The organism is Micrococcus porci, from assembly GCF_020097155.1.
Classification (GTDB): domain Bacteria; phylum Actinomycetota; class Actinomycetes; order Actinomycetales; family Micrococcaceae; genus Micrococcus; species Micrococcus porci.
Map to the genome: position 1 here is coordinate 1,628,172 of NZ_CP083691.1, position 113,984 is coordinate 1,742,155.

Below are 113,984 nucleotides of genomic sequence, written 5' to 3' on the forward strand. Positions count from 1 at the left end.
ACCTCCGCCGCGATGGTCGCCGAGGTGGACGCGGCCCACAAGGAGGGCGAGACCCTCGGCGGCGTCGTCGAGGTCCTGGCCTACGGCGTGCCGATCGGCCTGGGCTCCCACGTGCACTGGGACCGCCGGCTCGACGCGCGCCTGGCCGGCGCGCTCATGGGCATCCAGGCCATCAAGGGCGTCCAGGTGGGCGACGGCTTCGCCACGGCGTCCCGGCGCGGGTCCGCCGCCCACGACGGCATCGCCCGCGGCGCGGACGGGCGCCCCCGCCGCACGAGCGACCGCGCCGGCGGCATCGAGGCCGGCATGTCCACGGGCGAGCTGCTGCGCGTCTCCGCCGCCATGAAGCCCATCGCCACCGTCCCGCGCGCCCTGCCCACCGTGGACGTGGCCACCGGGGCGGAGACCACCGCCCACCACCAGCGCTCCGACGTCGCGGCCGTGCCCGCCGCCGGCATCGTGGCCGAGGCCATGGTGGCGCTCGTCCTGGCGGACGCCGTCCTGGAGAAGTTCGGCGGCGACTCCGTGGCGGAGACCCGCCGGAACATGGAGGCCTTCACGGCCGCGCTGCCCGCGCTGCCGGACGCGCCCGCCGAGCAGCCCGCCGCCGACCACATGGGCGACCCGCTGCAGTGAGCGCGCAGCCGGCCCCCACGGACGGGGTCCCCTCCTGGGAGGCGATGGTCCGGGGGCTCGACGGCCGCCTGGCCGAGACGAGCCGGGACCCCGGTCCCGTCGTCGTCCTCGTGGGGCCGATGGGCGCGGGCAAGACCACCGTCGGCCGGGCCCTCGCCGAGGCCACGGGGCGGGTCTTCGTGGACTCCGACGCCCTGTTCGAGGACGCCTTCGGCTCGATCCCCGCCTACTTCACCTCCCGGGGGGAGCCGGAGTTCCGGCGCCAGGAGGAGCGTGTCATCGCCCACGTGCTGGCCCACCCGGCCCCCTGCGTCCTCGCCTGCGGCGGGGGAGCCGTGCTCTCCGCGGCCACCCGCGCCCGCCTCGCGGATCCACGCGCGGTCGTCGTCAGCCTGCAGGTGGCGGAGCCGGAGGCGCTGCGCCGGCTCGGCGGCGGGGCCGGTCGCCCGGTGCTCGCGGGAGACCCCGCGGGACGGTGGAAGGCCGTCCTCGCCGAGCGCGCCCCGCTCTATGCCGAGGTCGCCGACCTCACCCTGGACGGCACCGGCCACCGGCCCGGCGACATCGCCTCGCGTATCGTGGAGGCGATCCCCACCCTGCCGAGGAGGCACACCCGCCCATGACGGAGCACCAGCCGGACCAGTCCGACCCCATCGCGGAGCATTCCGCCGCCGCACCCGAGCAGGACGTCACCGTGATCCCCGTCGCGGGGGGCCCGGAGAACCGGGCCGGCGGCGGGTACGACGTCGTCGTCGGACGCGGACTGCTGGGGCGCCTCCCGGCCGTGCTCGGCCCCCAGGTGCGCCGCGTCCTGGTGATCCACCCCCGCGCGCTGCGCGCCACCGGCGACGTCGTCAAGAACGACCTCGAGGCCGCCGGCCTGGTCTCCCTGACCGCGGAGATCCCGGACGCCGAGGAGGGCAAGCACCTCCAGGTCGCCGGCTTCTGCTGGCAGGTCCTCGGCCAGAACGACTTCACGCGCTCGGACGCGATCGTCTCCGTGGGCGGCGGCGCCGTCTCCGACCTCGCGGGCTTCGTGGCCGCCACCTGGCTGCGCGGCATCCGCGTGGTGCACATGCCCACGACGCTGCTCGGCATGGTCGACGCCGCCGTGGGCGGCAAGACCGGCATCAACACCGCCGAGGGAAAGAACCTCGTGGGCGCCTTCCACCCGCCGGCCGGCGTGCTCGCCGACCTGGACACGCTGCTGACCCTGCCCTCCAACGAGCTGGTCTCCGGCCTCGCCGAGGTCGTCAAGTGCGGCTTCATCGCCGACCCGCGCATCCTCGAGCTGATCGAGGAGGCCCCGGAGCAGGCGCAGAACCCCCACTCGGCCGTGCTGCGCGAGCTCATCGAGCGCGCCGTCCGGGTGAAGGCGGAAGTCGTCTCCGGCGACCTGCGCGAGGCCGGCCCCCGCGAGGCGCTCAACTACGGGCACACCCTCGGCCACGCGATCGAGCACGCCGAGCGCTACCAGTGGCGGCACGGCGCGGCCGTGTCCGTGGGCCTCGTGTTCGCCGCCGAGCTGGCGCGCTCCCTGGGCCGGCTCGACGACGCCACCGCGGACCGCCACTGGTCCGTCCTGCAGTCCCTCGGGCTCCCCGTCTCCTACCGGGGCGACCGCTGGCAGACGCTGCTCGAGGGCATCAAGCGGGACAAGAAGAACCGCGGCGACCAGCTGCGCTTCGTCCTCCTCGACGGCCTCGCCCGCCCGACGACGGTGGACATCCCGGACGCGTCCCTGCTGTTCGCGGCCTACCAGGAGATCGCCGAGTGAGCCGCGCCGGTAGAATGGCCGGCGCACACTGAACAGACGCATGCAGCGGGCCGGCGCGGCCCGCACGAGATCGGGAGAAGACGAGTGGCCACGACCAACGACATCAAGAACGGCTCCGTGCTCAACCTGGAGGGCCAGCTCTGGAACGTCATCGAGTTCCAGCACGTGAAGCCGGGCAAGGGCGGCGCCTTCGTGCGCACCAAGATGCGCAACATCACCTCCGGCAAGGTCGTGGACAAGACCTTCAACGCCGGCACCAAGGTCGAGTTCGCCACCGTGGACCGCTCGGACTACCAGTACCTGTACCAGGACGGCGAGGACTACGTCTTCATGGACGTCAAGGACTACGACCAGATCACGGTGCCCGCCGCCGTCGTGGGCGACGCCGCCAAGTACATGTTGGAGAACACCCAGGTGGTCATCGCCATGAACGAGGGCACGCCGCTGTACCTCGAGATGCCCGCCTCCGTGGTGTTGGAGATCACCTACACCGAGCCGGGCCTGCAGGGCGACCGCTCCTCCGCCGGCACCAAGCCCGCCACCGTGGAGACCGGCGCCGAGATCCAGGTGCCGCTGTTCGTGGAGCAGGGCACCCGCGTCAAGGTGAACACCACCAACGGCGAGTACCTGGGCCGCGTCAATGACTGACACCCCCTCCGCCTCCGACGCCAAGCGGGGGACCACGGCGCGCAGCCGCTCCCGGCAGCGCGCCGTGGAGATCCTCTTCGAGGCGGAGCAGCGGGGCACGGACGTCCTGCAGGGCATCCGGACCCGCCGTGAGAGCACCGACCTGCAGGTCAACGCGTACACCCAGCGGCTCGTCGAGGGCGTCGTCGCGGACCAGGAGCGGGTCGACGAGGCCCTGACCTCGTACTCGCGCGGCTGGTCCCTGGACCGCATGCCGGCCGTGGACCGCGCCATCCTCCGGGTGGGCGCGTGGGAGCTGCTGTTCGAGGACGAGGTCCCGGACGCCGTCGCCGTGTCCGAGGCGGTGGCCCTGGCCGCCGCCCTGTCCACGGACGAGTCGCCGGAGTTCGTGAACGGGCTCCTGGGCCGGCTCCAGCAGGTCAAGCCGACCCTGCTCGCCTGAGCCGCACCCGCCACGCCAGGCCGCACCGGGGCCCCGTCATCCACGACGGGGCCCCGGTCCGCGCTGATAGAGTCGAGGCGTGCCGCCGCCCGTCCGGCCGGACCGGCGACGCACGCAGACCGCATCCTTTAACGACCGTCCTGTGAGGCGGGGAAGGAGGCGCCGGCATGGGAGGGATCCCCGCCGCACCTCGTGCTGCACGCACAGTGCTGACCGCACCCGAGATCGACCGGGCGCTGACGCGCATCGCCCACGAGATCCTCGAGTCCAACAAGGGTCCCGAGGGGCTCGTCCTGATGGGCATCCCGCGCCGGGGGGTGCCGCTCGCCCGCCGCCTCGCGGCCGTCCTCCACCGCATCGACCCGGCCTTCGACCCGGTCTCCGCCGTGGGCGAGGTGGACGTCACCCTCTACCGGGACGACCTCCGCCGCGGCACCGCCCGCACCCCCGCGCCCACCCGGCTGCCCGATCACCCGCTGGACGGCGCCGTCGTCGTGCTGGTGGACGACGTCCTGTTCTCCGGGCGCACCATCCGCGCCGCCCTGGACGCCCTCGCGGACCTGGGCCGCCCGGCCGCCGTGCGCCTGGCCGTGCTCGTGGACCGCGGGCACCGCGAGCTGCCGATCCGCGCCGACTTCGTGGGCAAGAACCTTCCGACCTCCACCGCCGAGCGTGTGCAGGTCCGCCTCACCGAGGTCGACGGGCCGGACGGCTCGGGCGAGGTCCCGGAGGACGCGGTGCGCATCGTCGACGCCCCCGCGGAGACCCCGAGGGAGGCCTGAGCCGTGCGCCACCTGCTCGACACCGCGGACCTGACCCGCGCCGAGGCCCTCGCCGTGCTGGACACCGCCGAGGAGATGGCGGCCGTCAACGCGCGCGAGGTGAAGAAGCTGCCCTCCCTGCGCGGCCGCACGGTGGTGAACCTCTTCCTCGAGGACTCCACCCGCACCCGCATCTCCTTCGAGGCCGCGGCCAAGCGCCTCTCCGCGGACGTCATCAGCTTCTCCGCCAAGGGCTCCTCCGTGTCCAAGGGCGAGTCCCTGAAGGACACCGTGCAGACCCTCGAGGCCATCGGCGCGGACGCGATCGTCATGCGCCACTGGTCCTCCGGCGCGGCGGCCCAGCTGGCGGCCTCCGGCTGGGTGGACTCCGCCGTGGTGAACGCCGGCGACGGCACCCACGCCCACCCCACCCAGGCCCTGCTGGACGCCTTCACGCTGCGCCACCACCTGGCCGCCCACGACGGCGTCGCCCCCACGGGCACCGACCTCACCGGCATGCACGTCGTGATCGTGGGCGACATCCTGCACTCCCGCGTCGCCCGCTCCAACGTGTGGCTGCTGACGCTGCTGGGCGCCCGCGTGACGCTGGCCGCCCCGCCCACGCTGCTGCCCGTGGGCGTGGCCTCCTGGCCGGCCCGGGTGACCTACTCCCTGGACGAGGCCCTCGCCGACGCCCCCGACGCCGTCATGATGCTCCGCGTGCAGGCCGAGCGCATGGGCGGGGCCTACTTCCCGTCCGCGGGGGAGTACACCCGCCTCTGGGGGCTGAACCCGGCGCGGTTCGAGCGCCTGACCCGCCAGTCCGGATCCCGCCTGGACACGCCGCTGGTCATGCACCCCGGCCCCATGAACCGCGGCCTGGAGATCTGCGACGCCGCCGCGGACTCCCCGCAGAACACCGTCCTGGAGCAGGTGGCCAACGGCGTGTCCGTGCGCATGGCCGTGCTGCACCTCGTGCTGAACCAGGATCCCGCCCTCGCCCCCCAGGAGGCCCGCCCGTGAGCACCACCGTCCCTCCCGCCCTCCTCTTCCGCGGGGCCGCCCTGGCCTCCGGCCGCGTGGCGGACGTCCTCGTGAGCGACGGCCGCGTCGCCGCGGTCGGGGAGGTCCCGGCCGTCGACGCCGAGGGCGCGAGCGTCGTCGAGGCCGCCGGCACGGTGCTCCTGCCCGGCCTCGTGGACCTGCACACCCACCTCCGCCAGCCCGGCAAGGAGGACGCCGAGACCGTCGAGACCGGCACCCGTGCCGCCGCCCGCGGCGGATTCACCGCCGTCCACGCCATGGCGAACTCGACGCCCACGGCGGACACCGCGGGCGTCGTCGAGCAGGTCTGGCGCCTGGGGCGCGAGGCCGGCTGGTGCGACGTCCACCCGGTGGGCGCCGTCACGGTGGGCCTGGCGGGGGAAGCCCTCGCCGACATCGGCGCGATGGCCGACTCGCAGGCGCGCGTCCGGATGTTCTCCGACGACGGCATGTGCGTGCACGACGCCGTGCTCATGCGCCGCGCCCTCGAGTACGTGAAGTCCTTCGGCGGCTTCGTGGCGCAGCACGCCCAGGAGCCCAGGCTCACCGCGGGTGCGCAGATGAACGAGTCGGAGCTCTCCGGCGTCCTCGGCCTCGCCGGCTGGCCGGCGGTCGCGGAGGAGGCGATCATCGCCCGCGACGTGCTGCTCGCCCAGCACGTGGACTCGCGCCTGCACGTCTGCCACGTGTCCACCGCCGGCTCCGTGGAGCTGATCCGCTGGGCCAAGGCGCAGGGCGTGCAGGTGACCGCCGAGGTGACCCCCCACCACCTGCTGCTCACCGAGGAGCTCGTGCGCTCCTACGACCCGGTGTTCAAGGTCAACCCGCCGCTGCGTCGCGAGTCGGACGTCCACGCCCTGCGCGCGGCGCTGGCGGACGGCACCATCGACACGGTGGGCACGGACCACGCCCCCCACACGGCGGAGTCCAAGCAGTGCGAGTGGACCGTCGCCGCGATGGGCATGACCGGCCTGGAGACCGCGCTCTCCGTGGTGCAGCAGGCCATGGTGGACACCGGCCTGATGGACTGGTCCGGCGTGGCGCGGGCCATGTCCACGGAGCCGGCCCGCATCGCCGGGCTGCAGGACCAGGGCCAGGCCGACGAGTCCGGCGAGCCGCTCGTGGGCGCCGTCGCCAACCTGGTACTGTGGGACCCGGCCGTGCGTCGCGCTGTGGATCCCGAGACCCACGCGACGCGCTCCCGCAACAGCCCGTACCGGGGCATGGAGCTGCCCGGCGCGGTCGTGCACACCGTCTACCGCGGCCGCCGGGTCGTCGCCGACGGCGAGCTCACCCAGCCCGTGGTCCACGCCGACGCCCCCGAGGGCCGCGCATGAGCGCGGTGCTCCCGGCGGCGCTGCCCCTGGCGGCCACGCCGGTCCCGCCGGCCTCGCCCATGAAGGACTACTCGGACGTCTGGCTGCCGATCGTGCTGACGACCGTCGGGGTCATCGCCCTCCTGCTGGCCCTCATCGCATGGGGCTGGCGCGGCCGCCGGCGGCGGCAGGCCGGCATCCCGGCGCCGGCCACCGTGCCGCCCGAGGTCCTGGAGCGCGAGCCCGCCGTGTCCGCGGAGGGCATGTGGGTGGGCACCGTCTCCGGCACCGACCGCCTCGACCGGGTGGCCGTCCACGACCTGGGGCTGCGCTCCTCCGGCGTGCTGGAGGTCCACACGGCGGGCGACCGGCCCGGCGTGCTGGTGCTGCGCCCGAACATCGCCCCGCTGTTCGTCCCCGCCGCCCACCTCATGGAGGCCGGCCGCTCCGCCGGCATCGCCGGCAAGTTCGTGGAGCCCGGCGGGCTTGTCGCGTGGGGCTGGCGCCTCGGCGACGTCGACGTCACCTCCGCCTTCCGCCCCCGCCGCCCCGAGGACCGCGACCGCGTCCTGGAGGCCCTGCAGACCGTCATCGACCGCGCCGGCCGCCCCGACGCAGGACAGGAGAACGCCCGATGAGCACCCCGACCCCCGAGACCGCCCTGCTGGTGCTGGAGGATGGCACCGTGCACCGCGGCCGCGCCTACGGCGCCCGCGGCTCCACGCTGGGCGAGGCCGTGTTCACCACCGGCATGACCGGCTACCAGGAGACCCTGACGGACCCCTCCTACGCCCGCCAGATCGTGGTGCAAACCGCCCCGCACATCGGCAACACCGGTGTGAACGACGAGGACGCCGAGTCCCGCGCCATCTGGGTGGCCGGCTACGTGGTGCGCGACGCCGCCCGCCGCCCCTCGAACTGGCGCTCCCAGCGCACCCTGGACGAGGAGCTCGCCGCGCACGGCGTCGTGGGCATCCAGGATGTGGACACCCGGGCCATCACGCGCGCACTGCGCACCGAGGGGTCCATGAAGGCCGGCATCTTCTCCGGCGAGGCCGCCCAGCGCCCCGAGGCCGAACTGCTGGCGGAGGTCCGCGAGCAGCCGTCCATGGCCGGCGCCCGCCTGGCCGAGACCGTCTCCGCCCCCTCCGCGTACGTCGTCGAGCCGTCCGACCACGGCTGGGACGGCGAGCCCATCGCCGACGTCGCCGCCCTGGACCTCGGCATCAAGGCCGCCACCCCGCACCACCTGGCCGCCCGCGGCATCCGCGTGCACGTCCTCCCGGCGGACTCCGACTTCGCCGCGATCCAGGCCGTGCGGCCGGACGGCGTCTTCATGTCCAACGGCCCGGGCGACCCCGCCACCGCGGACGCCCAGGTTGCCGTCCTCCGCGAGGTCCTGGACGCGGGCCTGCCGTACTTCGGCATCTGCTTCGGCAATCAGATCTTCGGCCGCGCCCTCGGCTTCGGCACCTACAAGCTGCCGTTCGGCCACCGCGGCCCGAACCAGCCGGTGATGGACAAGGCCACGGGCCGCGTGGAGATCACATCCCAGAACCACGGCTTCGCGGTGGACGCCCCGATCGGCGAGGTCGTGGAGGCCCCGGAGGCCCGCTACGGCCGCGTCGAGGTCTCCCACTGGTCCCTCAACGACGACGTCGTGGAGGGCCTGCGCCTGCTCGACCGCCCCGCCTTCTCCGTCCAGTTCCACCCCGAGGCCGCCGCCGGTCCGCACGACTCGCTCGGCCTGTTCGACCGGTTCGCCCACACGCTCACCGAACGCCGCGCCGCCGCCCCGTCCGCCACCCCCGAAGGAGCCTGATCCATGCCCAAGCGCACCGACCTGAAGTCCGTCCTGGTCATCGGCTCCGGGCCCATCGTCATCGGCCAGGCGGCCGAGTTCGACTACTCCGGCACCCAGGCCATCCGCGTGCTCAAGGAGGAGGGCGTCCGCGTCATCCTCGTGAACTCCAACCCGGCGACGATCATGACCGACCCGGAGCTGGCCGATGCCACCTACGTCGAGCCCATCACCCCCGAGGTGGTCGCCAAGATCATCGAGAAGGAGCGCCCGGACGCGGTCCTGCCCACCCTCGGCGGCCAGACCGCGCTGAACACGGCGATCGCCCTGGACAAGGACGGCGTCCTCGAGAAGTTCGGCGTCGAGCTGATCGGCGCGAACATCGCCGCGATCGAGCTCGGTGAGAACCGCGAGCTGTTCAAAGGCGTCGTGGAGCGCGCCGGCGGCGAGTCCGCCCGCTCGCACATCGTGCACACCATGGAGGAGGCCTTCGCCGCCGTCGAGGACCTCAAGTACCCCGTCGTCGTGCGCCCGTCCTTCACCATGGGCGGCCTCGGCTCCGGCATGGCCTACGACGAGGCCGACCTGCGCCGCATCTGCGGCGCCGGCCTGCAGTACTCGCCCACCTCCGAGGTGCTCCTGGAGGAGTCCATCCTGGGCTGGAAGGAGTACGAGCTGGAGATGATGCGGGACAAGAACGACAACGTCGTCGTCGTCTGCTCCATCGAGAACGTCGACCCCGTGGGCGTGCACACCGGCGACTCGATCACCGTCGCCCCGGCGATGACCCTCACCGACCGCGAGTACCAGAAGCTGCGCGACATCTCCATCAACGTCATCCGCGAGGTCGGCGTGGACACCGGCGGCTGCAACATCCAGTTCGCCGTGAACCCGGAGGACGGCCGCGTCGTCGTCATCGAGATGAACCCGCGCGTGTCCCGCTCCTCGGCGCTGGCCTCCAAGGCGACCGGCTTCGCGATCGCCAAGATCGCCACCAAGCTGGCCCTGGGCTACACGATGGACGAGATCCCCAACGACATCACGCAGAAGACGCCGGCCTCCTTCGAGCCCGTCCTCGACTACGTGGTGGTGAAGGTCCCGCGGTTCGCGTTCGAGAAGTTCCCGGCCGCCGACGCCACGCTGACCACCACGATGAAGTCCGTGGGCGAGGCCATGGCGATCGGCCGCTCGTTCTCCGAGGCCCTGCAGAAGGCCCTCCGCTCGCTGGAGCAGAAGGGCTCCGAGCTGTCCTTCGACCGCGACGCCGACCCGGCCTCCCTGCTCGCGTCCGCCCGCACCGCGACCACGCAGCGCCTGGCCCAGACCCAGCGCGCCCTCTACGCCGGCGCCACGCTCGAGGAGGCCTTCGAGGCCACCGCGATCGACCCGTGGTTCCTCGACCAGCTGATGCTGATCAACGAGGTCGCCGACGAGGTCCGCGAGGCCCCGCAGCTGGACGAGGCGGTCCTCCGCCGCGCCAAGCGCCACGGCTTCTCCGACGCCCAGATCGGCTCCCTGCGCCACATGGACCCCGCCGTGGTCCGCGGGCTGCGCCACGCCCTCGGCGTGCGCCCCGTCTACAAGACCGTGGACACCTGCGCCGCCGAGTTCGAGGCGTTCACCCCCTACCGCTACTCCAGCTACGACCTGGAGTCGGAGGTCGACGAGCACGCCGCGCCGTCCGTGGTGATCCTCGGCTCCGGCCCGAACCGCATCGGCCAGGGCATCGAGTTCGACTACTCGTGCGTCCACGCCACCCTCGCCCTGCGCGAGGCCGGCTACGAGACCGTCATGGTCAACTGCAACCCCGAGACCGTCTCCACGGACTACGACATCTCCGACCGCCTCTACTTCGAGCCCCTCACCCTGGAGGACGTGCTCGAGGTGATCGCGGCGGAGGAGGCGACCGGCGGCGTCGCCGGCGTGTTCGTGCAGCTCGGCGGGCAGACCCCGTTGAAGCTGGCCCAGCAGCTGGCCGATGCGGGCGTGCCGATCCTCGGCACCTCCCCGGAGGCCATCGACCTGGCCGAGCACCGCGGCGAGTTCGCCCGCGTGCTCGACGAGGCCGGGCTCATCGCCCCGAAGAACGGCACGGCCGTCTCCTTCGAGGACGCCAGGCGCGTCGCGGACGAGATCGGCTATCCGGTGCTCGTCCGCCCGTCCTACGTGCTGGGCGGCCGCGGCATGGAGATCGTGTACACGGAGGAGGCGCTGGCCCACTACGTCACGAACGCCACCGAGATCACCCCCACGCAGCCGATGCTCGTCGACCGCTTCCTCGAGGACGCCATCGAGATCGACGTGGACGCCCTCTACGACGGCCACGAGCTGTACCTGGGCGGCGTCATGGAGCACATCGAGGAGGCCGGCATCCACTCCGGGGACTCGGCCTGCGTCCTGCCGCCCGTGACCCTCGGCCCGGACGTGCTGGAGCGCGTGCGCACCGCCACGGAGAAGATCGCCGCGGGCGTGGGCGTGCGCGGCCTGATCAACATCCAGTTCGCGCTCGCCTCGGACGTGCTCTACGTGATCGAGGCGAACCCCCGCGCGTCCCGCACGGTGCCGTTCGTCTCCAAGGCCACCGGCGTGCAGCTGGCCAAGGCCGCGGCGATGATCGGCATGGGCCGGACCATCGCGGAGCTGCGCGCGGCCGGCACCCTGCCCACCGCCTTCGACGGCGCCTCCCTCCCGATGGGGGCCTCGGTGGCCGTCAAGGAGGCCGTGCTGCCCTTCACCCGCTTCCGCACGGCGGAGGGCCGCGTGGTCGACTCCCTGCTGGGCCCGGAGATGCGCTCCACGGGCGAGGTGATGGGCATCGACCGCCACTTCGACACCGCGTTCGCGAAGTCGCAGGCCGGCGCGGGCGGTCCGCTGCCCACCGAGGGCCGGGTGTTCGTCTCGGTCGCCAATCGGGACAAGCGCGCCGTGGTCGGCCAGGCCAAGCGCCTCGTGGACCTCGGCTTCGAGATCGTCTCCACGGGCGGCACCGCCGAGGTGCTGCGCCGCAACGGCGTGCCCGCCGAGGTCGTGGCGAAGATCGCGGACGCGTCCGACGCCGACGGCGCCGGGACCGTCCTCGAGCAGCTGCACGAGGGCCGCGTGGACCTCGTGTTGAACACGCCCTCCGGCGGCGAGGCCCGCACCGACGGCTACGAGATCCGCGCCGCGGCCACCTCCCTGGGCGTGCCGGTGATCACCACGACCGCCGAGTTCGCCGCATGCCTGCAGGCCATCGAGGCGATGCGCACCTACGAGTGGTCGGTCACCTCGCTGCAGGAGCACGAAGAGCGCCTCGCGCAGGCGGTCGCGGCGGAGGCGTCCGCGTGAGCGTGCCCGCCGCGTCCATGACGCGTGAGCCCTTCGGGCGGCGCCTGGCCGCGGCGATGGCCGCGGCCGGGCCGCTGTGCCTGGGGATCGACCCCCACCCGTCCCTGCTGCAGGCCTGGGGGCTGCCCGACACGGCCGCCGGCCTGGAGTCCTTCGGGCTGACGGCCCTGGAGGCCGCAGCCGGGGACGGCGCGGCCCGCGTGGCCGCCGTGAAGCCCCAGGTGGCCCTCTTCGAGCGCCACGGCTCGGCCGGCCTCGCGGTCCTGGAGCGGCTGCTGGCGGAGGCCCGGGACGCCGGGGTGCTCACCATCGCCGACGCCAAGCGCGGGGACATCGGCTCCACGATGGACGGCTACGCGGCGGCCTGGCTGGACGACGCCTCGCCCCTGGCCGCCGACGCCGTGACGCTGAGCCCCTACCTGGGCTACGGGACGCTGACCGCGAGCATCGAGCGGGCGGCCGCCGCCGGCCGCGGGGTGTTCGTGCTCGCACTGACCTCGAACCCGGAGGGGGCCTCCGTCCAGCACGTCGGCGCGTCCGAGGGGCAGGGGGCCGTGGCCGCACGGATCGTCACGTCCGCGGCCGCGGACGACGCCCGGCTGGCCGGTCTCGACGGCTGGGGCCCGGTGGGCCTGGTGGTCGGGGCGACGGTGGCGGGCCATGCCCGCGAGCTGGGCATCGACCTCGCCGCGCTGCGCGGACCGCTGCTGGCCCCCGGCTTCGGGGCGCAGGGTGCCACCGGGGCGGGCATGCGGGAGGCGTTCGGCGCGGCCTGGCCCCAGGTGCTGGCCACGTCGTCCCGAGGGATCCTGGCGGCCGGTCCGACTGTGACCTCGCTCACGCGCGCCATCGACGCCGCCCGGGCTGACCTGGGAGTCGAGGGGCCCGACCCGCGGCATGCCGCGGGCAGGGATGCGTGATGGTAACTTTCCGTCCGAACTCAGCCGGTTATGGTTGTTTGAACGACCAACCGGCACCGTGCCGGGGAACCACCGGACGATGGAGCGAGGACTTTCGATGGCACTGCGGCAGTTGAGCGTCGAGGAGCGGGCTGAAGCGCGGGCCAAGGCCCTGCGGGCCCGCCAGGAGCGCGCGACCCTCAAGACCTCCTTCGCCAACCGAGACCTCAGCCTGCAGGAGGTGTTCGCCCGTGCGGACGTCGACCCCGCCATCGGCCGGCTCCGGACGGTGGACCTGCTCCAGGCGATGCCCGGCGTGGGCGAGGTCCGCGCCTCGGCCGTCATGGAGGCCTGCGAGATCTCCCCGGCGCGTCGCCTCAAGGGCCTCGGACGCCGCCAGCGCGAGGCGCTCATCGCCTATATTGGCCGATGACCTGCCGCCGGGGCGCGGCGCGGACCCTGCAGGCCCGTCGCCCGCAGCCGCCGCGGTGACCCACCACCCAGGAGCACCCGTGAGCGACCTCTCCGACCTCGGCCCCGCCCCCTCCGTCCCCGGCGAGCGCGCCCCCTCCCGCCCCCCGGCGCCGGGCGCCGGGGTCACCGTGCTGGCCGGCCCCACCGCGGTCGGCAAGGGCACCGTGTCCGCGTACATCCGCGAGCACTACCCCCAGGCCTGGCTCTCCGTCTCGGCGACCACGCGCGCCCCGCGTCCGGGGGAGGAGGACGGGGTCCACTACTTCTTCACCACGCCCGAGGAGTTCGACGAGCTCGTGGCGGGGGACCAGATGCTCGAGTGGGCCGTGGTCCACGGCCGGAACCGCTACGGCACCCGGCGCGATCGCGTGGCCGAGGCCGTCGCGGCCGGGCGACACGTGCTCCTGGAGATCGACCTCCAGGGCGCCCGCCAGGTGCGCCGGACGCTCCCGGAGGCCACGTTCGTGTTCCTGGCCCCGCCGTCGTGGGACGAGCTCGTCTCCCGGCTGGTCGGCCGGGGCACCGAGGGCCCGGAGGAACAGCGCCGCCGGCTGGAAACGGCTAGACTTGAGCTCGCCGCCGAGCCGGAGTTCGACGCCGTCGTCGTGAACGACGCCGTCGAGCGCGCCGCCGCGGAGCTCGTGAAGCTCATGGGGATCGACCCCCATGACGCCCCCGCCTCCGCCTGACGGGCCGCCCCCGGCCGCCCCGTGCGTTCCGACGCACGGCCAGAAGACCACCCGAGAGCAGACACTGGAGACCTACGTGACCGATCAGTACGAAGGCATCGTCAACCCGCCCATCGACTCCCTCCTGGAGCGGGTGGACTCGAAGTACGCCCTGGTGCTGTTCGCCGCCAAGCGCGCCCGCCAGATCAACGCCTACTACTCCCAGCTGCACGAGGGCCTGTTCGAGTACGTCGGCCCCCTCGTGGACACCCAGCTGAACGAGAAGCCGCTGTCCATCGCCATGCGCGAGATCGAGTCCGACATGCTGGTCATGGCCGAGACCGCCGCGGTGGAGCCCGCGATCGAGCTCGCCGAGGAGGAGTTCGGCGACTTCGCGCTGCCGGGCGACGACGACCCCTTCGTCGCCGAGCCGACCGCCGAGGGCGTGTCCCCCGAGGAGTACGGCGCCCCGGTCACCACGGGGGACGACGACGCCGTCGAGGACATCCTCTCCGGCGCGGACGTCGCGGACGAGGACGCCTGATCCGCTGATGGAGGTCGTGCTCGGCGTCGGCGGGGGCATCGCGGCGTACAAGGCCGCGCTGCTCCTGCGCCTCATGAAGGAGGCCGGCCACGGCGTCACGGTGGTGCCCACCGACAACGCCCTCAGGTTCGTCGGCGCCCCCACGTGGGAGGCGCTCTCCGGCCGTCCGGTGCGGACGGACACGTTCACCGACGTCCCGGAAGTCTCCCATGTCCGGCTGGGGCGGGAGGCCGACCTCGTCGTCGTCGCCCCGGCCACCGCCGACCTGCTCGCGCGCACCGCCGCCGGCATGGCCCCCGACCTGCTGGGCAACGTCCTCCTCACCGCCACGTGCCCGGTGGTGCTGGCGCCCGCCATGCACACCGAGATGTGGCGGCACCCCGCCACCGTGGCCAACGTCGCGCTGCTGCGCGAGCGCGGGGTGCACGTGATCGAGCCGGACTCCGGGCGCCTCACCGGTGCGGACTCCGGCCCCGGCCGGTTGCCCGAGCCCGCCCGGATCTGGGCCGAGGCCCAGGACGCCGCCGCCCGCGCCGGGGGTCGTGCGGGCCGCGAGGCCGCGGTCACCGCGGCGGAGCCCGGAGCCGCGTCGCCCCTGGCCGGACGCACCGTCGTGATCTCCGCCGGCGGCACGCGCGAGGCCCTCGACCCCGTCCGCTTCCTGGGCAACCGCTCCTCCGGCAAGCAGGGCACGGCCCTCGCCGAGGCCGTCCTGGCCGCCGGGGCCCGGGTCCGGTTCATCGCCGGGCCCATGTCCGTGGCGCCGCCCGCGGGCACGGAGGTCACCGCGGTGGAGTCCACGCAGGAGCTGCTGGAGGCCGTCCTGTCGGAGGCCGCCGACGCCGACGTGCTCATCATGGCGGCCGCCGTCGCGGACTTCCGGCCGGCCCAGGTGGCCACGTCCAAGATCAAGAAGACGGACGACGGCGGGGCCCCCACCATCGTCCTCGAGCGCACCCCGGACGTGCTCGCCACGGCGGTGCAGACCCGGGACGCGGGCGGCCCCATGGCCCCCGTGATCGTCGGATTCGCCGCCGAGACCGGGGACGAGCACACCACACCGCTGGAATACGGCCGGGCCAAGCTGGCCCGGAAGGGCTGCGACCTGCTCGTGGTCAACGAGGTCGGGGACGGCAAGGTCTTCGGCCAGGACGCCACGGAGGTCACGGTGCTCTCCGCGGACGGCGCCGAGCCCGTCACCCGGACCGGCTCCAAGGCGGAGGCGGCGGCCGCCGTCGTCGAGGCGCTGGAGCGTGTCCTGGCGAGTCGGGAGGCCGGAGGGGCCCCCGGACGCTGACCTAGGATGGTCGGCATGAGCGACACCCCCACGCCGACCCCGTCCGCCGCCGCCCAGCCGTACCGCGGCGTCGGGGGCGGAGACCTGCGCCTGTTCACCTCCGAGTCCGTCACCTCCGGTCACCCGGACAAGATGTGCGACCAGATCTCGGACGCGATCCTCGACGCCATCCTGGCGGCGGACCCCTCCGCGAAGGTCGCGGTGGAGACGCTCTCCACCACCGGCCTGGTGCAGGTGGCCGGCGAGGTGAACACGTCGGCGTACGTGGAGATCCCGCACATCGTGCGCGAGACCATCCTGGACATCGGCTACGACTCGTCGGCCAACGGCTTCGACGGGGCCCAGTGCGGCGTCAACGTCTCCATCGGCCAGCAGTCCTCGGACATCTTCGCGGGCGTCTCCCGGTCCCTCGAGGCGCGCGAGCAGGGCTCGGCGGACGAGGTCGACGAGCAGGGCGCCGGCGACCAGGGCATCATGTTCGGCTACGCCACGAACGAGACGCCGTCGTACATGCCGACCCCCATCTACCTGGCCCACCGCCTCTCCGAGCGTCTCACCGCCGTGCGCCGCCAGGAGAACACCCCCATGCCGTACCTGCTGCCGGACGGCAAGACGCAGGTGACGGTGGGCTACGACGCCGACCACCGCCCCCGCACTGTCGAGACGGTGGTGGTCTCCACCCAGCACCACGACGTGGTCACCCAGGAGCAGCTGCGCGCCGACGTCGCCGAGCACGTGATCCGCCCCGTGATCGAGCGCTCCGGCCTGGACGTCTCGAACGCCCGGTTCATCATCAACCCGGGCGGCAAGTTCGTCATCGGCGGCCCCGTGGGCGACGCCGGCCTGACCGGCCGCAAGATCATCGTGGACACCTACGGCGGCATGGCCCGCCATGGCGGCGGCGCCTTCTCCGGCAAGGACCCGTCCAAGGTCGACCGCTCCGCGGCCTACGCCCTGCGCTGGGTGGCCAAGAACGTCGTCGCCGCCGGCCTGGCCGGGCGCGCCGAGTTCCAGGTGGCCTACGCGATCGGCTCCGCCCGCCCCGTGGGCCTCTACGTGGACACCTTCGGCACGAACGCCGTCCCCGAGGAGACCATCATCGCGGCCGTGAACGAGGTGTTCGACCTGCGCCCCGCCGCCATCGTCAAGTCGCTCAACCTGCTCCGGCCGATCTACCGCAAGACCGCCGCGCACGGCCACTTCGGCCGGGACGACGCCGACTTCACGTGGGAGCGGACGGACAAGGTGGAGGAGCTCCGCCGCGCCGCGGGGGTGTGATCCGCCACGGACGCCCTGTTCGCGCTCGCCGAGCCTGAGGAGCGGCCGCGGCTGCCCGACTCCCCGGACGGGTGGCCCGAGGACCCGGTGGCCCGCGTGCTGCTGGACAGCCCCGTTCCCCACCTGGATCGGGAGTTCGACTACCTGGTCCCGCCCGCCCTCGACGAGCGGGCGGTGCCCGGCTCCCGCGTCTCGGTCCGCTTCGGTGGCCGCGAGACGACGGGCTGGCTCGTTGAGCGGGTCGCCGCGCCGGCCACCCACGCCCGGCTCACCGAGCTGGCCGGCGTCCTGACGGCGGTGCCCCCGCTCACCGAGCACGTCCTGGCCGTGGCCCGCGCCGTGGCCGCCCGTCAGGCCGGCGTCGTCTCCGACGTCCTGCGCTCCGCCGTGCCGCCGCGGGTGGTGAGCGTGGAGAAGGAGGTGCTCGCCGAGCTCGCGTCCGGCCCGGAGGTCGACCACCCCGTTCAGGGGGTCGTCGCGGACCCGCACGCCCGCCTGGTGTGGGAGGAGCTCACGGGGGGCACGGCGTTCGTGGCGTCCGCCGTGGCCGGTGACCCCGTCCGGGCGGCCGCCGTGGTGCCCAGCCGCGTGGGGGACTGGGACGAGTCCTCCGCGCTCGCCGCGCTGGCCACCGCCGTCTCCCGTGCCGGCGGGGGAGTGCTCCTCCTCGTGCCCGACCACCGGGACCTCGACCGGCTCAGCGCGGCCCTCGCCCGCGAGGTGGGTGAGGACGGGTTCGTGCGGGTCGGCTCCGAGGACGGCAACACCCCGAGGTACCGGGCCCACCTGCGCGCGCTGACCGGCCTGGCCCGGGTGGTCGCCGGCACCCGCGCCGCCGCGTGGGCGCCCGTGCAGGATCTCCGCCTGGTGGTGGTGTGGGACGACGGAGACGACGCCCACGCCGAGCCGCGCGCGCCGTACTTCCACGTCCGGGAGGTGGCCCTCGAGCGCGCCCGGCAGTCCGGCAGCGCGCTCCTGTTCGCGGGCCCGTCCCGGTCCGTGCCCGTGCAGCGGCTGGTGGAGCACGGCTGGCTCCTGGAGGTCTCCGCGGACCGCGCGTCGCAGCGGGCGGCGAGCCCCCGCATCGTGGCGTCGGCGGACTCGTGGGAGTCCGCCCGGGACCCGTTCGCCCGGCGGGCTCGCCTGCCGCACGCGGCGTGGGCCGCCGCGGGGGAGGCGCTCTCGGGGCCGACGCCCGGCCCGGTCCTGGTGCAGGTGGCCCGCGCGGGATTCATCCCCGCCGTCGTGTGCGGGCGGTGCCGCACCCCCGCCCGCTGCCGCGTGTGCGCGGGACCGCTGGCCTTCCGGGACCGACGGTCCGCCGAGCGGGGCGAGCTGGCCTGCCGCTGGTGCGGCACGCGCGAGCGGGACTTCCACTGCGCCGAGTGCGGGTTCACCGGCCTGCGCGCCGGGGTCCGCGGCGTGGACCGCACCGCAGAGGAGCTGGGCCGTGCCTTCCCCCAGGTCCCCGTCCACTCCTCCTCGGCGGACCACCGGCTCGGCGAGGTCGGGGAGGGTCCCGCCCTCGTGGTGGCCACCGTGGGCGCGGAGCCGCACGCCCGCGGCGGCTACGCGGCCGCCCTGCTGCTGGACGGCGACGCCCAGCTGCAGCGCGAGGGCCTCGACGTGCCCGTGCGCGTCCTGACCCGCTGGCTCGCGGCGGCCTCACTGGTGCGCCCGGCCGCCGAGGGCGGGACCGTGGTGGTCACCGCCGAGCACGACGCCGCCGTCGGCGCCCTCGTGCGCCGCGACCCCCAGGGGTTCGCCGGGCACCTGCTGGCGGAGCGCCGCGAGCTCCACCTGCCGCCCGCCGGCCGCCTTGCCGAGGTCACGGGGGAGGCGGGCGCCGTCGCCGAGTACCTCGCGCTGGTGGAGGCGGCGCGGCGCGAGCGTCGGCGCGTCGGCCCGGACGCGGACCCCTCCCTGGACCTCGACGTGGAGGCCCGGCCCGGGGACGCGACACCCCTGCCGTGGATCGGCCCGGTGCCGGACGTCGCGGACGAGTCCCGCTCGCGCGCCCTGCTGCTGTTCCCCTGGGCGGCGTCGGCGGCCACCGTGGACGCCCTGCGGGTGGCCCGCTCCGCCGCCAGCGCGCGCCGCGAGCGCTCCGCCGTCCGGGTCCGCCTGGACCCGCCGGGCGTGCTCTGACGCCTCCGGGCCGGGAGTCAGGGGTGCGTCAGGCGCCGGCGGCGAGCCACTCCCGCAGCAGTCGCGCGCACGCGGCCGGCCGCTCGTAGTGGAGCAGGTGTCCGACGCCGTCCAGCACGTGGAGCTCCGGGACGCCGCCCGCGGCGGCGATCCGCGCGGCGAGCGCCTCCTGCGCCGCGACGGAGCCCAGGGGATCCTCGCGGCCGGCGACGAGCAGGACCGGCAGGTCCAGGCGGTCCGCCGCCTGCGCGACGGTGCCCGTGCTCGAGGCGCGGTAGGACTCGGAGAGCATGCGGGCGGAGGCGAAGCCGGAGAAGAAGCGCCGGTGTTGGTCATGGGTGTAGGCCAGGACGTCCCTGTCCCGCGTGCGCGACATCGCCTGCGTGGTCACCCACACCACGGGCGGCGCGCCGAGCAGCAGCCGGCTCACCCGCTCCGGCAGGCGCGCCGCCGCCTCGTAGTACGCCTCCGCGACGCCGGCCAGCAGCCGGTCTGCGCGCGAGCCGGACGCGTCCAGGGCGGGCTCGGCGATGGGGTTGAGGAGCGCGAGCGCGGGCCAGGCGCCGGAATCCCGTTGCACGAGGTGCGCCGCGACGACGGTGCCGTAGGAGTGCGCCACCAGCACCGGCGGCGCGTCCAGGCCGAGCGCCGCCACGGCGGCGGCGAGCGCGTCCGCGTGGTGGGCCACCGTGTGCTCGGCGTCGGGGAAGGGATCGGAGGCACCGAATCCGGGCAGCTCCACGGAGGAGACGCCGAACTCGGGCAGGCAGTCCGCCAGCAGCTGGAGACCGTGGTGGTCCCCGCGGAACCCGTGCACGAACACCAGGTGGGGGCGCGCGGCGCCGGCCACGGAGGCGCCCGACGACGGCGCGGCGTCGTGCTGCCACACCGCGACCGAGAGGGGCGCGCCGCTGATCGGGTCCGGCACGGCGACGTCCCGCCGACGGGGGACGCGCACGTCGTGCCCCGTCAGGGCGCGGGGGGGCGTCGTCGGTGCCGGGATGCGGAGCCGGTGCCACGGCCGGATCGGGCGGGGCCCGGCGGGGGAGGCCGGGTCGGCGTCGTGGGGTGCGGGCATGGGGCCAGCGTAGTGAGGTGCCCCGCCGTGACGGACTCCACGTCCGGGGATCCTGTCCGCTGCCGGCCGGTACGCCTAGCGTGGACGGGTCCGCGCCGCGGCGAGCGCGCCCGTCGTGGATCGTCCCCGCACCCCACGAAAGGCACCCGCGTGCAGAAGTCCGCCGCCCTCAGATCCGTCCAGCTCGCCCTCGCCTTCGTCGGCCTCCTGGTCGGAGCGGGCTTCGCCACCGGGGCCGAGGTCATCCAGTACTTCGTCGGATTCGGGGAGGTCGGCATCGGGGGCGCGCTGCTCGCCGGCGTCCTGGTGGCCGTGGGCGGCGCCGTGGCCCTCCAGCTCGGCAGCCTCTTCCTGGCCGCGGACCACAAGGTCGTGTTCCGCAGTGTCTCGCACCCTGTGATGGCCAGGATCCTCGACGCCGTGGTGACCGTGACGCTGTTCGCGATCGGCTTCGTCATGCTCGCCGGCGCCGGCTCGACCCTGGCGCAGCAGCTCGGGTGGCCCGTCTGGGCGGGCGCCGCGCTGATGACGGCCATGGTCATCGTCACCGGCATGCTCGACGTCGAGAAGGTCTCCGCGATCATCGGCATGATCACGCCGCTGATCATCATCGCGGTGGTCGCCGGCTTCGCCTACGTCGTGGCGACGCACGAGGGCCCCTTCACCGTGAACGACTCCCTGGCCGTGCAGGCCGTCACGCCGGTGTCCCCGTGGTGGCTGTCCTCGATCAACTACTTCGGCCTCGTCGTGGTCATGGCCGTCTCCATGTGCGTCGTCATCGGCGGCTCCACCTCGAGCCCGCGCGAGGCCTTCGTCGGCGGCCTGGTCGGCGGCGTCGTGTACACGGTCCTGCTGGTGCTGGCCTCCGTTCTCCTGTACCTCGGCTACGCCGAACTCGGCACCGCGGACGTGCCCATGCTCCAGCTCTTCGCGTCGATCCACCCGGCACTCGGCTGGGCGATGGTGGTGGTCATCTACCTGATGATCTACAACACCGCCATCGGCATGTTCTACGCCCTCGGCCGCCGCCTGACCGCGGAGCGCCCCGGCCTCTACCGCCCCGCGTTCGTCGGCGTCACCCTCGCGGCCTTCGCCGTGAGCTTCCTCGGGTTCGGCGACCTCATGAACTACGTCTACCCTGCGCTGGGCTATCTGGGCATCGTGCTGGCGGTCGTGCTCCTCGTCTGGTGGGCCGCCCACCGCGATGACATCGCCGCCGAGTCGGGCCTGCGCCTGCGCCTCCTCGCGCTGCTGCGCCTGCGCGAGCACCCGGAGAAGACCTTCACGCGGCAGCACGCCGTGATCCTGCAGGAGACCGCGGAGGAGTCCGTCGCCCCGACCGAGACCGTCACGGAGATGATGGAGGCCGACGCGGTGGCCGTCATCGAGGCCGAGGACCCCGACCTCCTCCCCGCCGCCGACGAGACCGCCGGCCGCGGCGGCGCCGACCACGGCGGCGCGGACGGGTCGGCCGCCGCCCGCGGCTGAACCGCGCCGACCCACCGCCCCCCCCCCCGGACGACGACGTCGTGCGGGGGGCCGTCGTCGTGGTGGCGGTCCCAGGCGGACGCCGCCGTAGGATGGTCGGGCCTGCCGCACCGGCCATCGTGCCGGGCGCCCAGCATCCGAGCACCCCGACTGCGTGAGGACACGAACCACCGTGAGCCAGACCCCCGAGAGCGCCGCACCGGCCACCCCCCAAGTCCCCGAGGACGCCGAGTATGCGTTCAGCGAGGTCGAGGCGCGCTGGGCCGGGTACTGGGAGCAGGCCGGCACCTTCACGCCGCGCGGCGACGGGTCCGCGACCCGCACCGTGGTCGACATGTTCCCCTACCCCTCCGGCGACCTCCACATGGGCCACGCCGAGGCCTTCGCCATGGGCGACGTCCTGGCCCGGTACTGGCTGCAGCGCGGCTACGACGTCCTCCACCCGATCGGCTGGGACTCCTTCGGCCTCCCCGCGGAGAACGCCGCCATCAAGCGCAACGCGCACCCCGCCGAGTGGACCTACGCGAACATCGAGACCCAGAAGCGCTCCTTCCAGCGCTACGGCATCGCGGTGGACTGGTCGCGCGAGCTGCACACCTCGGACCCCGAGTACTACCGCTGGACCCAGTGGCTGTTCCAGCAGCTGTACAGGAAGGGCCTGGCGTACCGGAAGGACTCCCCGGTCAACTGGTGCCCCCAGGACCAGACCGTGCTCGCCAACGAGCAGGTCGTGGACGGGAAGTGCGAGCGCTGCGGGGCCGAGGTCACCAAGCGCGAGCTGAACCAGTGGTACTTCCGGATCACCGAGTACGCCGACGCCCTGCTCGACGACATGGACCAGCTCACCGGGCACTGGCCCGAGCGCGTGCTGGCCATGCAGCGCAACTGGATCGGCCGCTCCGAGGGCGCCCACGTGGACTTCCAGGTGGAGGACGGTCCCGCCGTCACCGTCTTCACCACCCGCCCCGACACCCTCCACGGCGCCACCTTCATGGTGGTGGCCGCCGACGCGCCCCTGGCCCTCGAGCTGGTCGACGACGAGCACCGCGCCGCGCTCGAGGCCTACCGCGAGGAGCTGAAGAAGGCCTCGGACATCGAGCGTCAGGCCACCGACCGCCCGAAGACCGGCGTGTTCCTGGGCCGTCATGCCGTCAACCCGCTCACCGGTGAACGGCTCCCCATGTGGGCCTCCGACTACGTGCTGGCCGACTACGGCACCGGCGCCATCATGGCCGTGCCCGCGCACGACCAGCGCGACCTGGACTTCGCCCGGGCCATGGACCTGCCGGTGCGCACCGTCGTGGACACCGGTGAGGAGGACCCGGCGGTCTCCGGCGTCGCCACCACCGGCGAGGGCACCCTGGTGAACTCGGGCGAGCTCGACGGCCTGTCCAAGGCCGACGGCATCGCCCGTGCCATCGAGATCGTCCAGGAGCGCGGCACCGGCCGCGGCACCACCACCTACCGCCTGCGCGACTGGCTGCTCTCCCGTCAGCGCTTCTGGGGCACCCCCATCCCCGTGGTGCACTGCCCCGAGCACGGCGAGGTGCTGGTCCCCGAGGACCAGCTGCCGGTGCTGCTGCCCACGGACCTCAAGGGCGGGCAGCTGGCCCCCAAGGGCCAGTCGCCGCTGGCCGCCGCCGAGGAGTGGGTGAACGTGCCGTGCCCCGAGTGCGGGGCGCCGGCCCGCCGGGACTCGGACACGATGGACACCTTCGTGGACTCGTCCTGGTACTTCCTCCGCTACGCGTCCCCGTGGGACGAGCAGCAGGTCTTCGACCCGGAGCTGGTGAAGACCTGGCTGCCCGTCGACCAGTACGTGGGCGGCGTCGAGCACGCCATCCTGCACCTGCTCTACGCCCGGTTCTTCACCAAGGCCCTCCACGATCTGGGGCTCGTGCCCTTCACGGAGCCCTTCCGCGCCCTGCTGAACCAGGGCCAGGTGCTCAACGGCGGCAAGGCCATGTCGAAGTCGCTGGGCAACGGCGTGGACCTCGGCCAGCAGCTCGACGAGTTCGGCGTCGACGCCGTCCGCACCACCATGGTGTTCGCCTCCCCGCCGGAGGACGACGTGGACTGGGCCGACGTCGCCCCGGCCGCGGCCGGAAAGTTCCTCGCCCGCGCCTGGCGGCTGGCCCGCGACGTGCGCGCCGCCGGCACCCCGGCGGGCGACCCGGCCCAGGGCTCGGCGGCGCTGCGCCGCGTCACCCACCGCACCGTGCACGAGGCCGCGGCCCTCGTCGAGGACCACAAGTTCAACGTGGTGGTGGCCAAGACCATGGAGCTGGTGAACGCCACCCGCAAGGAGATCGACGGCGGCGCCGGCGCCGCCGACCCCGCCGTCCGCGAGGCGGCCGAGGCCGTCGCGATCCTGCTGTCCCTGGTGGCGCCCTACGTGGCCGAGGACATGTGGGCCATGCTCGGCCACGAGCCCTCCGTGGTCCGCGCCGGCTGGCCCGCGGTGGACGAGTCGCTGCTCGTCGAGGACACGGTGACCGCCGTCGTCCAGGTCAAGGGCAAGGTCCGCGATCAGCTCCAGGTGCCGGCGGACGTCTCCGCCGCGGACCTCGAGGCCGCGGCCCGCGCGTCCGCCAAGGTCCGGGCGTTCATCGGCGACGCGGAGATCGTCAAGGTGATCGTGCGCGAGCCCAAGCTGGTCAACCTGGTCATCCGCTGACCGCACCGGCACACTGGGCGGGCCGGGTCCTCGGGGCCCGGCCCGCTCCCATCGACGACGACGACGAGGAGGACCCGGCCATGGCGAGCACCTCCCAGTGGCTCGAGGACGCGGTGGAGCGGCTGCGCGCCCGCCGCGGGCAGCTCGTGGGCCGCGCCCGCTACGGGCTCAAGCCGGCCCGACGGGACCGCACGGGCATCGTCACCGACTCCGCGGCGGCCCTGCCGGTCGAGGTCTTCGCCCACCCCTTCGCCGCCGGGATCCGGCAGGTCGCCCTCCCGGTGATGGTGGGGGAGCAGATCCACGTGGAGGGCGACGCCGACCTCGACTTGGAGCTCCAGCTCGCCCTCGCCGCGGGGACGCCGGTGCGGACGTCGCGCCCCGCCCCGGGGGCGTTCCGGGCGGCCTACGCCGACCTGGCCCAGGCCGGGTGCGCGCGGATCCTGTCCGTCCACCTGTCCGGGGAGCTGTCCGGCACGGTCGAGGCCGCGCGGCTCGCGGCGGCCGACGCCCCCGTCCCCGTGGTCGTCCTCGACTCGAGGACCGCCGGCCTGGCGCTGGGGCACGCCGTCCTCGACGCCGCCGTGGAGGCCGGGTTCGGACGGCCCCTGGACCAGGTGGCGGCGATCGCCCAGGCGTGCGCGGACCAGAGCTCGGTCCTGTTCACCGTGCCCCACCTGGAGCAGCTGCGCCGCGGAGGTCGGATCGGGGCCGTGCCGTCCCTGCTGGGGGCGCTGCTGCAGGTCCGGCCCGTCCTGGGCCTCCAGGACGGATCCGTCCACCTGGTGGACCGCGCGAGGACGAGCCCCCGCGCCCTGGAGCGCATGGTGGACCTCGCCCGGGAGCGCGCGGCCGGTGGCCCCGCGCGGATCGCGGTGCACGAGTACGGGGATCCGGCCGGTGCAACGGCGCTGGCGGAGCGCCTGCAGTCCGCCTCCGCCACGCCTGTCCCCGTCGTCCCGCTGCCGGCGGTCCTGGCCGCGCATCTGGGACTGGGGACGCTGGCCGTCGTCCTGAGCCCCCTCGAACCGGTCCCGTCGACCTCGTCCTCTCCTGCACAGGCGAACTGACCATTCCATCCCTCCACCGAACCCCTGAGGCATCGGGTGGGCGCACCCGCGCGGTGGCCAGGCTGGGCGCATGGACACGAAGACCCTGACCCCCGCCGTCGACGAGCCGGACTGGGAGGACCCGCCGCCCCGCGGCCCCCTGCTGCGGTGGCGCACCGCCGGTGCCGGACTGACGCTCGTCGCGATCCTCGGGCTGACCTGGTGGCTGGTGGCCTGGCTGACGGCGCCGGCCCCGCCCGACGCCGTGCCCGCGGGCGCGGTGGGATCGGCCTCGGCCGCGGGGTCCGCGGCCCACGAGGCAAGCGCCGCTCCCCTCAGGGCGACGGCGGCGACCCCCGAGGGCCAGGACGGCGGCGGGCGGTCCGCCGCGGCCGCGAACCCCTCGGGACGCGTCCGGGTGCACGTCGTCGGCCAGGTGCGACGCCCGGGCGTCGTCGAGCTGCCCGCGGGGGCCCGGGTGGCCGACGCCGTCGCCGCCGCGGGCGGCGCCCGCGAACTCGCCCGCACCGACCGGATCAACCTCGCCGCACCCGTCGTGGACGGTCAGCAGGTCGTGGTGCCGGACGCGCAGACCGCCGTCGAGCCTGCGGCCGTGGCGGGTGAGGCTCCGGACGGCGGTCCGACGCCGCGCACCGGGTCGGGCGCGAGTGCGGCGGACGGCTCCGGAGGCGGGCCGGCCACGGTGGACTTGAACACGGCCGACCTCGCCGCCCTGCAGACCCTGCCCGGAGTCGGCCCGGCCACGGCCGAGAAGATCATCGCCCAGCGGGAATCGGTCGGACCCTTCAGCGGGCTGCAGGACCTCGACGCGGTCCCCGGCATCGGCCCGGCCACTCTCGACCGGCTCAAGGACCACGTCACGTGGTGAGGCGGGAGCGACGCCCTCGTGGTGCGGTGTGAGGCCCGCCGGACCGGTCGACGCCCGGTGGGTTCCAGCGCTGCTGCTCTGCCTCGTGCTGGGTCAGGCGGCTCCCACCTGGCCGGCGTCGACAGCGGCCGCAGTGTCGCTCGGGTGCGCCGCCCTGGCGGCGGTGACGCTGACCCTGCGCCTCCGGATTCGGCGCACCGGCTCGTCCCGCGTCCGCACGGGCGCCGCGACCGCCGTCGTGCTGGCCGGACTCTGTGGAGCCGTGCTCGTCCAGCACATCGCTGTCGAACGATCAGGACGCGAGCAGGTCGGATGGATCGAGACCGTCGATACCGGCGGGCCCGTCCGCCTCGAGGTCACTGCCCAGGGCCCGGCGACCGCCGGGGACTCCCGCTTCGGCCCCTCGTGGACCCGTCCGGTGACGGTGCAGCGGTTCGGGCACCCGCTGCGACCCCTCACGCCTCCCGCGGAGGCCACACTCACCGGAACGGGGAGCCTCGACGCCGCCGCGAACGGCGCGGAGGTGCTGTGCGTCGTCGCCGAGCCGAGGCCGGCGGACGGCGCCCTGTTCCTCGCGGCACGGGCCGCTCCCGAGTCGGACGGCTGCGGGGAAGGCTCAACGGCCGCCTCCTCCGGCCCCACCGGCCGGGACGTGCTGCGCGCCCGATTCCGGGAGGCGGCGGCGGACGGCGTCGGCCTGGCCCCGGAACTGGTGCCCGGGCTCGTCCTCGGGGACCGCACGGCGCAGTCGGAGCAGACGGACCAGGCCATGAAGGACGCCGGGCTGTCGCACCTCTCGGCGGTCTCCGGGGCGAACTGCGCCCTGCTCCTCGGGACGGTCGCCCTGGTCCTGCGATCCCTGCGCTGCCCGCGTGGCGTCGTCCTGGGCGCGGGGCTCGCCGTCCTGGGGGTGTTCGTCCTGGTGGTGGGGCCGGAGCCGTCCGTCCTGCGGGCGGCGGTGATGGGAGCCCTCGGAGCGCTGGCGGTGTTCCTGGGCCGCGGCCGCCAGGCCTTCGGGCTGCTCTGCGCCGGCGGCACCCTGCTGCTGGTCTCCGTCCCGGACCTGGCGGGGGAGATCGCGTTCCACCTCTCCCTGGCCGCGACGGCGGGCATCGTCCTGGTCGCCGCGCCCGTGGACCGGTGGCTGCACGGCCGACTGGGCCGCGTCCTGCCGGACCTGGCGGCGCGCGGGCTGTCCTCGTCGCTCGCGGTCACCCTCGCCGCGCACCTGGCCTGCCAGCCGATCCTGCTGGTCATGACGGGAACGGTGAGCCTCTGGGCGGTGCCCGCCAACCTCATGGCCGCGCCGGCCGTGGCGCCGGTGACGGTCCTGGGAACGCTCGCCGCCGCCCTCGTCGTGCCCGCACCGTGGGCGGCCGCCCCGCTGCTGTGGACCGTCCAGTGGCCGGCCGCGTGGATCGGTGTGACGGCCACGGCGGCCTCCGCGGCGCCGGGTGCGGTGCGGCCCTGGCCGGAGGGCGCGCTCGGCGTCGCGCTGGGGGCGCTGCTGACCGCCGCCACGCTGGCGGGGTTCCACGCCGTCCTCGTCCTCGAGCGCCGGCCGACGGCCCCCGTCCGGCGGGTGGGGCGGTCCGCCCGGGACGCCCGCGTGAGGGTCCCCGCCGGCGTCGTGCTCGCCGCCGTGCTGGCCGCCTCCGCGACGGGGGCGGCGGCCGCCGTGCTCGTCCCGCGCCCGCCCGGCACCGTGCCGGAGGGGTGGGCGGTGGCCGTCTGCGACGTCGGCCAGGGGGACATGACCGTCTTCCGCTCCGGGCCGGGCTCGGCCGTGGTCGCGGACGCCGGCCCGGACCCCGCGGCGGCCTCCCGCTGCCTGGACGACCTCCGCATCGAGCGCGTCGACGCCCTGCTGCTGACCCACCTCCATGCCGACCACGCCGCCGGCGCTCCCGGGCTGTCCGGGCCCCGCGCGGCCGCGGCTGTGCGCCACGGGGCGTGGTCCGGCTCCGGGGGAGGAGGAGGGGAGGAGCCCGGACTGGACGCGCCCGCGGGCTCCGCGCCCCTGACGACAGGCGACGAGGGCCGTGCCGGCGACGTCGCCTGGCGGGTCCTGCTGGCCGACCCGCGCGCCGCCGAGCAGAACGACTCCTCCGCCCAGCTGCTCGTCACGGTGACGACGCCGGCCGGTCCCGTCACCACCCTCGTCACCGGGGACATGGAGCAGGAGGCCTCCGCCGCCTGGGCCGCCGGGACGCGGTCGGACGCGGCGCCGCCTCCGCGGGTCGACCTGCTCAAGGTCGCCCACCACGGCGCCCGCAACGGCGGCCTGGACGTCCCCCGCCGCGTGCGGGCCCGCCTCCAGGCCATCTCCGTCGGGGCGGACAACACCTACGGGCATCCGGCGGCGGCCACGGTCGCCGGGCTCGAGGAGCTGGGGCCCGTGCTCCGGACCGACCGGCACGGCACCGTGGCGCTCGTCCCCGGACCGGACGCCCGGCTCACCCCGTACACCGTCCGGCCCCCGACCTAGGATGGGGGCATGTCCGCCGCACGCAGCACCCGTTCCGCCCGAGGCGCCCGCGGCGTCGACCCGTTGGCCTGGCGCCGGGCCGAGCCCGCGCCGCTGATGCTGCTGCGCGGCCCGGAGGAGTATGCGGCCCGCTGGGTCGCCGACCGCGTGGTCGCGACGCTGCAGGCGCGTCACGGCTCACTGGAGACCCACCGGCTGCGGGCGTCCGACTACCAGGCCGGCCAGCTCGCGCTCGCCGCGAGCCCGTCGCTGTTCGCCGAGCCCACGCTCATCCGCGTGGACGGGCTGGAGTCCATGAACGACGCCTTCCTCGAGGACGCCCTGCGCCTCGTCGCCCAGGGCCCCGGTGCGGACGACGTCACCGTGCTGCTCCGGCACACCGGCGGCAGCCGCGGCAAGAGGCTGATCGACGCCGTCGCCGCGGCCGGCGTCGTCGTGGAGTGCCCCGCCCTGAAGAAGGACGAGGACCGGCTCGCCCTGGTCCAGGCGGAGTTCCGCGAGGCCCGCCGCCGGATCGACGAGGACGCCGCGCGCGCCCTGGTCCGCGCCACGGGCGCCTCCCTCACGGACCTGGCCTCGGCCTGCCGCCAGCTGATCGAGGACGTCGAGGGGACCGTCACCCCGCAGACCGTGGAGACGTACTACGGCGGGCGTGTGGAGGCGACCAGCTTCGCCGTCGCGGACGCGACGCTGGAAGGTCACGCGGCGCGGGCCGTCTCCCTCACCCGGCACGCCCTGGCCACCGGGGTGCACCCGGTGATGATCACCTCCGCGCTGGCCGTGAAGGCGCGGCAGGTGGCCCGCATCATCGACGCGCGGGCCGGTCAGGGCGAGCTGGCGTCGATCCTCGGGGTGGCGCCCTTCCAGGTGCGGTTCATCCAGCAGGCGGCCCGTCACTGGACGCCGGCGGGGATCGCCCGGGCGGTGGAGTGGATCGCCCAGGCCGACGCCGAGGTCAAGGGCGCCGCGCGGGACGCGGATTTCGCCGTGGAGCGTGCCGTCATCCGGGTCGCCACCGCGGTCTCCCGCTGAGCCGTGCCCGGACGCCCCGGGCCCCGTGGTGACCCCCCTGGACGACGACGGCCCCCGACCGGTGAGGTCGGGGGCCGTCGCGCACGGCGTGCGTGGATCAGCCGAGGAGGGCCTTCACGCGGGCGGCGATGCCGGACTTGCGGTTCGCGGCCTGGTTCTTGTGGATGACGCCCTTGGAGGCGGCCTTGTCCAGCTTGCGGGAGGCGGTGCGCAGCGCCTCGACGGCGGCGTCCTGCTCGCCGGCCGCGACGGCCTTGTCCACGGCGCGGATGGCCGTCTTCAGCTCGGACTTCACCGCGATGTTGCGCTGGCGCGCCTTCTCGTTGGTGAGGATGCGCTTCTTCTGGGACTTGATGTTAGCCAAATCGGGTCCTTCGTCTGCTGCGCTCGGCGGTCCCGCCGGCGCGGATGTACAGGGGGTCGTGGAGGGTGCCCGGGTCCGATGACTGAGCGGCGTGGGGAACACCGATGGTGCGACCGTCCCGGGGGTGCCCGTCGACCGGCGGACACAATGCAGGAGAGCCTACCATCCGGCCCGCCGCATCCTGATCCCGGGGCGGCCCGGCGTGGCGCGGTCGGGCGGCGTCAGCGGTCCCAGCCCTGGGCGCGGGCCAGTGCCTCGGCCACGGCGTCGAACCGCGAGCGCTCCAGGACCCCGCCCTCCCGACGCACGGCGGCCGGGTCGACGCGGAGGATGCGGTCCAGCTTGGCCTCCGAGGCGCGTCCGCCCCGGTCCCAGGGTCCGGTGCCCACGTCGACGTAGTCGGCGTCGCGACGGGCGGCGTTGGTGTGGTCCTTGCTCGTGAGCATCAGGGCGAGCAGGAGGTCGCCGTCCCGGCCGACCAGGAGCACGGGGCGGTCTTTTCCGCGACCGTCCATCTCCTCGAACGGCACCCACGTCCAGACGACCTCGCCGGGGTCGGGCGTCGCCCCCGGAACCGGGGCGTACTCGACGCGGGCCCGGCCGGTGAAGTCCGGCAGCAGAGCATGGTCGGAGCCGGCGCCTCCGGAGCGCGCCCCGCGCGTCTCCTCGGCGTCCGCCCGACGCCGGCGGCCGGCGCGCGAGGCAGGGGAGGAGGGGGCGGCGCCGCGAGTCGTGCCGGCGCCGGACATGGAGCGCACCTGCTCCACGAGCCGCAGGGCGGTCCGGCCGAGGGTGAGGGCGCGCTGGAAGTCGAAGGCCATGGCCCGAATCTATCGCCCCCCGCCGCGCGCGGGCGGCTCCCCGGCGCCTCGGCCGACGGGCGCATGGAAGAATGGGCGGTCAGTGTCCGAAGCCCCCGAGCCGATCAAGGATGTGCCCGTGTCGCCCCTGGCGTCCAAGCCCCCGGTCCCCGCCGCCACCGATCCCGCGGTGATCCGCAACTTCTGCATCATCGCCCACATCGACCACGGCAAGTCGACCCTGGCCGACCGCATGCTCCAGGCGACCGGCGTCGTCCAGCCGCGCGAGATGAAGGCCCAGTACCTGGATCGCATGGACATCGAGCGCGAGCGGGGCATCACCATCAAGTCCCAGGCCGTGCGCATGCCGTGGGAGGTGGACGGGGTCAACTACGCCCTGAACATGATCGACACCCCCGGCCACGTGGACTTCACGTACGAGGTCTCCCGGTCCCTCGCCGCGTGCGAGGGCGCGATCCTCCTCGTGGACGCCGCGCAGGGCATCGAAGCGCAGACCCTGGCCAACCTGTACCTGGCCATGGAGAACGAGCTCGAGATCATCCCCGTGCTCAACAAGATCGACCTGCCCGCCGCGGACCCGGACCGCTACGCGGCGGAGCTCGCCACGCTGATCGGCTGCGAGCCCGACGACGTGCTGCGCGTCTCCGGCAAGACCGGCCAGGGCGTCGAGGCGCTGCTGGACCGCGTCGTCGAGCGCCTGCCCGCCCCGCAGGGCGTGGCCGACGCCCCGGCCCGCGCCATGATCTTCGACTCGGTGTACGACACCTACCGCGGCGTCGTCACCTACGTGCGCGTGGTGGACGGCATGCTCTCGCCGCGCGAGAAGATCCGCATGATGTCCACCGGTGCCACGCACGAGCTGCTGGAGATCGGCGTGTCCTCACCCGAGCCGATGCCCACCAAGGGCCTGTCCGTGGGCGAGGTGGGCTACCTCATCACCGGTGTGAAGGACGTGCGCCAGTCCAAGGTGGGCGACACCGTCACCAACAGCTCGCGCCCGGCCACCGAGCAGATCGGCGGCTACGAGGACCCCAAGCCCATGGTGTTCTCCGGCCTGTACCCGATCGACGGGTCGGACTACCCGAACCTGCGGGACGCCCTGGACAAGCTCAAGCTCAACGACGCCGCGCTCGTCTACGAGCCGGAGACCTCGGTGGCGCTGGGCTTCGGCTTCCGCGTGGGCTTCCTGGGCCTGCTGCACCTCGAGATCGTGCGCGAGCGCCTGGAGCGCGAGTTCGACCTCGACCTCATCTCCACCGCGCCCAACGTGGTCTACGAGGTGAAGCGCGAGGACAAGACGGTGGTCACCGTGACCAACCCGTCCGAGTTCCCCGAGGGCAAGGTGCTCGAGGTGAAGGAGCCCATGGCCTCCGCCACCGTGATCGTGCCCGCGGAGTACATCGGCGCCGTCATGGAGCTGTGCCAGACGAAGCGCGGCCACCTCAAGGGCATGGACTACCTCTCCGAGGAGCGCGTGGAGATCCGCTACTGGATCCCGCTCGCGGAGATCGTCTTCGACTTCTTCGACCAGCTCAAGTCCCGCACCAAGGGCTACGCCTCCCTGGACTGGAAGGCGGACGGCGACCAGGTGGCCGACCTCGTGAAGGTGGACATCCTGCTCCAGGGCGAGCAGGTCGACGCGTTCTCCGCGATCACCCACCGGGACAACGCCTACTCCTACGGTGTGATGATGACGGGCAAGCTCAAGGAGCTGATCCCGCGCCAGCAGTTCGAGGTGCCGATCCAGGCGGCCATCGGCTCGCGGATCATCGCGCGCGAGAACATCCGCGCGATCCGCAAGGACGTGCTCTCCAAGTGCTACGGCGGCGACATCTCGCGCAAGCGCAAGCTGCTGGAGAAGCAGAAGGAGGGCAAGAAGCGCATGAAGATGGTGGGCCGCGTGGAGGTCCCGCAGGAGGCGTTCATCGCGGCGCTCTCCTCGGACGGCGCCGAGCCCGCGAAGAAGTAAGTGCCCTCCGTCCTGCCCGTGGGCCTGCCCGTGCCCGACGACGGCGCCCTGCCGCCCGCCTCCGTGGCGGCGGTCCGCGCGGCGTCGGCGACGGGGGAGCCGCGCACGTTCAGCCTGTACGTGCACGTGCCGTTCTGCACGGTGCGCTGCGGATACTGCGACTTCAACACGTACACGGCCGAGTCCTTCGGCCCGGGCGCCGGCCGCGGCGACTACGTGGACTCGGCACTCGCGGAGCTGGACTTCGCGGCGGGCGTCCTCGAGCGCTCGCGGGTGCCGGCGCGTCCCCTGCACACGGTGTTCGTCGGAGGGGGCACGCCCACGCTCCTCCCCGCCGAGCACCTCGTGCGGATCCTCGCGCACGCACGCGAGCGGTTCGGCCTGGCCGAGGGCGCGGAGGTGACCACCGAGGCCAACCCGGACACCCTCACCCCGGAGTACGTCGCGGAGCTGGCCGCGGGCGGGTTCACGCGGCTGTCCGTGGGCATGCAGTCCGCCGTGCCCCACGTGCTGGCCACGCTGGAGCGCACGCACGCCCCGGAGAACGTGCCGGCCGCCGTCGCCGCGGCGCGCGCGTCCGGGATGGAGGTGTCGCTGGACCTGATCTACGGCACGCCCGGGGAGTCCCTGGCGGACTGGCGCACCACCCTGGAGGCCGCGATCGCGATGGCCCCGGACCACGTCAGCGCATACTCGCTGATCGTGGAGGAGGGCACGCGCTTCGGCGCGCAGGTGGCCCGCGGCGAGGTCGCGGACGTGGACCCGGACGACCAGGCGGACAAGTACCTGCTGGCGGACGAGCTCCTCTCCGCCGCCGGGTACCGCTGGTACGAGGTCTCCAACTGGGCGCACGACCCGGCCGGGGCCGGTGTCCACCGGGCCCGTCACAACGTGGCCTACTGGGAGGACCAGGACTGGTGGGGCGTGGGTCCGGGGGCCCACTCGCACGTCGCCGGCACGCGCTTCTGGAACGCCAAGCACCCGGCCGCGTACGCGCAGCGGCTGGCCACGGGCGTCACGCCCGCCGTGGGGAGGGAGATGCCCGACGACGAGGCACGCCGCCTGGAGCGGATCATGCTCGCCGCGCGCACCGTGGAGGGGCTGGACCTGTCCGAGGTGCGGGGCTCCCTGGAGCCGGAGGCGCTGCGCCGACGCGTGGCGGCGCTCATCGGCGAGGGACTCGTGGAGGGCCCGGCGGCCCTGCGGGGTCGGATCGTGCCGACGCTGGAGGGGCGGCTGCGGAACGACAGGATCGTGCGGGACCTCGCCGGGTTCTGACGGACCCGGCTCGGCCGACGGGTCAGCGCAGGAGGCGCGGGCTGAACGGGTACCGGAAGGGCCGGCCCTTCGCCACCTGGGAGGCGCCCATGACGCCGTAGAGGGCCAGCGCGATCCACAGCAGGGCGCCGAGGATCGCGAGCAGCCCGCCGAGCAGCGGCACGCCGCCGAGCAGGAACAGCAGGACGATCAGCAGGGTGGGCGCGAGGGAGAAGTTCAGGGCCTCGCGGGACTCCTGAGCCGTGAACGGGCCGCGGTCCCGGTAGAGCAGCCACATCACCAGGGGGCCGGGCAGGCCGCACGCGAGGCTGAGGTGGGACAGGGCTGCGCGATCGCGGTCCTGCTTGGCGGTGAGGGGCGCGCGGCCGCCGGCGGCGTCGCGCAGCCAGGCGGGGGCCTCGTGGGCCGCGCTCCCGCCCGCGGCGCGGCGCGGGGTCGCGGTCTCGCCGGCGGGGGTGGTGCTGGGGGTGGTGGCCACGGTGCTCCTCTGTCGTCCTGCCGCCCGGTGCCGCGGGCGTCGTCCGGGGCGGGGCCTGCCCCAGTGTAGACGCAGGGGGTGGAGACGGGGTGGCGGCCCCGCCGGGGCCGGCGGGTCAGGCCCCCGGGGCGGTGAGGAAGTCGATCAGCTCCTCCACCCGGCCCAGCAGGGCGGGCTCGAGATCGGCGTAGGTCCGCACGTGGGAGAGCAGCCGCTTCCAGCCCAGGCCCGTGGCCTCTTTGGTGCCCGCGGGCCAGCCGAGGCCGCGGAGGACGCCGGTCTTCCAGTCCTGGCCGCGGGGCACCACCGGCCAGGCGTCGATGCCGAGCACGGCGGGCTTGATGACCTGCCACACGTCCACGTACGGGTGGCCCAGGATCAGGACGTTGCCGGCGGCGCCGGGCACGGCCATGGCCTCGGCGGCGAGGCGCTCCTCCTTCGAGCCGGCGACGAGGTGGTCGACGAGGATCCCGAGGCGGCGGCCCGGGCCGGGGGCGAAGTCGCGGATCGCCCCGGGGAGGTCGTCGACGCCGTGGAGGGGTTCCACCACGATCCCCTCGAGGCGCAGGTCCTCGCCCCAGACCTTCTCCACGAGCTCGGCGTCGTGCACGCCCTCCACCCAGATCCGCGACGCGCGGGCGGTCCGGGCGCGCGCGCCCTCGACCCGCCGGGAGCCGGAGGCGGTGCGGGCGGCGGCCGCCGGGGCGGCCGACCGCGGGGGCACGAGCACGACGGGGGAGCCGTCGACCCAGAAGCCCGGGCCGAGGGGGAAGCCGCGGCGGACGCCCCGTCGGTCCTCGAGGACGACCACGTGGGTGCCGCCGGAGCGCTCCACGCGCACCACGGCCCCGACGAATCCGCTGGCCACGTCCTCGACCACCGTCCCCGGGGTGGCGGGCGCCTCCCCGGCGGTGCGTCCGGCGGGGCGGGCGAGGTCCTCGTGGGCCCCCGGGCCCCAGCTGCTCCAGTCCATGCGGGCCACCCTAGCGAGGTGCCCGGCTCCGCCGGAGGCGGAATCGGGGCGCGCGGTCCGGGCGGCGCGTCCCGCCGATGGCTAGCATTGGCACTTGGCGCCGGTGAGTGCCAGCGCGGGGCCCGGGGTCCCGCTCGTCGTCGTGAGGAGAGGAGCGCACCGTGACCGAGCAGCCCCGCCGTCTCCAGGTGCTGCAGGCGATCGTGGAGGACTACGTGTCCCTGCGCGAGCCGGTGGGCTCCAAGGCGCTCGTCGAGCGCCACGCCCTGGGCGTCTCCTCCGCCACGGTGCGCAACGACATGGCGGCCCTCGAGGAGGAGGGGCTGATCGTGGCCCCGCACACCTCCGCCGGACGCGTCCCCACGGACAAGGGCTACCGGGTCTTCGTGGACCGCATCTCCGAGGTCAAGCCGCTCTCCGCGGCCGAGCGCCGCGCCGTGCGCACCCTGCTGGACTCCGAGGCGGACACCGAGTCCATGATGGAGGCCACCGTCCGGCTCCTCGCCCAGCTCACCCGACAGGTGGCCGTGGTCCAGTTCCCCCACGAGGACGGCTCCACGGTCCGCCATCTGGACCTGGTCGCGCTCACCCCCGAGCGCGTCCTCGTGGTGCTGATCCTCTCCACGGGGCGGATCGAGCAGCGCACGGTGGCACTGGCCCGGCCGGTGCAGGACGAGGACCTCGCGGCCCTGCGCGCGGTCCTGCTGCCCGTCATCGAGGGCCTGGGACCGGCGCAGGCGGCGGCCGTCCTGGACACCCCGCTCGAGGGGCTGCCCCCGGCCCGACGCGCGGCCGCGGTCGACGTCGTCGGGGCGGTTCGCGGTCTGCTCGAGGCCGAGCGGCAGGACCGCATCGTGCTCGCCGGCACCGCCAACCTGGCGCGCAGCACGGACGACTTCCACTCGTCCATCGGCCCCATCCTCGAGGCGCTGGAGGAGCAGGTCGTGCTGCTGCGCCTGCTCACCGAGATGGGGCAGGACGCCCACGGCGTCTCCGTCCGGATCGGCGCCGAGAACGGGGCGTCGCTGGCGGACACGTCCGTCGTCGCCGCCGCCTACGGCCCGGGCGCCGTCGCCAAGGTCGGCGTCATCGGGCCCACCCGCATGGACTACCCCGGGACCATGGCCGCCGTGCGCGCGATCGCCCGGTACCTGTCCCGCATCCTGACCACCTGAACCTGACCCCACCGGAGGAAGACCCATGGCCGACCACTACGCCACGCTCGGCGTCAGCCGCGACGCGTCCGCAGAGGAGATCAAGCGTGCGTACCGCAAGCTCGCGCGTCAGCACCACCCGGACGTGAACCCCTCGGAGGAGGCCGCGGAGGAGTTCAAGCGCATCTCCCACGCCTACGAGGTGCTCTCCGACGAGGACAAGCGCCGCGTCTACGACCAGACCGGCAACGAGAACGGCACCGCCGGAGGCTTCGGGGGCGGAGGGTTCGGCGGCGCGGGCTTCGGCGGGTTCGCGGACATCTTCGAGACCTTCATGAACGCGGCGGGCACCCCCGGCGGCGGGCGCGGCCCCATGCCCCGCGCCCGGCGTGGCCAGGACGCGCTCGTCACGGCGCGGATCGAGCTGCGGGACGCGGTGTTCGGCGGCGAGGCCACCCTCCAGCTGGACACGGCCGTCACCTGCGAGCGGTGCTCCGGCACCTGCTGCGAGCCGGGGACCCACCCGGAGACCTGCTCGACGTGCCAGGGCCAGGGCATGACCCAGCGCCCGGTGCGCTCCATGCTGGGCACCATCATGGCGGCGGAGACCTGCCCGGTCTGCCGCGGCTTCGGCACCGTCATCCCGCACCCCTGCACGGAGTGCTCCGGCCAGGGCCGCGTGCGCGTGCAGCAGCCCCTCACCATCCGCATCCCCGCCGGCGTGGACGACGGCACCCGCATCCATCTCGCCGGCCGCGGCGAGGCGGGCCCCGGCGGCGGCCCGAACGGCGACCTGTACGTGGAGGTCCAGGTGCGCCCGGACGAGGTGTTCCGCCGCGAGGGCGACCACCTGGCCACCACGGTCACCGTGCCCATGGCCGCGGCCGCGCTCGGCACCTCGGTGACCCTGGAGACCCTCGACGGCCCCCAGGAGGTCGACATCGAGCCGGGCACCCAGTCGGGCCACGTGGAGACCCTGCGCGGCCTCGGTGTCGGCCGACTGCGCGGCGCGGGGCGCGGCGACCTCAAGGTGGACGTCGTCGTCACCACGCCCACGGACGTCACCGACGAGCAGCGCGCCCTGCTGGAGCAGCTGGCCGGCCTGCGCGGCGAGGAGGTCGTCCACGGCGCCCCGCCGCAGTCCAAGGGCATGTTCGCCCGGCTGCGCGAGAACCTGAAGAACCTGTGACCGCGCCGCTCTTCCTCCTCGACGCCGGTGCGCTCGCCGGCGTCGCCCCCGGCGCGGAGGTGGCCTTCACCGGCGCGGAGGCCCGGCACGCCGCGGCCTCGATGCGCCTCGGAGCGGGGGAGTCCGTGCTCGTGGCGGACGGCTCCGGCGCCCGGGCCTCGTGCGTCGTCGTCGACGCCGCGCCGTCGGCGGTCACGGTCCGCGTGGAGTCGCTGGAGCACGACGCCGCCCCCCGCCCCGCGCTGGTGCTCGTCCAGGCGCTCGCCAAGGGGGACCGCGACCTGATGGCGGTCCAGGCCTCCACGGAGCTCGGCGTGGACGCGGTGGTGCCCTGGGAGGCGGAGCGCTCGATCGTGCGCTGGAAGGGGGCGAAGGCCGCCAAGGCCCACCAGAAGTGGGAGGACACCGTCCGCGCCGCCGCCAAGCAGGCCCGGCGCGCGCGCGTCCCGGAGGTCCGGCCCGTCGTCTCGGGCACGGCGGTCGCCGCGCTGGCCGGCCCGGACCGGCTGCTCCTGGTGCTCCACGAGGACGCGGACCTGGGCCTCGGCGGTCTCCCGGACGCGGACCTGGAGGCGGCCGCGGAGGTGGCGCTCGTCGTCGGCCCGGAGGGCGGGGTGAGCCCCGCGGAGCTGGACGCGTGCACCGCGGCCGGCGCCGTGCCGGTGCGGCTCGGCCCCCACGTGCTGCGCGCCTCCACGGCGGGCCCGGCCGCCCTGGCCGTGCTCCAGCACCGCCTCGGCCGCTGGTGAGCGCGCCGACTAGACTGACCCGTACCTGTCCGCGCCGCACCCCGAGGTGATCCGCCCCATCGTGTCCGACCCGTCCTCGCACGTCGTCCTGCCGCCCGTCTCCGTGCCCGGAGCGGAGTCGGTGTCCTTCGAGTCAGCGGAGCTGATGGTCCGCACCCTGGGCGCGCACGACGCGCTGCTGCGGATCCTCGCCGGGGTGTACCCGGACGTGGAGGTCACCGTCCGGGACCAGTCGCTCGGCATGTCCGGTCCGCCGCGCCACGTGGCCCAGGCCCGCCGGATCGTGGAGGACCTCCGCTCCCTGGCGCGGCGCGACGCCCCGGTGACCCCGGACGTCGTGGAGCAGGTCGTGTCCCTCGTGCGCGACGGGGAGACCGGCCGCGCGTCGGGCACGCTCCACCTGGACTCGATCCTCTCCGGGCGCGGTCGCAAGATCCGCGCCAAGACCCTGCACCAGCAGGACTACGTCGAGGCCATCGACCGCGCCACGATCGTGTTCGGCCTGGGTCCGGCGGGAACCGGCAAGACCTACCTGGCCATGGCCAAGGCCGTGCAGGCCCTCCAGGCGAAGGAGGTCACGCGGATCATCCTCACCCGGCCCGCCGTCGAGGCCGGCGAGCGGCTCGGCTTCCTCCCGGGCGGGCTGTCGGAGAAGATCGACCCCTACCTGCGCCCCCTCTACGACGCGCTGCACGACATGATCGAGCCCGAGTCCATCCCGCGCCTCATGGAGTCCGGCACCATCGAGGTGGCGCCGCTGGCCTACATGCGTGGCCGCACGCTCAACGACGCGTTCGTGATCCTCGACGAGGCCCAGAACACCACGGGCGAGCAGATGAAGATGTTCCTCACCCGCCTCGGGTTCGGGGCGCGCATGGTCGTCACGGGGGACACCTCGCAGGTGGACCTGCCCCGGGGCGTCCGCTCCGGCCTGGCGGAGGCCGTGGAGGTGCTCGAGGGCGTCGACGGGCTCGAGATGGTCCGGTTCGACTCCTCCGATGTCGTCCGCCACTCCCTGGTCAGCGCCATCGTGGACGCCTACGACGGCGCCCGCGGCAGCGGGTCCGCAGCGGACCCCCGCCCCGCCGGGCGCGGGGCCCAGCGTGGAAGGAGCGGCCGTGGCCGTTGAGATCGTGAACGAGTCCGGCGTGGAGGTGCCGGAGGAGGCGCTGCTGGGCATGGCCCGGCACGTCTACGCGGCGCTGCACGTGCATCCCCTGGCCGAGACCGCCGTGACGGTGGTGGACGCGCAGCGGATGGCCGAGCTCCACGTGGAGTGGATGGACCTGGAGGGCCCCACCGACGTGATGAGCCTGCCGATGGACGAGCTCACCCCGGGCACCGAGAAGTCCCCCGCGGAGGGCGTCCTGGGTGACGTCGTGCTCTGCCCCGAGGTGGCCGCGGAGCAGGCCGCCCGCGGCGGCCACAGCCGCGACGACGAGCTGCTCCTGCTGCTCACGCACGGCATGCTCCACCTGCTCGGCTACGACCACATGGAGGAGGACGAGCGCGCAGAGATGTTCGCGCTGCAGGACCGCCTGGTGTCCGAGGTCCTCGGCCGGCCCGCCCCGGCGCCCACGGTGGAGGACTGATCGCCCCCATGGCCACCGCCGTGTCCCTGGTCCTGCTGTTCCTGGCCTGTCTGGCGTGCACCTGGGTGCTCGCGCTGGCCGAGTCCGCCTTCACCTACCTGCCCCGCAAGGACGCCGAGGACGTGGCCCGCACGCGCCCCGGCTCGCGGATCCTCGACGTCACCGCCGACCTGGACGGCCACCTCGGTGCGCTGCGCGTGTGGCGCTTCCTCTCCGAGGCGTTCGCGGCCATGTTCCTCACGGCCGGCCTGCACGCCCTGACGGACTCGGTGTGGGCCGCGCTGGCGGTCACCGCCGTGCTCCTGGTGGGCACGGCGGCCGTGCTGGGCGTGTGGAGCCCGCGACCCATCGGCTCGCGCAACGAGGCCGCCGTCGCCGCGCGGACGGCCGGGCTGGTGCACGGGTTGAAGCAGGCGCTCGGCCCGGTGGGGGACCGGCTGGGCCGGGACCGCCGACGCACCGAGGCGGAGGCCGCGGACGAGGACGACTTCCACGAGCGGCACCTGCGCGAGGTCGTCGCGCGCGCCCACGATGCGGAGGTCCTCGAGGACTCGGAGGCCGAGCTGATCGCGTCCGTGTTCTCCATGGGCGACACCCTGGTGCGCTCCGTGATGGTGCCCCGCACCGACGTGGTGACCATCGACGCGGACCACACCCTCGGCCAGGCGCTGGACCTGTTCCTGCGCTCGGGCTGCTCGCGCGTCCCGGTGATCGGCGAGGACTCGGACGACGTCCGCGGCATGCTCTACCTCAAGGACGCGGTCCGCGCCCTGCACCACGAGGGCCACGCCTCCCAGGACGCGGTGACCGCGGTGATGCGCGAGGTGCGCTTCGTCCCCGAGTCCAAGCCCGTGTCCGTGCTTCTGGAGGAGCTCCAGCGGGAGTCCACGCACGTGGCGATCGTCGTCGACGAGTACGGCGGCACCGCCGGCTTGGTCACCCTGGAGGACCTCATCGAGGAGATCGTCGGGGAGATCTGGGACGAGGACGACCGCCCCGACCGCCCGGAGATCGAGGAGCTCGCCCCCGGTGTCTACTCGGTGGACGCCCGCATGGGCATCGGCGACTTCCGGGAGGAGTTCGAGCTCCCGGAGGACGAGGACGAGGACGACGACGTCGACACGGTGGGCGGGCTGCTCGCCAAGGAGCTCGGCCGGGTGCCGATCCGCGGCTCGCGCGTGGTGGTGCACGGGCTCGAGCTCACCGCCGACACCCTCGAGCCCCGCCGCAACCGCGTGGCGCGCCTGAAGGTGGTGGAGACGGAGGACCGTCCCGCCCGGCTGCGCCGCCAGCACGATCCGACCGACCCCGACTGAGGAGACGCCATGACCTCGCTGCTCGATCCCGCCGTCCCGGAGGGGCACCGCTCCGGCTTCGCGTGCCTCGTGGGCCGGCCGAACGCCGGCAAGTCCACGCTCACGAACGCGCTGGTGGGGGAGAAGGTGGCCATCACCTCCTCCAAGCCCCAGACCACGCGCCACACGATCCGCGGCATCGTCCACCGGCCGGACTTCCAGCTGGTCCTGGTGGACACCCCCGGACTGCACCGGCCGCGGACGCTCCTGGGTGAGCGCCTGAACGCCCTGGTCCAGGAGACGCTGTCCGAGGTGGACGTGGTGGGCTTCTGCCTGCCGGCGGACGAGAAGATCGGTCCCGGCGACCGCTTCATCGCCCAGCAGCTGGCCGCACTGCGGCGCACGCCGGTGGTGGCGATCGTGACCAAGACCGACAAGACGGACCCGCAGCGGGTGGCCGAGCAGCTGCTGGCCGTCACCGCGCTGGGGGACGAGGTCCTGGGTCCGGAGAACGGCGGGCGCGGCTTCGCCGCGGTCGTCCCGGTCTCGGCCGTGGCCGGGCGACAGGTGGAGGACGTGGAGTCGGTGCTGGCGCAGCTGCTGCCCGACGGCCCGCCCCTGTACCCCGACGGCGAGCTGACCGACGAGCCGGAGGCCATCATGGTCGCCGAGCTGATCCGCGAGGCCGCACTCGAGGACGTGCGGGACGAGCTGCCCCACTCGGTGGCCGTCGTCGTGGAGGAGATGAACCCCCGCGAGGGCCGACCGGAGGAGCGCCCCCTGCTGGACGTCTACGCCAACGTGTTCGTGGAGCGGGACAGCCAGAAGGGCATCATCATCGGCAAGGGCGGCTCCCGGCTGCGGGCCATCGGCACCCAGGCGCGCACGGGCATCGAGCGGATGCTCGGGACGCCCGTCCACCTGGACCTGCGGGTCAAGGTGGCCAAGGACTGGCAGCGGGACCCGAAGCACCTGAACCGCCTCGGGATGTGAACCTGGAGGGTGTCCGAAAAGTGAGACCGGGGCCTCATTGGTCGAGAACTGCCCGTGTCGGGTGTGGAATGGGGAACAAGGCCCGGCCGTGCACCGGTCGGACCGTGAGACCAGGACGAGGCCCGGCGACCCCGCGGCCGAACGAAGAGGTGGATCCGCCATGCGCAATCTGCAGAAGCCCTCGGGCATGAAGCACGGGAAGTACGTGCCGTACCACGAGCAGATCGAGGTGCACCTGCCGGACCGCACGTGGCCGGACAAGGTGATCACCGAGGCCCCCCGCTGGTGCGCGGTCGACCTGCGCGACGGCAACCAGGCGCTGATCGACCCGATGGGCCCCGAGCGCAAGCTGCGCATGTTCCAGCTCCTGGTGCAGATGGGCTACAAGGAGATCGAGGTCGGCTTCCCGTCGGCCTCGCAGACCGACTTCGACTTCGTCCGCCAGCTCATCGAGGGCGACCACATCCCGGACGACGTGTCCATCCAGGTCCTCACCCAGGCCCGGGAGCACCTGATCGAGCGCACCTTCGAGTCCCTCGAGGGCGCCGACCGCGCCATCGTGCACCTCTACAACTCCACCTCGGTGCTGCAGCGCCGGGTGGTGTTCCGTCAGGACGAGGACGGGATCGTGGACATCGCCACGTCCGGCGCCCGCCTGGTGAAGAAGTTCGAGGAGCAGCTCACGGGCACCGAGATCACCTACGAGTACTCGCCGGAGTCCTATACCGGCACCGAGCTCGAGTTCGCCCGGCGCATCTCGGACGAGGTCGCCACCGTCCTGGAGGCCTCCACGGACCGCCAGATGATCCTCAACCTGCCGGCCACCGTCGAGATGGCGACGCCGAACGTCTACGCGGACTCCATCGAGTGGATGCACCGCAACCTGGAGCACCGCGACTCGATCATCCTGTCCCTCCACCCGCACAACGACCGCGGCACCGGCGTGGCCGCGGCCGAGCTCGGCTACCTCGCCGGCGGCGACCGCATCGAGGGCTGCCTGTTCGGCAACGGCGAGCGCACCGGCAACGTCGACCTCGTGACCCTGGGCATGAACCTCTTCTCCCAGGGCATCGACCCCATGATCGACTTCTCCGACATGGACCACATCCGCCGCACGGTGGAGTACTGCAACCAGCTGCCGGTGCCCGAGCGTTCCCCGTGGGGCGGCGACCTCGTGTTCACCGCCTTCTCCGGCTCCCATCAGGACGCCATCAAGAAGGGGTTCGAGGCGATGGAGGCCGACGCCGCGGCCGCCGGCAAGCACGTCGACGAGATCCCGTGGGCCGTCCCCTACCTGCCCATCGACCCGAAGGACATCGGCCGCTCCTACGAGGCCGTGATCCGCGTGAACTCCCAGTCCGGCAAGGGCGGCGTCGCCTACCTGCTCAAGTCCGAGCACAAGCTGGACCTCCCGCGCCGCGCGCAGATTGAGTTCTCCCACGTCATCCAGGAGCTCGCCGACGCGCACGGCGGCGAGGTCTCCGGCGCCGACCTGTGGACGGCGTTCCAGGACGAGTACCTCCCGGCGGAGAACAAGGAGGAGGCGTGGGGCCGCTACCGCGTGCGCTCCGTGAGCTCCGAGTCCGGCGAGAACGGAGCGTTCCGCATGACCGCGGAGATCTTCGTGGACCACGAGCCCCAGACCCGCACGGCGGAGGGCAACGGCCCGATCGACGCGTTCCTGAAGATCCTCGGCGAGGACGGCCAGGACGTCCGCGTGCTCGACTACACCGAGCACGCACTGTCCGAGGGCGGCTCCGCCATGGCCGCCGCCTATGTCGAGGCGGCTGTGGGCGACCGCGTCCTCTGGGGCGTCGGTCTGGACCACAACACCACCACGGCCTCCCTCAAGGCGGTCGTCTCCGCGGTCAACCGGTCCCTGCGCGCGTGAGCGGCGCGCGGCACGGCGGCTACTCGGCGAACTCGTTCCGCACCGAGGCCATCGTGCTGCGCACCCACCGCCTGGGGGAGGCGGACCGGATCGTGGAGGCGATCACCCCCGAGCACGGCGTCCTGCGCTGCGTGGCCAAGGGGGTGCGGAAGTCGTCCTCCCGGTTCGGCTCCGTCGTGGAGCCGTTCATGCACTCCACCCTCCAGGTCGCGCGGGGGCGGGGGGAGCTGCACACGATCACCCAGGCGCAGCTGCTCCACCCGTACGCCACGGCCGTCGCAGCGGACTACGAGGCGTTCGCGGTGGCCGCAGCCCTGGCTGAGGGCGTCGAACGCATCCCCGCGCTCGACGCCGACGGCCGACGCGCCCAGTACCTGCTGTTCCACGGAGCCCTGGCCGCGCTGGCTCGGCGGGCCCACGACCCGCGGATGATCCTCCACAGCTTTCTGCTGCGCACCCTCACGCAGGCCGGCTGGGCCCCGACCTTCGACCGCTGCGCCCGATGCGGGGCGCCAGGTCCGCACACCGCGGTCAACGTCGCCCTGGGCGGGGCGGTCTGCGCCGAGCACCGGCCCCCGGGCTCGGCCAGTCCGGCCCCGGAGACGTTCGCGCTGCTCACGGCCCTCACCGCGGGGGACTGGGCCGTCGTCGACACCGCCGGTCCGCTGGCCCGGCGTGAGGCGGCCGGTATCGTGTCCGCGTACCTGCAGTTCCACGCGGAGCGCCGGCTGGTCGCCCTGTCCGTGCTGGACCAGGAGATCGCCCCGCCGGCCCCGCGCGCCGAGAGGAGCGCCTGAATGTCCGACGTGCCGAAGGTGAGCCCGCCCCCGCATCCCTCGGGTGCTGTCCCCCCGAAGCTCGACCCGCGGTTCGTGCCCCGGCACGTGGCCGTGGTGATGGACGGCAACGGTCGCTGGGCCAACCAGCGGGGCCTGCCCCGCACCGAGGGGCACCGCGCGGGCGAGGCCGCCCTGCTGGACGTCGTCGCCGGCGCCGTGGAGCTCGGCGTCGGGCACGTCTCCGCCTACGCGTTCTCCACGGAGAACTGGTCGCGCTCCGCGGAGGAGGTGCGCTTCCTCATGGGCTTCTCCAAGGACGTGCTGCGCCGCCAGCGCGACACCCTCGACTCGTGGAACGTGCGGATCCGCTGGAACGGCCGCGCCCCGCGCCTCTGGACCCCGGTGATCCGCGAGCTCCGCGAGGCCGAGGACCTGACCCGGGACAACACCGGCACCACCCTGCACATGTGCGTCAACTACGGCTCCCGCGCGGAGATCGTCGACGGCGTCCAGGCCCTCGCGGAGGAGGTCGCGGCCGGACGCATGCGCCCCCGCGACCTCACCGAGGACGTGATCACCCGGTGGCTGGACCGCGGCTTCCGCGCGGGGGACCGGGACGTCGACGTGACCCCGGACGTCGACCTGTTCCTGCGCACCTCGGGAGAGCAGCGCCTCTCCAACTACCTGCTGTGGCAGTCCGCCTACGCCGAGCTGCTCTTCCTGGACGAGCTGTGGCCGGACGTGGACCGGCGCACCCTCTACGCCGCGGTCCTCGAGTACGCCCACCGCGACCGCCGGTTCGGCGGGGCGGTGGACGCGCCCGCCGCCGACTGAGGGCCGGCCCGCCCCGCCGGCTCAGCCGGCGATGCGCGGGGGCGCCGTCTCCGCCAGCCACGACAGTGTGGCGTCCAGGGCCGCGCGGCGGACCGGGGGAGCCGAGGCGAACACGTCGTGGAGCGCGCCGGGGCAGCGGTGGACGACGACGCCGGGCCCGAGCCGGCGGGCCGCCCTCGCCTGGGCGCGGGGCGAGAGGATCACGTCCGAGCTCGCCGCGCGGCGTCGGGTCGCCAGTGGGAGGCCGCCGCGGTCGGAGACCAGGACGAGCACGGGCACGGGCAGGTCGAGCCCGCGCGCCACGGTGGTGTGCCCGTCCAGGACCGCGGCCAGCCACCCGGCCGGCACCGCGAACGCCCACCGGTCGCGCCACGCCGGCTCGAGGTCCCACTCGCCGTCCGCCTCGGCGGACAGAGAGCGCCAGTAGTGGTCGACACGGGGCAGGGGGAGGATCTCGTAGGGATCACGCCGCGCGATGCGGCGGACCGCGGGGGCCGCCACGGCCCGGGCGAGCGGTCCGCCGTGCGTCTGCAGCCACGGGCTGTTGAGCACCAGCGCGGACGCGGCCTCCGGCCGGTCTGCGGCCCAGAGCGCCGTGGTCAGCCCGCCCGTCGAGTGGGCCTCCACGACGGGCGTGGCCGGATGGTCCTCCGCGATCAGGGCGAGCGCCGCGTCCAGGTCCTCGTGATGCCGGTCGAGCCGGTCGACGAAGCCGGGGGTCTGCCCGGGTCGGAGCGAACGGCCGTGGTGACGCAGGTCCACGGCGTGGAAGGCGTAGCCCGCGGACTCCACGGCCTCGGCCAGGGGCGTGTTGTAGAAGTAGTCGCTCCACCCGTGCACGGCCACGAAGGGACGCCGGCAGGGATCCCGGTGCCGTGACGCGGCGCGACGCCGCACGACTGTGACAACGTTCCGTCCTTGTCTGTCGGCGTTCAGAGCGAGGCTCCGCCGTTCGAAGCCGTCCAGCACGTCCGGCGTCCACCCGGCTTCCGGGTCCACGGGCGTCGGAGGCGCCGCGGCGTCGTCGGCGGGGAGGCCGAGCCCGTGGCGGGGCCAGGGCCCGCGGACGTGGGGGAAGAGGGTCACGGCCTCACCTTAGGCGGCGGCCCTGCATGGGAGGATGACGGCATGCAGCTGCCCGACCCCCGTTTCCGCGTCCAGTCCGTCCTGCGCTCCTCCGCGCCCCGGATCTACCCGCCGTTCTTCCGGGCGGTGTTCGCCGGGATGGACCCGGAGCGGGCGCACCACGTCGGCTTCGCCGGCATCCGCGCCGCGGAGGCGAGCGGGGCGTCACGCGCGCTGCGCTCGACCATGGCCCCGGACCTCGGCCTCGCGCGCACGGTGATGGGCCTGCGGTTCCCGTCGCCCTTCGGCCTCGCGGCCGGCTTCGACAAGACCGGCGTCGGCACCACCGCCCTGGCCGAGCTTGGCTTCGGCCATATCGAGGTCGGCACGATCACCGCGCAGGCCCAGCCGGGCAATCCCGCCCCCCGGCTGTTCCGCCTGCCGGAGGACCGCGCGCTGATCAACCGCATGGGCTTCAACAACGACGGCGCCGCCGCCGTCGCCCCGCGGCTCGCCGCCACCCGCCGCACCCTCGAGGAGCGGTTCGGCGCCGTGCGTCCCGTCCTGGGCGTCAACATCGGCAAGACGAAGGTCGTGCCCCTGGACGGCGCCGTCGAGGACTACCGGGCGTCGGCGCGGCTGCTCGCCCCGCACGCCGACTACCTCACGGTGAACGTGTCCTCCCCGAACACGCCGGGCCTGCGCCAGCTCCAGGAGATCTCGTCCCTCGAGCCGATCCTGGCCGCCGTCCGCGAGGAGGCGGACCGCGCCGTCCCGGACCGGCGCGTCCCGTTGACGGTGAAGATCGCGCCGGACCTGGCCGACGAGGACGTCCGCGCCGTCGCGGAGCTCGCGGGCCGGATCGGCCTCGACGGCGTCATCGCCACCAACACCACCATCGGGCGGGGGGGCCTGTCGACGCCCGCCTCCGAGGTCGAGGCGATGGGAGCCGGAGGCCTCTCCGGTGCGCCGCTGGCCGCGCGCTCCCTGGAGGTCCTGCGGACGCTCAGGGCCGCCCTGCCGGCCGGGGTCGCGCTGATCGCCGTGGGCGGTGTCACGGACGGGGACGACGTCCTGCAGCGCCTGGACGCCGGGGCCGACCTGGTGCAGGGCTACACGGCGTTCCTGTATGAGGGCCCGTTCTGGGCCGGGCGCATCAACGCCGGCCTCGACGCGGCCCAACGCGCCCGCTGACGGCCGCGCGGCGCCCGCACTGCACGTCGCCCCGGCCCACGCACGCGGACCGGGGCGACGGGGGAGCGTCGGGCTCAGGCGGGGAACTCGCCGCGGCGCACCTGCGGCTTGGGCAGGCGGAGGCGGCGGAACTGCAGGGCCCGCATGACGCCGTAGAAGCGGCTGCCGGGCTCGGGCGTGCCGAACGTCGCGGTCAGGCGCTTCTTGATCTGGGCGGAGATGTAGAAGCTCTCGGCGATCACGAGGCCGACGATCACATAGAGGGTGACCATCAGGATGACCTGGGCCCGCGTGCCGGGGATGAACATGGCGATCACGTAGACGAGGACGATCGGCATGAGCCACTCGCCCAGACCGGTGCGGGCGTCGATGTAGTCGCGCACGTACCGCTTCTGCGGGCCCTTGTCGCGTGCGGGGAGGTTGCGCTCGTCGCCCGTCTCCAGGGCCTGCCGCTGGCGCATGCGCTCGGCGGTCGCCGCGTCGCGCTCCGCCTTTCGGGCCGCCTTGCGGTCCTCGGGCACCAGCGTGCGACGACGGGCGGCCTCCTGGTCGCGGCGGCGCGGCGTCGGCCCGGTCTTGCCCTGGGAGCGGTCGCGGGGAGCGGGCTGGGCCGCGGGCGTGTTCCCGGCGCCCAGGGCGGTGGAGCCGTGGGAGGCGGGGGCGTCGTTCTCGGTCTTCTTCCGGCGATTCAGCACCGCGCCAGTCTAGTCGTGGCCGCGTCGTAGGCTGGACCGCATGACCCAGAGCACGCAGAACACCCCCGTCGGCGCGGCCCCGGACCCCGAGCTGGTCTCCGCGATCCGTGCCGCCGTCGACCGCCGGTTCCCCGAGACGCTGCAGAGCCTCAAAGACCTGGTGTCCATCCCCGGCATCGCCTGGGACTCGATGGACCGTGAGCCCCTGGAGCGCTCGGCCGCCGCGGTGGCGGACCTGCTCCGCACCGCCGGCCTGGAGGGCGTGGAGACCGCGGTCGAGGAGCGCGCGGACGGCCGCCCTGGCGGCCCTGCCGTGATCGGCGGCCGCCCTGCTGTCGGCGACAAGCCCACCGTCTTGTTGTATGCGCACCACGACGTGCAGCCCCTCGGAGAGGAGGGCCTGTGGGACACCCCGCCGCTGGTGGCCACCGAGCGGGACGGGCGCCTCTACGGGCGCGGCGCCGCCGACGACAAGGCCGGCATCATGGTGCACCTCGCGGCCCTCGCCGCCCTGGACGAGGTGTGCCCGGACGCCGGCGTCGGAGTCCGGGTGTTCATCGAGGGCGAGGAGGAGGCGGGCTCGCCCACCTTCCGTCCGTTCCTGGAGCGGCATCGTGACCGTCTGGCCGCCGACGCCATCGTGGTGGCCGACTCCTCCAACTGGGCCGTCGGCGAGCCGGCCTTGACCACCTCCCTGCGCGGGGTGGTCAGCGCGACCGTGACCGTGCGGGCGCTGGACCACGCCGTGCACTCCGGCATGTTCGGCGGCCCCGTGCTCGACGCCGTCGTCCTGATGTCCCGTCTCATCGCGACCCTCCACGACGCCGACGGCGCCGTGGCGGTGCCCGGCCTGGAGCCCCGTCACCACGCCGACGTGGACTACCCGGAGGACGCGTTCCGCGCCGACAGCGGCATCCTCCCCGGCACCCGGCTGGCGGGCCGCGGCGCCCTGGCGGACCGCCTGTGGAACGGCCCCGCGCTCAGCGTGATCGGGCTCGACGCCCCGTCCGTGGACACCTCGTCCAACACCATCCAGCCCGCGGCGCGCGCCAAGATCTCGCTGCGCCTCGGGCCCGGGATGGATCCGGCCGCCTCGCTGGACGCGCTGCGCGCCCACCTGGAGGCGCAGTCGGACGCCGTCCTGGGGGCGGAGATCACGGTGGAGCCGGGGGAGCTGGGCCAGCCCTTCTCCACGGACACCTCGGCCCCCGCCGCGGCCGCGATGATGGGCGCCCTCGGCGCCGCGTTCGCCACACCCGCGCGGGAGACGGGCCTGGGCGGCTCCATCCCGTTCACGGCGGACCTCAAGGAGCTGTTCCCCGAGGCCACGATCCTGATCACCGGTGTCGAGGACCCGGACTCCCGCGCGCACTCGGCCAACGAGTCGCTGCACCTGGAGGACTTCCGCCGCGCGATCGTCGCAGAGGCCCTCTGGCTGGCGGCGATGGGCGCCTGACGACCCGGCCTTCCCGGAGTCCCCGGCGTCCGGGAATGCGGCACCGGGGAGACGGCGTTCTCCCGGAAGACCCACGCGGCGACACCGTCGCACAACCGAGGACCTAGGAGGTCACCATGGCTCTGTCCGCAGAGGAGACCGGCGTCGAGATCGGCGCCACCGAAGACGCCACCGGCCTGCCGCCGCACGAGGTGGAGCTGACCGACGTCGCCGCGGCCAAGGTCCGCGCCCTGCTCGAGCAGGAGGGTCGCACCGACCTGCGCCTGCGCGTGGCGGTCCAGCCGGGCGGATGCTCCGGCCTGATCTACCAGCTCTACTTCGACGAGCGGGTGCTCGACGGCGACACCGTCCGCGACTACGACGGCGTCGAGGTGATCGTGGACAAGATGAGCGTCCCGTACCTGATGGGGGCGACCATCGACTTCGAGGACACGATCTCCAAGCAGGGCTTCACCATCGACAACCCGAACGCCGTGGGCTCCTGCGCGTGCGGCGACTCGTTCCACTGAGCCGCTGACGCCCCCGGCGCCCCCGCGGCGCCGCCCCGCCGGGCCGGTCTCCACCAGGAGGCCGGCCCGGCGTCGTCGTGCGGGGAGGGCGCCGGGCGGCACCGCCCGTACGACACCCCGAGCGCGTCACGATGCACCCGTTCGCGCGCGCTGGCATAGACTGACTCCGAATCATCTGGGTCTACCCGCCCTCCCTGAACGGAACCCGTGAGAAGTCACGACGTACCTGGTGGGGCGGGGCCCACTCGCACACGAGATGAAGAGGAAGGCCGTCTGTGAGAGCACAGAATGACGCCGGACGTCGGACGCGACGCCGCCTCACCGCGGGGGCCCTCGGGGCCACGGCGCTGGTGGCGCTGACCGGCTGTTCGGCAGAGGCACAGCGTGGTTGGCTGCCGGGCACGGACAACACGACCAACCACAATGCGCAGCTCACCGACCTGTGGGTGAACTCCTGGATCGCGGCCCTTGCCGTGGGCCTGATCGCCTGGGGCGCGATGATCTGGTGCATGATCGCCTACCGCCGGCGGAAGAACGACCAGGGCTTCCCGCGGCAGACGGCCTACCACATGCCGATCGAGACGATGTTCACCGTCATCCCGATCCTCATGGTGTTCACCCTCTGGGGCTTCACCGACCGCGTGCAGGCCGAGGTCGACACCCCGATCGACGATTCCCCGCTGACGGTCACCGTGTACGGCAAGCAGTGGTCCTGGGACTTCAACTACTCGTACGAGAAGGACGGCCAGACCAGGGAGGCCCACTTCCAGGGCGTCCAAGCGCAGCTCGACGGCTCGGACGGCAAGCGCGAGACCCTGCCGACCCTGTACCTCCCCAAGGACGTGCCGGTGCACTTCGAGCTGAAGTCCCGCGACGTGGCGCACTCCTTCTGGATCCCGCAGTTCCTCCAGAAGCGCGACATGCTCCCCGGCAAGACGAACAACTTGTACCTGACCCCGCAGGAGATCGGGCGCTTCGACGGCAAGTGCGCCGAGCTCTGCGGCGAGTTCCACTCGGAGATGCTCTTCAACGTGGAGGTCGTGGACGAGGCCACCTTCGTTCAGAAGATGAACGAGATGGAGCCCGGCCTGGTCGGCGACGAGCTCAACCGCAACCCCAACCAGAACCCGGACGGCGCGAGGAACATGGAGGTCGACCTCCAGACCCCGCGCGGTGGAGGCAATCACTGATGACCACTTACGAATACGCCACGGACGAGGTGCGCACGCAGGCCCAGCCGCGCGTCGCCCCCCGCTCCCTGGGCAAGATCGTCGTCAGCTGGCTGACGACCACGGACCACAAGGTCCTGGGGTACATGTACCTCATCGTCTCGTTCGTCTTCTTCTGCGTGGGCGGCGTGATGGCGCTCATGATCCGCGCCGAGCTCTTCGAGCCCGGCATGCAGATCCTGCAGACCAAGGAGCAGTACAACCAGCTGTTCACCATGCACGGCACGATCATGCTGCTGATGTTCGCGACGCCGCTGTTCGTCGGCTTCGCCAACGTGCTCGTGCCGCTGCAGATCGGCGCCCCCGACGTCGCGTTCCCGCGACTGAACGCGCTGGCCTTCTGGTTCTTCCTGTTCGGCTCGTTCATCGCGTGCGCCGGCTTCCTCACCCCTCAGGGTGCGGCCTCGTTCGGGTGGTTCGCGTACGCCCCGCTCTCGGACACCACGTACTCGCCCGGCGTGGGCGGTGACCTCTGGGTGTTCGGTCTGGTCCTCCAGGGCTTCGGCACGATCATGGGCGGCGTCAACTTCATCACCACGATCCTGACGATGCGCGCCCCGGGCATGACGATGTGGCGCATGCCGATCTTCACCTGGAACACGCTCATCACCGGCATCCTGATCATGATGGCGTTCCCGCCGCTGGCCGCCGCGCTCTTCGCGCTGGGCATGGACCGTCGCTTCGGCGGCCACATCTTCAACCCGGAGAACGGCGGCGCCATCCTGTGGCAGCACCTCTTCTGGTTCTTCGGCCACCCCGAGGTGTACATCATCGCCCTGCCGTTCTTCGGCGTCGTCTCCGAGATCATCCCGGTGTTCTCCCGCAAGCCGATCTTCGGCTACAAGTCCCTGGTCTTCGCGACGACGTCGATCGCCGCGCTCTCCGTGACGGTGTGGGCGCACCACATGTACGTGACCGGCGCCGTGCTCCTGCCGTTCTTCTCCGTGATGACCATGCTCATCGCGGTCCCGACCGGCGTGAAGTTCGTGAACTGGATCGGCACCATGTGGCGCGGTTCGATCACCTTCGAGACCCCGATGCTGTGGACGCTCGGCTTCATGGTCACCTTCCTGTTCGGTGGCCTGACCGGCGTCATCCTGGCGTCGCCGCCCCTGGACTTCCAGGTGTCCGACACCTACTTCGTCGTGGCGCACTTCCACTACGTCATCTTCGGCACCGTGGTGTTCGCGATGTTCGCCGGCTTCTTCTTCTGGTGGCCCAAGTTCACCGGCAAGATGCTGAACGAGCGTCTCGGCAAGATCCAGTTCTGGCTGCTGTTCGTGGGCTTCCACGGCACGTTCCTGGTGCAGCACTGGCTGGGCGTCATCGGCATGCCGCGTCGCTACGCGGACTACATGATCGAGGACGGCTTCACCGCGATGAACCAGTTCTCCACCGTCTTCTCCTTCCTGCTCGGCGCGTCGCTGATCCCGTTCTTCTGGAACGTGTACGTGACCACCCGCTTCGGCAAGAGGGTGACCGTGGACGACCCGTGGGGCTTCGGCTCCTCCCTGGAGTGGGCCACCTCCTGCCCGCCCCCGCGTCACAACTTCCACTCGCTGCCGCGCATCCGCTCCGAGCGTCCTGCCCTGGACCTGCACCATCCGGAGCTGGCGGCCTACTCGCCCCAGGCCGAGCCTGAGGTTTTCGGAGAGAAGGTGGCTTCCAAGTGAAGATCGCGTCCAACATCTTCTGGATCATCGGCGCCTTCCTCGTCGCCGTCGCCACGCTCTACGGCTTCTGGGTGAAGTGGACCGAGTGGGCCGGCATCCCCGCCATCTACGCCCTCGGCGCGATGTGCTGGATGATCGCCTGGTACGTGCAGTCCACGGACAAGCGCCATGGCCTCGGCCCGGCGGATGACGAGGACGGCGAGATCGTCGAGTACGCCGGTACCTACGGCACCTTCGCCCCCTCCAGCTGGTGGCCGCTCGGCGTGGCCGTCGCCTGCGCCATGCTGGTGACCGGCCTGGCCGTCGGCTGGTGGATCTTCGCCCTCGGCGTCATCGCCGGCGTGTACTTCACCTTCGGCTGGGTCTACGAGTTCTCCCGCGGCAAGTACGCCCACTGACCACTCGCTGACGCAGCACAGAGGCCGCCGGCCGGTTCCCCCTGGGGGAGCCGGCCGGCGGCCTCTCTGCGTGCGCGGCCACCGGCCGGGTGGGACGTGAGCTCCGTCCGGGGGTAGGGGCCGCGGGCTGGCACACCAGGCTGCCATGTGGTCGGTCAAGGGCTCTGACGGCCCGAGCTCGTGGGGCGTGCCCGCAGTTCGGACGCCTGGATCGTGAGGTGGTCGGACGCTGAGCAGCGTGGGCCGTCGCCGACGGCGGGGAGGCTTTCCGGCATCCGCCGGTGCCGTCCCGCAGCGAGAACCGCGTGAGGTCCTCGATCACGGCGGCGCGGCCCCTCTGCATCGAGGCGGTCGGCGAGGACGCCAGGATGGGAGCGGAGGCCGGCCGCTGGCGGGTCCTACGCCAGTGAGCCGCGCACAGGCGCGGCCGCGTGTCTCGGTGGGGCGGTTGCTGTGCCTGCCTCGGTGCCCCCCTGGACGCGTGGTGGGTGAGACAGGGGGACGACCGGTCGGGGTGGGTCCGCCGTGGAACAGCGGGGGCTCACAGGTGCCGACCGTGTCCCGCCGAGGAGGGCTCGGGGAACGGAGCGCGCATGTGAACGGGTCACCGGGGTCCGTGGGCGCCTATGGCCGAGGGCACGGCTCCGCGTGTTCGGGTCGGCTGAGGCGCGGTGATCCGGCCCAGGGCGCCTCCGGCGGGGCACGCTCGGGCGAGGGTCGCACCACGGGTGTCGCCGCGCAGGACGACCATGCGTGCCCACGGGACGGTCGCGCCACCGGCAGTGGGCAGGCATGAGGCGGTCGACGACCTCGGCCGCAGGTGGAGATCGACGACGGCGGCGAAGCCGGCCGACTCACGCCGAGGGTGTTCCCGCTTGCCCAGGGTGTCGACGGCGTCGGACGCCATCACAGGCAGCAGTCCCGGACGGCCACGCAGAAGGGCCCCGCACGCCATGTGGCGTGCGGGGCCCTTCGTCAGGGGATCAGCGGTCGCCGATCAGTGGCCGAGCTCCGCGGAGTGGGAGCCGCCCTGGACGGCGCCGACGTGCTCGCCGTGGCCGTGGGTGCGAGCCTCGACCAGCTCCTCGCGGGAGACCGGCGCGACGCGCTCCTGGTAGAACATCCGGTTCAGACCGGCACGCATCCTCTCAGCGCCGGAGACCTTGCCGTTGCGGCCCGGGGTCGCCGGCACAGGGCGGCGATCCTCGAACGAGACCAGACGGTACATCTCGTAGTCGGTGAGCTGACGGTGACGCTCGGAGAAGCCTCCCTCAGGGGACATCTCGACGACGCCGGACTCGTGGCCGTGCAGCACGGTCTCGCGGTCACGACGCTGCAGGGAGATGCAGATGCGACGGGTGACGATGAACCCGAGGATCGGGCCGAGGATGAACAGCGCGCGCAGGAAGTAGAGCACGTCGTTCAGCGACAGGTGGAAGTGCGTGGCGATGAGGTCCGAGGAGGCCGCGGCCCACATGGTGCACCACATGATCATCATGCCGACGCCGATGCCGGTACGGGCGGGGGCGTTGCGCGGACGGTCGAGCAGGTGGTGCTCACGGTCGTCCTTGGTGATCCAGCGCTCGATCCACGGCCAAGAGATCATGCCGACGAGGATGACGCCCACCGGGATCAGCGGGGTCAGCACGCCCATGGGGAGGGAGACGCGGGAGCCCCACGGCATCGGGATGTTCCACAGGAAGGAGAAGTCGCCGATCATGCCCGGCATCAGGCGCAGGGCGCCGTCGAACGGGCCGATGTACCAGTCCGGCTGGGTGCCGGCGGAGACGGGCGAGGGATCATACGGACCGTAGATCCAGATCGAGTTGATCGTCACGGTGGACGCGATCAGGGCCAGGACGCCGAACACGATGAAGAAGAAGCCGCCGGCCTTGGCCGCGTACACCGGGCCCACGGGGTAGCCGACCACGTTGTTCTCCGTGCGGCCGGGGCCGGGGTACTGGGTGTGCTTGTGCACGACGACCATGAACAGGTGCACGGCGATGAGCAGCAGGATGATCGCCGGGACGATCATGATGTGCAGCGCGTACAGGCGACCGATCACGGAGTAGCCCGGGAACTCGCCGCCGAACAGGAAGGCGGAGAGGTAGGAGCCCACCAGGGGCATGGCCTTGAGGATGCCGTCGATGATGCGCAGGCCGTTGCCGGACAGCACGTCGTCGGGGAGGGAGTAGCCGGTGAAGCCGGCGGCCCAGCCGGCCATCAGCAGGAAGCAGCCGACGACCCAGTTGAGCTCACGCGGGCGACGGAAGGCGCCGGTGAAGAAGATGCGGAGCATGTGCACCGACATCGAGGCGACGAAGAGCAGCGCCGACCAGTGGTGCAGCTGGCGCATGAAGAGGCCGCCGCGGATGTCGAAGGAGATGTCCAGGGCGGACGCCATGGCCGCCGACATCTCGATGCCGCGCAGCGGGGCGTAGGCGCCGTCATAGGTCACGTGCGACATCGACGGATCGAAGAAGAACGTGAGGAAGGCGCCCGACAGCAGCAGGATGACGAAGCTGTAGAGGGCCACCTCGCCGAACATGAAGGTCCAGTGGTCCGGGAAGGTCTTGCGGCCGAAGAACTTCACGATGGGGGAGAGCCCCACTCGCGTGTCCAGGAAGTTGGCCAGACGACCGGTCCCGGTCGCCGGCTGGTACTCGTGCGTTGCAGTGCTCATAGGGGTCAGCCACGCTCCCAGTAGACAGGCCCGACGGGCTCATGGAAATCGCTCTGCGCCACGAGGTAGCCCTCGTCGTCCACGGTGATCGGCAGCTGCGGAAGGGCGTGGCTGGCCGGGCCGAAGATGACCTTGCACTCCTGCGCGAGGTCGAAGGTCGACTGGTGGCAGGGGCAGAGCAGGTGATGGGTGTGCTGCTCGTACAGGGCGATGGGGCAGCCCACGTGCGTGCAGACCTTGGAGTAGGCGAAGATGCCGTCCACGTTCCAGTTCTCACGGCCGGGGCTGATCTTCACCTTGGAGGGATCGAGGCGCATGACGAGCACCACGGCCTTGGCCTTCTCGTTCAGCTTGCCGTGCTCCAGGTCGTTCAGGCCGTCCGGGATCACGTGCAGGGCCGAGCCGAGGGTCACGTCCGACGCCTTGATGGGGGAGCCGGTGGGGTCGCGCACCAGGCGCACGCCCTCGTGCCACATGGTGTGGCGCAGGCGTTCCGGGCCGAAGTTCTTCGCGGCCTCGTCGGAGAAGTTGTCCGTGTTGTCCAGGTCGCGGAACGCGGCGATGAACGGCAGCGGAGCGAGCACGGCGGCGCCGATCAGCGTGTTGCGCAGCAGCGGGCGACGCTTGATCTGGGACTCGTCCAGGATGTCCGCGATCATGCCCTGCGCGGCGGCGCGGTCCGCCTCGGTGCGGATCTCATGGCGCTCCTCGACGACCTCGTGGTCGGGCATGAGCGTCTTCGCCCAGTGCACGACGCCGATGCCGATCCCGAACATCGCCAGCGCGACGCCGAGGCCCAGCAGGAGGTTCTGCAGGTACAGGACGCTCGTCGACTCGCCGTTGCCGACCTGGCCGACGCCGAAGTACCCGATGAAGAACAGGACCGTGCCGATGACGGAGATCAGGAAGAAGACGGAGACCTGACGCTCGGCGCGCTTGGCCGCACGCGGATCCTCGTCCGCGAGGCGCGGACGGTGCGGCGGAAGGCCCGGGTTGTCGATGGCGTAGCGCGGAGATTCCTCTCCGGCGTGCTCGAGGGCGTCCGAGTGTCGCTCGGCCCCTTCGTAGCCTTTCTCGCCCATAAGACCAGTTTCCTTTGCTCGAGTGATGTGTAGATGACGTGTGCGCGGCGCCGCGGCGCCCGCGCGAGATCAGGAGGAGCGGCTGGTGAGCCAGACCATGAAGCCGACGATGAGCGCGAGGCCCGCGGTCCAGATGAACAGGCCCTCGGCCACCGGGCCGAGCGAGCCGAGCTGCAGGCCGCCGGGGGAGCCGTTCGCCTCGATGGTCTTCAGGTAGGCGATGATGTCGCGCTTGTCCTCGGGCTTGAGGTTGGCGTCCGAGAACACGGGCATGTTCTGGGGGCCGGTCTCCATGGCCTCGTAGATGTGCTTCTCGGAGACGCCCTCGAGGGACGGGGCGAACTTGCCGCGGGTCAGCGCGCCGCCGGCGGCCGCCGCGTTGTGGCACATGGCGCAGTTGATGCGGAACAGGTCGCCGCCCTTGGCGATGTTCACGCCCTCGGCGTTCGGGTCGAGGTCCTCGTCGGCGGGCACGGCGGGGCCGGCGCCGAGAGAGGCGACGTAGGCCGCGAGCTGCGCGGTCTGCTCCTCGGAGAACTGGTTGGGCTTGCGCTGCGCCTGCGGACCGTTCATCTGCATGGGCATGCGACCGGTGCCGACCTGGAAGTCCACGGCGGCGGCGCCGACGCCGACGAGCGAGGGCCCGTCCGCGGTGCCGGTGGCCCCCATGTTGTGGCACGAGGCGCAGTTCGCGTTGAAAAGCTTCTCGCCAGCCGTGATGTCGTCAGCGGCGGCGGCCGCGGTGACCTGCGTGGCCGCCTGCGCCTGATTGACGGTGCTCGCGACGGAATAGAGTCCGCCGGTCACCAGGAGTCCCAGCAGGAGGAGCGCCAGCCCCACCAGGGGGTGGCGTCGGTTCTGCGAAAGTGCCTTCACGGGGGTTTCCTATCGTGTGTCTTCCGGACGCGGGGGGCCGCCCCTCGCCCGTACCTCGGTCGGTGCGGTTGGGGCGTCTTACTTCAGGAAGTAGACGATGAAGAACAGGGCGATCCAGACGACGTCGACGAAGTGCCAGTAGTAGGACACGACGATGGCGGACGTGGCCTCGTGATGGCCGAAGCGGCGGGCCAGGAAGGCGCGGCCGATGATGAACAGGAACGCGATGAGGCCGCCGGTCACGTGGAGGGCGTGGAAGCCGGTCGTGATGTAGAAGGCGGAGCCGTAGGCGTTCGCGGCGATGGTCACGCCCTCGGACACCAGGGTCGCGTACTCGAACGCCTGCACGGCGACGAAGATCGAGCCCATGATGAAGGTGAGGATGAACCACTCGACCATGCCCCAGCTCTTCACGGAGAAGAGGCCGCCGGTGCGGCGGGGCTGGAGGCGCTCGGCAGCGAGGACGCCGAACTGAGCGGTGAAGGAGGAGAGCACCAGGATCACGGTGTTCACCGCGGCGAGCGGGACGTTGAGGATCGCAGTGTGCTCGGCCCACAGCTCCGGAGAGGTGGAGCGGAGCGTGAAGTACATGGCGAAGAGCCCACCGAAGAACATGAGCTCGCTGGCGAGCCACACCATGGTCCCGACCTGGACCATGTTGGGCCGGCTCGGGAGCCCCGTGGTGGGCTGGTGGAGTGTGGAGGTTGCAGTGGTCACCCAGCCATTATGTCCCCAAAGACGCGCGGGGGACTAAATCGAACCTACCGTGTCGCATCGTCTCGGGGGCGGGAAAGCGCCACTCTCTGGGTGAGTCCCCACATGACCTCCAGGAGACGTCCAGGTTCGGGGTCGGATCCCGCCACGGGGATAGGCTCAGGTCGTGAGCCCTGGAGGAGAGATGCGAGAGACCGTGACCCACACCTGGCCCGAGGTGTTCCGCCGACTGACCCTCGGTCAGGACCTCGATGACGCCGCCGCGGAATGGGCGATGGGCGAGATGATGTCCGGCGACGCCACCGAGGGGCAGGTCGGCGCCTTCCTCCTCGCGCTGGCGGCGAAGGGCGAGACCGTCCCCGAGCTGCGCGGCCTCACCGACGCCATGGTGGCCAAGGCCCGGCGTGTGCACGTGTCCGGCGAGACCCTCGACATCGTCGGCACCGGCGGTGACCGGCTGGGCACCGTCAACCTCTCGACGATGTCGTCGCTCGTCGCAGCCGGCGCCGGGGCCCGCATCGTCAAGCACGGCAACCGCGGCGCGTCGTCGACGGCCGGCGCCGCCGACGTGATCGAGGCGCTGGGCGTCGACCTGTCCATGCCCCCGGCCAAGGCGGAGGAGTGTGCGGAGGCGGTCGGCATCACCTTCCTCTTCGCCCAGAACTACCACCCCTCGATGAAGTACGTCGCCCCCGTGCGCAAGCAGCTCGGGGTGCCCACGGTCTTCAACTTCCTCGGCCCCCTGAGCAACCCCGCCCAGGCGTCCGCCCAGGCGCTCGGGTGCTCCAGCGAGGAGATGGTGCCGCTGCTCGCCCAGGTCCTGGCGGACCGCGGCGTGCGCGGATTCGTCTTCCGCGGCTCGGACGGCCGGGACAAGATCACGACGTCGGGGCCCTCCACGATCATGGAGGTCCGGGGAGGGGTCACCGCCCACGAGATCGACCCCCGCGACTTCGGGATCGAGCTGGCCCCGGTCGAGGCTCTCGCCGGCCGCGACGGCGCCTACAACGCGACGCTCGTGCGCGGCCTGCTGGCGGGGGAGCACGGCCCGATCCGCGACGCCGTGCTGCTCAACGCCGCCGCCGGTCTGACCGCGTGGGACGTCGAGGCGGAGGGTCCCCTCATGGACCGGCTGAGAACCAACATGGCCCGCGCCGCCGAGTCCATCGACTCGGGCGCGGCGGCGGACGTCCTCGAGCGCTGGGTGCAGTTCTCCCGCTCGTGACCGACCCCGGCGTCAGCCGCCGGGGGAGGTCCGTTCCGACAGGCCTGGGGTGTTGTCGGAGCCGATGGCGACGCGGGTCCTCGCCGCGGACTCCTCGAGGCGCCCCCGGAGCTCTGGGCCCGCCTGGGGCAGCTCATCCGGAATGAGCAGCACCCGCGGCCGCCCGGTCGGGTCCGTGTCCGCGTCGGTGATGAGGGTGGGAGCCCACGTCACCCCGGTCGCGTCGAAACGGCCGTCGTCGCCCTCGCGGAACGCGACCTCCACGATCGCCCCGTCGTGGGTGCCGGGACGCTCGCCCTTCATGGAGGCGATGAGGTTGCCGGTGCTGTAGACGACCCACACGCCGTTCACCTTCTCCACCGGCTGCACCCAGTGCGGGTGCTGCCCGATGACCAGGTCGACCTCCCCGGAGGCCGTCACCTGGTTCGCCATCCACCGCTGGTCCTCGTTCGGGATCCGCACGTATTCGTCCCCGGCGTGCATGTGGAAGACGACGACGTCGGCTCCGGCCTCCCGCGCGGCGTGCGCGTCCGCGATCGCCCGGTCCGGATCCAGCAGGTCCACGGACCACTCCCGGCCCTCCGGGACGGGGATCAGATTCGTGCTGAACGTCTGGGACACGATCCCGACCACCACCCCGTCGGCCGTGGTGAAGAGGTCGGGCGCCTGGTCCTCCCCCGGGGTGGTGGACGTGCCCGCGACGCCGACGCCGGCAGCGCGCAGAGCGTCGTGCGTGCGGACCATCCCGTCCCAGCCGTCGTCCACGGTGTGGTTCGAGGCCGTGGTGCAGACGTCGAAGCCGGCGTCGACGACGGCCGCCACGGTCTGCTGCGGGGCACGGAAGCGCGGCCAGCCGGTGTACGGGCCTCCGGGAGCGGCCAGGGGCACCTCTTGGTGGCACACCGCGAGGTCCGCGGCCGCCACGAACGGGCGGACCGAAGCGAGCATCGGCCGGAAGTCGAATCCGCCGCCCGTCCTCGCCGCGTCGAACAGCGGCTCGTTCCAGAGGAGGTCGCCGGAGGTGTTGATCGTGACCGTCCGCGGCTCCCCGGACGCCGTCGCAGGGCTCGCGGGGGGCATGGTGGACGAGGTCCCGGGCGTGTCCGCGCGGAGGTCGGACGCCGAGTCCGAGGAGGAGGCGTCCTGCGAGGTCCCGGAAGCGGCGCCGTCCGGGGCGTTCGCGGTGGGAGCGCAACCAGTGAGGAGGGCCATCGCGAGCAGGGTGGCGGCGGCGGTGCGGCGGTGCGGGGTCATGGGATCACGGGTGGCGCGCTCAGCCGTCGAAGCCCAGCGCCCACCCCTCCTCGAGGTCTTCCGTGGAATAGGTGCGGAACGCCAGCATGGTCTCGGTGTCCTCGATCCCGTCCACCTTGGACAGCTGGTCCGCGATGACGTCCGCCAGGTCCTCGTAGCGCTTCAGCTTGACCATGGCCACCAGGTCCCACGCGCCCGTCACCGAGTACACGGAGCTCACGCCCTCCAGGGACGCGATGGCCTGGGCCGTCTCCGGGATGGTGGACTTGTCGGTCGTGATCATGACGATGGCGGTCACCATGGCGAATGCTCTCCTTCGGCGGGACGGGGCTTCGCCCTCGATGGTACGCTCCGACGCGCTGGAGGGGAGGAGGCGGACTCGCCGCCCCATGACCGGTTCGACGACGTGTCATGAGGCCCGGCTCGCGCGATCCGTCGCCCGGTGGGCGAGAAGCGTCGAGGCCCACCGGCGGCCCAACAGGAAGACGGCGAGGACGGCGGAGGCCACGAGCACGAACGGGACCGGGGCCCCTCCGAGGCCCCACAGCACGCGCAGCCCCATCCCCGCCGCGACGGTCACCGCCCAGACGACGACGCCCTGCGGCCAGACGCGGGCCCAGGTCCGGGGGCCGCCGGCGAGGGCCGTTCCCGCGACCCAGGCCAGGAGGAAGGGGGCGGCGGCCGTCACCAGGGCGAGGCCGCCGCGATCGGTCGCGTGCTCGCGCTGCCCGAGCGCGACGAAGAGGACGACCAGGGCGGCGTCGAGCGCGAAGGCGACCCATGGTGCGGAACCCCGCCGTCGGTCGGACGGGTGGGCGGCGGGGGAGGAGTCCTGCGGAAGAGGAGTGGTGCTCATGGCCCCCATTGTCCCGCGGGCGAGGCAGCCGGGCCGGTGCCCCTCCCTCTTCCTCTACCGAGACAAGGTATCGTGCTTGTCATGGACTTCCATTCCCGACCCGGACCCGAGGCCGGGTCAGCAATGGTGCCCGTCGCCGTGCGATGCGGATCCGCGGGTGCGGCGGGGCGGTGGGCCGCGTCCATCCCCGGCGCGCGGCGCCTGGGCCGGGAGGGCGGTCGTGATCTGATCGTCCACGCCGACGACGCGGCCGCGGCCGTGGCCCTCATGCTCGCCGTGCGACGAGCCGGGGCCGGGGCGGTGGGCGCCGGAGTCGCCATCGAGCAGGTCGAGGGGGCGTTGCGGCGCGCCCGGCGCAGGCCTGGAGGGATCGCCGTGTCACGGGTTCCTGGATCGACGGGAACGGAGGAGGAGCGGGGTCTCCTCGAGGCCGGCCTCGGCGTCCTCCTGACCCTGGAGTCGCGGCGCAGTGCCCCCCAGCAGGCGGCGGGGGTCCTCATCGAGGCCGGGCGCAGCCAACGGGAGGCGGCCGCCGACCTCGGAGTCAGCCAGCAGGCCGTCCAGCAGCGGCTGCGAGCCGGGCTGTGGGAGGAGACGCGGACGCTCCTCGACGCGCTCCTTCCCATGGCGCGGCGCGTGCTCGAGGCCTGAGACCCGCAGGCCCCGGCCCCGAGCACATCGCGTCAGTGCGTCGTGTCGACGTCGTCCTGGGGGAGCGGCTCGTGCTGCACGAGATGGTCCTCGTCCGCCCGGGACGAGTCCTCGTCGACCATGATCCGGGTGATCTCCGCCCGGATCTCCTCTCCGGGCACGCCCCAGCCGCGCTCGTAGCCGTAGATCTCGCGCAGCGGGGTCTGGGACCGGGTCTGCTCCACGAGGGCCACGTCGTCGGGGGAGAGGAGGGCGGGATGGGGCACCCCGGCCGCCTCGGAGACCTTGATCAGGTCGCGGCGCAGCGTCTGGACGTAGCCGACCAGGCGCTGGGACTTCTCCTGCGGATCCAGCCCGGCGGCGAGCCAGGGGTTCTGGGTGGCGACACCCGCCGGGCAGGTGTCCAGGTGGCACTTCTGAGCCTGGATGCAGCCGATCGCGAGCATCGCCTCGCGGGCCACGTTGACCATGTCCACACCGAGGGCGAACGCGACCAGGGCGTTGTCCGGCAGTCCGAGCTTGCCGGAGCCGATCCAGGTCACGCGGTCGGTGAGGCCGCGGGCGGCGAAGATCCTGTAGACCTCGGTGAAGGCCACGCGGAACGGGAACGCCACCGAGTCGGAGAAGATCAGCGGGGCGGCGCCGGTGCCGCCCTCGCCGCCGTCGATGGTGATGAAGTCGACGCCGCGGGTGCCGTCGGCCATCGCGTCGGCGAGCTCGTGCCAGAAGCCGAGGTCGCCCACGGCGGACTTGATTCCGACGGGCAGGCCGGTGCGCTCGGCGACGCGCTCGACGAAGTCGAGCATCTCGTCCACCGTGCTGAACTCCGAGTGGCGCGACGGGCTGGCGACGTCCTTGCCCTCCTCGACGCCGCGGATCCGGGCGATCTCCGCGTTCACCTTCGCGCCGGGCAGGTGCCCGCCGAGACCCGGCTTGGCGCCCTGGCTGAGCTTGATCTCGAGCGCGCGCACGGGGGCGGACTCGACGACGGCCGCCAGCTTCTCCATGTCGAAGTTGCCGTGGGCGTCGCGGCAGCCGAAGTACCCGGTGCCGATCTGCAGCATGAGGTCGCCGCCCTGTCGGTGGTGGTCGGACAGGCCGCCCTCGCCGGTGTTGTGCATGAACCCGCCCAGGGCCGCACCCTTGTTGAGCGCGGTGATCGCCTGCGGGCTGAGGGAGCCGAAGGACATGGCCGACACGTTCACGACCGAGTTCGGGCGGAACGCATGGCGCCGGCCGCGCGGGCCGCCGAGCACCTTCGCGCTGGGCAGGGCCTTGCCCGGGTCCAGCGCGAGGGCGGACATGGGGGCGACGTCGGAGAACGTGCGGTGCTTGACCACGGCATAGGACGTGTGCTCGACGTCGTTGTCCGTGCCGAAGCCGTAGTAGTTGTTCTTGCCCTTCGAGGAGGTGTACACCCATCGGCGCTGGTCGCGGCTGAAGGGGCGCTCCTCGTTGTTCGCCGCCACGATGTACTGGCGCAGCTCGGGGCCGATGGTCTCGAGCGCCCAGCGGGCGCGGGCGAGGACCGGGAAGTTGTGGCGGAGGGCGTGCTGCTTCTGGGTGAGGTCGCGGACGGCGACGCCGGCCACGCCCAGGGCGGCCGCCGCGGCGGCGAGGGTCTTCGAATTCATGCCACCCACTGTGGGGGAGCGGATGCCCGGGAGCCAGCCGCGACGCGCCGGGAGCGGGCGATTCGCGACGGAGGTCGTCCGGAGGCCCGACGCGACGACAACCACCGACCGAGTTCATGGAACCGACGCCTCCTGTTCACTGACGGTGCGGGCTGGACGCCGATCGCGGTCACTGACGTCGGAGACCGAGGCCAAGGCCGGCTCCTGCACCACCAAGGACGGCAAGTCCTACAAGGCGTTCGGCCGCTTCGCCGACGAGGGCGCCTGGTGGGACGCCGAGCGCGGCGGCTTCGTGTTCGACGCGTCCTTCGACAAGGCGTTCCACGACGGTCAGATCTGGTTCTTCGACGTGAAGGCCGGGACCATCACGATCGACGCGTACTACCCGCTGACCGCCCCGAACTTCTCGGAGGAAAGGCGCAGCGCGCCCGCGGCTGACCGCGCCGCACCCGGGGGACCGCAGCTGACCAACAAGTTGACATAATGTACATTATCGGTTCACGAGCCAGGGGCGGAACGACGCCGGAATCCGCCCGGCGCCGCCCCCGCGCTGACCGTGTGTGCGGGCGGACGGATCAGACCAGGCGTGCCACCACAAGGCCGGAGAACCCGTCGCCCTCGGCGACGAGCGCCCGCCCGCCGTCGGCGGTGTCCGCGGGGTCCAGCTCGTAGGGCATGTCGAGCTCGCCCGCGGCCGGGCCGGTGCCCACGGCCGTCACCGTCATGTCCGGCTGACGCGTTCCGGTGCGGACGCCGTGCTCGTCGTGGACCTCCAGGACCTCCTGGGCGAGCTCTCCGGCGACGCCGCGGCGGAGCACCTCTCGCGCCTCGGGGTCCGTGAGCGCGTCGTGGATCCACCGGGTGCCCAGCACCGAGTGCTCGGCGGTCAGCAGCACGGTCGCGCCGTCGCGGGCCGCAGAGCGGTACGACAGCGGGGTCTGCACCAGACGCCCGTCGTCGGCACCGCCGACGCGGACGAGCATGACCTCGAGGCCGAGCTCCCCGGCCGGGTCGTCGAACCGGTACGAGCCGGCCCTGGTGAACGGCACGTCCGGATCCTCGCCGTGGGCCACGAGGGCGCGACGGATCCACTCGTTCTTGTCGGGGTCGAGCTGGGCGCTGTAGATGAAGGACATGTCCTGGACGCTACCCGCCGATGCGCCCGCCCGACAGCCCGTCGACGACGCTCAGTCCTGCACGGCCAGCACGGCGTCGTCCATGGCCCGGTAGGCGTCCACCTCCGCGGCCACCCGTGCGCCGCCGATCACCGTCACCGCCTCCGGATCCCAGCCGGCGGCCAGGAGATCTCCGGCGAGGCCGTCCTCGGACTCCTGGCCGGCGCACACGACCACGTCGGTGACCGGCAGCACGAGCCGTCGGCGCCCCGGGTCCCCGTCACCGCCCACGGCGGGTGCCGTCACGTGCAGCCCGTCCCGGTCCACGCGCTCGTAGGAGACGCCGGAGAGCATCTCGACGCCGAGGGCCCGCAGCTCGAGCCGATGCACCCATCCGGTGGTCGGTCGCAGACGGGAGCCCACGGGCTCGGGTGAACGCTGCAGCAGGAAGACCCGGCGGGCGCGCTCAGCCGGCTCGGGACGGGTCAGTCCCCCGGGGGCGGTCGGGTCGTCGTCGGCCACGCCCCAGCGGGCGCGCCAGTGCTCGAGCGGTTCCGGCTCCCCCAACGCGGCGCCGCCCTCCGGGGACGCCAGCAGTTCGGCGACGTCCACGCCGACTCCCCCGGCGCCGATCACGGCGACCGCGGCGCCGCACCGGACCCGCCCGGCCACGACGTCGTCATAGCGGTGGACGGCCGGGGCGCCCGGCTCCCCCACGCCGGGCAGGTCCACGTCCCGCGGGCGCACCCCGGTCGCGATGATGACCCGGTCGAAGGCCGGGCGGCCGTCCTCGGTCAGGAGCGTCCGGGGTGTCACCCGCGTCTCCCGGCGCAGGTGCACCCCGGCCGCGACCGCTCGTGCCTCCAGGTGCCGCAGGGCGGGCTCGAACTCCTCCTTGCCCGGGATCCTCCGCGCCAGGCGGAACTGGCCACCGACCTCCTCGGTCGCTTCGAACAACGTCACGTCATGCCCGAACCCCGCTGCCCGATGCGCTGCGGTCAGCCCGGCGGGCCCCGCACCGACGACGGCGACGCGCCGGCGGCGGCCGATCTCCACCGGCACGGGGCGGGCGTACCGGGGATCGGTCTCCCGGCCCGCCCGCGGATTCATGAGGCAGCTGACCGGGCGTCCCGCCATGACGTGGTCCAGGCAGGCCTGGTTGCAGGCGATGCACGGGGTCAGGTGCTCGGCCCCGGCCCGGCCGACGGTGCGCACCCAGTCGGGGTCGGCGAGCAGCGGGCGGGCGACCGCGACCAGGTCCGCCGCGCCGCCCCGCAGCAGGGCCTCGGCGTCGTCGGGCGTCGTGAGGCGGTTCGCGGCGATCACGGGGATGCCCACCGCCGCCCGTACCCGTGCACTGGCCTCGGCCCACGCCGCCCGCGGGACGGAGGTCACCACGGTCGGGACGCGGGACTCGTGCCAGCCGATGCCGGTCATGATCAGGTCGGCGCCGGCCGCCTCGAACGCGCGCGCCGTGTCCAGCGCCTCCGCGGAGGTCTGGCCGCCGGGCACCAGGTCCGTCAGCGAGGTGCGCACGGAGAGCAGGCCCGTCTCCCCCAGCGCCTCCCGCACGGCGGCGACGACGGCTACCGGGAAGCGCCGCCGGTTCTCGGCGGAGCCGCCGTACCGGTCCTCGCGGAGGTTGGTGGACGGGGCCAGGAACTGGTTGAGCAGGTAGCCCTCCGAGGCCATGACCTCGACCCCGTCGTAGCCGGCCTCCAGGGCCAGCCGTGCCGACCGGGCATACGCGGCGACGAGCTCCTCGACCTCCGCCTCCGTGAGCGCGTGCGCGGTGTGCCGGGAGATCGGCGCGCGTGTCGCCGACGCGGAGACGAGGTCCGCCCCGCGCGCGTACCGGCCCGCGTGCAGCAGCTGCACCAGGATCCGGCCGCCCTCCGCGTGCACCGCGTCCGTGAGCGTGCGGTGGGCCGCGGCGTCCGCGGCGTCGGCGAGGAGGCCGCCTCCCGGGCTCACGGCGCCCTCCGGCGTCACGCCGACCCCGCCCGTGACGATCAGGCCGACTCCCCCGGCGGCGCGCTCGGCGTAGAACGCGGCCAGGGCGGGCAGGTCCGCGTGGCTGTCCTCGAGCCCCAGGTGCATGGAGCCCATGACCACGCGGTTGCGCAGGACGGTGCGGCGGACGGTCAGCGGCTCCAGCAGTCGGTGCGAGGCGGGGGCGTCGGTCATGTGTGTCATGGGCGTCACAGTAGCCGGGACGCGTCGTCCCCGGCACCCCGCCTTCGTGCGGCGCCCCCCCGCCGTCATCGGCCGCGGTGGCGGGCCGCCCGCAGATCCGGCAGGATGGGCGGTGACGGGGATCACGAGGGGGATGCATGGAGTGGATCGAGGCCAACGCCGACTGGCTCTGGCTCGTCCTGGCCCTGGGCCTGGTGGGCGCTGAGCTGCTGAGCCTGGACCTGGTGCTGGCGATGCTGGCCGCCGGCGCGCTCTCCGCGGGCGTCGCCGCCCTGGCCGGGGCGCCCCTGGGCCTGCAGCTGGGCGTGTTCGTCGTCGTCTCGCTGCTCACCCTCGTCGCCGTGCGCCCGGCGGCGATGCGCCGCCTGCACCCGGACCCGGCCGTCGGCGCGTCCTGGCTCGACGGCCTCTCCGGCCGCCGCCTCACCGCCACCGGACCGGTCACGGACGAAGGCGGACGGATCGACGTCGACGGGGAGACCTGGAGTGCCCGCGTGGAGCCCGGCGCCGCCCCCGCCGCCCACGGCCAGGGGGTGACCGTCCTGCGCGTCGAGGGCGCCCATCTGATCCTGCGTCCGGACCCCGTCATCGACTGGGACGCGCCCGCCCACGACTGACCACCCCATCCGCCTCCATCGAACGGAGTCCCCGTGGAGTTCCTCATCGTCCTCGCGGTCCTGGCCGTGCTCGTCGGCGTCCTGCTGGCGTCCTCGGTCAAGATCATCCCGCAGGCCCGCACCGCCAACGTCGAGCGGCTGGGCAAGTACCAGCGCACCGCCGGCGCCGGACTGACCCTGATCATCCCGTTCATCGACCGCATGCTGCCCATGGTGGACATGCGCGAGCAGGTGGTCTCCTTCCCCCCGCAGCCGGTGATCACCGAGGACAACCTCGTGGTCTCCATCGACACGGTCGTGTACTTCCAGGTGACCGACGCCAAGGCGGCGACCTACGAGATCGCCAACTACATCCACGCCGTCGAGCAGCTCACCACCACCACGCTGCGCAACGTCGTCGGCGGCATGAACCTCGAGGAGGCCCTCACCTCCCGCGACGCCATCAACTCCCAGCTGCGCGGGGTGCTGGACGACGCCACCAGCCGGTGGGGGCTGCGGGTCTCCCGCGTGGAGCTGAAGGCGATCGATCCGCCCATGTCAATCCAGGACTCCATGGAGAAGCAGATGCGTGCCGAGCGTGACCGCCGCGCCGCGATCCTCACCGCCGAGGGCACCAAGCAGGCGGCCATCCTCACCGCCGAGGGCGAGCGGCAGTCCGCCATCCTCTCCGCGGAGGGTGAGGCGCAGGCCCGCGTGCTGCGGGCCAACGCCGAGGCCGAGGCCATCGAGGTCGTCTTCGACGCGATCCACTCCGGCGGCGCGGACAGCGAGGTGCTGGCCTACCAGTACCTCCAGTCCCTGCCGAAGATCGCCGAGGGCACCTCCAACACGATGTTCGTCGTCCCCGCCGAGCTCACCCGCGCCCTGCAGGGCCTGGGCGAGGCCTTCTCCCCGGGTTCCCCGTCGGCGGCCGGGACCGGCTCCTCCGACACCTCCGACGACGCCGCCCCCGCCGCGGGCCGGGCCGCCACCGGTCCCGGGGGTCGGCGTCGGGGACGCGCCTCGGAGGGTGCGCGGCCGACCACCGCGGAGGAGCTCCGCTCCTCCGGGCTGCTGGACGCGATGACCGCGGGCGCCCTCACCGCCGACCGGATGCCCCAGACCAGCCTCGACGAGGCCCTGCAGACGCCGCCCGAGGCCGAGCCGGCCCCGGTGCGCCGCGAGCCGGGAATGCCGTGAGAGGATCGGTGGTTGCACCGATGACGACCTGCGCCGCCGAGTCGCCCGTGAGCGTCCGCCGCACGGCGGACCCGGGCCGGCGGCACGACGAGGAGGACGAATGAGCGACCGCAGCCTGCGGGGCATGCGCCTGGGGGCGCAGTCCCTGGAGTCCGAGGCCGGCGTCGAGCCGGCGCCGCGCCAGCGCGTGGAGTACCGCACCGAGGACGGCGAGCAGGTGTTCGTGACCTTCGCCCAGGAGGCCGAGGTCCCCACGACCTGGACCTCCAAGACCGGCAAGGAGGCCCTGCGGGTGGACGGCGAGAAGCCGGAGGAGAACCCCGGCAAGCCGGTCCGCACCCACTGGGACATGCTGCTGGAGCGCCGCTCCATGGAGGAGCTGGAGGAGACCTTCCAGATCCAGCTCAAGAAGCTGCACGCCTCCCGCGGCGAGGCGGTCTGAGCACCCGTTCCCCCACCAGGGGCACGTGGGAAGGGCCCCGCCGGTCTCCGGCGGGGCCCTTCGCGTCCCTGGAATCCCCCGGGGTCAGCCGCGCTGGGGGCCGCGACCCGTCAGGGTCTCCCAACGGGCCTGCAGCCCCCACTTGGTGACGTTCACGACGGCCTCCCCCACGATGCCGCCGCTCATCTTCGACTCGCCCAGCTCGCGCTCCACGAACGTGATGGGCACCTCGACGATGCGCAGGCCGAGGCGGGCGACGCGGAAGGTCATGTCGACCTGGAAGCCGTAGCCCTTGGACTGGACGGCGCCCAGGTCGATCCTGCGCAGCGTGTCCGCGCGGTACGCGCGGTAGCCGGCGGTGATGTCGGTGAGCTTGAGGCCCAGCATGATGCGCGGGTACAGGGATCCCGCGGCGGAGATGAGCTTGCGGGAGGCGGGCCAGTTGACCATCTTGCCGCCGGGCACGCGCCGCGAGCCGATCACGAGGTCCGCGGTGCGCACGGCCTCGAGCAGGCGGGGCAGCTGCTCCGGCTGGTGGGAGCCGTCCGCGTCCATCTCGACGAGCACGTCGTAGCCGCGCTCCAGGCCCCAGCGGAAGCCCGCGATGTACGCGCCGCCCAGGCCGTTCTTCTCGGCGCGGTGCAGCACGTGGACGTGGTCGTCCTCCGCGGCTCGGGCGTCGGCCCAGGCGCCGGTGCCGTCCGGCGAGGCGTCGTCCACCACGAGCACGTCCGAGTCCGGGACGGCGTCGCGGAGCCGGCCCAGGGTGAGCGGCAGCGACTCGATCTCGTTGTAGGTGGGGATGATGGTGAGCACGCGCATCCGGTGGTCTCGTCTTCCGTGTCGTGGCGGCCCCGCCTGACGGGGCTCGTTGGCATCCGTTCGAGTATAGGAACCCTCCGGCCCGCCCGCGTCCGGGGCGCGCGGGCGGGCTCAGGCGTCCGCGACCTCGACGGCGGCGGGGCGGCCGTCCACCCAGGTCGCCCGCCAGCGGGGCAGGGCGGTCTCGGCGTCGAGGGCGGGCAGCAGCGGCGTCCCGGCGCGGGTGTCCGTGGACCAGGCTGCGACCCGGCCGTCCGGGGACTGCACGGCCACCGCGTCCGCCTCCCAGACGGCGAACGTCGCGGGCGCGGACACCGTCAGCCGCGGTGCGGCCTGGACCGTGGCGCCGGGCGCGTCCGGCAGCACCCGCAGGGGTGTGCGGGTGGCGGCGGTGAACGCCGAGCGGGCGGAGATGCGCTCCGCCTCGTCCGGGTGGGACAGCGCGGCGCGCACGGCGGCCCAGGGCCCGGCCTCGCCCGCCGTGGACAGGCACACCGGCACGCCCTCGGCGAGGAGCGTGCCCAGCGGGGCGCGGAGCAGGCCGTCCGCCTCGGGGCCGACCGTCACGGAGGCGGAGATCGCGGCGAGGAGGGCGCGGTCCTCCGCGGTGATCGGGGCCGTGAGGACCACCCGGTGCCGCACGCGGCCCAGGGCGGGGGCGCCGAGCTCCTCCGCCGCGGAACGGAGCGCGGCCAGAGCGGCGGCCTGGCCCTCGGAGGGGTCGCCGCCCGCTGGGGGGACGAGGTGGACCTGCTCGCCGGCGCGGGTGGAGGCGACGACGAGCGCGGCCAGGGCTTCGCCCTCGGCCGGCAGCCACACGCCGGCCGCCTCCGCGTCCACCGTGTCCGCGGCGCGGTAGACGACGGTCTGCAGCGCCGGATCCGCGGCGGCCTGGAGAGCCTGTGCGGTTTGACCGGGCTCGGCGAGGACGGTCACGATCGCGACGCCGTGTCGCAGTGCCTGCGCGGGGTCGACGGAGGGCCCGCCGGGCTCGACGAACGCCGGGGCCAGGACGGCGCCGGCGAGGTCGACGCGGGGGACATCGGGGTCCGCGACGCGGTCGGCCGAGGAGTCGTCCCCGAGCCAGGCCACCACGCCGTCGGAGACGAGCGCGGCGGTGGCGTACGGATCGGAGGCGGAGTGGACGATGCCGTTGAGGAACAGGGTGGAGCTCACCGATCCACCCTATCCGGCTCCTCCCCCTCCACGCCGTCCGCACCCGCGGCGGCGGCCGGCAGGGACGCCGCGACGACGCCGCGGCCCACGAGATCGGCGGCCTTGCGGCAGGCACGGGTGCGCCGGGCGTCGCCGGGCACCTGGGCGATCTGGCCGAGGACGTCGATGACCTGCCGGGCCCACCGCACGAAGTCGCCCGGGGCGAGGTCCGCCCCATGCAGGGAGTCCCGCAGGGAGGCGCCCCGCACCCAGCGATGCAGGGGCGCCACGAGCCCGGGGTCGGTGGGAGGCGTGGGCTCCAGGCGCGCGGCCGTCTCGTCTTCGCGGAGCCCGCCTTCGATCCGGTCCACGGCCTCCGCCAGGGCCTGCAGTCGCGCGGTGGGCATGGCCACCGGCAGGCCCTGCGTGTCGCCCTTGCCCTGGTAGACGAGCAGGGCGGCAACGCAGGCCCACTCCTCCGGCGTCAGGGATCGGGTGCTGGGGTCGTGGAGCACCAGCGAGGTGAGCAGGTCCCGCTCGCCGTAGATCCGGCGCAGGGTCTGGCCCCGCTCCGTCAGCGCGCGGGACGGGGCGTCCGGGTCGTCCCCGACGTAGCCCAGCCGACCGAGGAGCTCGACGACGCGGTCGAACGTGCGGGCGATGGTGTTGGTCCGTCCGGCGATGCGCTCCCGCAGCAGCGAGACCTCGCGCCGCATGTCCCACCACCGCTCGCCCCAGCGTGCGTGGTCCTCGCGGTCCGGGCAGGCGTGGCACGGGTGAGCCTGCAGGGCACGGCGCAGCTCCTCCAGGCGCGGGGAGGCGACCTCCTCGCGCAGCCGGAAGCCGGTGCCCCGGCGCGTCCCGCCCGTCGGGGGGCGATGGGCCCGCACGGCCTCCCGCATGGCGGCGGCCACGTCCTTGCGCTGCGAGGGGGTCTTGACCTGGACGGTCTGGGGCAGCGCGGCGCCGGCCACGGGCTCGACGGGGTCCACCAGGTCCTCCACGGCGACCTTGCGCAGCTGGGCCTTGTCCGTCACCACGGCGACCCGGGGGTTCTGCGGATTGCCCGCGGCCGCGACGACGACCACACGGCCGAGCGCCCGCCCGTCGTGGAGCTCGACGACGTCGCCGACCGCCAGGTCCGCGAGGGACTCCTTGACGGCCCGCAGGTGCTCCCGGCGGCGGCCGCGGGAGCCGGACTTCTCCGCGGCGGCCAGCTCCTTGCGGAGGGAGAGGTACTCGGCGAAGTCCCCGCGGTCGCAGGCCATGGCGTCGGCGTACTTCTCCAGGCTGGACTGCTTGGCCCGCACCTCTCGGGCCAGGCCGACGACGGACCGGTCCGCCTGGAACTGCGCGAACGAGGACTCGAGGATCCCCCGTGCGCGCTCCGCTCCGACCTGCGCGAGCAGGTTCACCGACATGTTGTACGTGGGGCGGAAGGACGAGCGCAGCGGATACGTGCGGCGCGAGGCCAGGGCGGCCACGGCGGACGGGTCCAGCCCCGGACGCCAGAGCACCACGGCGTGGCCCTCGACGTCGATGCCGCGGCGGCCGGCGCGGCCCGTCAGCTGGGTGTACTCCCCCGGCGTCACGTCCACGTGGGACTCGCCGTTGAACTTCACCAGCTTCTCCAGCACCACGGAGCGTGCGGGCATGTTCACGCCGAGCGCGAGGGTCTCCGTGGCGAAGACCGCCTTGAGGGCCCCGGCGGCGAAGAGGTCCTCGACGGCCTCCTTGAACGGCGGGAGCATGCCGGCGTGGTGGGCGGCGAACCCACGGGACAGGCCGTCACGCCAGGCCCAGAACCCCAGGATCTCGAGGTCCTCCGGAGGGAGCGCCGCCGCAGCCTGTTCGACGCGCTCGGCGATCAGCGCCTTCTCCCGGCGGTCGGTGAGGTCGAGTCCCGCCCGGAGGCACTGTTCGACCGCGCCGTCGCAGCCGGCGCGGGAGAAGATGAAGGTGATGCAGGGCAGCAGGCCCTCGCGGTCCAGGGCGCGGATCATCTCCGGCCGGGACGTGGACAGCCCCAGCGCGCGCCGCTCCCCGTCCCCCGGGGAGGCGTCGGCGCGGTGCGGGCGCTCGCGGTCCCACCCCGACGACGCACCCTCCCGTCCTCCACGCGGGCCCCCCTTCCCGCGACCTCGTCCGGCACCGCGGCCGCCGGGCCCGCCGCGCCCCCGTCCGCGGTGGCCGGTCCTGCCCCAGTCGGGGCGCTCGACGCGGCGGGAGGCCTCCTGGGCCATCCGCTGCAGCTCGGGGTTGAGCAGGGGCGTGCCGTCGGCGTCCGCCGCGGCCTCGAAGGCCACGTCCTCGGCGAACAGGTCGTAGAGCCGGCCACCGGCCATGACGTGCTGCCACAGCGGCACGGGCCGGTGCTCGGAGACGACCACCGTGGTGGCCCCGCGCACCGTGTCCAGCCAGGCGCCGAACTCCTCCGCGTTGGACACCGTGGCGGAGAGGGAGATCAGCTGCACGTGCTCGGGCAGGTGGATGATCACCTCCTCCCACACCGGTCCGCGGAACCGGTCGGCGAGGTAGTGGACCTCGTCCATCACCACGAACCCGAGGTCGGTGAGGGCCTCGGAGTCCGCGTAGAGCATGTTGCGGAGCACCTCGGTGGTCATCACCAACACGGGGGCGTCTGGGTTCACGGACGTGTCGCCCGTGAGCAGGCCGACCCGGTCGGCGCCGTGCACGGCCGCGAGGTCCGCGTACTTCTGGTTGGAGAGCGCCTTGATCGGCGTCGTGTAGAAGGCCTTGCGACCGCGGGCCAGCCCCAGGTGGACCGCGAACTCCCCCACGACGGTCTTGCCCGCACCCGTGGGCGCGGCCACGAGGACACCGTGCCCGGCCTCCACCTCGCGGCAGGCCTCCAGCTGGAACTCGTCCAGGGGGAAGCCCAGCCGGGCGGCGAACCGGCTCAGCTCGGTGCCGGGGCGGGAGGCCGACGCGCGGGAGCGGGCGAAGCGCTCGGCGGGCGAGAGCGCGGGCTCCTCGGGCGGCAGGTCGTGATGCGTGTGCGGGGCCATGCGGTCAGCCTACGGTCCGAGCCGGACGCCGTTGCGCCCGTGGGACGCCGCAGGCCCCGTCCCGGGCGGGGACGGGGCCTGCGTGGGGAGGCGCGCGACGTCAGAGCTCGTCGAGCGAGCGCGGTCCTGCCGCGATCTCCGCCTCCAGGTCCTCGGCCGTGTCACGGCTCCTCCGGGCCCGACGGCGGTCGTTCAGCCAGCAGACGAGGATCGAGATGCCGAACAGCAGCAGCAGCGGCCCGGCCAGGTAGAACATCGAGATGACGTCGGAGCCGGGGGCGGCCATGGCGGCGATCAGCGCCACGAGGAACACGACGATCCGCCAGTGCTTCAGGATCGTCGTCGCCGGGAGCACGCCGAGCAGGTTGAGGCCCACCAGGAACACGGGGAGCACCATGGACACCCCGAACACCAGGAACAGGGTGATGGAGAAGGTGAGGAAGTTGGACGCCGTCGGCAGGGCCGCGGTGCCGTCGAAGGTGAAGCCGATGAAGAACTGCACCGCCTGAGGGTGGACGAGCCACGCGAGGTACAGGCCCGCGAGGAACAGCGGGATGGCGGTGCCGAGGAATCCCACGGCGTACTTCTTCTCGCTCTTCGTCAGGCCTGGCACCACGAACGCCCAGGCCTGGTAGAGCCAGACCGGGCTGGACACCACGATGCCGATGAACAGCGCGACCTTGAGCATCATGTCGAACGGCGAGCTCACGGTGTCGAACGCCAGGGCGGCGTTCACCCCGCGCTCACGCGCCTCCACCATGGGGCGGGTGAGCACCTCCATGACCGGCTTGTACAGCGCGAAACCCGCCACCGCGCCCAGCACGACGGCCAGGACCGACTTGATGAGCCGGTCGCGGAGCTCCTTGAGGTGCTCGCGCAGCGGCATCTCGCCGTTCGGGTTCTTCGGCTTGCGGCCCTTGCGGCGCCCTCGGGCGCCGGCGGCCTCCTCGTCGACCGAGGTCACCGGTCGCTCAGCGGTCGTCGCGCACGTCGCGGTCCACCACGCGGCCCTCGACGGGCTCGGCGGCGGTGGAGCCGGCGCCCTGGGAAGGGGCGTCCGCCGTGGCGGCGCCCTCCGCCTTCTTGGTGGTGTTCTCCTCCTTCATCTGCTTGACCTCGGAGGAGAAGATGCGCATGGACTGCCCCAGGTTGCGGGCCAGGGCCGGCAACTTGGGGGCCGCGAACAGCAGCAGCACGACGATGATCAGGACGATCAGGTGGGTCGGGGTGAACCGCATGGGCGGAGTCCTTTCGACGGGTGAACTGGTTCCTAGGCTACCGCGCCCGCGGCCCGGCGGGCCGCGGCCTCGAGGCGCCCGCGCACGGCCCCGCGCAGGGCGGCCGGGGCCAGGATCTCGACCCGCCCGCCGTGCCGCGCGGCCAGGCCCACGGCAGCGTCGTCGTCGGCGAGGAGAACCCGGGTGAGGCGGTCTCCGGAGTCCAGGGTGGCGGCCGCGGCGGGGGCGTAGGCGTCGGCGGCGTCCCGCACCTCGTGGGCCCAGCGGACGACGGCCTCGACGCCGTCACCGGCAGGGCGCGGGTCCCACGCCGGGACTCGTCGTGCCCGGAAGGTCTCCCCCGTGCGGTGCAGCGCGCCGATCCGGTCGACGCGGAACACCCGCGGCCCGCCCGCCCGCCGGCACCAGGCCTGCAGGTACAGGCGCGTGCGGTCCTGGACGACGGCCAGCGGCTCGACGTCCCGCTCCGTGACGGCGTCGGAGCGCACCCCGTGGTAGCGCAGGTGCACCACGGCGCGCTCGGCGACGGCGTCCAGCAGGGTGCGCACCGTGTCCGGGTCGGCCACCACGTCCCAGTGGGCGACGACGGCGCCGGGCTCCTTCCCCGTCCCGTCGCGGGGGGCTTCGGCGTCCGCGGAGCCCGCGTGCGACTGTCCGGCGTCGGCGAGGGAGGCTCGGATGCGCCGCTGCGCCGAGCGCGCGGCCTCCCGGTCCTCGGGGGTCAGCACGGTCATCTCGGCCACGGTCTGCAGGGCGGCCACCAGGGCGTGGGCCTCGGGCAGGGTCAACCGGACGGGGCCGGCCAGCTCGGAGGACTGGTGGACGCGCACCCGTCCGCCCTCGTCCTCCACGTCGAACTGGAACCCGGGGAACTCCCGCTCGGGCATCCCGCAGTAGCGCAGGACCTCCAGGTCGGCGTCCAGCTCGCGGGCGGTCACGCCCAGGCGCTCCTGCAGCTCGTCCCGGCCGATGCCCTCGGCGCGGTTGGCGAGCCCCACGATGTCCAGCAGGCGGCCGACCAGGTCCTCGCTCGAGGCCCGGGAGCGCCGCCGGGTGGGCGCCGTCAGCGGGACGTCGCGCCAGGCGGGGTCCGGGTCCCCGGCGTGGACCGCCGCGGCGGCCGCCAGATCGGCGGCCAGGGCCCGCCCGGCGGCCGCCTCGACCGTGGAGAAGAGGACCTGGCCCACGGCCACCGCCGCCTCGGCCACGGCGCCGTCCTCGCTCGGGCCGGAGGGGCACTCCCAGAGCTCCCAGTCCGGACCGGGGGCGGGGCCGTCCGCCGCCGTGGCCGGAACCGGGCGGCCTGCCACGCGGAACCCCTGGCCGCGGCCGGGGGCCAGCCAGACGCGGACCGTCTCCGCCTCGGCGCGGCCGGCCAGGCGGGCGCGCAGCGCGGCGTGGTCGTGGCCCGCGGGCAGGGTGGGCGCCTCCCCCGCCGGGCTGGCCGCCCCGGCGTCCAGGACCACGGGATCCGACTCCATGCGGGTGAGCCGGAAGGAGCGCTCCGCGGCACGGTCGGCGTCCCAGCCGGTCAGGTACCAGCGGCCGCGCACCAGGGTGAGGAGCCAGGCCCGCACGGTGCGCTCGGTGAGGGCGCCGGCGGCGTCGCGGTAGGAGAACCGCACCACGGACTGCTCCGCGGCGGCCTCGCTGAGGGCGGCGACGCGTGGGTCCGTGCGCGGCATGACGGTGCGGAAGCCCTCGAGGGCGTCGTCGCCGCCGACCTCGCCGGGGTGGAACAGGACGCCGACGGCGCGGACGACGTCGTCCCGCAGGGGTGAATCCCCCCAGAGGCGCCGGGCGCGCACGAGGGCGCGGCGCTCGTCCACCGTGAAGTCCACGTCCTGCAGGAGCAGGGCGTCCCGGTCGACGCGGAGGCGCGGGCCGGCCTCGTCGTCGGGGTCGCCGACGGTCTCCAGCGGGACCCCCACGGCCCGGAGGGCGCGGCGGTCCCGCTGGAAGAGCTTCTCGAACGCGCCGTCCGTGAGCCCCTCGTAGCCGACGACGAGCCGGCGGATCTGCTCCCGGGTGTAGCCGAGCGGCTCGTGGAGCAGGAGCCACAGCAGGGAGATGATCCGCTCGGCCGGCTCGGCCGTGGACCCGTGTGCGCTCACGACGGACGCGGGCCGGTCAGTCGACCGAGACGAGGTCGCAGACGAAGATGAGGGTCTCGTTCGGACCGATGGCCGAGCCGGCCCCGCGCGCCCCGTAGCCGAGGTGCGGCGGGATCTCCAGGCGGCGACGTCCGCCGACCTTCATGCCCAGCAGGCCCTGGTCCCAGCCGGCGATGACCTGGCCGATGCCCACGGTGAGGGGCAGCGGGGTGCCGCGGTTCCACGAGGCGTCGAACTCCTCGCCGGTGGACCAGGCCACGCCCACGTAGTGCACCTGCACGCGGGAGCCCGGCTCCACGGCGGGTCCGGAGCCCTCGATCAGGTCCTCGACGACGAGCTCGGTGGGCGGGGTGTCGCCGGGGAAGTCGATCTCGGGCTTGGTGCGGTCGTAGTCGCGCTGTCCGAAGGACACGGTGTTCTCCTCTGGTGTGGGGTGGGTGGGTCGGGTGGTCAGTTCGAGGGGCTCGCCGAGGACGAGCCGGACGGGGCCGTCGAGCCGGACGGGGCGGCCGGGGACGACGCCGCGGCGGGCTGAGCCGCGAGGATGTCGACGACGAACAGCAGGTCCTCGTCCTTGCCGATGCTCCCGTCGGGGGTGCCCTCGGCGCCGTACGCCTTCTCCGAGGGCACGGAGATGAGCACGCGGGAGCCGACCTTCTGGCCCGCCAGTCCCTCCTTCCAGCCGGCGATGACCTGGTCGAGGGAGAACGTGGCCGGGGTGCCGCGCTCGTAGGAGGAGTCGAAGGTGGATCCGTCCGACCACGTCACACCCTGGTACTGGACGGCGACGGTGTCGGTGTCCTCCACCTCGGGGCCCTCGCCCTGGATCAGCGGCTCGACGACGAGCTCCTCCGGCGCCGAGCCGGTGGGCTTCTCGATGCTCGGCCGTCCGGTGGCGGGGTCGACCGAGACCTTCGGAAGCCGCTCGTCGGCCTGCGGGAGCTGCTCGGCGACGCCCTGCACCCGGAAGACCGCGAGCTGGGCGGGGGCGGCCTCGGTCCCCGACGGCGCGGAGGCCGAGGAGGACGGAGCCGGGAGGTAGACGGCCACGTCCGAGCCGACGGGCGCGCCGTAGACGGCCTTGTGCACGTAGGGGTTCATGGACGCCGGGTCCGAGCCCACGGCCACCATCTCCGGCTGCGTGGTGAAGTTCTCGTTGAGGACCTTGCCCGTCGCCGGGTCCAGCAGGGCCGTCGATAGGCGCAGCACGTCGCCCGCCTTCGGCGTGGCGCCGGTGCCCTTCGTCAGGGTCTTCACGACGGCCTTGTCCGACTCGATGGCCTTCCCCACCGTCGCGGAGGGGGTGCCGTCGGCGCCCACCGTGAACGTCAGGCCGTCGAGGGCGGCCGGATCCCCGTATTCGACGGGGGCGGCGGAGGAGGACGTGGCCTCGGATCCCTGCGCCGCGGCGGAGGACGAGGCGGACGCCGGGGACGACGAGCCGTCCGACGACTCGCCCGCCCCGCAGGCGGTGGCCAGCAGCAGCCCGGCCAGGCTCAGGGACAGGGCGGTGCGGGGACGGCGGCGGCGCGGGGCGGCCGCGGAGGACGGGGCACGGTTCATGCGCCCCACCCTAGCGGCGCACCCTGGACGTGCGCCCGGCCGACGCGCCCGCTCAGCCCACCCGCTCGAACAGGCGGTCCACCGGCGTCGCATCCGTGCTGAACGGGTCCTTCGTGGAGATCGCGTGGATCGGGTGGTCGTTCAGCTTGAGCGTCGTCCAGTCCACCGCGTAGTCCATCCCCGCCGCGCGGGCGCGGGCGATGAACTCGGCACGCACCGTGGCGCGCGTGCTGGGCGGGGCGGCGTCGACCGCGGCCCGGGCGGCCCCCTCCGGGAGCACTCGGCGGACCCCGCCGCGCTCGCGCAGCAGGGGGAACAGGCCGCGCCCCGGCGCGATGTCGTGGAACGCCAGGTCCAGCTGCGCCAGGCGCGGCGCGTCCCAGTCCAGCCCGTAGCGATCGCGGTAGCCCCGCAGCAGCTTCAGCTTGATCGCCCAGTCGATCGTCTCCTCGATCGGCCCGAAGTCCTGGGATCGGACGGCGTCGACCACCGTGCCCCACAGGTCCAGGACGTCCTCGACCCGATCGTGGTGCGCCCCCTCGGACGCCACGAACGCGCGGGCCCGGGAGAGGTAGTGGTCCTGCAGGTCGAGGGCGGAGGCCGTGCCCTCGCGCAGGTTCACGCGTACGGTGCCGGTGAGGTCGTGGGAGATCTGCCGGATCGCGAGGGTCGGGTGGGCCACGCGGTGGTCGCCGAGGGGGTAGCCCGCCTCGATCATGCGGAGCATCAGGTCGGTGGCCCCGAAGCGCAGCAGCGTGGTGGCCTCGGAGAGGTTCGTGTCCCCCACGATCACGTGCAGCCGCCGGTACTCCGACGCGTCGGCGTGCGGTTCGTCCCGGGTGTTGATGATGGGCCGGGACCGGGTGGTCGACGACGACACGCCCTCCTGCACGAAGTCCGCCCGCTGGGAGAACGCGAAGTGCGCGCGCCCCTCCCCCTCCGGCCAGACGCCGGCGGGGATCACGCGCCCGGCGCCGACGAGGATCTGTCGCGACACCAGGAACGGGACGAGCGCCTCGGTGAGGCGGCGGTACTCGGTGCGGCGGCGCAGCAGGTAGTTCTCGTGCGAGCCGTACGAGCTGCCCGAGGAGTCCGCGTTGTTGCGGTACAGGTAGATCCGGCCGCCGATGCCGTCCGCCGCCATGGCCTCCTCGGCCCGGGCGATGAGGTCCAGCAGCATGAGGTCGCCGGCGGCGTCGGAGGCGATCAGCTCGTCCAGCGTCGAGCACTCCGCGGTGGCGTACTCCGGGTGCGAGCCGACGTCGAGGTAGAGGCGGGAGCCGTTGCGCACGAACACGTTGGAGGAGCGGCCCCACTCGAGCACGGGGCGGAAGAGGTAGCGCACCACCTCCTCCGGGCTGAGTGGGCGGGCCTGCGGGTTCCAGTGCTGGACGCCGTACTCCGTCTCCAGCCCGAAGATGCGGCGGGCGTCCGTGGTCACTGGCCGCCCTTCTGCACGAAGCCCTTGACGAACTCCTCCGCGTTGGACTCCAGCACGGAGTCGATCTCGTCCAGCAGGCCATCCAGGCCGGTGTCCTGCGGGGCGGCCTTCGCCTGCGCCTGGGCGGCGGCGCCCTCGTCCTCCGGGCCGCCTGCGGGGCGGGGTCGGATCTGCTCCTGGGCCATGTCGGGCTCCTTCGGGTCGCGGATGTGGTCCTCCGCTCCGAGCCTACGCCGTCCGCGGCGCGCGGCGTCGGGGCCGGGCTGGCACGATGGGGGGATGCGCCTCTGGACCCTGCACCCCCGCCACCTCGACCGCCAGGGCCTGACCGGCGGGTGGCGTGAGGCGCTCCTCGCCCAGGCCGTCCTCGCGCGCCGGACGAAGGGCTACCGCGACCACCCGCAGCTGGAGCGCTTCCGCGGCCATGGCGATCCGGCCGCGGCCATCGGGGCGTTCCTCTCCGGGATCGCGCTCGAGGCGTCCGCCCGCGGCTACCGCTTCGACGTCTCGAAGATCGACCGCCCCCTCCTGCCCGCGGACGGCGCCGGTGAGCTGGTCCTGCCGTTCCGCATCGCGCCGATCGAGGTCACGACCGGCCAGGTGGCCCACGAGTGGGGGCACCTGCGCGCCAAGCTCGCGGCCCGCAGCCCCGGGTGGCTGGAGCGCTGGGCCGACGTTCAGACGCCGGACGTGCACCCCCTGTTCGAGGTGGTCGACGGGCCGATCGCGTCCTGGGAGCGCCCCTGACCGGGGGCGCCCCGCCCTCTGCCCCGCCGTCCTGACCTGCCAGGATGGGCGCATGATCCGCCACGAGACCGTCGAGGACCACCTGACCCGCCTGGCCTCAGGGGAGCCCACGCCCGGGGGCGGGGCCACCGGGGCGCTCGTCGTCGCCCAGGGCGCGGGGCTGGTCGCCATGGCCGCCCGCTTCTCTGGGCGCGAGGAGGTCGCGGTCGAGTGCGAGCGCGTGATCCGCGACAGCCTGGCGATCTCCGACGAGGACGAGGAGGGCTTCGCGGCCGTCGCCGACGCCTACACCCTCCCGAAGGACGGCGACGCGGCCCGCGCCCGCCGCTCCGCGGCCGTCCAGGCCGCGCTCGACCAGGCCGTCCGGCCGCCGCGCGCCATCGTGGATGCCGTCGACCGGACGGTGGGCCTCGCCGAGCGTGTCCTCGACGACGCCAACCCCCACGTGCTCTCCGACGTCGGCGCCGCCCTGGGATGCGCCCGGGCGGGGGCGGGCGCCGCCGTCGTGACACTGCTGACGAACCTCTCCCCGCTCCACGACGAGCAGCTGGGGGCCGAGCTGCGCGCCGAGATCGCCCGGGCCGACGAGCTCACCTCACGCATCGACGCGCTCGCGGCACGGGTGCGGGAGCGGATCGCCCGCTGAGAGGACCCGCCTCAGCGCCGGAGCAGCTCCCCCAGCCGGGTGACCAGCTCGTTCGGCTCCGGCGCGGGCGCCGCGCTGCCGGGGGTGTCGTCCCACCAGCCGGGCAGGTCCTCGGCCGCGCCGACCAGCGGCTCCTCGAGGCGCAGCCGGTGCAGAGGGGCCTCCTCGGCGGCCCGGACAAGGACGGAGTCCCACGCGGCGCCCGACACCTGCCGGGCGTGGTGGCGCACCAGGTTCCCGCGCGTCCACGCGCGGGTGCTCCGCGGCGGGGCGACGACGGCGGCCTCCACTTCGGCGTCCTCGACCAGTACGCGCATCGCCCCGGCCGCCACGAGCCGCCGATGCAGGGACTTCGCCGGACGCAGGTCCGCGTACTGCAGGTCGACCATGGCCAGGCGCGGGTCCGACCAGTCGAGCCCGCCGCGGGCGCGTAGGCCCTCGAGGACGCGCAGCTTCGCGGCCCAGTCCGCGCGGTCGGCCAGCGCGAGCGGGTCCGCGGCGGCGTCGGCCAGGTCGGTCCCCCACGCGTCCAGGACGGCGGCGGTCTCGGCGTCGTCCACGCCGCAGCGCGCGCAGTGCTCCCGCGCCGCGTCCAGGTAGGCGCCCAGGATCTGCAGGCCGGTCCACTCGCGCCGGGTCCACACGCCGTCGGCGCCGCGCTCGCGGCCCGGCACGGCCGCCCGCAGGGTCGGGTCGTGGCTGATCGTCTGGAGCGCGGCCACGGGGTCGTCCAGGACGATGCGCGGTGCCGTGCCGGCCTCGGCCAGGGCGAGGACCAGGGCCGTCATGCCCATCCGCAGCCAGGTGGCGTGCTGGCTGAGGTTCGCGTCTCCGATGATCACGTGCAGGCGCCGGTAGGCGTCGCCGCGGGCATGGGGCTCATCGCGGGTGTTGACGATCGGCCGCCGGATGGTGGTCTCCAGCCCCACCTGCTCCTCGAAGAAGTCCGCCCGCTGGGAGAGCTGGAATCCCGGGCGCTCCCCGCGCAGGCCCACGCCCACGCGGCCGGCGCCCACCAGGACCTGACGGGCCGCGAAGAACGGCAGCAGGACCTCGGCGAGCTCGTCGAACGGCAGGGCGCGCGCGACGAGGTAGTTCTCGTGGCTGCCGTAGGACTGGCCCTTGCCGTCCGTGTTGTTCTTGTAGACCAGGACCTCCGGGGCACCCTCGGCGGCGGCGATGTGCTCGGCCGCGGCCTGCGCGACCCGGTCCCCCGCGGCGTCCCACACCACGGCCTCCCGCGGCGAGGCCACCTCGGGGGACGAGTACTCCGGGTGGGCGTGGTCCACGTACCAGCGGGCGCCGTTGGGCAGCACCGTGGACAGCAGCAGGTGCACCGGCTCTCCGTCCGGCCCGACGAGGGCCTGGTCCGTCAGCTGCGAGGGGTGGGCCGCCGAGCGCGGCATGCGCCAGCCGCGGGCGTCCACGAGGGGCGACTCCCCCGCGTAGTCCCACTCCGTCCCGGCGACGGCCCCGCCGGAGTGCGTGATCAGGTCCGCGTAGGAGTTCACCAGCTCGACGGACAGCACGCTGTGGTGGGCCCCCGGGTTGGCCGGAGCGTGGATCCCGAACTCGGACTCGGTGCCCATGACGCGGTGCACGCCCCAGCCGGCGGCGTCGCGGCCGCCCGGCGGGGCGGTGAGGTCCGCGGGGAACAGCCGGCGCTGACCCGCGAAGGCCGGGGTGCCGGCCACCGCCTCCGGCGCCCCGCCGATGCCCCCCGGCATCGACCCGGGGGCGCTCACGGCCGGCCCCCGGCGCCGGGGAGCATGCGCAGCTCGGCCAGCCGCGGCCCGCGCCAGCCGGAGGTGCGCGCCCACTCGCCCGGGGCCACGGTGCCGAGCAGGTCCGCCTGGTCCGCGAGGACGGCGTCCACCGCGTCCAGCAGGTGGCGGGTGCGCAGGCCGCGGGCGGCCGGGTCGAGGTCCGCGGCCAGCAGGTCCCGCACGGCGGCGCGCTTGGCCCGGTCCACCACGTCCGCCACGACGGCCCCGGAGACCAGGTCGGCCAGGTGCAGCGTGCTCGTCGCCCCGGTGATGTCCGTGAGCTCGGCCAGCGCGGTGCGCGGGGAGCGCTCGTACAGCGCCGTGACGGCGGCGCCGATGAGCTCCTCGCGGGCCTGCTCGGCGGAGCCGGCGTCCCTCACCTCGTCCACGTGCAGGGGGACCTCCTCGTCGAGATGGCGCGCCATGATGTCCACGGCACCCCGCGCGTCGGGCCGGTCCACGCGGATCTTCACGTCGAGGCGGCCGGCGCGCAGCACGGCCGGGTCGATCATGTCCTCGCGGTTCGACGCGCCGATCACGATCACGTTGTCCAGGGATTCGACGCCGTCGATCTCGGCGAGCAGCTGCGGCACGATCGTCGTCTCCACGTCGGAGGACACGCCGGAGCCGCGGGTGCGGAACAGGGACTCCATCTCGTCGAAGAACACGACGACGGGCGAGCCCGCGGCGGCGTGCTCCCGGGCGCGCTGGAAGATGATGCGGATCTGCCGCTCCGTCTCGCCGACGTACTTGTTCAGCAGCTCGGGACCCTTGATGTTGAGGAAGAACGAGCGCCCGCCCTCGGCGGAGCGCGCGGAGAGGGCGTTGGCCACGGCCTTGGCCAGCATCGTCTTGCCCGTGCCGGGCGGGCCGTAGAGCATGATGCCCTTCGGCGCGCGGAGCCCGTGCTCGCGGTAGAGGTCGGGGTGGAGGAACGGCACCTCCACGGCCTCGCGGATCCGCTCGATCTGCGGACCCAGGCCGCCGATGTCGTCGAAGGTGACGTCCGGGACCTCCTCGAGGAGGACGTCGTCCACCTCGGACAGCTCCACGCGCGCCAGCGCCCACTCGAGCCGCGGGTCCACCGTGACCGCGTCTCCGTGGCGCAGGACCTCGCCGGCCAGGGCCGGGGCCCGGCGCACCACACGCTCCTCGTCCGCGGCGCCGGCGAGGACGAGCGAGCCGTCGGGCAGGGACTCCTTCACGCGCAGCAGCTGTCCGGAGACGGAGTGCTCGACCTCGCCCACGATGGTGCTGGACTCGTCCAGCAGCACCTCGGCGCCCGCCGTGAGCGCCGCCGCATCCAGCAGCGGAGAGACGGCCACGCGCAGGCGCCGCCCGTTCTGGACCACGTCCGCCCCGGCGCGCACCACCGCGCCCGTCTCCACCCCCTCGCGGGGGGCACGGGCGGCGTGCACGGCCTCGAGCCGCGCGAAGGTGAACGGGGCCTTGGTCGTGTCGTCGAGGGCCTCCTTGAGGGAGGTCATCTCCGTGCGGGTGGCCTCCAGCAGCTCGACCATGCGACGGTTGTTGCGCGCCGCGACGTCGAGCTGCGCCTGCGCCGCGCGGCGCCGCTCCGAGAGCTGCGCGCCGTGCCGCTGCGCCGACGCGAGCTGGTGGCGGAGCCGCTCGGCCTCCGCCTGGGACTGCCGCAGCAGCTCGCGCGCCTCGGCGAGGCGGCGGGCGTCGTCGCCCGCGGGCAGCACGCCCGCCCGGTCCTGGGTGTCGTCCTCGGTCATGTGCCGTCCTCCTCGGTCGTCGTGCTCAGTCCTTGTCCTGGCCCACGGTGCGCGGGTCCCGGCCCTCCAGGGCGGCCCGCGCCCGACGCGCGGTCAGACGGGCCTCCTTCGCGGCCTTGCGGGCCTTCTTGTCCGTGACGGTGCGCTCGCCCAGGGCCTGCGGCGTCCAGCGCGCTCCGTCCGACGGCGTCCAGGCCTCGACGTCCTCCGTCGTGAACTCGGAGACCTTCAGCCGCTTCTTCATGACGAGCGCGTCCTCCCCCGCCGCCAGCCGGCGGGCGGTGAGCAGGAAGCCGGTGTGGGCCACCATCCGATGGTCCGGGCGGACGGCCAGCCCGTCCAGGTGCCAGCCGCGCACGAGGGTCTCGGTGGCCTCGATCTGGGTGAACTTCCCGGACGCGCGGATGGCCTCGGCCACGCGGGAGAGCTGGGTGGCGGTGGCCACGTAGTTGAGCCACACGCCGCCGGGGGCGAGCACGGTGGCGACGGCGTCGAGGCACTCCCAAGGAGCGAGCATGTCCAGGACGACGCGGTCCACGGAGTGCGGCTCGTGGACCTTGGGCATCTCCTCCTGAGCGTCGCCGAGGTGGATGCTCCAGGCCGGGTGCACGCCGCCGAAGAAGGACTCGACGTTGCCGCGGGCGATCTCCGCGAACTCCGCGCGGCGCTCGTAGGAGTGCAGTCGGCCGGCGTCGCCCACCGCGCGCAGCAGGGACATGGACAGCGCGCCCGAGCCCACGCCGGCCTCGACCACGACGGCGCCCGGGAAGATGTCCGCCTGCTGCACGATCTGCCCGGCGTCCTTGGGGTACACCACCGTGGCGCCGCGGGGCATGGAGAGCACGAAGTCGTTCAGCAGCGGGCGCAGGACCTGGTAGGCGTGGCCCGACGAGTTCTGCACGACGATGCCCTCGGGCCCGCCGATGAGGTCGTCGTGGCGCAGGACGCCCTGGTAGCTGTGGAACTCGCCGCCGGGCAGCAGCGTGATCGTGTTGAGGCGGCCCTTGGCGTCCTTGATCTGCACGCGCTGGCCGGCGCGCAGGGGGCCGCGGCGAGCCGTGACGCCCGCGGGGCGGCCCGCCGGCGCGGCGGTGTCGGGGGTCGTCGGGGCGGCGGGGGTCTCCGGTGCGGTGGCGTCGCTCATGGACGGGGCTCCTCGGGGTCGGGGCGGCTCGCGGTGGCGAGCGCGGTCAGGATTCTCTCGCGGGGCAGCACCGAGCGGACGGCGCCGTGGCCGTCCGTGAGCACCCACACGGGGGTCGAGTCGAGCCCGGGGACCCCCGGGCGGGGGTCCGCCGCGGACTCGGCGGCCGTGGCCAGGGACGCCACGAGGGCGCCCCCGGACGGGGGCAGGGAGTCCGCGGCCAGCACGGCGTGCGGCGCCACGGCCCGGCAGGCGGCGGCCACGGGGACGCGGGCGCTGGCGGCGGCCCCGTCGAGGGCGGCGCGGTCCAGCACGCCGACGGGGCGGCCGGCCTCGTCCACGGCCACGACGGCGAGGCCCGCGGGGACGCCCGCCAGCACCGCGGAGGCGTCGGCGTCCACGGGGACGGCGAGGGCGGGGATCGCGAGGTCCGCCAGCCGCACCCCGGCCAGGCGGCGGCCCCAGCGGCCGCGCTCGACCGACTCGGAGGCGCCGCGCCACAGGGTCACGGCCACCCAGACGAGCAGCAGGGACACGACCAGGCCGGGGCGCTCCCCGCGCACCAGCGGCACGGCCACCCAGCCGATGACGAGTGCCGCGGCGATCAGCCGACCAGTCCAGCCGGCGGCGGCCACCCCCCGGTCCCGGGAGCCCGTGGCCGCCCACACGGCGGACTCCACCATGCGGCCGCCGTCCAGCGGCGCACCGGGCAGGGCGTTGAAGCCGGCCAGCAGCAGGTTGGCCCAGACGGTGGCGTCGACGAGCAGACCGGGAACGCCCCGCGCGTCGGCTGCGGCGCCCAGGGCCCAGGCGAGCCCGGCGAGGACGACGTTGGCCGCGGGGCCGGCCAGCGCGGTCACCACGGTGCCCACGGGCGTCGCCTGCGGAGCCGCGAACTGCGTGTGCCCGCCCCAGAGGGTCAGCACGATCTCCTGCGGGCGCTGGCCGAAGGCCCGCCCGGCCACCGCGTGGGCGGCCTCGTGGACCAGGACCGACAGGGCGAGCAGCGCGGCATAGCCCAGGGCCACCAGCCAGGCCGCCCCTCCGAGGCCCGGGAGGGCGCGGGCGACCTGCGGACCGAACAGCAGGACGACCGCACCGGCCACGGCGACCCACGCGGGCGAGAGCCGGACGGGGGCGCCGGCGATCCGGCCGAGGGTCAGGGCGCGCGGGCCGCTCATCCGGCGGCGCCGGGCCGCACCGCGGCGAGGTCGGCCAGGCCGCGACCGGCGAGGGTGCCCCACTGGACGGTGGCCGCCCCCTCGGGCAGGGGCAGCACGCTGGGCACGCCCACGGTGGGGAGGCCGGCGGCGACGGCGGCCGCCACGCCGACCGGGGAGTCCTCCACGGCCACGCAGTCCTCCGCGCGCAGCCCAGGGACGTGCGCGGACAGCTCCTCCAGCGCCAGGAGGTAGGCCTCCGGGTCCGGCTTGCCGCGGCTCACGCGGTCGCCCGTCACGACCACCCGCAGGGCACCGGCGGGGGCCCGCTCCGCCAGGACGCGGGCCAGCGGCGCGTGGGACATGGTCACCAGCGCGCCGGGGACGCCGGCCTCGGCCTGCGCGGTGAGCAGCTCGAGGGCCCCCGGGCGCCACGGGGTGGCGGCCTCCACACCGCGGGCGACCTCCGCCATGGTGGCCTCGATGATCTCCGGCACCTCCATGCGCAGGCCGGCGGCCCGGAGCGAGCGCGCGCCCTCGTCGAGGGGGCGCCCCACCAGGGAGGCCGCGAGCCCGTCGGACCACGTCCCGCCGTGCTCCTCCACGAGGCGCCGCTGGACCGCGTTCCACAGCGGCTCGGTGTCCACGAGGGTCCCGTCCATGTCCCACAGCAGGGCGGCGGGCAGGACGGGCGCGGGCGCGGCGGGGGTGCGGGGCATGCTGGCATCCTATCGAGGCCCCGGAAGGCGGGAGGTGACCACGGGCGCCGCGGCGTGCCTAGGGTGGGCCCATGGACGAACAGACGGACCCCGGATCCCTGGACGGCGCCCCCTCCCCGGAGGACCGGCTCGGCGCCCTGCGCGCGCACCTCACCGCCACCGTCCCGGAGGTGGAGGACGGCTCCCGCCCGCCCGCCGTCCTGCTGCTGGCGTTCGAGGGGTGGAACGACGCCGGGGAGGCCGCGACCGGCGCCCTCGCCGAGCTGAGCGCCCAGTGGGAGGCCGCCCCGGCCGGCGTCGTCTGCGACGGGGAGTACTACGACTACCAGGTGACCCGTCCCGTGGTGCACCGCGACGCCGACGGGCTCGGCACGCTCGAGTGGCCGGCCCTGCGCGTCCACGAGGCCCGGCTGGACGCGCACGGCGCCCCCGTCCCGGACGGCGAGGCGGTCCCGGCCGACGGCCTGCGGGTCCTCCTCGCCTCCGGCGTCGAGCCGAACGTGCGCTGGCGCGCCTACGTGGAGGAGCTGCTGCGCTGGGCCGAGGCGGAGGGCGTGGACGCCGTCCTGACCCTCGGGGCGCTGCTGGCGGACGTGCCCCACAGCCGCCCGCTGCGGGCCCGGCCGACGTCGCCGCTCGTGGCGGTCCGCGTCGCCGTCGACGCCGGCCTGCCCGCCTACGAGGGGCCCACGGGCATCGTCGGGGTCGTGACGGACGAGGCGGCCCGGCGGGGCACCGCGTCTCTGTCCCTGTGGGGGGCGGTACCGCACTACGTGGCGCAGGCGCCCTCGCCCAAGACCCTGCTGGGCCTGGTGGAGGCCGTGGAGGACCTGCTGCACGTGGAGCTGCTCACCCACGCGTTGCGGGACGACGCCCAGGCCTGGCAGCGCGGCGTGGACGAGCTGGCCCGCGAGGACCCGGAGGTGGCGTCCTACGTGCGCCGGCTCGAGGAGAGCCAGGACGCGCAGGAGCTGCCCGAGGCCTCGGGCGAGGCCATCGCGCGCGAGTTCGAGCGCTACCTGCGGGGCCGCGGCCGTGACTGACCGCCGCGCCGACCTCGGTGCGGGTCTCTCCCGCCCCGGGCCCCGGGACGGTCGCCCGGCGCTGTCGGCTCAGCGCAGGCGCAGTCCGAGCAGGGCGTCGACGACGTCGGCCACCGGCAGGGGCTCGGCCGTGGTGGAGAGCCCGTCGAGGGTGCCGTCGGCCCAGGCGTCGAGCACGCGCAGGGCGGCGGGGGCGTCGAGGTCCTCGGAGAGGGCGGTGTGCGCGGCCGCCAGGACGGCGGCGCCGGCATCGGCGTGGGGGCCGTCGAGGGCGGACCGCCAGCGGGCCACGCGCTCCTCGGCCGCCGTGAGGAGGTCCTCGGACCACTCCCAGTCGGAGCGGTAGTGGCGGTCCAGGATGGCCGCGCGGATGGCCACCGGCTCCACGCCCCGGGCGCGCAGGCGGGAGACGAGCTCGAGGTTGCCCAGGGACTTGGACATCTTCTGCCCGTCCAGGGCCACCATCCCCGAGTGCAGGAACGTGTGGGCCAGGGGACGGCCGTCCACGGCGGTGGCGTGGGCGGCGGAGAACTCGTGGTGCGGGAAGCGCAGGTCCGAGCCGCCGCCCTGCACGGTGAACGGCGCAGGCAGGTGCTCGCGCGCGATCGCGGAGCACTCGATGTGCCAGCCCGGGCGACCGGAGCCGAGCGCCCCGCCGTCCCAGGCGGGCTCGCCCTCGCGATGCACGCGCCACAGCAGCGGGTCGAGGGGGTCTCGCTTGCCGGGGCGGCCGGGGTCCCCGCCCCGCTCCGGGAACACCTCCTCCATCTGCGCCCGGTCCATCGCGCTGACGGAGCCGAGCGTCCAGCCGCCGCGGGCCTGGGCGGCCGCGGAGTCGAAGTAGACGTCGCCGTCGGGCTCGCCATCCGTGCCCGGCACGCGATACGCGGTGCCGCCCTCCAGCATGGCCTCCACGGCGCGGACGACGAGGTCGATCGCCTCGGTGGCGCCGACGTAGTGGTCCGGGGCGAAGACGTTCAGGGCCTCCATGTCCGAGCGGAACAGGTCGGTCTGCTCGCGGGCCAGCTCGCGCCAGTCCACGCCCGTCGCCTCGGCCCGCTCCAGCAGCGGGTCGTCGACGTCGGTCACGTTCTGCGTGTAGGCCACCTCCAGGCCCGCGGCGCGCCAGTAGCGCTGCAGCAGGTCGAAGGAGACGTACGTGGTGGCGTGGCCCAGGTGCGTCGCGTCGTAGGGGGTGATGCCGCAGACGTAGAGCGACGCCGTCCGGGCGTCGTTGCCCGGGTGGCGCAGGGCCTGCGTGGCGGTGTCGAAGACGCGCAGGCGGTCGGGCTGGACGGGCAGGGCGCGTGGGGCGGGGGTGCTCCAGGACTTCACGGTGCTCCTCGTGGGGGACGACGACGGCGGGGGCGGGTCCGCGGTGGGGTTCAGGCGGCGATCAGGCCGGTGCCGAGCAGGACGAACAGCACCAGGCCGAGGGCGATGCGGTACCAGACGAACGGCATGTAGGAGTTGGTGGTGATGAACTTCATCAGCCACGCGATCACGGCGTAGCCGACGACGAACGCGATCGCGGTGGCCAGGATGGTCTCCCCCATGCCGTACGGACCGGCCTGGCCGGGCTCGGTGACGACCTTGGCGACCTTGTAGAGGCCCGATGCGAACACGGCGGGCACAGCGAGCAGGAACGCGTAGCGGGCGGCGGCCTCGCGGGTGTAGCCCATGGCCAGGCCGGCGGTGATGGTGCCGCCGGAGCGGGAGACGCCTGGGATCAGGGCGAGGGCCTGGGCGAAGCCGTACACGATGCCGTCCTTGAGGGTCAGCTTCTCCAGGGGCTTGGTCTGGCGCCCCTTCCGGTCGGCGAGGGCCAGCAGCACGCCGAAGACGATCAGCATGGTGGCCGTGATCCAGAGGGAGCGGAACTCGGTGTCGATCCAGTCCTGCAGGAGCAGGCCCAGCACGCCGATGGGGATCGAGCCGATGATGATGAGCCATCCCATCCGCACGTCCGGGTCCGAGTGCGGGACCTTGCCGGCGAGGGCCTGGAACCAGCGGGAGATGATCCGGCTGATGTCCTTCCAGAAGTAGATCAGCACGGCGGTCTCGGTGCCGAGCTGCGTGATGGCGGTGAAGGCGGCCCCGGGGTCGGCCGCGGACGGCAGGAACTCGCCGACGATGCGGATGTGAGCCGAGGAGGAGATGGGGAGGAACTCCGTCAGGCCCTGCACGAGGCCGAGGATGATTGCTTCGATCCAAGTCACGGAGGGTCACTGTACGGCATGGCCCCGCGCCCGCCCTGGGCGGGCGGGCGCGGGGCCGGGGATCGGGCGTGAGGCCCGGGGAAGAGGGGTCAGTCCTCCTCGTCGAGGTCGTCCTCGTCGTCGAACAGCTCGAGGGGGGTGACCTCCTCGGTCTCGGCGTAGAGGGCCTCCTCGTACGCGTCGAAGGCGTCGGCGACGGCGAAGAAGGCGGCCTCCACGGCCGGATCGTCCTCCCCGCGACGGTTCTGCGCGGCGACGAGGTGCTCGTTCAGGGCGGAGGTGAGGGCCTCGAGGGCCACGCGGGCGTCAGAGCTCATGCCCCCACCGTAGCCCGGCGGTCCCTCCGCCACCAGGTCCGCCGCGGTCTGCCACCATGGACGGTATGCGTGAGCAGCTGATGTCCTCGACCCTGGACTCGATCGCCCGGGGCGAGAAGTGGGAGTACCTCGTGATCACCGTGGCCCCGCACGAGTCCCTCGCCGACGCCCGGCGGCGCCTCGTGGACCACGCCGAGTACGGGCAGTGGGAGCTGCAACGATCCGTCCACTACCGCGGCGGGACCCGCCGCCACTGGATGCGGCGGCGGGTCATCCGGGTGCGCTCCACGCTGCAGTCCTGAGCGGCCCCCGCTCAGGACACCGCTCAGGCGCGAGGCTCGAGGACGTGCTCCAGCACGCGGCAGCCGAACCGCAGGGACTCCACGGGCACGCGCTCGTCGATCCCGTGGAACAGCCGCGTGAACTCCAGGCCCGAGGGGAGCTGGAGCGGGCTGAAGCCGTAGCCCGCGATGCCGAGCCGGTGCAGCGACTTGTTGTCCGTCCCCGCGCCCAGCATGAACGGCAGCACGTGGGCGCCGGGGTCCTCGGCGTCGAGGGCCGACGCCATCCGCTCCACGAGGTCGCCGGAGAAGGGCACCTCCAGGCCGGTGTCCTGGTGTTCGGGGGAGATCTCGATGCCGTCGCCGGCGAGGTCGGCGAGCTCGGCGAGGGTCTGCTCCTCCTCGCCCGGGATCAGCCGGACGTCCACGGTCCCTGTGGCGGTCGACGGGATGACGTTGTGCTTGTAGCCGGCGGTGAGGCCCGTGGGATTGGAGGAGGTGCGCAGGGTGCCGGCCACCCAGTCCCGGGCGTGGCCGAGCGCCTGCAGCTGCGGCGTCGGGTCCCGCTCGTCGAACGGGGTGCCGGTGATCTCGGCGACCTCCTCGAGCAGCTGGCGGGTGGTCTTGGTGTAGGTCAGCGGCCAGGGGTGGCGGCCGATCCGCTCCATCGCCCCGGCCAGGCGGGTGACGGCGTTGTCGGTGTGCGGCGCCGATCCGTGGCCGGGGGCCCCCTGCGCGCGGAGGTTGAGCCAGGCGAGCCCCTTCTCCCCCGTCTGCACGAGGTAGGCGCGCGTCCCCGCGACGTCCGTGGAGAAGCCGCCGACCTCGCTGATCGCCTCCGTGCACCCCGCGAACAGCTCCGGGCGATGCGCCACCAGCCACTGGGCGCCGAAGACGCCGCCGGCCTCCTCGTCGGAGAAGAAGGCGACGACGACGGGGCGCCGGGGTCGCCGGCCGGTGCGGGCCAGGTGGACGAGCACGGACAGGATCATCGCGTCCATGCCCTTCATGTCCACGGCCCCGCGGCCCCAGATCATGCCGTCCCTGAACTCGGCGCCGAAGGGGTCGACGGTCCACTCGTCGGGCTCGGCGGGGACCACGTCCGTGTGCCCGTGCAGGACGAGACCGGGCGCCTCCGGGTCCCACCCCTCCAGCCGGCCCACCACCGAGACCCGGCCCGGGGCGGACTCGATCAGCTCCGGCTCCATGCCGGCCTTGCGCATCCACGCGGCGCAGAGCTCGGCGGCCTCGGGCTCGCCCACGGAGCGGCCGCCGCCGTGGTTGGTCGTGTCGATCCGGATGAGGTCGCGGCAGATCTCGACGACGTCGGCGTCGGCCGTGGACGGGGCGGTGGAAGGGGTCGAGGCATCCATGCGGCGAGCCTAGCGGGGCCGGATTCGCATGTCGCGCGGAGCCGTGCTACAGTTCTCGAGTTGCCTGCCGGAGAACGTCGAGAAATCGGACGGTGCCGGAGGCGCTCCTGAGCGCGAGTGGCGGAATTGGTAGACGCGCAGCGTTGAGGTCGCTGTGCCCGCAAGGGCGTGGGGGTTCAAGTCCCCCCTCGCGCACACCTCAGTGAGAGGCGAAGGCCCCGGTCCTGTGGACCGGGGCCTTCGTCGTGTGCGCCGCGCTCTAGAGTGGAAGCGGCAGGCGCGCCCCGCCTGCCTCACCGTCACGGAAGGTCCTCACCTGCATGCCTGAGAACGCCCGCGCCCTCCTCCGCCGCCTCGCCCGTGCGCACGGCGTCCAGACCGAGTACGTCGGCCAGGACGGCTCCGACCAGTCCGTCGCGGACGAGACGCTGGTCCGGGTCCTGTCGGCGCTCGGCGTGGAGGTCGACGCCGACGGCGTGGCCGGCCTCACCGAGGCGCTCGATGCGGTGGACGCCGCGCCGTGGCGGGACGTCCTCCCGCCCACCGTCGTCGCCCGGCAGGGGCACCGCTCGACCGTGCCGGTGCACGTCGCCCGCGGTGCGGCCGTGCAGGTGCGGCTGGTGCAGGAGGACGGCCGCGTGGTGGACCTGCCCACCCGTGAGGCGGTCGGGGCAACCCTGGTGGTCGACGGCCAGGAGCGGGTGCGCCACGACCTGGACCTTCCCGAGGACCTGCCGCTGGGCTGGCATCGGCTCGAGGCGGTCTCCGAGACCGGCTCCGTCGCCAGGGCCACGCTCGTCTCCGCCCCCGCCGCGCTGACCACGGCCGCCCCGTTCCTGGCCCGGCGGGGCTGGGGTGTGGCCGCGCAGGGGTACTCGGTGACGTCCTCGGGATCCTGGGGCGTCGGGGACGCCCACGACGCCGGCTCCCTCGCCGAGCTCGCGGCCCCGCACGGGGCGGACTTCCTGCTGCTGCACCCCCTGCACGCGGTCGAGCCGGCGGGCGCCCCCGCGGACTCCCCCTACTCCCCCGTGTCCCGCCGGTTCCTCTCCGCGTTCCTGATCCGCGTCACGGACATCCCCGAGTTCGCCGCGCTGCCCGCCGAGGAGCAGAAGCGGCTGGCCGCCGCGGGCCGCGCGGTGCAGGAGGCCGTGCTCACGGGCGGGACGATCGACCGCGCCGCCGTGGCCGAGGTGCTCTGGCCCGCGCTCGAGGCGGTCTGGCGTGCACCCCGCACGTCCGAGCGCGACGCCGACTATGCCGCCTTCCGCGACCGGCAGGGGACGGGCCTGGACGACTTCGCCGCCTGGTCCGTCCTGCGGCGCGACGCGCTGCGCGCGGGCGTGGCAGGCCCGGATCCGACGGACCCCGCCGCGGGGCCCGGGTCCGACGGCGTCCGGCGGGTGCGCGCCGAGCGCGCGGACGAGCTCGACTTCCACCGCTGGGTGCAGTGGATCGCGGACGAGCAGCTCGCGGCCGCCCAGGAGCGCGCCCGGGAGGCGGGCATGCGGATGGGCGTCATGCTCGACCTCGCCGTCGGCGCCACGCGCGGCTCGGCCGACGCCTGGATGCTCGGTGACGTTCTCGTGCCCTCCATGTCCGTGGGCGCGCCGCCGGAGGTGTTCAACCAGCTCGGCCAGGACTGGTCCCAGCACCCCTGGCATCCGCGGCGTCTGGCCGAGACCGGCTACGCCGCCTTCCGGGACATGCTCCGCACTCTCATGGCGCACGCCGGCGGACTGCGCATGGACCACGTCCTCGGGCTCTTCCGCCTCTGGTGGATCCCGGAGGGCCTCGGCGCCCCGCAGGGCGCCTACGTCCACTACGATCACGAGGCCATGCTGGCCGTCCTGACCCTGGAGGCGGAGCGGGCCGGCGTCGTGGTGATCGGCGAGGACCTGGGCACCTTCGAGCCCTGGGTCCAGCGGCGGCTCGCCGAGGCCGGCGTGCTCGGCACGTCGATTCTCTGGTTCGAGCAGGAGGACGGCGTCCCCACGCCCCCCGAGCAGTACCGGCGCCTCTGCATGGCCGCGGTGAACACCCACGACCTCCCGCCCACGGCGGGCTACCTCGAGGGCGTCCACATCGACCTGCGCGAGCGCCTGGGGCTCTACACCGCGGACGTCGCCGCGGAGCGGCGGCGCTCCGCGGCCGAGGTCGAGGCGTTCCTGGGCGCGGCCCGGAAGCGCGGTCTGCTCGAGGCCACCGGGCCGGACGGGGTCGAGACCGTCGAGGACCGGGTGGTGGCCCTGCACCGGCTGCTCGCGCAGGCGCCGTCGGCGCTGCACTGCGTAGGCCTCGTGGACGCGGTGGGCGAGCGCCGGATCCAGAACCAGCCGGGCACGCTCCAGGAGCAGTATCCGAACTGGACCGTCCCCCTGGGGGACGCCGACGGCCGCGTCCTGACGGTCGAGGACCTCGCCGGCACGGCCTCCGTCAGCCGGCTCTTCGACGCCGTCGCGGCCGAGCTGGACGCCTCGGTGCCGGTGGGGATCGCCGTCGCGTTCCACACCTCGCCGCTCGCACAGCCCGGCCAGGGCGACGCCGGCGGCCTGAACGTCTACGTGCGCCACTCCGCCCGCGCCCTCGCCCGGCTCGGGGTCCGCATGCTGCTGCTCACCCGCGCAGAGTCCCCCGTGGGCCCCTCCGGCGTCCGGGTGACGACCCTCCCCCAGGGCGAGGGCGCCCCGGACGTGACGGTGGTCGAACTGGCCGCCGGCCCGCAGGAGCCCGTGGCGAAGGAGGAACTGCCGGCCCACCGCGAGGCCTTCACGGCCGCGGCCCGGGAGTGGCTCGCCTCCGCCGACGTTCCGGGCGGTCCACTGCTCGGCGCGGCGGGCGCCGCCGCTGCCCGGGTGCGCTTCGTGCACGCCCACTACTGGCTGTCCGGCGACACCGCCGCCGCCGTGGCGGACGACCTGGGCGCGCCACGGGTGCAGACGATGCACACGACCGGAGCGGTCAAGTCCGCCGGGGACCCCGGCCATCCCGAGCCCGCCGAGCGGCTCGCCGCCGAGGCCGACCTGGTCCGCCGCGCCGACCTCCTGGTGGTCAACTCCCCCGCCGAGTCCCGCGACCTCCAGGAGCTCCTCGACGTCGACCGTGACCGTGTCCGAGTGCTGCCCCCGGGCGTGGACCTCGAGTCGTTCACCCCGGAGGGCCCGTCCCGCTGGCCCGGAGGCGACGCCGTCGGCGCCGACGCGCTGCGGGTGCTGTTCGCCGGCCGGGTCCAGGAGCACAAGGGTCCGCACGTGCTCGTCGCCGCGCTCGCCGAGCTGCGGGCCCGCGCCGCGGACGGCGACCCGCGGGTGGTGCTGCACGTCAACGGGGAACAGTCCGGCCCGGCCGACCTGGACCTCCCCGCGCTGGCCGCCCGGCTGGGCGTCGCCGACCTCGTGACGTTCTCCCCGCCCGTGCCGCCGGTCGAGCTCGCCGCACAGATGCGCGCGGCCGACGTCGTCGCCCTGCCCAGCGCCTCGGAGACCTACGGTCTCGTGGCCGTGGAGGCCCAGGCGGCCGGCACGCCGGTGCTCGCGCACCGGGTGGGCGGCCTCGTCCACGCCGTGCAGGACGGCGTCTCCGGCCGTCTGGTCATCCCGAACACGGCGTCGGCGTGGGCGGACGCCCTCGCCGCGGTGCGGGAGGACCGTCAGGCGTGGGACGCCATGGCCCCGGCGGCGGTGCGGCACGCCCGCGCCCACGCCTGGTCCGGCTGGGCGGAGGGACTGCTGGACGCCGTGGCGGGGTTGCCCCGCCCCTGAGCACGCCTCGCCGAGGAGCTCAGGGGCGGGCGCGCCCGGCCGACGGCTCAGGGGCGGGCGTGGCGGATCCGGCCGTCGAGGTGCGGACGCCCGCGGCGCGGGTCCCAGGCGCTGACGCGCGTGGACCCGTCCGCGGCGGCCTCGTAGCGGACGGCCACCCGGGCGGGCAGCACCACTGGCGCGTGGAACTCCACGTCCCATCCGAAGCCCTCTCCGAACGCGGCCGCGCGCGGCTCGCGGCGGTTCAGCATGCGAGCGGCGAGCAGCATGCCGTGGGCGATGGCGCGCCGCTGGCCGAAGGCCCGGGCGGAGAGCGCCGAGAGGTGGATCGGGTTCCAGTCGCCGGACACCTCGGCGTACCGTCGCCCGGCGCCGCCGTCGAACATCCACTGGGCCGTGGGGGCGGGGGGCGTGAACTCCGGCCGCTCCGGGCGCTCCGGCCGGAGCGGGGCCAGGTGCACGCCGCGGGCCAGGTAGCGGGAGACGCCCTCCCACGCGGCGGGCGCGTCGTCGGTCTCACCCGCCTCGCGGACGGCCACCTGCAGGTCCACGGCGGTGCCCGCGTGGTGCGGCACCAGGCCCACGGCCCGCGCCGTCACGTCCAGGGCTTCACCGGCCGCGACGGGGCGGCGGTGCTCCACCGCGTTGGTCAGGTGGACCATCCCGGGCAGGGGCAGGGGGAAGTCGGGCTCCGCCATGAGCGCCATCGCGGCGCCGAACACCTGGGTGTGCACCAGAACGGACGGCACGGAGGCGGGGTCCACGGGGCCGATCTCCGCCTGCCAGCGCCGCAGCGCCCGCTCGGGGATCCGATGCCCCTCCACCACGAGGCGCTCGTCCGGCAGCTCCGCGGGGCGGGTGCGCCGGCGGGCGGCGTCCGCGAGGGCCTGACCGGCCGCCCGGCGGTAGAGCCCGGCCAGCGCGGGCATCGAGGACTCGGTGCGGGTGTGCATGCTCAGGCTCCCAGCATGGACTGGCCGCAGACGCGCAGCGTGGTCCCGTTGATCCCGGACGCCGCGGGCGAGGACAGGAAGGCCACGGCCTCCGCGACGTCCTCGGGCCGGCCCCCCTGCTGGAGGGAGTTCACGCGGCGGCCCAGCTCGCGGGTCACCAGCGGGATCTTGGCGGTCATCTCCGTCTCGATGAAGCCGGGGGCCACGGCGGTGATGCCGCCGCCGCGCGCGGCGAGGTCCGGGGCGGTGGCCGCGGTCAGGCCGATCACGCCCGCCTTGGAGGCGGCGTAGTTCGTCTGTCCGCGGTTGCCCGCGATGCCGGAGATCGAGGCCAGCCCCACGATCCGGATGTCCGGGGACACCACGTCCGCCGCCTCCGCGGAGAGCAGGACCTCGTTGATCGCCAGCTGCGAGGCGGTGTTCACCGCCAGCACGGCGTCCCACCGGGCCGCGTCCATGTTGGCCAGGAGCTTGTCCTTGGTGATGCCCGCGTTGTGCACCACGACGTCCAGGCGTCCGTGCCGGGCCCGGGCGTGCTCGACGATCCGCGCGCCGGCGTCCGGGGCGGTGATGTCGAGGGGCAGGGCGGTGCCGCCGAGCTCGTTGACGATCCGCACGAGGTCCTCGCCCGCGGCGGGCAGGTCCACGCCGACGACGGTGGCCCCGTCGCGGGCGAGGGTGCGGAGGATGGCGGCGCCGATGCCCCGGGCCGCGCCGGTCACGACGGCGACGCGTCCCTCCAGGGGGCGGGCATCGGCGGAGGCCGGGGCGGAGCCCGCTCCGGCGGCCGCGGGCAGGAACTGGCCCGAGACGAAGGCGGCGCGGCCGGAGAGGAGGAACCGCAGCGCGCCGGCGGGACCGGCGTCGCCCAGCCGGGCGCCCCCGCGCAGCAGAAGGCCATTGGCCACCCCGCCGCGCCGCATCTCGTGCGCCAGGGAGCGGGTGAGGCCCATGACCCCGGCCCGGGCGGCGCGCACGGCCGGCACCTCGGCCTCCTCCGGGTCCTCGACCACGGTGACCACGTGGGCGCTCGGCTCGAGGGAGCGCAGCGCGCCGCCGAGCGCGAGGGCCGTGTCGGACAGGTCCCCGGGGGCCGCGACGCCGTCGAAGCAGGCGATGACGGCGGCCAGCCGCTCGCCCTCCGCGGGATGGGCGACGGCGCGGGCACCCTCGGCGGTCACCAGGGCGCGGGCGGCGTCGGCCGCCGACGTCGCGCCGAGCACCAGCACGGTGCCGCGCACGGCGGGGTCGCCGGCCGTGTGGCGGCGCAGCTCGGCCGGCTGGGGCAGGCCCAGTGCTCCGGTGAGCCGCCGTCCGAGGCGGGTGCGGACGAGGTCGCCGTAGGGGTCGTTGGCGGGCATGAGGGTCCTTCCGGTGGGACGGTCGAGTCGGGGGTGGGTGGGACTCAGCGGCCGCGCAGCAGGGCCACGATGCCCTGGCCGCCGGCGGCGCAGACGGAGACGAGGCCGAGGGATCCCTCGCCCTTCTCGTGCAGCATCTTGGAGAGCAGGCCCACGATGCGACCGCCGGTGGCGGCGAACGGGTGCCCGGCGGCCAGCGAGGAGCCGTTCACGTTGAGCTTGGCACGGTCCACGGAGCCGTAGGCGCCCGGCAGGCCGAGCCGGGTGCGGCCGAACTCCTCGTCCTCCCACGCCGCGAGGGTGGCCAGCACGGTGCCGGCGAAGGCCTCGTGGATCTCCACGAAGTCCAGGTCGTCGAGCGTGAGGCCGTGGCGGGCGAGCAGGCGGGGCACGGCGTACACGGGGGACATGAGCAGCCCGTCCTCGCCGTCCACGAAGTCCACCGCGGCGTTCTCCATGTCCACGATCTCGGCGAGCACGGGCAGGTTCCGCTGTACGGCCCAGTCCTCCGAGGAGAGGAGCACGGCGGAGGCGCCGTCGGTCAGGGGTGTGGAGTTGCCGGCCGTCATGGTGGCCTCGTCGCCGAGGTGGCGGCCGAAGGCGGGCTTGAGGCCGGCGAGCTTCTCCACGGTGGAGTCCGGGCGGAGGTTGTTGTCCTTGGCCAGGCCGCGGAAGGGGGTCACCAGGTCGTCCTGGTAGCCGGAGGCGTAGGAGGCGCCGAGGTTGCGGTGGCTGGCGGCGGCGAGCTCGTCCTGGGCCTGGCGGGTGATGCCCCACTGGTGGGTGGTCAGGGCCTGGTGCTCGCCCATGGACATCCCGGTGCGGGGCTCGCCGGCCGCGGCGGGCTCGGGGACGAGCTGGCCGGGGCGCAGGGAGGAGAGGGCCTTGAGGCGGTCCTTGACGGTCTTGGCCGAGTTCAGCTGGAGCAGCACCCGGCGGGCGCTCTCCGAGACGGTCATGGGGGACGCGGAGATGGAGTCCACGCCGCCGCCGATGGCGGAGTCGATGCGGCCGAGGCGGATCTTGTCCGCGAGGGTGCCGATCGCCTCCATGCCGGTGGCGCAGGCGACCTGGATGTCCGCGGCGGGCGTCTCGGAGGAGAGGGCGGAGCCCATGACGGCCTCGCGGGTGAGGTTGAAGTCCTTCGGGTGCTTCATCACCGCGCCGGCCGAGACCTGGCCCAGGCGCTCGCCCTGCAGGCCGAGGCGGGCGACGAGGCCGTCGATGGCGGCGGTGAGCATCTCCTGCTCACCGACCTCGGCGTAGGCGGTGAAGGCGCGGGCGAAGGGGATGCGGTTCGAGCCGACGACGACGGCGGGGCGCAGCTCTCCGCCGGCGATGGCGGGACGGGCGGTCTCGGCGGGGACGCGGGGGGACTCGGTGCTCATGGCGGTCCTTCCAGATAGGCGCGCCGGGCGGCGCGGGGTCGGCGTCTGATGACTGGTACGAACAGTACCTGATACGGTGAGTCATGTGAACTGGAACACCTCGACCGCGCTGGCCCGAGACGGGCGAAGCGCGCGGTGGGACCGGCACCGGCAGGACCGCCGCGTCGTGCTGGTGCGGGCCGCGCGGGCCGCGGTCCACGAGCTCGGCCCCACGGCCTCCATGGACGAAATCGCCGCGCACGCGGGCACGTCCAAGTCGGTCTTCTACCGGTACTTCGGCGACCGGGCGGGACTGCGCCAGGCTGTGGCCGAACGTGTGACCGCCTCCATGGAGCGCCGGCTGCGCGAGGCCGCCGTCGACGCGCCCGACGGCGTGAGCGCCCTGCACCGCATGGTCGCCGAGTGCCTCTCCGTCGCGGCCTCCTCCCCCGCCGTCTACGCGTTCGCCGTCACCCAGGGCGGCGCCGCGGACGGCACCGGCCCCGACCTGGGCCCGTTCTTCGAGCGCATCGCCGCGCTCCTCGCCGAGGGCCTCGCCCGCACCCTGCCCGCGGCCGACGCCGGCCCCGGCACCACCCTGGTGCTGTGGCCGCGCGTCGCCGTCGGCACGGTGCGCGCGGCCGTCGAAGCCTGGCTCGCCACCGAGGAGTCCGTGCGACCGGACCCGGTGCGCACGGCCCACGACGTGGCCGGCTGGCTGCTCGCCGGGCTGCGTTCGGCCGACCCATCCGCCTCCCCCGCCGCCGACACCCACACCCCCACCCAACAAGGAGAACCGTCATGACGGACATTCGCACCGACGCCGCCTCCGCGGCCGAGGCCCTCCCCGCCACCGACGCCGTCCCCCACGACGTCGCCGAGATCGCCCCCGAGGACCCCACGCCGGGCGCGCTCGACGCCGCCGCGCTCCAGGACCTGCTCCTGGGCTCGTGGGCCGAGGCGCACCGCACCGCCCGCGGCCTCGTCAAGGACGAGCGCCTGCACCGCGACCCCGCCCTCGGCATGGACGAGCACCGTGCCCGCGTGCTCGACCAGCTCGGCATCCTCGTCGAGGAGAAGGCCGTGCACCGCGCCTTCCCCGCGGACCTCGGCGGCCAGGACGACCACGGCGGCTCCATCGCCGCGTTCGCCAACCTGGTGCTGGCCGACCCCTCGCTCCAGATCAAGGCAGGCGTGCAGTGGGGCCTGTTCTCCTCCGCGATCCTGCACCTGGGCACCCGTGAGCACCACGAGAAGTGGCTGCCCGGCGCGATGGACCTCTCCATGCCCGGCGCGTTCGCCATGACGGAGATCGGCCACGGCTCCGACGTCGCCTCCATCGCCACCACGGCCACCTACGACGAGGCCACGCAGGAGTTCGTGATCCACACCCCGTTCAAGGCGGCGTGGAAGGACTACCTCGGGAACGCCGCCCTCCACGGGCGGGCCGCCACGGTCTTCGCCCAGCTCATCACCAAGGGCGTGAACCACGGCGTCCACTGCTTCTACGTCCCGATCCGCGACGAGTCGGGCGCCTTCCTGCCCGGCGTCGGCGGCGAGGACGACGGCCTGAAGGGCGGGCTGAACGGCATCGACAACGGCCGCCTCCACTTCGACCATGTCCGCGTGCCGCGCACCCACCTGCTGAACCGCTACGGCGACGTCGCCGAGGACGGCACCTACTCCTCGGACATCGCCTCCCCCGGCCGGCGCTTCTTCACGATGATCGGCACCCTGGTGCAGGGGCGCGTGTCCCTGTCCCTCGCCGCCTCCATCGCGTCCTTCATGGGCCTGCACGGCGCCCTCGCCTACGCCGAGCAGCGCCGCCAGTTCGGCGGCCCCGAGGGCTCGGAGACGCTGCTGCTGGACTACCAGAACCATCAGCGCCGCCTCATCGATCGCCTGGCCCGGACCTACGCGGACCTGTTCGCCGCGAACGAGCTGCTCGAGAAGTTCGACCACGTGTTCTCCGGCGCGGGCGACACGGACAAGGACCGCGAGGAGCTCGAGACCCTCGCCGCAGCGATCAAGCCGCTGACCACCTGGAACGCCCTCGACACCCTGCAGGAGGCCCGCGAGGCCACCGGCGGCATGGGTTTCATGGCCGGGCGCAACCGCCTCCCGCACCTGCGCGCCGACCTGGACATCTTCGTCACCTTCGAGGGCGACAACAACATCCTGCTCCAGCTGGTCGGCAAGCGCCTGCTGACCGACTACTCGGCGGAGTTCGGCAAGCTCAACGTCGGGGCGGTCTCCCGCTGGGCCGCGTCCGAGGCGTCCGACGCCCTGCACCGCGTCGGCCTGCACAAGGCCGCGCAGTCCGTGCACGACCGCGGCGACCAGCGCCGCGCGGCCAACTGGTTCAAGGATCCCCAGGTCCAGCGCGACCTGCTGACGGACCGCGTGCGGACGCGCGTCGCGGACATCGCCTCCACGCTCGGCTCGGCCCGGGGGAAGTCGAAGGCGGAGCAGGCCGCCGCGTTCAACTCGCGCCAGCACGAGCTGATCGAGGTGGCGCGCCACCACGGCGAGCTCCTCCAGTGGGAGGCGTTCACCCGCCAGGTCGAGTCGCTGCCTGCGGGGCAGACCCGCACGGTGCTGACCTGGCTGCGCGACCTGTTCGCGCTGCGCCTCATCGAGGACGACCTCGGCTGGCTCGTGGCCCACGGCCGCGTCTCCTCGGCCCGCGCCCGCGTGCTCCGCGGCTACGTCAACCGCCTGGCCGAGCGCCTGCGCCCCTTCGCCCTGGAGCTCGTGGAGGCATTCGGGCTGGAGCCGGAGCACCTGCGCATGGAGATCGCCACGGACGCCGAGTCGGTCCGACAGCAGGAGGCCGCCGACTGGTTCGCCGCCCGCCGCGCGGCCGGCGAGGAGCCCGTGCACGAGAAGACGCTGCACGCCGGCAAGCGCTGACCAGGCGCCCCGTCGAACGACGGGCCCTTCACCTCCACGAGGTGACGGGCCCGTCGTCGTGCCGCCCCGGGGCGGGAGGGCGCGGTCAGCGGGCGACCGCCGCGTAGACCTCCATGGTGCGGTCCGCGATGGTCTCCCAGGAGAAGTGCTCGATCGCGCGGGCGCGCCCCGCCTCGCCCATCGCCGTGGCCCGTTCGGGGTCGGCCAGGACGGTGGAGAGCGCCTTCGCGAGGTCGGCGGCGAACTTCTCCTCGTCCACGGGGGTGCCGGTGCCGTCGTCGGCCTGCTCCACGGGCACGAGCAGGCCCGTGACGCCGTCGTCCACGACCTCGGGGATGCCGCCCACCGCCGAGGCGACGACCGCGGTGCCGCAGGCCATGGCCTCGAGGTTGACGATCCCGAGGGGCTCGTAGATCGAGGGGCAGGCGAACACGGTGGCGGCGGAGAGGATCTGCGTGACCTCGCCGCGCGGGATCATGCCCTCCACCACGACGACGCCCTCGCGCTCGGCGCGCAGCCGGCCGATCAGGCCCTCGACCTCGCGGGCGAGCTCGGGGGTGTCCGCGGCGCCGACGCACAGCACGAGCTGCACGTCCTCGGGGAGCTGGAGGGCCGCGCGCAGCAGGTGGGGCACGCCCTTCTGCCGGGTGATGCGGCCGACGAAGGCCACGGAGGGCCTGTCCGGATCGATGCCGTACTTCGTGAGGGCGTCGGTGCCGGTCTGCGGGGTCCACAGCTGCGTGTCGATGCCGTTGTGCACCGTGTGCACCTTGGCGGGGTCGACGTCCGGGTAGCAGCGCAGGATGTCCCGGCGCATGCCCTCGGACACCGCGATGACCGCGGCGGCTCCGTGGTAGGCCGTGGACTCGGCCCAGCTGGAGAGGGCGTAGCCGCCGCCGAGCTGCTCGGCCTTCCAGGGGCGGAGCGGCTCCAGCGAGTGCGCCGAGAGCACGTGCGGCACGCCGTGCATCAGCCCGCCCAGGTGACCGGCCATGTTGGCGTACCAGGTGTGGGAGTGGATGACGTCCGCCCCGTCGAGGTCCCCGACGATGTCCAGGTCGGTGACGAGCGTCTGGACCGCGCCGTTGGCGGACTCGAAGCCGGCGGGCTGGGCGTACGAGGTCACCGTGGCCCCGTGGTAGTCGGGTTCGCGGGCGCCGCCGAAGGCGTGGACGTGCACGTCGGCGCGGGAGGAGAGGACACGGGTCAGCTCGGCCACGTGGACGCCGGCGCCGCCGTAGATGGTCGGGGGGAACTCTTTGGTCACGATGTCGATGCGCACGCCTCCAACCTAGTCGGGGCCGGAACGGCTCGATAGTCTGGCGGCACGCCGGGCCCCACGGCCCGCGCACGGACATGGCACGCGCAGGCACCCCAGGAAACCCAAGGAAGTGGTCGAGCGATGGTGGAGAAGAAGGTCCTCTCTGTGGTTCTCGCGGGAGGCGAGGGCAAGCGGCTCATGCCCCTGACGGCGGACCGCGCCAAGCCGGCCGTGCCGTTCGGCGGTGAGTACCGGCTGATCGACTTCGCGCTCTCCAACCTGGTGAACTCGCGCTTCCGCGAGATCGTCGTGCTGACGCAGTACAAGTCGCACTCCCTGGACCGCCACATCTCGGAGACCTGGCGCATGTCCACCATGCTGAACAACTACGTGGCCACGGTCCCGGCCCAGCAGCGGCGCGGCAAGGACTGGTTCACGGGCTCGGCCAACGCGATCTACCAGTCGATGAACCTCATCTCCGACGCGCGGCCGGACATCGTCGTCGTCATCGGCGCGGACCACGTCTACCACATGGACTTCCAGCAGATGGTGGACCACCACGTCGCCTCCGGGGCGAAGGCCACGGTGGCAGCGGTCCGTCAGCCGCTGGAGCTGGCCGACCAGTTCGGCGTCATCGAGACCGACGCCACGGACCCCGGGCGCATCACGGCGTTCGTGGAGAAGCCGGCCACCACGCCGGGCCTGGCGGACGATCCGGCCCAGTTCCTCGCGTCCATGGGCAACTACGTGTTCGACACGGACGCGCTCGTCGAGGCCCTCAACGCCGACGACGCCAACCCGGAGTCCAACAACGACATGGGCGGCGACATCGTCCCCTACTTCGTCGGGCGCGGCGAGGCCGGCGTCTACGACTTCACCACCAACGAGGTGCCCGGCGGCACCCCCGGCAAGCACTACTGGCGGGACGTCGGCACCTTGGACTCCTACTACGACGCACACATGGACCTCGTGCAGCCGTGGCCGGAGTTCAACCTCTACAACCGCGCCTGGCCGCTCTACACCCGCCAGTCGGTGTCCCCGCCCGCCAAGCTCGTGCGATCGGCCTCGCGCCGACCCGGCACCGCCGGCGACTCCATCCTGGCCCAGGGCGTCGTGATCTCGGGCGGCACCGTCGCGCAGTCGGTGCTCTCCACGGACGTGCGCGTCGGCAACGAGGCGTGGGTGGAGCAGTCGGTGCTGCTGGACTCCGTGACCGTCGGCGAGGGCGCGCACGTGCGCAACGCCATCATCGACAAGAACGTGGTCATCCCGGCCGGCGCCCGCATCGGCTTCGACCGCGCCGAGGACGAGGCGAACGGCTACACCGTCACCGACTCCGGCCTGACGGTGCTGTCCAAGAACCAGCGGGTCCCCGACCCCCGCTGAACCGCCCCGTGAGGTCCCGTCGCCGGCGCGTCCCACTTCCCGCCGGCACGTCGGCGGCGCTCGGTGCCCCGAGTGTGACGTGATACACCGGCTGTGATGGGATGTCCTGCATGACCGACTCCCCCACGCTCACGCGGGACGAGGCTCGCGCCCGGGCCCGCCTGATCACCGTCCACGACTACGACGTCCACGTGGACGTCAGCGGCGCCGCGGACGCCAGCGCCGCCGCCTATCCGGTGACCGCCACGATCCGCTTCGACTGCGCCGAGCCCGGAGCGGAGACCTGGCTGGACTGGATCTCAGCCTCCGTGGAGTCCGTGGAGCTCAACGGCGAGGCGCTCGACCCGGCCGTCGTCGCGTCCCGCTCCCGCGTGCGCCTGCCGGACCTGGCCGCGCAGAACACGGTGACGCTGCGCGGAACCTCGCTGTACTCCCGCTCCGGGGAGGGTCTGCACCGCTTCGTCGACCCGGCCGACGGGCGCACCTACCTGTACACGCAGTACGAGCCGGCCGACGCGCGACGCGTGTTCCCGGACTTCGAGCAGCCCGACCTCAAGGCGTCCTTCACGTTCCGCCTGACGGGTCCGGCGGACTGGGTGCTGGCCTCCAACGGGGCCGAGGTGGGCCGCGAGGACGCCGGGGAGGGTGCGGTGACGGTGGCCTTCGCCCCCACGCGCCGGCTCTCGACGTACATCACGGCCCTCGTGGCCGGACCCTACGCCGTGGTCGAGGACCGCTGGGACGGCCACGCCGCCACCGGCGCCGAGCCCCTCCCCCTGCGCGTGATGTGCCGGCGGGCCCTCGCCGAGCACCTGGACGCCGACGAGCTGTTCCGCATCACGAAGGCCGGCCTGGACTTCTTCCACGACCTGTTCGGCATCCCCTACGAGTGGGGCGCCTACGACCAGGCGTTCGTGCCCGAGTACAACCTCGGCGCCATGGAGAACCCCGGCCTGGTGACCTTCACCGAGCACTACATCCACGACACCGCCCCCACCCGCGGGCAGCTCGAGGGGCGCGCCACCACGGTCCTCCACGAGATGGCGCACATGTGGTTCGGCGACCTGGTCACCATGCGCTGGTGGGACGACCTCTGGCTCAAGGAGTCCTTCGCGGACTACATGGGCACGCTCGCCGCGGACGAGGCGGCCGGGTTCGACGAGTCCTGGACGACCTTCGCCTCGCGCCGCAAGGCCTGGGCCTACGTGCAGGACGCCTACCCGACGACGCACCCCATCGTCGCCGACATCGTGGACCTCGAGGCCGCCCGGCAGAACTTCGACGGCATCACCTACGCCAAGGGCGCGTCCGTCCTGAAGCAGCTGGCGGCGTTCGTGGGCCGGGACGCGTTCATGGAGGCCGCCCGCGTCTACTTCCACCGTCATGCCTGGGGCAACGCGGAGCTGGACGACTTCCTCGCCGTGCTCGGCGCGGCCTCCGGCCGGGACATGAGCGCCTGGGCGGACGCCTGGCTGCGCACCGCCGGCGTGCCCGCCCTGGCCGTGGAGGTCGACGGCGACGGCGCCCCCGTGCTGGTCCAGTCCGGCGTCGACCCGAGGACGGGTGAGCCCATCCGCCGCCCCCACGTGCTCCGGGTGGGCGTGTTCACCCCCGACGCCGACGGCGCCCTGACCCGGACCGCGCAGGTGGACGCGGACATCGCCGCCGGGGCCGAGCGGACCACGCTGCCCGGGCTGGCGGTTCCCGACGGCCCGCGGCTGATCCTGCCCAACGACGAGGACCTCACCTACGCCGCCGTCGCCCTCGACGAAGCCTCCCTGGACGCCGTGCTCACCCGTCCCGTGGCCGACCCCCTGGCGCAGGCCACCGTCTGGGCGGCCCTGTGGTCCATGGTCCGCGAGGGAACGCTGCCCGCCGCGCGGTTCGTGGGCGCGGTGCAGGAGCTGTCCGCCTCCGTGGCCGGCGTGGCCGTGTACACGCAGGTGGTCTCCCAGGCCGCGGCCGCCGTGGAGCTGTACGCGACGGCCGCCCAGCGGGGTGCCCTGCGGGCCGGCCTCGGCGAGCACCTGCTGTCCGCCCTGCGCTCCCTCGAGGCCGGCGGGGACCGGCAGCGCGCGGCCGTCCGCACCCTCGCGGTGCTGGCCCGCGGTGACGCCGACCTCGCCCGCCGTCTGGAGACCGCGGTCCTCGAGGACGCCGAGACCGGCGCGCCCGGCCTCGCGGTGGATGCGGAGATCCGCTGGCTCGTGCTGCAGGCGTTGGCGGCCACGGGTTCGGCCGACCGGGCCCGGCTCGATGCCGCCCTGGCGGAGGAGCGGACGGCCAAGACGGTGGTCGCCCACCGGCTCGCCGTCCAGGCGATCCCCGACCCGGCCGTGAAGCGCGCCGCCTGGGACGCGGTCCTGGCCGGGGAGGACGCTGAGGGGCAGGCCCTGTCCAACGATCTGCTGTCCGCGACGGCCTCCGGGTTCGCCGCCGGCGGGCACGACCTGGTCGACCCCTTCGAGCCGGGCTTCTGGGGCGAACTGGAGGGGCTGTGGTCCTCGCGGTCCAACGGACTGGCCTCACGGGCGATCTCCGGCCTGTTCCCCCTGCACCAGGACGCCCTGCCCGGGGACGCGGCGGCCCAGGAGGCGCACCCGGTCCTCGCCCGGGCGCAGGCGTGGCTGGACGAGCACACCGCGGCCCCGGGCGCGCTGCGACGCCTGGTCGTCGAGCAGACGGACGCCCTGCGCCGGTCGCTGCGCGTGCAGGCGGCCCAGCCGACCCCGTGACCCGACATCCCCCCGCCCGGAAAGCCGTCGGACCCGGTGGCGGTCACGCGTGGGACGGGGCGCGTCCGGTCAGGGGACGCGGGCGGTCCACTCCGGTGACGAGAACTTGGTGCGGGCCAGTTCCTCGGCGCGGGCGCGGGTGTCGGCGTCGAGCTCGACCCGGCGGGCGCCGTAGCGGCGCTCGAACACGGCCATCATGGTCTCCCAGATCTGCTCGCGGGGCACGCCGGTCTGGCGGCGGAGGGGGTCGACGCGCTTCTTCGCGGAGGCGACGCCCTTGCCCCGCAGCTTCTCCCGGCCGATCCGCAGCACCTCCGTCATCTTGTCCGCGTCGATGTCGTAGCTCATGGTGACGTGGTGCAGCAGCCCGGTGGCGCCGAACCGCTTCTGGGCCGCGCCGCCGATCTTCCCCTGGTCCGTGGCGATGTCGTTGAGCGGCTGGTAGAACGCCTGCACGCCAAGCTCCCGGAGGGCCTCCATGACCCACTCGTCCAGGAACGGGTAGGACTCGGCGGTGTCGATGCCGTCCACGAGCGAGGCCGGCGCGGACAGGGCGAACGTGACGCAGTTGTCCGCCTCCATGAACATCGCGCCGCCGCCGGAGACGCGCCGCACCACGTGGATCCCGTGGCGGGTGACGCCGTCCGGGTCGACCTCGTTGGCGAGGGACTGGAACGCGCCGATCACCACGGCGGGCTCCGTCCACTGCCACAGGCGCATCACGGGGTTGCGGCGGCCCGCGGCCACGTCCTCCGTGAGGATCTGGTCCAGGGCGGTGTTCATCTCGATGGGCAGCGGCTCGGGTGGGAGGATCTCCCACCGGTGGGACTCCCACGTGGTGGCCAGACCCACCGCACGACGCACGGCGGTGGCGACGGCCTCGGCGTCGAACCCGAACAGGCGGGCCTCGGGGCGCAGCCCGGCGCGGACGCGCTCGGCCAGCACGTGGTGCTCGGTGTCCGCGGGCAGCCCGGTGAGCGCGGCGTTGATGTCCTCGAGGGCGTCGTCCGGCTCCAGGAAGAAGTCGCCGTTCACCGACGCGCGGACGATCACCCCGTCCTGCACCTCCAAGTCGGCGGCCACCAGCTTTCCGCCGAGGACCTTGAACTCTCCGTGATGCGTCGTCTGGGTGCTCATGGCTTCAGCCTAGGACGACGCCGGCCCCGCACCCTCCATGGCGGAGGTGCGGGGCCCGGCGTTGTGCGGCGCGAGAGCGGCTCAGGCCGCTGCGATCACTTCTTGCCGCCGAAGCCCTTGAACCGCGCGTTGAAGCGCTCCACGCGGCCGGCGGTGTCCATGATGCGCTGCTTGCCCGTGTAGAACGGGTGCGACGCGGCCGAGATCTCGACATCGATCACGGGGTAGGTGTTGCCGTCGGTCCACTCGGCGGTCTTCTCGGAGGTCGCGGTGGTGCGGGTGAGGATCTTCTCACCGGAGGCGAGGTCGTTGAAGATGACGTAGCGGTAATCCGGGTGGATCTCAGACTTCATGGTGTGTTCCTTCGTTCCAGCCGCCTGACTGTGACCAGGGGCGCGAGAGGTGTGGTCGTGGGGTCCGCCGGGCGGCGGGCCAGCGGCCCACTCTACACGACGCGGGGACATCGTCCGGCTCAGGCCGCGGGCGTGTCCCGGGGCCGCAGCTCCCACAGCGCCACGGCGGCGGCTGCGGCCACGTTCAGGGAGTCGACGCCGGCCGGCATGGGGATGACGACGTGGGCGTCCACGGCGGCGAGCGTCTCGGGCCGCACGCCGGGGCCCTCCTGACCCAGCACGAGGGCGAGGCGCTCGGCGGTGCGGACGGGCTCGAGCTCCGGGGAGTCCAGGCCGACGGCGCGGTCGGTCACCTCGAGGGCGGCCGTCGCGAACCCGGCGGCGCGCAGGGCGGGCAGCGCCTCCTCGAGGGGACCGTCCGCCCGGGCCCAGGGCAGGCGGAACACCGTCCCCATGGAGACGCGGATCGCGCGCCGGTAGAGGGGGTCCGCCGCCCGCGGGGTGAGCAGCAGCGCGTCCCAGCCGAGGGCCACCGCAGATCGGACCACGGCCCCGAGGTTGGTGTGGTCCACCAGGTCCTCGGCGATGAGCACGCGGTGCGCACCGTCCAGTGCTTCTGCGACGCTCCGGGGCGCCGGCCGGTCCATCGCGGCCAGGGCGCCGCGGTGCAGGTGGAATCCGGTCAGGGCGGTCAGCACCTCGTCCGGGCCGGTGAACACGGGCACGCCCGGGTGGGCGGCGATCACGTCCGCGAAGGTCTCCCGGTAGCGGTCCCCGAGCAGGAACGAGCGCGGGGCATGCCCGGCGTCGAGGGCGCGGCGCACCACGGGCGAGGACTCGGCGAGGAACACGCCGTGGGCGGCGTCGACGTCCCGGCGCAGGGCCGCGTCGGTGAGCGTCGTGTACGGCGCGAGCCGGGGATCGGCCAGGTCGGCGGCCGACTGCAGGCGCACCTCCCCCGGAAACGGTGCGGGAGCGCCGTCGTCGGGCATCTCAGGCCCCCGCCAGGCGGGACAGCATGCTCACCAGGCCCGCCACGCCGATCACGACGATGGTGACGCGCAGCGCCGTCGGGGACATCCGGCGTCCGATCCGCGCCCCCACCGACCCGCCGACCAGGGAGGAGACGGCGATCAGCAGGACGGCACGCCAGTCGATGCGGTCGAAGGCGAAGACCAGGTAGAAGACGGCGGCGGTGAGGTTCACGGTCAGGGACAGCCACGTCTTCACCGCGTTGGCGTGCACCAGCGTGCCGCCGACCAGCATCACGCCGAAGATCGCCATGAGCATCACGCCCTGCGCCGCCACGAAGTACCCGCCGTAGATGCCCGTGAGGAACACCAGCGTCCACAGGGCAGGGCTCGCCGGCCCCACCGGC

Annotated in this window: 101 protein-coding genes and 1 tRNA gene (2 of these 102 cut by a window edge); 58 read left to right on the forward strand and 44 right to left on the reverse strand. The window is 73.9% G+C overall.

Annotation, left to right across the window (positions count from 1 at the left end; all coding sequences use genetic code 11):
- The 18 genes from aroC to KW076_RS07800 form a co-directional block, all read left to right on the forward strand.
- A protein-coding gene (gene aroC, locus KW076_RS07715) for a chorismate synthase (RefSeq protein ID WP_224354789.1) crosses the window boundary here: on the forward strand, positions 1-636 show its 3' portion. It extends 600 nt beyond the left edge of the window; the window shows 636 of its 1,236 coding nt (coding positions 601-1,236); its start codon lies beyond the left edge, outside the window; its stop codon occupies positions 634-636.
- Positions 633-1,259, forward strand: a complete 627-nt coding sequence (locus tag KW076_RS07720) for a shikimate kinase (protein ID WP_224354790.1) — start codon at positions 633-635, stop codon at positions 1,257-1,259. The genes aroC and KW076_RS07720 overlap by 4 nt, the downstream gene beginning before the upstream one ends.
- A complete protein-coding gene (aroB, locus tag KW076_RS07725; protein WP_224354792.1) occupies positions 1,256-2,413 on the forward strand; it encodes a 3-dehydroquinate synthase in 1,158 nt (385 codons plus the stop codon). Before KW076_RS07720 ends, aroB begins: the two co-directional genes overlap by 4 nt.
- A gap of 84 nt (positions 2,414-2,497) precedes the next feature.
- On the forward strand, positions 2,498-3,061 hold the full coding sequence (gene efp / locus KW076_RS07730) for an elongation factor P (protein ID WP_224354794.1): 564 nt from the start codon (positions 2,498-2,500) through the stop codon (positions 3,059-3,061).
- On the forward strand, positions 3,054-3,503 hold the full coding sequence (gene nusB, locus KW076_RS07735; RefSeq protein ID WP_224354796.1) for a transcription antitermination factor NusB: 450 nt from the start codon (positions 3,054-3,056) through the stop codon (positions 3,501-3,503). Before efp ends, nusB begins: the two co-directional genes overlap by 8 nt.
- 167 nt (positions 3,504-3,670) lie before the next feature.
- Positions 3,671-4,285 (forward strand): bifunctional pyr operon transcriptional regulator/uracil phosphoribosyltransferase PyrR, encoded by a 615-nt coding sequence (gene pyrR / locus KW076_RS07740; RefSeq protein ID WP_224354798.1) that lies wholly within the window; start codon positions 3,671-3,673, stop codon positions 4,283-4,285.
- A 3-nt stretch (positions 4,286-4,288) separates the two neighbouring features.
- Positions 4,289-5,287: an aspartate carbamoyltransferase catalytic subunit gene (locus KW076_RS07745; protein WP_224354800.1), complete on the forward strand. Its 999-nt coding sequence runs from the start codon at positions 4,289-4,291 to the stop codon at positions 5,285-5,287.
- A complete protein-coding gene (locus tag KW076_RS07750) occupies positions 5,284-6,645 on the forward strand; it encodes a dihydroorotase (protein ID WP_224354801.1) in 1,362 nt (453 codons plus the stop codon). Before KW076_RS07745 ends, KW076_RS07750 begins: the two co-directional genes overlap by 4 nt.
- Positions 6,642-7,262: a PH-like domain-containing protein gene (locus KW076_RS07755; protein WP_224354803.1), complete on the forward strand. Its 621-nt coding sequence runs from the start codon at positions 6,642-6,644 to the stop codon at positions 7,260-7,262. The genes KW076_RS07750 and KW076_RS07755 overlap by 4 nt, the downstream gene beginning before the upstream one ends.
- Complete coding sequence (carA, locus tag KW076_RS07760; protein WP_224354804.1) at positions 7,259-8,446, forward strand: glutamine-hydrolyzing carbamoyl-phosphate synthase small subunit; 1,188 nt, start codon at positions 7,259-7,261, stop codon at positions 8,444-8,446. Before KW076_RS07755 ends, carA begins: the two co-directional genes overlap by 4 nt.
- Before the next feature lie 3 nt (positions 8,447-8,449).
- Positions 8,450-11,752 carry a carbamoyl-phosphate synthase large subunit gene (gene carB, locus KW076_RS07765; protein WP_224354805.1) on the forward strand — a complete coding sequence of 1,101 codons (3,303 nt, stop codon included), beginning with the start codon at positions 8,450-8,452 and terminating at the stop codon, positions 11,750-11,752.
- A gap of 17 nt (positions 11,753-11,769) precedes the next feature.
- Positions 11,770-12,672, forward strand: coding sequence for an orotidine-5'-phosphate decarboxylase (pyrF, locus tag KW076_RS07770; RefSeq protein WP_224356810.1), 903 nt, complete (start codon positions 11,770-11,772; stop codon positions 12,670-12,672).
- A 97-nt stretch (positions 12,673-12,769) separates the two neighbouring features.
- The gene (gene mihF, locus KW076_RS07775; protein WP_224354806.1) at positions 12,770-13,084 is read left to right on the forward strand and encodes an integration host factor, actinobacterial type; all 315 of its coding nucleotides are present in this window, start codon (positions 12,770-12,772) and stop codon (positions 13,082-13,084) included.
- Positions 13,085-13,253: 169 nt separating this feature from the next.
- Positions 13,254-13,814 carry a guanylate kinase gene (gene gmk, locus KW076_RS07780; protein WP_370643403.1) on the forward strand — a complete coding sequence of 187 codons (561 nt, stop codon included), beginning with the start codon at positions 13,254-13,256 and terminating at the stop codon, positions 13,812-13,814.
- 76 nt (positions 13,815-13,890) lie between these two features.
- Positions 13,891-14,337 (forward strand): DNA-directed RNA polymerase subunit omega, encoded by a 447-nt coding sequence (gene rpoZ, locus KW076_RS07785; RefSeq protein ID WP_224354808.1) that lies wholly within the window; start codon positions 13,891-13,893, stop codon positions 14,335-14,337.
- A gap of 7 nt (positions 14,338-14,344) precedes the next feature.
- On the forward strand, positions 14,345-15,634 hold the full coding sequence (gene coaBC / locus KW076_RS07790; RefSeq protein WP_224354809.1) for a bifunctional phosphopantothenoylcysteine decarboxylase/phosphopantothenate--cysteine ligase CoaBC: 1,290 nt from the start codon (positions 14,345-14,347) through the stop codon (positions 15,632-15,634).
- Positions 15,635-15,649: 15 nt separating this feature from the next.
- A complete protein-coding gene (gene metK / locus KW076_RS07795; RefSeq protein WP_224354810.1) occupies positions 15,650-16,912 on the forward strand; it encodes a methionine adenosyltransferase in 1,263 nt (420 codons plus the stop codon).
- 96 nt (positions 16,913-17,008) lie between these two features.
- On the forward strand, positions 17,009-19,060 hold the full coding sequence (locus KW076_RS07800; protein ID WP_224354811.1) for a primosomal protein N' family DNA-binding protein: 2,052 nt from the start codon (positions 17,009-17,011) through the stop codon (positions 19,058-19,060).
- Between the two features lie 28 nt (positions 19,061-19,088).
- Here the strand turns inward: KW076_RS07800 and KW076_RS07805 are convergent, their stop codons facing one another.
- On the reverse strand, positions 19,089-20,138 hold the full coding sequence (locus tag KW076_RS07805; RefSeq protein WP_224354812.1) for an alpha/beta fold hydrolase: 1,050 nt from the start codon (positions 20,136-20,138) through the stop codon (positions 19,089-19,091).
- A 150-nt stretch (positions 20,139-20,288) separates the two neighbouring features.
- Here KW076_RS07805 and KW076_RS07810 point away from each other — a divergent pair, with 150 nt between their 5' ends.
- From KW076_RS07810 to holA, 6 genes are all read left to right on the forward strand, one after another.
- The gene (locus KW076_RS07810) at positions 20,289-21,626 is read left to right on the forward strand and encodes a YkvI family membrane protein (protein WP_224354813.1); all 1,338 of its coding nucleotides are present in this window, start codon (positions 20,289-20,291) and stop codon (positions 21,624-21,626) included.
- A 172-nt stretch (positions 21,627-21,798) separates the two neighbouring features.
- On the forward strand, positions 21,799-24,303 hold the full coding sequence (leuS, locus tag KW076_RS07815) for a leucine--tRNA ligase (RefSeq protein ID WP_224354814.1): 2,505 nt from the start codon (positions 21,799-21,801) through the stop codon (positions 24,301-24,303).
- A gap of 80 nt (positions 24,304-24,383) precedes the next feature.
- A complete protein-coding gene (locus KW076_RS07820; protein ID WP_224354815.1) occupies positions 24,384-25,373 on the forward strand; it encodes a DegV family protein in 990 nt (329 codons plus the stop codon).
- Between the two features lie 70 nt (positions 25,374-25,443).
- Positions 25,444-26,241 (forward strand): ComEA family DNA-binding protein, encoded by a 798-nt coding sequence (locus KW076_RS07825; RefSeq protein ID WP_224354816.1) that lies wholly within the window; start codon positions 25,444-25,446, stop codon positions 26,239-26,241.
- Positions 26,242-26,404: 163 nt separating this feature from the next.
- Positions 26,405-28,729 (forward strand): ComEC/Rec2 family competence protein, encoded by a 2,325-nt coding sequence (locus KW076_RS07830; protein WP_224354817.1) that lies wholly within the window; start codon positions 26,405-26,407, stop codon positions 28,727-28,729.
- A 9-nt stretch (positions 28,730-28,738) separates the two neighbouring features.
- Positions 28,739-29,761: a DNA polymerase III subunit delta gene (gene holA / locus KW076_RS07835; protein WP_224354818.1), complete on the forward strand. Its 1,023-nt coding sequence runs from the start codon at positions 28,739-28,741 to the stop codon at positions 29,759-29,761.
- Positions 29,762-29,858: 97 nt separating this feature from the next.
- On the opposite strand, the gene rpsT is transcribed toward holA, so the two are convergent.
- Complete coding sequence (gene rpsT, locus KW076_RS07840; protein WP_224354819.1) at positions 29,859-30,125, reverse strand: 30S ribosomal protein S20; 267 nt, start codon at positions 30,123-30,125, stop codon at positions 29,859-29,861.
- A gap of 221 nt (positions 30,126-30,346) precedes the next feature.
- A complete protein-coding gene (locus KW076_RS07845; protein WP_224354820.1) occupies positions 30,347-30,946 on the reverse strand; it encodes a type II toxin-antitoxin system PemK/MazF family toxin in 600 nt (199 codons plus the stop codon).
- A gap of 118 nt (positions 30,947-31,064) precedes the next feature.
- Here KW076_RS07845 and lepA point away from each other — a divergent pair, with 118 nt between their 5' ends.
- Both lepA and hemW read left to right on the forward strand, forming a co-directional pair.
- Positions 31,065-32,915, forward strand: coding sequence for a translation elongation factor 4 (gene lepA, locus KW076_RS07850; RefSeq protein ID WP_224356811.1), 1,851 nt, complete (start codon positions 31,065-31,067; stop codon positions 32,913-32,915).
- Positions 32,916-34,193, forward strand: coding sequence for a radical SAM family heme chaperone HemW (gene hemW, locus KW076_RS07855; protein ID WP_224354821.1), 1,278 nt, complete (start codon positions 32,916-32,918; stop codon positions 34,191-34,193).
- A 22-nt stretch (positions 34,194-34,215) separates the two neighbouring features.
- Here hemW and KW076_RS07860 read toward each other — a convergent pair whose 3' ends face one another.
- Complete coding sequence (locus KW076_RS07860; protein WP_224354822.1) at positions 34,216-34,671, reverse strand: DUF4870 domain-containing protein; 456 nt, start codon at positions 34,669-34,671, stop codon at positions 34,216-34,218.
- A gap of 115 nt (positions 34,672-34,786) precedes the next feature.
- Positions 34,787-35,644, reverse strand: a complete 858-nt coding sequence (locus KW076_RS07865; protein ID WP_224354823.1) for a DUF3097 family protein — start codon at positions 35,642-35,644, stop codon at positions 34,787-34,789.
- Between the two features lie 161 nt (positions 35,645-35,805).
- On the opposite strand from KW076_RS07865, the gene hrcA reads away from it, so the two are divergent.
- From hrcA to KW076_RS07915, 10 genes are all read left to right on the forward strand, one after another.
- Positions 35,806-36,819: a heat-inducible transcriptional repressor HrcA gene (gene hrcA / locus KW076_RS07870; RefSeq protein ID WP_224354824.1), complete on the forward strand. Its 1,014-nt coding sequence runs from the start codon at positions 35,806-35,808 to the stop codon at positions 36,817-36,819.
- A gap of 25 nt (positions 36,820-36,844) precedes the next feature.
- Positions 36,845-37,987 carry a molecular chaperone DnaJ gene (dnaJ, locus tag KW076_RS07875; RefSeq protein ID WP_224354825.1) on the forward strand — a complete coding sequence of 381 codons (1,143 nt, stop codon included), beginning with the start codon at positions 36,845-36,847 and terminating at the stop codon, positions 37,985-37,987.
- Positions 37,984-38,736, forward strand: coding sequence for a 16S rRNA (uracil(1498)-N(3))-methyltransferase (locus tag KW076_RS07880; protein WP_224354826.1), 753 nt, complete (start codon positions 37,984-37,986; stop codon positions 38,734-38,736). The genes dnaJ and KW076_RS07880 overlap by 4 nt, the downstream gene beginning before the upstream one ends.
- Positions 38,737-38,797: 61 nt before the next feature.
- On the forward strand, positions 38,798-39,865 hold the full coding sequence (locus tag KW076_RS07885) for a PhoH family protein (protein WP_224354827.1): 1,068 nt from the start codon (positions 38,798-38,800) through the stop codon (positions 39,863-39,865).
- A complete protein-coding gene (gene ybeY, locus KW076_RS07890) occupies positions 39,855-40,328 on the forward strand; it encodes an rRNA maturation RNase YbeY (RefSeq protein WP_224354828.1) in 474 nt (157 codons plus the stop codon). Before KW076_RS07885 ends, ybeY begins: the two co-directional genes overlap by 11 nt.
- A gap of 8 nt (positions 40,329-40,336) precedes the next feature.
- Entirely contained in the window at positions 40,337-41,644 is a 1,308-nt protein-coding gene (locus tag KW076_RS07895) for a hemolysin family protein (protein WP_224354829.1), read from the forward strand.
- 9 nt (positions 41,645-41,653) lie between these two features.
- Positions 41,654-42,616: a GTPase Era gene (gene era, locus KW076_RS07900; RefSeq protein WP_224354830.1), complete on the forward strand. Its 963-nt coding sequence runs from the start codon at positions 41,654-41,656 to the stop codon at positions 42,614-42,616.
- 160 nt (positions 42,617-42,776) lie between these two features.
- Positions 42,777-44,507 carry a 2-isopropylmalate synthase gene (leuA, locus tag KW076_RS07905; protein ID WP_224354831.1) on the forward strand — a complete coding sequence of 577 codons (1,731 nt, stop codon included), beginning with the start codon at positions 42,777-42,779 and terminating at the stop codon, positions 44,505-44,507.
- Entirely contained in the window at positions 44,504-45,304 is an 801-nt protein-coding gene (recO, locus tag KW076_RS07910) for a DNA repair protein RecO (RefSeq protein ID WP_224354832.1), read from the forward strand. Before leuA ends, recO begins: the two co-directional genes overlap by 4 nt.
- Complete coding sequence (locus KW076_RS07915; protein ID WP_224354833.1) at positions 45,305-46,120, forward strand: isoprenyl transferase; 816 nt, start codon at positions 45,305-45,307, stop codon at positions 46,118-46,120. It begins immediately after the preceding gene.
- A gap of 21 nt (positions 46,121-46,141) precedes the next feature.
- Here the strand turns inward: KW076_RS07915 and KW076_RS07920 are convergent, their stop codons facing one another.
- The gene (locus KW076_RS07920; protein WP_224354834.1) at positions 46,142-46,966 is read right to left on the reverse strand and encodes an alpha/beta hydrolase; all 825 of its coding nucleotides are present in this window, start codon (positions 46,964-46,966) and stop codon (positions 46,142-46,144) included.
- Between the two features lie 282 nt (positions 46,967-47,248).
- On the opposite strand from KW076_RS07920, the gene KW076_RS07925 reads away from it, so the two are divergent.
- Positions 47,249-48,379: a quinone-dependent dihydroorotate dehydrogenase gene (locus KW076_RS07925; protein WP_224354835.1), complete on the forward strand. Its 1,131-nt coding sequence runs from the start codon at positions 47,249-47,251 to the stop codon at positions 48,377-48,379.
- 74 nt (positions 48,380-48,453) lie between these two features.
- On the opposite strand, the gene KW076_RS07930 is transcribed toward KW076_RS07925, so the two are convergent.
- Positions 48,454-49,071, reverse strand: a complete 618-nt coding sequence (locus KW076_RS07930) for a DUF3043 domain-containing protein (protein ID WP_434084373.1) — start codon at positions 49,069-49,071, stop codon at positions 48,454-48,456.
- Positions 49,072-49,114: 43 nt separating this feature from the next.
- Between KW076_RS07930 and KW076_RS07935 the strand changes: the two genes are divergently transcribed.
- From KW076_RS07935 to KW076_RS07955, 5 genes are all read left to right on the forward strand, one after another.
- Entirely contained in the window at positions 49,115-50,530 is a 1,416-nt protein-coding gene (locus tag KW076_RS07935) for a dipeptidase (RefSeq protein WP_224354837.1), read from the forward strand.
- A 116-nt stretch (positions 50,531-50,646) separates the two neighbouring features.
- Entirely contained in the window at positions 50,647-51,039 is a 393-nt protein-coding gene (erpA, locus tag KW076_RS07940) for an iron-sulfur cluster insertion protein ErpA (protein ID WP_224354838.1), read from the forward strand.
- Between the two features lie 275 nt (positions 51,040-51,314).
- Positions 51,315-52,229, forward strand: coding sequence for an aa3-type cytochrome oxidase subunit II (ctaC, locus tag KW076_RS07945; protein ID WP_224354839.1), 915 nt, complete (start codon positions 51,315-51,317; stop codon positions 52,227-52,229).
- Positions 52,229-53,941 carry an aa3-type cytochrome oxidase subunit I gene (gene ctaD, locus KW076_RS07950; protein ID WP_224354840.1) on the forward strand — a complete coding sequence of 571 codons (1,713 nt, stop codon included), beginning with the start codon at positions 52,229-52,231 and terminating at the stop codon, positions 53,939-53,941. Before ctaC ends, ctaD begins: the two co-directional genes overlap by 1 nt.
- Complete coding sequence (locus tag KW076_RS07955) at positions 53,938-54,339, forward strand: cytochrome c oxidase subunit 4 (protein WP_224354841.1); 402 nt, start codon at positions 53,938-53,940, stop codon at positions 54,337-54,339. Before ctaD ends, KW076_RS07955 begins: the two co-directional genes overlap by 4 nt.
- A gap of 997 nt (positions 54,340-55,336) precedes the next feature.
- Here KW076_RS07955 and qcrB read toward each other — a convergent pair.
- The 4 genes from qcrB to ctaE all read right to left on the reverse strand — a co-directional run bounded on the left by qcrB (position 55,337) and on the right by ctaE (position 59,697).
- Positions 55,337-57,022: a cytochrome bc1 complex cytochrome b subunit gene (qcrB, locus tag KW076_RS07960; RefSeq protein WP_224354842.1), complete on the reverse strand. Its 1,686-nt coding sequence runs from the start codon at positions 57,020-57,022 to the stop codon at positions 55,337-55,339.
- Positions 57,023-57,027: 5 nt separating this feature from the next.
- Positions 57,028-58,104: a cytochrome bc1 complex Rieske iron-sulfur subunit gene (gene qcrA / locus KW076_RS07965; RefSeq protein WP_224354843.1), complete on the reverse strand. Its 1,077-nt coding sequence runs from the start codon at positions 58,102-58,104 to the stop codon at positions 57,028-57,030.
- A 69-nt stretch (positions 58,105-58,173) separates the two neighbouring features.
- Positions 58,174-58,980 (reverse strand): cytochrome bc1 complex diheme cytochrome c subunit, encoded by an 807-nt coding sequence (gene qcrC, locus KW076_RS07970; protein ID WP_224354844.1) that lies wholly within the window; start codon positions 58,978-58,980, stop codon positions 58,174-58,176.
- 78 nt (positions 58,981-59,058) lie between these two features.
- The gene (ctaE, locus tag KW076_RS07975) at positions 59,059-59,697 is read right to left on the reverse strand and encodes an aa3-type cytochrome oxidase subunit III (protein WP_370643400.1); all 639 of its coding nucleotides are present in this window, start codon (positions 59,695-59,697) and stop codon (positions 59,059-59,061) included.
- Between the two features lie 181 nt (positions 59,698-59,878).
- On the opposite strand from ctaE, the gene trpD reads away from it, so the two are divergent.
- Positions 59,879-60,919, forward strand: a complete 1,041-nt coding sequence (gene trpD, locus KW076_RS07980) for an anthranilate phosphoribosyltransferase (protein WP_224354845.1) — start codon at positions 59,879-59,881, stop codon at positions 60,917-60,919.
- Positions 60,920-60,931: 12 nt separating this feature from the next.
- Here the strand turns inward: trpD and KW076_RS07985 are convergent, their stop codons facing one another.
- The 3 genes from KW076_RS07985 to KW076_RS07995 form a co-directional block, all read right to left on the reverse strand.
- The gene (locus KW076_RS07985; protein WP_224354846.1) at positions 60,932-62,173 is read right to left on the reverse strand and encodes a CapA family protein; all 1,242 of its coding nucleotides are present in this window, start codon (positions 62,171-62,173) and stop codon (positions 60,932-60,934) included.
- A gap of 19 nt (positions 62,174-62,192) precedes the next feature.
- Positions 62,193-62,474, reverse strand: coding sequence for an Lrp/AsnC family transcriptional regulator (locus tag KW076_RS07990; protein ID WP_224354847.1), 282 nt, complete (start codon positions 62,472-62,474; stop codon positions 62,193-62,195).
- A 108-nt stretch (positions 62,475-62,582) separates the two neighbouring features.
- Positions 62,583-63,029 (reverse strand): DUF3054 domain-containing protein, encoded by a 447-nt coding sequence (locus KW076_RS07995; protein WP_224354848.1) that lies wholly within the window; start codon positions 63,027-63,029, stop codon positions 62,583-62,585.
- An 81-nt stretch (positions 63,030-63,110) separates the two neighbouring features.
- On the opposite strand from KW076_RS07995, the gene KW076_RS08000 reads away from it, so the two are divergent.
- On the forward strand, positions 63,111-63,680 hold the full coding sequence (locus KW076_RS08000; RefSeq protein ID WP_224354849.1) for a hypothetical protein: 570 nt from the start codon (positions 63,111-63,113) through the stop codon (positions 63,678-63,680).
- Between the two features lie 32 nt (positions 63,681-63,712).
- Here KW076_RS08000 and KW076_RS08005 read toward each other — a convergent pair whose 3' ends face one another.
- Complete coding sequence (locus KW076_RS08005; protein ID WP_224354850.1) at positions 63,713-65,314, reverse strand: FMN-binding glutamate synthase family protein; 1,602 nt, start codon at positions 65,312-65,314, stop codon at positions 63,713-63,715.
- 145 nt (positions 65,315-65,459) lie between these two features.
- Between KW076_RS08005 and KW076_RS08010 the strand changes: the two genes are divergently transcribed.
- Entirely contained in the window at positions 65,460-65,798 is a 339-nt protein-coding gene (locus tag KW076_RS08010) for a hypothetical protein (protein ID WP_224354851.1), read from the forward strand.
- A gap of 91 nt (positions 65,799-65,889) precedes the next feature.
- Here KW076_RS08010 and KW076_RS08015 read toward each other — a convergent pair whose 3' ends face one another.
- Both KW076_RS08015 and KW076_RS08020 read right to left on the reverse strand, forming a co-directional pair.
- Positions 65,890-66,450 carry a maltokinase N-terminal cap-like domain-containing protein gene (locus KW076_RS08015; protein ID WP_224354852.1) on the reverse strand — a complete coding sequence of 187 codons (561 nt, stop codon included), beginning with the start codon at positions 66,448-66,450 and terminating at the stop codon, positions 65,890-65,892.
- Between the two features lie 51 nt (positions 66,451-66,501).
- Complete coding sequence (locus KW076_RS08020; RefSeq protein ID WP_350354977.1) at positions 66,502-68,625, reverse strand: oxidoreductase; 2,124 nt, start codon at positions 68,623-68,625, stop codon at positions 66,502-66,504.
- 137 nt (positions 68,626-68,762) lie between these two features.
- Here KW076_RS08020 and KW076_RS08025 point away from each other — a divergent pair, with 137 nt between their 5' ends.
- The 3 genes from KW076_RS08025 (at position 68,763) to KW076_RS08035 (ending at position 70,863) form a co-directional block, all read left to right on the forward strand.
- A complete protein-coding gene (locus tag KW076_RS08025; RefSeq protein ID WP_224354853.1) occupies positions 68,763-69,242 on the forward strand; it encodes an NfeD family protein in 480 nt (159 codons plus the stop codon).
- A 33-nt stretch (positions 69,243-69,275) separates the two neighbouring features.
- A complete protein-coding gene (locus tag KW076_RS08030) occupies positions 69,276-70,421 on the forward strand; it encodes an SPFH domain-containing protein (protein ID WP_224354854.1) in 1,146 nt (381 codons plus the stop codon).
- Positions 70,422-70,521: 100 nt separating this feature from the next.
- The gene (locus KW076_RS08035; RefSeq protein WP_224354855.1) at positions 70,522-70,863 is read left to right on the forward strand and encodes an RNA polymerase-binding protein RbpA; all 342 of its coding nucleotides are present in this window, start codon (positions 70,522-70,524) and stop codon (positions 70,861-70,863) included.
- A gap of 84 nt (positions 70,864-70,947) precedes the next feature.
- Here KW076_RS08035 and KW076_RS08040 read toward each other — a convergent pair whose 3' ends face one another.
- The 10 genes from KW076_RS08040 to KW076_RS08085 form a co-directional block, all read right to left on the reverse strand.
- Positions 70,948-71,685, reverse strand: a complete 738-nt coding sequence (locus tag KW076_RS08040; RefSeq protein WP_224354856.1) for a polyprenol monophosphomannose synthase — start codon at positions 71,683-71,685, stop codon at positions 70,948-70,950.
- 111 nt (positions 71,686-71,796) lie between these two features.
- Entirely contained in the window at positions 71,797-72,861 is a 1,065-nt protein-coding gene (locus tag KW076_RS08045) for an amidohydrolase family protein (protein ID WP_224354857.1), read from the reverse strand.
- Positions 72,858-75,869 carry a DEAD/DEAH box helicase gene (locus KW076_RS08050; protein WP_224354858.1) on the reverse strand — a complete coding sequence of 1,004 codons (3,012 nt, stop codon included), beginning with the start codon at positions 75,867-75,869 and terminating at the stop codon, positions 72,858-72,860. Before KW076_RS08050 ends, KW076_RS08045 begins: the two co-directional genes overlap by 4 nt.
- 100 nt (positions 75,870-75,969) lie before the next feature.
- Entirely contained in the window at positions 75,970-76,833 is an 864-nt protein-coding gene (tatC, locus tag KW076_RS08055) for a twin-arginine translocase subunit TatC (protein WP_224354859.1), read from the reverse strand.
- Positions 76,834-76,840: 7 nt separating this feature from the next.
- A complete protein-coding gene (gene tatA, locus KW076_RS08060) occupies positions 76,841-77,107 on the reverse strand; it encodes a Sec-independent protein translocase subunit TatA (protein ID WP_224354860.1) in 267 nt (88 codons plus the stop codon).
- 32 nt (positions 77,108-77,139) lie between these two features.
- Complete coding sequence (locus KW076_RS08065) at positions 77,140-79,221, reverse strand: helix-turn-helix transcriptional regulator (protein ID WP_224354861.1); 2,082 nt, start codon at positions 79,219-79,221, stop codon at positions 77,140-77,142.
- 16 nt (positions 79,222-79,237) lie between these two features.
- On the reverse strand, positions 79,238-79,633 hold the full coding sequence (locus tag KW076_RS08070) for an FKBP-type peptidyl-prolyl cis-trans isomerase (RefSeq protein WP_224354862.1): 396 nt from the start codon (positions 79,631-79,633) through the stop codon (positions 79,238-79,240).
- 38 nt (positions 79,634-79,671) lie between these two features.
- Positions 79,672-80,784 (reverse strand): FKBP-type peptidyl-prolyl cis-trans isomerase, encoded by a 1,113-nt coding sequence (locus tag KW076_RS08075; protein ID WP_224354863.1) that lies wholly within the window; start codon positions 80,782-80,784, stop codon positions 79,672-79,674.
- 52 nt (positions 80,785-80,836) lie between these two features.
- Entirely contained in the window at positions 80,837-82,225 is a 1,389-nt protein-coding gene (pafA, locus tag KW076_RS08080; protein ID WP_224354864.1) for a Pup--protein ligase, read from the reverse strand.
- Positions 82,222-82,410, reverse strand: coding sequence for a ubiquitin-like protein Pup (locus KW076_RS08085; protein ID WP_224354865.1), 189 nt, complete (start codon positions 82,408-82,410; stop codon positions 82,222-82,224). The genes pafA and KW076_RS08085 overlap by 4 nt, the downstream gene beginning before the upstream one ends.
- A gap of 94 nt (positions 82,411-82,504) precedes the next feature.
- Here KW076_RS08085 and KW076_RS08090 point away from each other — a divergent pair, with 94 nt between their 5' ends.
- Positions 82,505-82,972 carry a pyrimidine dimer DNA glycosylase/endonuclease V gene (locus tag KW076_RS08090; RefSeq protein WP_224354866.1) on the forward strand — a complete coding sequence of 156 codons (468 nt, stop codon included), beginning with the start codon at positions 82,505-82,507 and terminating at the stop codon, positions 82,970-82,972.
- A gap of 52 nt (positions 82,973-83,024) precedes the next feature.
- Positions 83,025-83,618 (forward strand): cyclodeaminase/cyclohydrolase family protein, encoded by a 594-nt coding sequence (locus KW076_RS08095; RefSeq protein ID WP_224354867.1) that lies wholly within the window; start codon positions 83,025-83,027, stop codon positions 83,616-83,618.
- 11 nt (positions 83,619-83,629) lie between these two features.
- Here KW076_RS08095 and dop read toward each other — a convergent pair whose 3' ends face one another.
- The 5 genes from dop to KW076_RS08120 are packed head-to-tail and all read right to left on the reverse strand — an operon-like array spanning position 83,630 to position 90,146.
- Positions 83,630-85,363 (reverse strand): depupylase/deamidase Dop, encoded by a 1,734-nt coding sequence (gene dop, locus KW076_RS08100; protein WP_224354868.1) that lies wholly within the window; start codon positions 85,361-85,363, stop codon positions 83,630-83,632.
- The gene (arc, locus tag KW076_RS08105; RefSeq protein WP_224354869.1) at positions 85,360-87,123 is read right to left on the reverse strand and encodes a proteasome ATPase; all 1,764 of its coding nucleotides are present in this window, start codon (positions 87,121-87,123) and stop codon (positions 85,360-85,362) included. The genes dop and arc overlap by 4 nt, the downstream gene beginning before the upstream one ends.
- A gap of 25 nt (positions 87,124-87,148) precedes the next feature.
- Entirely contained in the window at positions 87,149-88,267 is a 1,119-nt protein-coding gene (locus KW076_RS08110; RefSeq protein WP_224354870.1) for a tRNA (adenine-N1)-methyltransferase, read from the reverse strand.
- Positions 88,264-89,448: a site-2 protease family protein gene (locus KW076_RS08115; protein WP_224354871.1), complete on the reverse strand. Its 1,185-nt coding sequence runs from the start codon at positions 89,446-89,448 to the stop codon at positions 88,264-88,266. The genes KW076_RS08110 and KW076_RS08115 overlap by 4 nt, the downstream gene beginning before the upstream one ends.
- On the reverse strand, positions 89,445-90,146 hold the full coding sequence (locus KW076_RS08120; RefSeq protein WP_224354872.1) for an HAD family hydrolase: 702 nt from the start codon (positions 90,144-90,146) through the stop codon (positions 89,445-89,447). The genes KW076_RS08115 and KW076_RS08120 overlap by 4 nt, the downstream gene beginning before the upstream one ends.
- A 71-nt stretch (positions 90,147-90,217) precedes the next feature.
- Here KW076_RS08120 and KW076_RS08125 point away from each other — a divergent pair, with 71 nt between their 5' ends.
- Positions 90,218-91,189: a proteasome assembly chaperone family protein gene (locus tag KW076_RS08125; RefSeq protein ID WP_224354873.1), complete on the forward strand. Its 972-nt coding sequence runs from the start codon at positions 90,218-90,220 to the stop codon at positions 91,187-91,189.
- Between the two features lie 69 nt (positions 91,190-91,258).
- Here the strand turns inward: KW076_RS08125 and mshC are convergent, their stop codons facing one another.
- The 3 genes from mshC to KW076_RS08140 all read right to left on the reverse strand — a co-directional run bounded on the left by mshC (position 91,259) and on the right by KW076_RS08140 (position 93,725).
- Positions 91,259-92,524 (reverse strand): cysteine--1-D-myo-inosityl 2-amino-2-deoxy-alpha-D-glucopyranoside ligase, encoded by a 1,266-nt coding sequence (mshC, locus tag KW076_RS08130; RefSeq protein WP_224354874.1) that lies wholly within the window; start codon positions 92,522-92,524, stop codon positions 91,259-91,261.
- Between the two features lie 50 nt (positions 92,525-92,574).
- On the reverse strand, positions 92,575-93,408 hold the full coding sequence (locus KW076_RS08135) for an undecaprenyl-diphosphate phosphatase (protein WP_224354875.1): 834 nt from the start codon (positions 93,406-93,408) through the stop codon (positions 92,575-92,577).
- Between the two features lie 89 nt (positions 93,409-93,497).
- Complete coding sequence (locus KW076_RS08140; RefSeq protein WP_224354876.1) at positions 93,498-93,725, reverse strand: hypothetical protein; 228 nt, start codon at positions 93,723-93,725, stop codon at positions 93,498-93,500.
- A gap of 65 nt (positions 93,726-93,790) precedes the next feature.
- Between KW076_RS08140 and KW076_RS08145 the strand changes: the two genes are divergently transcribed.
- The gene (locus KW076_RS08145; RefSeq protein ID WP_224354877.1) at positions 93,791-94,027 is read left to right on the forward strand and encodes a DUF5703 family protein; all 237 of its coding nucleotides are present in this window, start codon (positions 93,791-93,793) and stop codon (positions 94,025-94,027) included.
- A gap of 23 nt (positions 94,028-94,050) precedes the next feature.
- On the opposite strand, the gene KW076_RS08150 is transcribed toward KW076_RS08145, so the two are convergent.
- The gene (locus KW076_RS08150) at positions 94,051-95,379 is read right to left on the reverse strand and encodes a M20/M25/M40 family metallo-hydrolase (protein WP_224354878.1); all 1,329 of its coding nucleotides are present in this window, start codon (positions 95,377-95,379) and stop codon (positions 94,051-94,053) included.
- Between the two features lie 111 nt (positions 95,380-95,490).
- Here KW076_RS08150 and KW076_RS08155 point away from each other — a divergent pair.
- Positions 95,491-95,574, forward strand: a tRNA-Leu gene (locus KW076_RS08155).
- A gap of 125 nt (positions 95,575-95,699) precedes the next feature.
- Complete coding sequence (gene malQ / locus KW076_RS08160; RefSeq protein ID WP_224354879.1) at positions 95,700-99,140, forward strand: 4-alpha-glucanotransferase; 3,441 nt, start codon at positions 95,700-95,702, stop codon at positions 99,138-99,140.
- 47 nt (positions 99,141-99,187) lie between these two features.
- Here the strand turns inward: malQ and KW076_RS08165 are convergent, their stop codons facing one another.
- Genes KW076_RS08165 through KW076_RS08175 form a run of 3 tightly spaced genes read right to left on the reverse strand, consistent with a single transcriptional unit; the run spans position 99,188 to position 102,842 of the window.
- Positions 99,188-100,093 carry a MaoC family dehydratase gene (locus KW076_RS08165; RefSeq protein ID WP_224354880.1) on the reverse strand — a complete coding sequence of 302 codons (906 nt, stop codon included), beginning with the start codon at positions 100,091-100,093 and terminating at the stop codon, positions 99,188-99,190.
- Between the two features lie 2 nt (positions 100,094-100,095).
- Positions 100,096-101,454, reverse strand: a complete 1,359-nt coding sequence (locus KW076_RS08170) for a 3-oxoacyl-ACP reductase (RefSeq protein WP_224354881.1) — start codon at positions 101,452-101,454, stop codon at positions 100,096-100,098.
- Between the two features lie 44 nt (positions 101,455-101,498).
- Positions 101,499-102,842, reverse strand: a complete 1,344-nt coding sequence (locus KW076_RS08175) for an acetyl-CoA C-acetyltransferase (RefSeq protein WP_224354882.1) — start codon at positions 102,840-102,842, stop codon at positions 101,499-101,501.
- Positions 102,843-102,927: 85 nt separating this feature from the next.
- On the opposite strand from KW076_RS08175, the gene KW076_RS08180 reads away from it, so the two are divergent.
- Together KW076_RS08180 and KW076_RS08185 are read left to right on the forward strand one after the other, a co-directional pair.
- Complete coding sequence (locus KW076_RS08180) at positions 102,928-103,626, forward strand: TetR/AcrR family transcriptional regulator (RefSeq protein WP_224354883.1); 699 nt, start codon at positions 102,928-102,930, stop codon at positions 103,624-103,626.
- Complete coding sequence (locus tag KW076_RS08185) at positions 103,623-105,734, forward strand: acyl-CoA dehydrogenase family protein (RefSeq protein ID WP_224354884.1); 2,112 nt, start codon at positions 103,623-103,625, stop codon at positions 105,732-105,734. The genes KW076_RS08180 and KW076_RS08185 overlap by 4 nt, the downstream gene beginning before the upstream one ends.
- 85 nt (positions 105,735-105,819) lie before the next feature.
- Here KW076_RS08185 and glgA read toward each other — a convergent pair whose 3' ends face one another.
- On the reverse strand, positions 105,820-107,016 hold the full coding sequence (glgA, locus tag KW076_RS08190; RefSeq protein WP_224354885.1) for a glycogen synthase: 1,197 nt from the start codon (positions 107,014-107,016) through the stop codon (positions 105,820-105,822).
- Between the two features lie 120 nt (positions 107,017-107,136).
- Here glgA and glgC point away from each other — a divergent pair, with 120 nt between their 5' ends.
- Positions 107,137-108,381, forward strand: a complete 1,245-nt coding sequence (gene glgC / locus KW076_RS08195) for a glucose-1-phosphate adenylyltransferase (RefSeq protein ID WP_224354886.1) — start codon at positions 107,137-107,139, stop codon at positions 108,379-108,381.
- Between the two features lie 110 nt (positions 108,382-108,491).
- A complete protein-coding gene (pepN, locus tag KW076_RS08200; protein WP_350354978.1) occupies positions 108,492-111,116 on the forward strand; it encodes an aminopeptidase N in 2,625 nt (874 codons plus the stop codon).
- Positions 111,117-111,185: 69 nt separating this feature from the next.
- Here the strand turns inward: pepN and lplB are convergent, their stop codons facing one another.
- The 4 genes from lplB to KW076_RS08220 all read right to left on the reverse strand — a co-directional run.
- On the reverse strand, positions 111,186-112,253 hold the full coding sequence (gene lplB / locus KW076_RS08205) for a lipoate-protein ligase small subunit (protein WP_224354888.1): 1,068 nt from the start codon (positions 112,251-112,253) through the stop codon (positions 111,186-111,188).
- Positions 112,254-112,348: 95 nt separating this feature from the next.
- Positions 112,349-112,606, reverse strand: a complete 258-nt coding sequence (locus tag KW076_RS08210; RefSeq protein ID WP_224354889.1) for a type B 50S ribosomal protein L31 — start codon at positions 112,604-112,606, stop codon at positions 112,349-112,351.
- 119 nt (positions 112,607-112,725) lie between these two features.
- The gene (locus KW076_RS08215) at positions 112,726-113,598 is read right to left on the reverse strand and encodes a TrmH family RNA methyltransferase (protein WP_224354890.1); all 873 of its coding nucleotides are present in this window, start codon (positions 113,596-113,598) and stop codon (positions 112,726-112,728) included.
- A 1-nt stretch (position 113,599) separates the two neighbouring features.
- On the reverse strand, positions 113,600-113,984 hold the end of the coding sequence (locus KW076_RS08220) for a sulfite exporter TauE/SafE family protein (RefSeq protein WP_434084313.1). Its footprint extends 458 nt past the window's final position; 385 of the gene's 843 nt are visible here — the last part of the coding sequence; its start codon lies off the right edge, out of view; it ends in the stop codon at positions 113,600-113,602.

What these genes read in the sequence shown, in the direction of transcription:
- aroB (WP_224354792.1), top strand. Translation starts at nt 1,256, where the DNA reads ATGACGGAGCACCAGCCGGACCAGTCCGACCCCATCGCGGAGCATTCC.
- nusB (WP_224354796.1), top strand. Translation starts at nt 3,054, where the DNA reads ATGACTGACACCCCCTCCGCCTCCGACGCCAAGCGGGGGACCACGGCG.
- pyrR (WP_224354798.1), top strand. Translation starts at nt 3,671, where the DNA reads ATGGGAGGGATCCCCGCCGCACCTCGTGCTGCACGCACAGTGCTGACC.
- KW076_RS07755 (WP_224354803.1), top strand. Translation starts at nt 6,642, where the DNA reads ATGAGCGCGGTGCTCCCGGCGGCGCTGCCCCTGGCGGCCACGCCGGTC.
- carA (WP_224354804.1), top strand. Translation starts at nt 7,259, where the DNA reads ATGAGCACCCCGACCCCCGAGACCGCCCTGCTGGTGCTGGAGGATGGC.
- carB (WP_224354805.1), top strand. Translation starts at nt 8,450, where the DNA reads ATGCCCAAGCGCACCGACCTGAAGTCCGTCCTGGTCATCGGCTCCGGG.
- pyrF (WP_224356810.1), top strand. Translation starts at nt 11,770, where the DNA reads ATGACGCGTGAGCCCTTCGGGCGGCGCCTGGCCGCGGCGATGGCCGCG.
- mihF (WP_224354806.1), top strand. Translation starts at nt 12,770, where the DNA reads ATGGCACTGCGGCAGTTGAGCGTCGAGGAGCGGGCTGAAGCGCGGGCC.
- coaBC (WP_224354809.1), top strand. Translation starts at nt 14,345, where the DNA reads ATGGAGGTCGTGCTCGGCGTCGGCGGGGGCATCGCGGCGTACAAGGCC.
- metK (WP_224354810.1), top strand. Translation starts at nt 15,650, where the DNA reads ATGAGCGACACCCCCACGCCGACCCCGTCCGCCGCCGCCCAGCCGTAC.
- KW076_RS07805 (WP_224354812.1), bottom strand. Translation starts at nt 20,138, where the DNA reads ATGCCCGCACCCCACGACGCCGACCCGGCCTCCCCCGCCGGGCCCCGC.
- KW076_RS07820 (WP_224354815.1), top strand. Translation starts at nt 24,384, where the DNA reads ATGGCGAGCACCTCCCAGTGGCTCGAGGACGCGGTGGAGCGGCTGCGC.
- KW076_RS07825 (WP_224354816.1), top strand. Translation starts at nt 25,444, where the DNA reads ATGGACACGAAGACCCTGACCCCCGCCGTCGACGAGCCGGACTGGGAG.
- holA (WP_224354818.1), top strand. Translation starts at nt 28,739, where the DNA reads ATGTCCGCCGCACGCAGCACCCGTTCCGCCCGAGGCGCCCGCGGCGTC.
- KW076_RS07845 (WP_224354820.1), bottom strand. Translation starts at nt 30,946, where the DNA reads ATGGCCTTCGACTTCCAGCGCGCCCTCACCCTCGGCCGGACCGCCCTG.
- KW076_RS07865 (WP_224354823.1), bottom strand. Translation starts at nt 35,644, where the DNA reads ATGGACTGGAGCAGCTGGGGCCCGGGGGCCCACGAGGACCTCGCCCGC.
- dnaJ (WP_224354825.1), top strand. Translation starts at nt 36,845, where the DNA reads ATGGCCGACCACTACGCCACGCTCGGCGTCAGCCGCGACGCGTCCGCA.
- KW076_RS07895 (WP_224354829.1), top strand. Translation starts at nt 40,337, where the DNA reads ATGGCCACCGCCGTGTCCCTGGTCCTGCTGTTCCTGGCCTGTCTGGCG.
- era (WP_224354830.1), top strand. Translation starts at nt 41,654, where the DNA reads ATGACCTCGCTGCTCGATCCCGCCGTCCCGGAGGGGCACCGCTCCGGC.
- leuA (WP_224354831.1), top strand. Translation starts at nt 42,777, where the DNA reads ATGCGCAATCTGCAGAAGCCCTCGGGCATGAAGCACGGGAAGTACGTG.
- KW076_RS07915 (WP_224354833.1), top strand. Translation starts at nt 45,305, where the DNA reads ATGTCCGACGTGCCGAAGGTGAGCCCGCCCCCGCATCCCTCGGGTGCT.
- KW076_RS07925 (WP_224354835.1), top strand. Translation starts at nt 47,249, where the DNA reads ATGCAGCTGCCCGACCCCCGTTTCCGCGTCCAGTCCGTCCTGCGCTCC.
- KW076_RS07935 (WP_224354837.1), top strand. Translation starts at nt 49,115, where the DNA reads ATGACCCAGAGCACGCAGAACACCCCCGTCGGCGCGGCCCCGGACCCC.
- erpA (WP_224354838.1), top strand. Translation starts at nt 50,647, where the DNA reads ATGGCTCTGTCCGCAGAGGAGACCGGCGTCGAGATCGGCGCCACCGAA.
- ctaD (WP_224354840.1), top strand. Translation starts at nt 52,229, where the DNA reads ATGACCACTTACGAATACGCCACGGACGAGGTGCGCACGCAGGCCCAG.
- qcrB (WP_224354842.1), bottom strand. Translation starts at nt 57,022, where the DNA reads ATGAGCACTGCAACGCACGAGTACCAGCCGGCGACCGGGACCGGTCGT.
- qcrA (WP_224354843.1), bottom strand. Translation starts at nt 58,104, where the DNA reads ATGGGCGAGAAAGGCTACGAAGGGGCCGAGCGACACTCGGACGCCCTC.
- trpD (WP_224354845.1), top strand. Translation starts at nt 59,879, where the DNA reads ATGCGAGAGACCGTGACCCACACCTGGCCCGAGGTGTTCCGCCGACTG.
- KW076_RS07985 (WP_224354846.1), bottom strand. Translation starts at nt 62,173, where the DNA reads ATGACCCCGCACCGCCGCACCGCCGCCGCCACCCTGCTCGCGATGGCC.
- KW076_RS07990 (WP_224354847.1), bottom strand. Translation starts at nt 62,474, where the DNA reads ATGGTGACCGCCATCGTCATGATCACGACCGACAAGTCCACCATCCCG.
- KW076_RS07995 (WP_224354848.1), bottom strand. Translation starts at nt 63,029, where the DNA reads ATGAGCACCACTCCTCTTCCGCAGGACTCCTCCCCCGCCGCCCACCCG.
- KW076_RS08000 (WP_224354849.1), top strand. Translation starts at nt 63,111, where the DNA reads ATGGACTTCCATTCCCGACCCGGACCCGAGGCCGGGTCAGCAATGGTG.
- KW076_RS08005 (WP_224354850.1), bottom strand. Translation starts at nt 65,314, where the DNA reads ATGAATTCGAAGACCCTCGCCGCCGCGGCGGCCGCCCTGGGCGTGGCC.
- KW076_RS08015 (WP_224354852.1), bottom strand. Translation starts at nt 66,450, where the DNA reads ATGTCCTTCATCTACAGCGCCCAGCTCGACCCCGACAAGAACGAGTGG.
- KW076_RS08020 (WP_350354977.1), bottom strand. Translation starts at nt 68,625, where the DNA reads ATGACACACATGACCGACGCCCCCGCCTCGCACCGACTGCTGGAGCCG.
- KW076_RS08025 (WP_224354853.1), top strand. Translation starts at nt 68,763, where the DNA reads ATGGAGTGGATCGAGGCCAACGCCGACTGGCTCTGGCTCGTCCTGGCC.
- KW076_RS08035 (WP_224354855.1), top strand. Translation starts at nt 70,522, where the DNA reads ATGAGCGACCGCAGCCTGCGGGGCATGCGCCTGGGGGCGCAGTCCCTG.
- KW076_RS08040 (WP_224354856.1), bottom strand. Translation starts at nt 71,685, where the DNA reads ATGCGCGTGCTCACCATCATCCCCACCTACAACGAGATCGAGTCGCTG.
- KW076_RS08050 (WP_224354858.1), bottom strand. Translation starts at nt 75,869, where the DNA reads ATGGCCCCGCACACGCATCACGACCTGCCGCCCGAGGAGCCCGCGCTC.
- tatA (WP_224354860.1), bottom strand. Translation starts at nt 77,107, where the DNA reads ATGCGGTTCACCCCGACCCACCTGATCGTCCTGATCATCGTCGTGCTG.
- KW076_RS08075 (WP_224354863.1), bottom strand. Translation starts at nt 80,784, where the DNA reads ATGAACCGTGCCCCGTCCTCCGCGGCCGCCCCGCGCCGCCGCCGTCCC.
- KW076_RS08085 (WP_224354865.1), bottom strand. Translation starts at nt 82,410, where the DNA reads ATGGCCCAGGAGCAGATCCGACCCCGCCCCGCAGGCGGCCCGGAGGAC.
- KW076_RS08090 (WP_224354866.1), top strand. Translation starts at nt 82,505, where the DNA reads ATGCGCCTCTGGACCCTGCACCCCCGCCACCTCGACCGCCAGGGCCTG.
- KW076_RS08095 (WP_224354867.1), top strand. Translation starts at nt 83,025, where the DNA reads ATGATCCGCCACGAGACCGTCGAGGACCACCTGACCCGCCTGGCCTCA.
- arc (WP_224354869.1), bottom strand. Translation starts at nt 87,123, where the DNA reads ATGACCGAGGACGACACCCAGGACCGGGCGGGCGTGCTGCCCGCGGGC.
- KW076_RS08110 (WP_224354870.1), bottom strand. Translation starts at nt 88,267, where the DNA reads ATGAGCGACGCCACCGCACCGGAGACCCCCGCCGCCCCGACGACCCCC.
- KW076_RS08115 (WP_224354871.1), bottom strand. Translation starts at nt 89,448, where the DNA reads ATGAGCGGCCCGCGCGCCCTGACCCTCGGCCGGATCGCCGGCGCCCCC.
- KW076_RS08120 (WP_224354872.1), bottom strand. Translation starts at nt 90,146, where the DNA reads ATGCCCCGCACCCCCGCCGCGCCCGCGCCCGTCCTGCCCGCCGCCCTG.
- KW076_RS08125 (WP_224354873.1), top strand. Translation starts at nt 90,218, where the DNA reads ATGGACGAACAGACGGACCCCGGATCCCTGGACGGCGCCCCCTCCCCG.
- KW076_RS08140 (WP_224354876.1), bottom strand. Translation starts at nt 93,725, where the DNA reads ATGAGCTCTGACGCCCGCGTGGCCCTCGAGGCCCTCACCTCCGCCCTG.
- KW076_RS08145 (WP_224354877.1), top strand. Translation starts at nt 93,791, where the DNA reads ATGCGTGAGCAGCTGATGTCCTCGACCCTGGACTCGATCGCCCGGGGC.
- KW076_RS08150 (WP_224354878.1), bottom strand. Translation starts at nt 95,379, where the DNA reads ATGGATGCCTCGACCCCTTCCACCGCCCCGTCCACGGCCGACGCCGAC.
- malQ (WP_224354879.1), top strand. Translation starts at nt 95,700, where the DNA reads ATGCCTGAGAACGCCCGCGCCCTCCTCCGCCGCCTCGCCCGTGCGCAC.
- KW076_RS08165 (WP_224354880.1), bottom strand. Translation starts at nt 100,093, where the DNA reads ATGCACACCCGCACCGAGTCCTCGATGCCCGCGCTGGCCGGGCTCTAC.
- KW076_RS08170 (WP_224354881.1), bottom strand. Translation starts at nt 101,454, where the DNA reads ATGCCCGCCAACGACCCCTACGGCGACCTCGTCCGCACCCGCCTCGGA.
- KW076_RS08175 (WP_224354882.1), bottom strand. Translation starts at nt 102,842, where the DNA reads ATGAGCACCGAGTCCCCCCGCGTCCCCGCCGAGACCGCCCGTCCCGCC.
- KW076_RS08185 (WP_224354884.1), top strand. Translation starts at nt 103,623, where the DNA reads ATGACGGACATTCGCACCGACGCCGCCTCCGCGGCCGAGGCCCTCCCC.
- glgC (WP_224354886.1), top strand. Translation starts at nt 107,137, where the DNA reads ATGGTGGAGAAGAAGGTCCTCTCTGTGGTTCTCGCGGGAGGCGAGGGC.
- pepN (WP_350354978.1), top strand. Translation starts at nt 108,492, where the DNA reads ATGACCGACTCCCCCACGCTCACGCGGGACGAGGCTCGCGCCCGGGCC.
- lplB (WP_224354888.1), bottom strand. Translation starts at nt 112,253, where the DNA reads ATGAGCACCCAGACGACGCATCACGGAGAGTTCAAGGTCCTCGGCGGA.
- KW076_RS08210 (WP_224354889.1), bottom strand. Translation starts at nt 112,606, where the DNA reads ATGAAGTCTGAGATCCACCCGGATTACCGCTACGTCATCTTCAACGAC.
- KW076_RS08215 (WP_224354890.1), bottom strand. Translation starts at nt 113,598, where the DNA reads ATGCCCGACGACGGCGCTCCCGCACCGTTTCCGGGGGAGGTGCGCCTG.